At 44.3% G+C, this 104,000-nt stretch carries 86 protein-coding genes, 3 pseudogenes and 1 riboswitch (1 of these 90 cut by a window edge); of the genes and pseudogenes, 23 read left to right on the top strand and 66 right to left on the bottom strand.

Translation table 11 applies throughout. The annotated features are described in order from the left end of the window. From P364_RS0110525 to P364_RS37535, 8 genes are all read right to left on the bottom strand, one after another. Positions 1-326: MarR family winged helix-turn-helix transcriptional regulator (locus tag P364_RS0110525; RefSeq protein WP_029880908.1), on the bottom strand; the 326-nt coding region annotated here is incomplete at its 3' end. Positions 327-832: 506 nt separating this feature from the next. Then, on the bottom strand, positions 833-1,276 hold the full coding sequence (locus P364_RS0110520; protein ID WP_024630087.1) for an ASCH domain-containing protein: 444 nt from the start codon (positions 1,274-1,276) through the stop codon (positions 833-835). A gap of 631 nt (positions 1,277-1,907) precedes the next feature. Continuing rightward, positions 1,908-3,599: a dihydroxy-acid dehydratase gene (gene ilvD / locus P364_RS0110510; protein ID WP_024630086.1), complete on the bottom strand. Its 1,692-nt coding sequence runs from the start codon at positions 3,597-3,599 to the stop codon at positions 1,908-1,910. A 20-nt stretch (positions 3,600-3,619) separates the two neighbouring features. Further along, the gene (locus tag P364_RS0110505) at positions 3,620-4,285 is read right to left on the bottom strand and encodes a GntR family transcriptional regulator (protein ID WP_024630085.1); all 666 of its coding nucleotides are present in this window, start codon (positions 4,283-4,285) and stop codon (positions 3,620-3,622) included. 622 nt (positions 4,286-4,907) lie between these two features. Next, positions 4,908-6,899 carry a sialidase family protein gene (locus P364_RS0110500; protein WP_024630084.1) on the bottom strand — a complete coding sequence of 664 codons (1,992 nt, stop codon included), beginning with the start codon at positions 6,897-6,899 and terminating at the stop codon, positions 4,908-4,910. Positions 6,900-6,968: 69 nt separating this feature from the next. Continuing rightward, the gene (locus P364_RS36130; RefSeq protein ID WP_024630083.1) at positions 6,969-8,474 is read right to left on the bottom strand and encodes an S-layer homology domain-containing protein; all 1,506 of its coding nucleotides are present in this window, start codon (positions 8,472-8,474) and stop codon (positions 6,969-6,971) included. A gap of 106 nt (positions 8,475-8,580) precedes the next feature. Next, positions 8,581-8,671, bottom strand: a riboswitch (cyclic di-GMP riboswitch). 348 nt (positions 8,672-9,019) lie between these two features. Continuing rightward, the gene (locus P364_RS35235; RefSeq protein WP_236642240.1) at positions 9,020-9,298 is read right to left on the bottom strand and encodes a PTS sugar transporter subunit IIA; all 279 of its coding nucleotides are present in this window, start codon (positions 9,296-9,298) and stop codon (positions 9,020-9,022) included. 77 nt (positions 9,299-9,375) lie between these two features. Next, positions 9,376-9,519 (bottom strand): hypothetical protein, encoded by a 144-nt coding sequence (locus tag P364_RS37535; protein ID WP_161634260.1) that lies wholly within the window; start codon positions 9,517-9,519, stop codon positions 9,376-9,378. A gap of 205 nt (positions 9,520-9,724) precedes the next feature. Between P364_RS37535 and P364_RS0110475 the strand changes: the two genes are divergently transcribed. The 3 genes from P364_RS0110475 (at position 9,725) to P364_RS0110460 (ending at position 13,857) form a co-directional block, all read left to right on the top strand. Further along, on the top strand, positions 9,725-11,311 hold the full coding sequence (locus P364_RS0110475; RefSeq protein ID WP_024630082.1) for a spore germination protein: 1,587 nt from the start codon (positions 9,725-9,727) through the stop codon (positions 11,309-11,311). After that, positions 11,308-12,513 (top strand): Ger(x)C family spore germination protein, encoded by a 1,206-nt coding sequence (locus P364_RS0110470; protein ID WP_152532693.1) that lies wholly within the window; start codon positions 11,308-11,310, stop codon positions 12,511-12,513. Before P364_RS0110475 ends, P364_RS0110470 begins: the two co-directional genes overlap by 4 nt. A 231-nt stretch (positions 12,514-12,744) precedes the next feature. Continuing rightward, positions 12,745-13,857 (top strand): GerAB/ArcD/ProY family transporter, encoded by a 1,113-nt coding sequence (locus P364_RS0110460; RefSeq protein ID WP_024630079.1) that lies wholly within the window; start codon positions 12,745-12,747, stop codon positions 13,855-13,857. Between the two features lie 715 nt (positions 13,858-14,572). Here the strand turns inward: P364_RS0110460 and P364_RS0110455 are convergent. The 5 genes from P364_RS0110455 to P364_RS0110435 form a co-directional block, all read right to left on the bottom strand. After that, the gene (locus P364_RS0110455; protein WP_024630078.1) at positions 14,573-15,892 is read right to left on the bottom strand and encodes an alpha/beta hydrolase family protein; all 1,320 of its coding nucleotides are present in this window, start codon (positions 15,890-15,892) and stop codon (positions 14,573-14,575) included. Positions 15,893-16,036: 144 nt separating this feature from the next. Further along, positions 16,037-16,684, bottom strand: a complete 648-nt coding sequence (locus P364_RS0110450; protein WP_024630077.1) for a response regulator — start codon at positions 16,682-16,684, stop codon at positions 16,037-16,039. After that, positions 16,681-17,910, bottom strand: coding sequence for a sensor histidine kinase (locus P364_RS0110445; protein ID WP_024630076.1), 1,230 nt, complete (start codon positions 17,908-17,910; stop codon positions 16,681-16,683). Before P364_RS0110445 ends, P364_RS0110450 begins: the two co-directional genes overlap by 4 nt. A 225-nt stretch (positions 17,911-18,135) precedes the next feature. Then, on the bottom strand, positions 18,136-18,408 hold the full coding sequence (locus P364_RS0110440) for a hypothetical protein (protein WP_024630075.1): 273 nt from the start codon (positions 18,406-18,408) through the stop codon (positions 18,136-18,138). 508 nt (positions 18,409-18,916) lie between these two features. Then, positions 18,917-19,774, bottom strand: a complete 858-nt coding sequence (locus tag P364_RS0110435) for a LysR family transcriptional regulator (protein ID WP_024630074.1) — start codon at positions 19,772-19,774, stop codon at positions 18,917-18,919. 634 nt (positions 19,775-20,408) lie between these two features. Here P364_RS0110435 and P364_RS0110425 point away from each other — a divergent pair. Then, positions 20,409-20,846 carry a nuclear transport factor 2 family protein gene (locus P364_RS0110425; RefSeq protein ID WP_024630072.1) on the top strand — a complete coding sequence of 146 codons (438 nt, stop codon included), beginning with the start codon at positions 20,409-20,411 and terminating at the stop codon, positions 20,844-20,846. Positions 20,847-21,233: 387 nt separating this feature from the next. Here the strand turns inward: P364_RS0110425 and P364_RS0110420 are convergent, their stop codons facing one another. The 9 genes and pseudogenes from P364_RS0110420 to P364_RS0110380 form a co-directional block, all read right to left on the bottom strand. Next, positions 21,234-21,623, bottom strand: a complete 390-nt coding sequence (locus P364_RS0110420; RefSeq protein WP_024630071.1) for a MerR family transcriptional regulator — start codon at positions 21,621-21,623, stop codon at positions 21,234-21,236. A 34-nt stretch (positions 21,624-21,657) separates the two neighbouring features. After that, entirely contained in the window at positions 21,658-22,506 is an 849-nt protein-coding gene (locus tag P364_RS0110415; protein WP_024630070.1) for an SDR family NAD(P)-dependent oxidoreductase, read from the bottom strand. Between the two features lie 261 nt (positions 22,507-22,767). After that, positions 22,768-23,129: pseudogene (locus tag P364_RS36825) on the bottom strand (helix-turn-helix domain-containing protein); the annotation flags it as partial. Positions 23,130-23,294: 165 nt separating this feature from the next. Then, a pseudogene (gene tnpA, locus P364_RS35230) lies at positions 23,295-23,758 on the bottom strand (IS200/IS605 family transposase). 204 nt (positions 23,759-23,962) lie between these two features. Beyond that, positions 23,963-24,346 (bottom strand): hypothetical protein, encoded by a 384-nt coding sequence (locus tag P364_RS0110405; RefSeq protein WP_024630069.1) that lies wholly within the window; start codon positions 24,344-24,346, stop codon positions 23,963-23,965. 745 nt (positions 24,347-25,091) lie between these two features. After that, entirely contained in the window at positions 25,092-25,808 is a 717-nt protein-coding gene (locus tag P364_RS0110395; RefSeq protein ID WP_024630067.1) for a class I SAM-dependent methyltransferase, read from the bottom strand. Between the two features lie 544 nt (positions 25,809-26,352). After that, positions 26,353-27,057 (bottom strand): hypothetical protein, encoded by a 705-nt coding sequence (locus P364_RS0110390; RefSeq protein WP_236642237.1) that lies wholly within the window; start codon positions 27,055-27,057, stop codon positions 26,353-26,355. 125 nt (positions 27,058-27,182) lie between these two features. Next, positions 27,183-28,481, bottom strand: coding sequence for a sensor histidine kinase (locus tag P364_RS0110385; RefSeq protein ID WP_236642238.1), 1,299 nt, complete (start codon positions 28,479-28,481; stop codon positions 27,183-27,185). A 119-nt stretch (positions 28,482-28,600) separates the two neighbouring features. Next, complete coding sequence (locus P364_RS0110380) at positions 28,601-29,308, bottom strand: response regulator transcription factor (protein WP_024630064.1); 708 nt, start codon at positions 29,306-29,308, stop codon at positions 28,601-28,603. A gap of 155 nt (positions 29,309-29,463) precedes the next feature. Between P364_RS0110380 and P364_RS0110375 the strand changes: the two genes are divergently transcribed. The 3 genes from P364_RS0110375 (at position 29,464) to P364_RS0110365 (ending at position 31,376) form a co-directional block, all read left to right on the top strand. Further along, positions 29,464-29,721 carry a GlsB/YeaQ/YmgE family stress response membrane protein gene (locus P364_RS0110375; protein WP_024630063.1) on the top strand — a complete coding sequence of 86 codons (258 nt, stop codon included), beginning with the start codon at positions 29,464-29,466 and terminating at the stop codon, positions 29,719-29,721. A 740-nt stretch (positions 29,722-30,461) separates the two neighbouring features. After that, the gene (locus P364_RS37960) at positions 30,462-31,166 is read left to right on the top strand and encodes a hypothetical protein (protein WP_052016580.1); all 705 of its coding nucleotides are present in this window, start codon (positions 30,462-30,464) and stop codon (positions 31,164-31,166) included. Between the two features lie 9 nt (positions 31,167-31,175). Then, complete coding sequence (locus P364_RS0110365; protein WP_024630061.1) at positions 31,176-31,376, top strand: hypothetical protein; 201 nt, start codon at positions 31,176-31,178, stop codon at positions 31,374-31,376. Positions 31,377-32,252: 876 nt separating this feature from the next. On the opposite strand, the gene P364_RS0110355 is transcribed toward P364_RS0110365, so the two are convergent. The 3 genes from P364_RS0110355 to P364_RS0110345 form a co-directional block, all read right to left on the bottom strand. Beyond that, positions 32,253-32,747: a GNAT family N-acetyltransferase gene (locus tag P364_RS0110355; RefSeq protein ID WP_024630059.1), complete on the bottom strand. Its 495-nt coding sequence runs from the start codon at positions 32,745-32,747 to the stop codon at positions 32,253-32,255. Positions 32,748-32,841: 94 nt separating this feature from the next. Then, positions 32,842-33,354 (bottom strand): hypothetical protein, encoded by a 513-nt coding sequence (locus tag P364_RS36115; RefSeq protein WP_024630058.1) that lies wholly within the window; start codon positions 33,352-33,354, stop codon positions 32,842-32,844. A gap of 527 nt (positions 33,355-33,881) precedes the next feature. Continuing rightward, complete coding sequence (locus P364_RS0110345; protein WP_024630057.1) at positions 33,882-34,310, bottom strand: SRPBCC family protein; 429 nt, start codon at positions 34,308-34,310, stop codon at positions 33,882-33,884. Positions 34,311-35,172: 862 nt separating this feature from the next. Here P364_RS0110345 and P364_RS38190 point away from each other — a divergent pair. Then, positions 35,173-35,342, top strand: a pseudogene (locus P364_RS38190) (transposase); the annotation flags it as partial. A gap of 88 nt (positions 35,343-35,430) precedes the next feature. Here the strand turns inward: P364_RS38190 and P364_RS0110335 are convergent. From P364_RS0110335 to P364_RS0110285, 10 genes are all read right to left on the bottom strand, one after another. After that, the gene (locus tag P364_RS0110335) at positions 35,431-36,390 is read right to left on the bottom strand and encodes an L-threonine 3-dehydrogenase (protein ID WP_024630055.1); all 960 of its coding nucleotides are present in this window, start codon (positions 36,388-36,390) and stop codon (positions 35,431-35,433) included. Between the two features lie 37 nt (positions 36,391-36,427). After that, positions 36,428-37,618 carry a glycine C-acetyltransferase gene (locus P364_RS0110330; RefSeq protein ID WP_024630054.1) on the bottom strand — a complete coding sequence of 397 codons (1,191 nt, stop codon included), beginning with the start codon at positions 37,616-37,618 and terminating at the stop codon, positions 36,428-36,430. Positions 37,619-38,488: 870 nt separating this feature from the next. Further along, positions 38,489-40,117: an ABC transporter substrate-binding protein gene (locus P364_RS0110320; protein ID WP_024630052.1), complete on the bottom strand. Its 1,629-nt coding sequence runs from the start codon at positions 40,115-40,117 to the stop codon at positions 38,489-38,491. Further along, positions 40,117-40,989, bottom strand: coding sequence for a carbohydrate ABC transporter permease (locus tag P364_RS0110315; protein WP_024630051.1), 873 nt, complete (start codon positions 40,987-40,989; stop codon positions 40,117-40,119). The genes P364_RS0110320 and P364_RS0110315 overlap by 1 nt, the downstream gene beginning before the upstream one ends. A 15-nt stretch (positions 40,990-41,004) precedes the next feature. After that, a complete protein-coding gene (locus P364_RS0110310; RefSeq protein ID WP_024630050.1) occupies positions 41,005-41,916 on the bottom strand; it encodes an ABC transporter permease in 912 nt (303 codons plus the stop codon). Positions 41,917-42,108: 192 nt separating this feature from the next. Next, a complete protein-coding gene (locus P364_RS0110305; protein WP_024630049.1) occupies positions 42,109-44,232 on the bottom strand; it encodes a glycoside hydrolase family 3 N-terminal domain-containing protein in 2,124 nt (707 codons plus the stop codon). Positions 44,233-44,242: 10 nt separating this feature from the next. Beyond that, a complete protein-coding gene (locus tag P364_RS0110300; protein WP_024630048.1) occupies positions 44,243-45,628 on the bottom strand; it encodes a family 4 glycosyl hydrolase in 1,386 nt (461 codons plus the stop codon). 5 nt (positions 45,629-45,633) lie between these two features. After that, entirely contained in the window at positions 45,634-46,545 is a 912-nt protein-coding gene (locus P364_RS0110295; protein ID WP_024630047.1) for an ROK family protein, read from the bottom strand. Positions 46,546-46,564: 19 nt separating this feature from the next. Further along, positions 46,565-47,281 (bottom strand): 6-phosphogluconolactonase, encoded by a 717-nt coding sequence (locus tag P364_RS0110290; RefSeq protein ID WP_024630046.1) that lies wholly within the window; start codon positions 47,279-47,281, stop codon positions 46,565-46,567. 12 nt (positions 47,282-47,293) lie between these two features. Further along, positions 47,294-48,424, bottom strand: coding sequence for an ROK family transcriptional regulator (locus P364_RS0110285; RefSeq protein WP_024630045.1), 1,131 nt, complete (start codon positions 48,422-48,424; stop codon positions 47,294-47,296). Positions 48,425-49,335: 911 nt separating this feature from the next. Here P364_RS0110285 and P364_RS0110275 point away from each other — a divergent pair. From P364_RS0110275 to P364_RS0110250, 5 genes are all read left to right on the top strand, one after another. Continuing rightward, complete coding sequence (locus P364_RS0110275) at positions 49,336-50,088, top strand: YheC/YheD family protein (protein WP_024630044.1); 753 nt, start codon at positions 49,336-49,338, stop codon at positions 50,086-50,088. Between the two features lie 134 nt (positions 50,089-50,222). Next, positions 50,223-51,017: a DUF6492 family protein gene (locus P364_RS0110270; RefSeq protein WP_024630043.1), complete on the top strand. Its 795-nt coding sequence runs from the start codon at positions 50,223-50,225 to the stop codon at positions 51,015-51,017. Beyond that, complete coding sequence (locus P364_RS0110265) at positions 51,014-52,123, top strand: glycosyltransferase family 4 protein (protein WP_024630042.1); 1,110 nt, start codon at positions 51,014-51,016, stop codon at positions 52,121-52,123. Before P364_RS0110270 ends, P364_RS0110265 begins: the two co-directional genes overlap by 4 nt. A 38-nt stretch (positions 52,124-52,161) precedes the next feature. Further along, positions 52,162-53,502 (top strand): sugar phosphate nucleotidyltransferase, encoded by a 1,341-nt coding sequence (locus P364_RS0110260; RefSeq protein ID WP_029880901.1) that lies wholly within the window; start codon positions 52,162-52,164, stop codon positions 53,500-53,502. An 841-nt stretch (positions 53,503-54,343) separates the two neighbouring features. Next, a complete protein-coding gene (locus P364_RS0110250; RefSeq protein ID WP_024630040.1) occupies positions 54,344-54,814 on the top strand; it encodes a ferritin-like domain-containing protein in 471 nt (156 codons plus the stop codon). Positions 54,815-54,940: 126 nt separating this feature from the next. Here P364_RS0110250 and P364_RS0110245 read toward each other — a convergent pair whose 3' ends face one another. Then, on the bottom strand, positions 54,941-55,573 hold the full coding sequence (locus tag P364_RS0110245) for a histidine phosphatase family protein (protein ID WP_024630039.1): 633 nt from the start codon (positions 55,571-55,573) through the stop codon (positions 54,941-54,943). 348 nt (positions 55,574-55,921) lie between these two features. Here P364_RS0110245 and tnpA (P364_RS0110235) point away from each other — a divergent pair, with 348 nt between their 5' ends. The 3 genes from tnpA (P364_RS0110235) to tnpC all read left to right on the top strand — a co-directional run bounded on the left by tnpA (P364_RS0110235) (position 55,922) and on the right by tnpC (position 58,223). Then, positions 55,922-56,245, top strand: a complete 324-nt coding sequence (gene tnpA / locus P364_RS0110235; protein ID WP_024630038.1) for an IS66 family insertion sequence element accessory protein TnpA — start codon at positions 55,922-55,924, stop codon at positions 56,243-56,245. Beyond that, the gene (gene tnpB, locus P364_RS38700) at positions 56,239-56,592 is read left to right on the top strand and encodes an IS66 family insertion sequence element accessory protein TnpB (protein WP_081717956.1); all 354 of its coding nucleotides are present in this window, start codon (positions 56,239-56,241) and stop codon (positions 56,590-56,592) included. The genes tnpA (P364_RS0110235) and tnpB overlap by 7 nt, the downstream gene beginning before the upstream one ends. A gap of 80 nt (positions 56,593-56,672) precedes the next feature. Then, positions 56,673-58,223, top strand: coding sequence for an IS66 family transposase (gene tnpC, locus P364_RS0110225; protein ID WP_029880899.1), 1,551 nt, complete (start codon positions 56,673-56,675; stop codon positions 58,221-58,223). Between the two features lie 321 nt (positions 58,224-58,544). Here the strand turns inward: tnpC and P364_RS0110220 are convergent, their stop codons facing one another. The 4 genes from P364_RS0110220 to P364_RS0110205 all read right to left on the bottom strand — a co-directional run bounded on the left by P364_RS0110220 (position 58,545) and on the right by P364_RS0110205 (position 61,746). After that, positions 58,545-59,369: an NAD(P)-dependent oxidoreductase gene (locus tag P364_RS0110220; protein WP_024630035.1), complete on the bottom strand. Its 825-nt coding sequence runs from the start codon at positions 59,367-59,369 to the stop codon at positions 58,545-58,547. 61 nt (positions 59,370-59,430) lie between these two features. Then, positions 59,431-59,817, bottom strand: coding sequence for a MerR family transcriptional regulator (locus P364_RS0110215; protein WP_024630034.1), 387 nt, complete (start codon positions 59,815-59,817; stop codon positions 59,431-59,433). 486 nt (positions 59,818-60,303) lie between these two features. Beyond that, a complete protein-coding gene (locus P364_RS37780; protein ID WP_173405220.1) occupies positions 60,304-60,450 on the bottom strand; it encodes a hypothetical protein in 147 nt (48 codons plus the stop codon). Positions 60,451-61,023: 573 nt separating this feature from the next. After that, on the bottom strand, positions 61,024-61,746 hold the full coding sequence (locus tag P364_RS0110205; RefSeq protein ID WP_236642242.1) for a class I SAM-dependent methyltransferase: 723 nt from the start codon (positions 61,744-61,746) through the stop codon (positions 61,024-61,026). Between the two features lie 1,118 nt (positions 61,747-62,864). Between P364_RS0110205 and P364_RS0110195 the strand changes: the two genes are divergently transcribed. Beyond that, positions 62,865-63,524 (top strand): TetR/AcrR family transcriptional regulator, encoded by a 660-nt coding sequence (locus P364_RS0110195; RefSeq protein WP_024630032.1) that lies wholly within the window; start codon positions 62,865-62,867, stop codon positions 63,522-63,524. Between the two features lie 111 nt (positions 63,525-63,635). After that, positions 63,636-64,778 carry an alpha/beta hydrolase gene (locus tag P364_RS0110190; RefSeq protein WP_024630031.1) on the top strand — a complete coding sequence of 381 codons (1,143 nt, stop codon included), beginning with the start codon at positions 63,636-63,638 and terminating at the stop codon, positions 64,776-64,778. A 123-nt stretch (positions 64,779-64,901) separates the two neighbouring features. Here P364_RS0110190 and P364_RS0110185 read toward each other — a convergent pair whose 3' ends face one another. The 5 genes from P364_RS0110185 to P364_RS0110160 form a co-directional block, all read right to left on the bottom strand. Further along, positions 64,902-65,465, bottom strand: coding sequence for a GNAT family N-acetyltransferase (locus P364_RS0110185; protein ID WP_029880898.1), 564 nt, complete (start codon positions 65,463-65,465; stop codon positions 64,902-64,904). Positions 65,466-65,535: 70 nt separating this feature from the next. Then, on the bottom strand, positions 65,536-66,510 hold the full coding sequence (locus tag P364_RS0110180; RefSeq protein WP_024630029.1) for a phosphotransferase enzyme family protein: 975 nt from the start codon (positions 66,508-66,510) through the stop codon (positions 65,536-65,538). 698 nt (positions 66,511-67,208) lie between these two features. Then, positions 67,209-68,249, bottom strand: a complete 1,041-nt coding sequence (locus P364_RS0110170) for an NADH:flavin oxidoreductase (protein WP_024630028.1) — start codon at positions 68,247-68,249, stop codon at positions 67,209-67,211. A gap of 203 nt (positions 68,250-68,452) precedes the next feature. Further along, complete coding sequence (locus tag P364_RS0110165; RefSeq protein ID WP_024630027.1) at positions 68,453-69,028, bottom strand: TetR/AcrR family transcriptional regulator; 576 nt, start codon at positions 69,026-69,028, stop codon at positions 68,453-68,455. Positions 69,029-69,835: 807 nt separating this feature from the next. Further along, entirely contained in the window at positions 69,836-70,435 is a 600-nt protein-coding gene (locus P364_RS0110160) for a TetR/AcrR family transcriptional regulator (RefSeq protein ID WP_024630026.1), read from the bottom strand. 221 nt (positions 70,436-70,656) lie between these two features. Between P364_RS0110160 and gap the strand changes: the two genes are divergently transcribed. From gap to P364_RS0110145, 3 genes are all read left to right on the top strand, one after another. Next, positions 70,657-71,667, top strand: coding sequence for a type I glyceraldehyde-3-phosphate dehydrogenase (gap, locus tag P364_RS0110155; RefSeq protein WP_024630025.1), 1,011 nt, complete (start codon positions 70,657-70,659; stop codon positions 71,665-71,667). Positions 71,668-71,768: 101 nt separating this feature from the next. Further along, entirely contained in the window at positions 71,769-72,089 is a 321-nt protein-coding gene (locus tag P364_RS35215) for a hypothetical protein (protein ID WP_201770153.1), read from the top strand. A gap of 140 nt (positions 72,090-72,229) precedes the next feature. Further along, positions 72,230-73,210, top strand: a complete 981-nt coding sequence (locus P364_RS0110145) for an NAD-dependent epimerase/dehydratase family protein (RefSeq protein WP_024630024.1) — start codon at positions 72,230-72,232, stop codon at positions 73,208-73,210. A 503-nt stretch (positions 73,211-73,713) separates the two neighbouring features. Here P364_RS0110145 and P364_RS0110140 read toward each other — a convergent pair. The 8 genes from P364_RS0110140 to P364_RS0110105 all read right to left on the bottom strand — a co-directional run bounded on the left by P364_RS0110140 (position 73,714) and on the right by P364_RS0110105 (position 83,444). Continuing rightward, positions 73,714-75,216: an IMP dehydrogenase gene (locus P364_RS0110140; RefSeq protein WP_024630023.1), complete on the bottom strand. Its 1,503-nt coding sequence runs from the start codon at positions 75,214-75,216 to the stop codon at positions 73,714-73,716. A 1-nt stretch (position 75,217) separates the two neighbouring features. Continuing rightward, the gene (locus P364_RS0110135) at positions 75,218-75,679 is read right to left on the bottom strand and encodes a MarR family winged helix-turn-helix transcriptional regulator (RefSeq protein WP_024630022.1); all 462 of its coding nucleotides are present in this window, start codon (positions 75,677-75,679) and stop codon (positions 75,218-75,220) included. A gap of 443 nt (positions 75,680-76,122) precedes the next feature. Then, entirely contained in the window at positions 76,123-77,409 is a 1,287-nt protein-coding gene (locus tag P364_RS0110130) for a VTT domain-containing protein (protein WP_024630021.1), read from the bottom strand. 580 nt (positions 77,410-77,989) lie between these two features. After that, positions 77,990-79,930 carry a fructose-1,6-bisphosphatase gene (locus P364_RS0110125; RefSeq protein ID WP_442952310.1) on the bottom strand — a complete coding sequence of 647 codons (1,941 nt, stop codon included), beginning with the start codon at positions 79,928-79,930 and terminating at the stop codon, positions 77,990-77,992. A gap of 624 nt (positions 79,931-80,554) precedes the next feature. Further along, positions 80,555-80,986 (bottom strand): universal stress protein, encoded by a 432-nt coding sequence (locus P364_RS0110120; RefSeq protein ID WP_024630019.1) that lies wholly within the window; start codon positions 80,984-80,986, stop codon positions 80,555-80,557. Beyond that, positions 80,979-82,220 (bottom strand): CynX/NimT family MFS transporter, encoded by a 1,242-nt coding sequence (locus tag P364_RS0110115; RefSeq protein WP_024630018.1) that lies wholly within the window; start codon positions 82,218-82,220, stop codon positions 80,979-80,981. The genes P364_RS0110120 and P364_RS0110115 overlap by 8 nt, the downstream gene beginning before the upstream one ends. 219 nt (positions 82,221-82,439) lie before the next feature. Continuing rightward, positions 82,440-83,000, bottom strand: coding sequence for a helix-turn-helix domain-containing protein (locus tag P364_RS0110110; protein ID WP_024630017.1), 561 nt, complete (start codon positions 82,998-83,000; stop codon positions 82,440-82,442). Positions 83,001-83,105: 105 nt separating this feature from the next. After that, on the bottom strand, positions 83,106-83,444 hold the full coding sequence (locus P364_RS0110105) for a VOC family protein (RefSeq protein WP_024630016.1): 339 nt from the start codon (positions 83,442-83,444) through the stop codon (positions 83,106-83,108). Positions 83,445-83,928: 484 nt separating this feature from the next. On the opposite strand from P364_RS0110105, the gene P364_RS0110100 reads away from it, so the two are divergent. Both P364_RS0110100 and P364_RS0110095 read left to right on the top strand, forming a co-directional pair. Continuing rightward, entirely contained in the window at positions 83,929-84,504 is a 576-nt protein-coding gene (locus P364_RS0110100) for a sigma-70 family RNA polymerase sigma factor (RefSeq protein ID WP_024630015.1), read from the top strand. Beyond that, positions 84,494-85,546 carry a hypothetical protein gene (locus tag P364_RS0110095; protein ID WP_024630014.1) on the top strand — a complete coding sequence of 351 codons (1,053 nt, stop codon included), beginning with the start codon at positions 84,494-84,496 and terminating at the stop codon, positions 85,544-85,546. The genes P364_RS0110100 and P364_RS0110095 overlap by 11 nt, the downstream gene beginning before the upstream one ends. 317 nt (positions 85,547-85,863) lie before the next feature. On the opposite strand, the gene P364_RS38180 is transcribed toward P364_RS0110095, so the two are convergent. From P364_RS38180 to P364_RS0110020, 13 genes are all read right to left on the bottom strand, one after another. Next, on the bottom strand, positions 85,864-86,490 hold the full coding sequence (locus P364_RS38180; RefSeq protein WP_236642098.1) for a glycoside hydrolase family protein: 627 nt from the start codon (positions 86,488-86,490) through the stop codon (positions 85,864-85,866). A gap of 550 nt (positions 86,491-87,040) precedes the next feature. Next, complete coding sequence (locus P364_RS0110080; protein WP_024630012.1) at positions 87,041-89,335, bottom strand: chondroitinase-B domain-containing protein; 2,295 nt, start codon at positions 89,333-89,335, stop codon at positions 87,041-87,043. Positions 89,336-89,477: 142 nt separating this feature from the next. Next, complete coding sequence (locus tag P364_RS0110075; RefSeq protein WP_024630011.1) at positions 89,478-90,608, bottom strand: glycoside hydrolase family 88 protein; 1,131 nt, start codon at positions 90,606-90,608, stop codon at positions 89,478-89,480. Positions 90,609-90,629: 21 nt separating this feature from the next. Next, positions 90,630-91,505 carry a carbohydrate ABC transporter permease gene (locus P364_RS0110070; RefSeq protein ID WP_024630010.1) on the bottom strand — a complete coding sequence of 292 codons (876 nt, stop codon included), beginning with the start codon at positions 91,503-91,505 and terminating at the stop codon, positions 90,630-90,632. A 12-nt stretch (positions 91,506-91,517) separates the two neighbouring features. After that, the gene (locus tag P364_RS0110065; RefSeq protein WP_029880893.1) at positions 91,518-92,399 is read right to left on the bottom strand and encodes an ABC transporter permease; all 882 of its coding nucleotides are present in this window, start codon (positions 92,397-92,399) and stop codon (positions 91,518-91,520) included. Positions 92,400-92,575: 176 nt separating this feature from the next. Next, complete coding sequence (locus P364_RS0110060; protein WP_024630008.1) at positions 92,576-94,222, bottom strand: extracellular solute-binding protein; 1,647 nt, start codon at positions 94,220-94,222, stop codon at positions 92,576-92,578. 175 nt (positions 94,223-94,397) lie between these two features. After that, positions 94,398-96,752: an AraC family transcriptional regulator gene (locus P364_RS0110055; protein WP_024630007.1), complete on the bottom strand. Its 2,355-nt coding sequence runs from the start codon at positions 96,750-96,752 to the stop codon at positions 94,398-94,400. Positions 96,753-96,773: 21 nt separating this feature from the next. Then, positions 96,774-97,955, bottom strand: coding sequence for a polysaccharide lyase 6 family protein (locus P364_RS0110050; protein WP_024630006.1), 1,182 nt, complete (start codon positions 97,953-97,955; stop codon positions 96,774-96,776). A 259-nt stretch (positions 97,956-98,214) separates the two neighbouring features. Continuing rightward, positions 98,215-98,925, bottom strand: coding sequence for a metallophosphoesterase family protein (locus tag P364_RS0110045; protein ID WP_024630005.1), 711 nt, complete (start codon positions 98,923-98,925; stop codon positions 98,215-98,217). 1,148 nt (positions 98,926-100,073) lie between these two features. Then, on the bottom strand, positions 100,074-101,303 hold the full coding sequence (locus P364_RS0110035) for an MFS transporter (protein ID WP_029880889.1): 1,230 nt from the start codon (positions 101,301-101,303) through the stop codon (positions 100,074-100,076). A 616-nt stretch (positions 101,304-101,919) separates the two neighbouring features. Next, positions 101,920-103,095 (bottom strand): MFS transporter, encoded by a 1,176-nt coding sequence (locus tag P364_RS0110030; protein ID WP_024630002.1) that lies wholly within the window; start codon positions 103,093-103,095, stop codon positions 101,920-101,922. Between the two features lie 49 nt (positions 103,096-103,144). Next, entirely contained in the window at positions 103,145-103,942 is a 798-nt protein-coding gene (locus P364_RS0110025) for a dienelactone hydrolase family protein (RefSeq protein ID WP_024630001.1), read from the bottom strand. Continuing rightward, a protein-coding gene (locus P364_RS0110020; RefSeq protein WP_024630000.1) for an aldo/keto reductase crosses the window boundary here: on the bottom strand, positions 103,921-104,000 show its final stretch. Its footprint extends 604 nt past the window's final position; 80 of the gene's 684 nt are visible here — the last part of the coding sequence; its start codon lies beyond the right edge, outside the window; the stop codon is at positions 103,921-103,923. Before P364_RS0110020 ends, P364_RS0110025 begins: the two co-directional genes overlap by 22 nt.

Raw genomic sequence — 104,000 nt, 5'->3', positions numbered from 1 at the left:
GTCATGAAAGAAAAAACCTCTTCCAGATGTGTATTCATCCGATGATCTATAGCTGTCGCTACAAACTTCCCCTCTACCGTCAATCTCAGAATGTATACTCTCCGATCTTCAGGATGAGGTGTTTTTAAGACCAGGTTTTTCTTAATCAACGTCTGTATTTGACGACTAAAGGTTGTAATATCCATGGCTAGCGTTTCGGCAATTTGTTGCATGGATGGCTCATGTTGATGGTCAATTTCATATAGGATATGACTTTGGATTAAAGATATTTCCTGCTCTCCAACCGTGCAACAATTTTTATCCAGCAAGCCGAAGCGACGTACCATGATCTGTAATAACTCTCTTGGGTTTTCGTTATCCGGCAAGATGATCACCTCTTGCTACCTAATATAATCATAATATTTGTATATTGCAACTATTTTAAATTATTCTGCTTTTCTAAATTGTTTTGGATATGCTTAACGACATACTCAGCATCAGGCCCCACACCCCGAAGAGTTGCTGATGCAAAGGAGAAGCTGTCCAGATAAACCTACTCTTTTCAAATGGGATTAAAGTCCAGTGGAAGTACTTCCGAGCGTTGATCTGTTCTCTTGCTCATAATCCAGACTTTAGCCTGTTGGTCGCTCAAAAAAGACCCACTATCCACACTTAGATATTTTTCTAATCGGAAATGGGTACAAGTTCTTGTCCTTGGCTAGGGACAAAAACTTGTACCGATTAAATAAAAAAGCCGCTAAATAGCGACTTCAATGGGACCATGTTCTTGTCCCTCGACATTTTTTTCATGTTAATAATGTCAGAACCCCCATTAATTAAATGTTTACATAGATCATATCATCAACTCTTCGTCTATCGGATATTCCCATAGTCCCAGTTTTCCCTTCACTGGAATATAGGGCTTCAGCAGACGGAAACCCGCTATTTCCCACGCAAAATAACCTGGACTGTAATCGCCTAACAGGAAGTCCTCACCCGACACAACCTTCCCGCAATCCAGAATGGCTGACGTATGATTAGCGTCGATGACTTGATAACAATTTGAAAGCTCGCAAGTTGCAAGGATAACCCCCGTAGGGAGGTTTTGTTCCGTATAGCCATTCTTGGTGAGTAAAGAACGTATGGGTTCATATTTGCAGGCCTGCTTATCGACTTTCTGGCTTGCATGAATGGCCAACGGACCGCGATACCGGGTCTTCCAGGATCTTGTTTCATAGAGAGTCTCGCCTTGGACAAGCAGAGTCGCCCATGGTTGAATCATAGATAATACTTTCATTCCTCTAAGCTCCATTTCTGTTCATAATGAATTACTATTCCCCAAACATTCTCGAGACTTTCCATACCCGCATGATGCGACTCTAGTGTAATTCTTGCTTTGACCACCGAATTCCATCCTCACAGGCCACCCTGTTCTTCAGAGCACAACGGATCAACCAAGGGTTGTTAACCAGTTGCTCAATCAGCAGATAATAGTCAGATGCCATGAGTTGGATCGCCTCGTACCATCTCCTTGTCTCTACCGCCTTAGACCCATGTGTAATACTGCCATCCTGAAGCTTATTACCGTACTTACCAAGGTTTTAATTTTATAATTTAGATATACATCTATTCGGTAATAGGAACATGTTCTTGTCAATTCCGGCAATCGGTACAAGTTCTTGTCCTTGGCTCGGGACACGAACTTGTACCGATAAAATAAAAAAAGCCGCTTAAATAGCGACTTCAATGGGAATATGTTCTTGTCCCTCGACATCCGGCATCCCCGTCGAGGAATAAAATTAGCGAGGGACGCTATTCTGCCCGTTAGTTAAACAAAGGCAGCCGATCGCGTTGGTCGGCTGCTCCTTGGTTTATAAAGCTATCGTTTCCCGTTAGCTTAACCATAATTCTGACAAACGGTTTATATTTTATTCAAAAATATCTGTTACTGCACCCCTCGATGCAGAGGAAACTAGTCTTGCATATTTGGCTAATACGCCCGAACTTACTTTGAGAGGAGGTTGTACCCATGCTTGCGCCCGACCAGCCAACTCCTCTTCTGTCACTTGAAACATTATCTCCTGTTTTTCGCTGTCAATGGTGATTATATCCCCATTCCTCAGCAGTGAGATCGGTCCACCTACCTGTGCTTCGGGTGACACATGGCCGACTACGAATCCATGCGAGCCACCCGAGAACCTACCATCCGTTATAAGGGCAACTTCCCCGCCAAGACCCTTACCTACAATTAATGCGGTAACGGATAGCATCTCCGGCATACCCGGTCCGCCCTTTGGGCCGCAATAGCGTATGACCAATACATCTCCTTGTTGAATTTCATTTTTCATAATAGCTTTTGTCGCGTCCTCTTCGCTGTCATACACCTTTGCCGGACCGGAAAACTGCTGCTTCTTCATACCTGACATTTTGGCAACGGCGCCTTCAGGAGCGAGGTTACCTCTAAGCACAACCAATGGTCCATTCGGCTTTAGTGGCTTATCCAATGGGCGAATAATCTCTTGGCCATTTTGAAGCGGAGTTGCTTTGGCTAGGTTCTCTGCCAAGGTTTTTCCGGTGACTGTAAGACAATCACCATGAAGAAGTCCCTCAGCGAGCAATAACTTCATAACCCCCGGAATGCCGCCAATTTCATTCAAATCCTGCATGACATATTGGCCGCTTGGCTTAAGATCTGCCAAATGAGGAACACGCAAGCGGATTCGCTCAAAATCGTCTAATGTTAAATCAACTTCTACCGAATGGGCAATGGCCAGCAAATGAAGAAACGCGTTTGTTGAACCACCCAAAGCCATTACAACCGTAATCGCATTCTCAAAAGCCTTCTTCGTCATAATGTCTCTTGGGTAGATTTCCTGTTCAAGTAGTGAAATGACCTGTTTACCTGCTGCTGCACATTCAGCTGCTTTATCAGTTGAAATGGCTGGCGTAGAAGAGGAACCGGGTAAGCACATGCCCATTGCTTCTGCCGCTGCGGCCATAGTATTGGCGGTATACATACCACCACAAGACCCCGGACCCGGGCAGACGCTGCATTCTACTTTATGAAGTTGTTCATCCGTCATTTTTCCATCATGATATTGGCCGACTGCTTCGAAAGCCGAAACGATATCAACATTTTTGCCGTCGAGATTGCCAGGTTGAATCGTTCCGCCATATACGTAAACGGAAGGAATATTCAACCGTCCGATAGCCATCAAACATGCAGGGGTATTCTTATCACACCCACCTATCGCTACAATACCATCAAAACGCTCGGCCCCAGCTACAATTTCAATAGAATCAGCAATGGCTTCCCTGCTTGGCAGCGAGAACAACATGCCTCCATGACCCATCGAAATGCCGTCTGAAACTGTAATCGTATTAAAAATTAGTGGAGCGCCGCCATGGTTACGTACCCCTTGCTTGGCTTGAATAGCTAGTTCATTTATGTGCATATTGCACGGGGTTACCTCACTCCAAGTACTTGCTACGCCAATCATTGGCTTTTTGAAATCATCATCAGTAAAACCAACTGCACGCAGCATCGCCCTGTTCGGTACCCGGTTTGCGCCTTCACTGATTACCTTGCTTCGAATACGGAGATCTTTTCCATTCGCCATTTTCCCTTGCCCCTCTCAGTTTAAAGTATTCCTTGCAGCTCCTGCATCGGACGGATGAAATTTTGTTTCATCAATGCCTGAGCACAATCACTATCCTTCCTCTCGAAAGCTTTAATAATCGAAGCATGCTCATCGACAGAAGCTTGTGTAGCAGTAATAGGCTGCTTTAAGAACACGTATTTAAATCGCCGAATGTGAATCTGAAGCGATGCGCTGAATGAAGTCACATAAGGATTATCTGAATACTCCACGATAAGGTTATGAAATTGTTCATCCGTCTCCATTGCCTGGTAAGCTTGACCACTCTTAATGGCACTTGCAAATTCTAGATTAATTAATCTCAGTTGCTCAATCTGCTCTGGAACAATAATCTTTGCGGTAACCTCAGCTGCTAATGCTTGAAGAGCAGCCATAGTTGAATACATTTTAAAAATATCGTCTTTCTCGATTTCCGTTACTTTTGTTTCTTTTCCAGGATGCGTGGAAACGAGACCTTGTACTTCGAGTAACTGAAATGCTTCCCGAATAGGTGTCCGGCTAACTCCCAGCGAATCCGCCAATTCAGCGTCGATAAGCTTTTCACCTGGCTGCAGCGTACCATCGATAATCCATCTTTGAATCTGGGAGAAGGTTCTTTCTTTTGCGGACATTCGCGCAGGCGAGGCAAAATTTTTAGGTATTGGCATTGTTATCATCCTTACTTTTTTCGTTTTCCTATATGCAATATATCGCATACATATATTGAATGCAACGGATTATATCAAAATTAAATTTTTTCTCAAAAAATATATCTCTTCTGCCCGTTAGCTTAATGAATTAACGGGTAAGATCAATTAGATACATGTATAACCGGTATTATCTTGCTCAATAAGGTAATCGGTACAAGTTCTTGTCCCTCGGCAATTTCCCCTTTTCATTCTCAATTTATCCTGCTTGCCTTTATACAACAAAAAAACCGTTGATCTTTTCAGATTAACGGATTCAAGAATTAAATTTTTTACATATGTCTCGACTGTTTTTTTGGAGCATCTTATGCTTATTACATGGGATTGTTCATGATAAGCATCGCAACTTTTTGTGGTGTGTAAGATAATCGGTAATCGGACTATGTTTTTGTCCATCGGCAATCGGTACAAGTTCTTGTCCTTGGCTCGGGACAAGAACTTGTACCGATAAAACAAAAAAGCCGTTAATCATCATATCACAGATTAACGGCTCTATTGCTCCTTATTCGCCAGCACATCCACAAGTTTAACCGCATGAGTATGACCATTCTCTTTCGGTGAGAAAGGTTCCTACAGCTTAAGCTTATCGGTACATGATTTCCCCATAGGTTCCAACAAAGATAAATTTCCCGTACATCTTAATACCGTCCTTCATCATCTCGGTACCGAATACCTGCACCCCAGGATGTTTTTCCGGCATTGCGACCTTCTTCCACTGGATGCCATCCTTAGATACAAAATACTGATCAGAAGAAACATATTCCCCGCCGGTTTCGCTATAGGTGTGATTCATGGCGAAGAAGGATCCGTCGAATGAGGTCAGAAAATTAAAACCAGAAGTATGATCTATTAAGTTTGTAGTTTTCTTCATCCAATTCAGGCCATCTTTCGATACCCACACCTTTCCAGCTACATAAGGGTCAATTGCCACATAAGCGGTACCTGACCAAGCCAGATAAGACTCATTCAAATCCAGGATCTTCACCAGGTTCCAATGAACGCCATCCGTTGTCTGCATAAGCTTCGTCGTACCAATTCCGGTATTAAAGTTATGAACACGGAAGGACGCTAGCAGTTTTTTTCCATCCCATACCATTGAAGTCAGCCAATCTTTGCTTACACTGGCGATACGCGTCCAATTCACTCCATCTTTGGATGTATACGTTCCGTAGACCTGATCAGAAGCTACAAAGAACGACCCAGCCCAAATAATGTTCGTTAAATCCCCAAGCTGATCTTTGAAAGATACTTTGGCCTGTTTCCAGCTTGAACCATCCGTGGAATAATAGACCCCGCCGTTGCCGACGGCTACGAATTTATTTGCACCCCAAGCTACATCAAACAGGCTGGCTCTACCAAACTTCTCTCTATAAGAAAAAGGATTGCTGGTTCTCCAGGTTTTCCCGTCATCCGTATAAACGACACTTCCGTACTTGCCTACAGCTACTGTTCTCTTTCCATTTGTGGCAAGGGCATTAAAATCACCGCTTGTCGCCGTTCCGATCAATCGGTAACTCCAGGTTGAACCGTCTTTTGTATATATCGAGTAAGTTCCATCCGGGGAATTCTGCTTATCATTAGAACCGATACCGGCAAATCCGTCCTTAACCGGATACATGGTATAAATATTCGTTTGAAGATAAGACAGGTTTATCTTCTTCCAAGTAACCCCGTCTTTCGATGAATAGGCGATATTGGAGTTCGCCCCCCCATCCAAGTTCGATGAACCGGTCACAATGTAAGTGTTATTGCCGTATAGGACCGTCTTGAGTTGAACGCCGTTGGGCGATTTACTCTGCTTCTTCCAGTTTACTCCGTCTGTAGAGGTGTATATCCCGTTGCCAACTCCGATATACTGCTTGCCGGACCAGATAAAATCTCGAATCGCCGCGGAAGCATTATAGGTTTTGGCGGACCATGTAACACCATCCTTGGAAACAAGCACATATTTGTTATCATAGCTGCTTACAAAGAAAGTATTATTGACCGCGTGCAGCCCGTTCGATCCCCTTTGACTTTTTAAGGTGTACGAAGTGGCCCAGTTGGTGCCATCTTTAGAAGTAAAGACATGCTTGGTGCCTAAAGCAACAAAACCGTTCCCCCCCCACTTCAATTGTTCTATTGTTTCACCCGGGGCAAAGTCAACCTTAGTCCAAGAAAGACCGTCCTGAGAGATAAATGCTTCGGATGGCTGTTTGTAAATGTCCATATCATACGTTGTATTTGTACCAAACATGACATACCTTTTTCCATCCCATGCGATTGCGGTCAGATGGTAATTACCGAACTTGGATAATGCTCTCCAGCTTACTCCGTCTTTAGACTTTATTACGGTTCCGTAAGGGCCTACTGCTAAGTACTCATTATTTTTGCCCTGGGTTAATGCATAAGGGGCATTGGAGCTGAAAGTAAAGTCTTCTGTCCATCCGTCGCCGATTGAATGTGGGGATTCTTGAAGTGTGATGGAGTCAATCTCCTTGTATTCCTCAAGCGCCATAGCCTTAGTATTAAACCCCAGCACCGACAACACCAATGTCAGACAAAGAATCCCTGCAATTAATCTACTTCTTCTCATATTACCCTCCTGATGTTAGATTCCTGCTGTTTCAAGCTAATTACTTCAACCTTTTCTTAAAGCTCTATATTAAGGAAGAGTAATTTTATGTTTTGAAAATATCCCCACGGCTTCTTTCCAGGTCATTTGAATGTTGCCATTACTGAACGGCAGCTTAACGTCGTAAATAGTCTTATTACCGAGTTGCTCTTCCCGGTCGTTTTCTTGGAAATAGGTCATATCACCTTTAAAGCTTAAAGTTCCTGTTGCCACACCGTTAAGGATTTTACCGTTAAACTGGAATTCTTTTGACTTATAAACAAGGCTATCTTTATAACTCCATCTCAAGGTAGCGTACACGGTTGTGTCGATGCTTGGAAGCTTATATTCCCTAACCCAAACTCTTCTGTAGACTCTGCCGTTCCCCTCAAATTCCCCTTCACCACCCGGCGACTTGTTTCCTCCATCCATATCTTCGCTGTCTGACAACACATACTGTTTATAGCTGTAAAAAATGAGTTCTCTGTTGTCCTCTTGTCCATTCGTTACAACCAGCACGTTTGCAAACTTTTTAGACGCTTGGTTTACTGCAAACCAAAGTTCATCTATAGATTCTGAGGGCATCATAAAAACCCCGTTGATTTTCTCCATCGGCTTTAGTCCATCGAAGGGGATTTCTTCTTCGGCAAAACTCGAGCTAGCCGGATTATAATGCGTAAAGCCCTCTTGATCTCCAGCTCTAAATGTGTTCGTTTCCTCCATATTTATTGTAGTTACGGTGCCATCACTATTTTCCTTGTAGATGATTCCAAATGCTGAGCAGATCTCCTGAATCGGATAATAGTAAATGTTGTTCATCTTAACTGGTTGTGTTTCGAAATGAATGGGCTTGTTATCAAGCTTAATAACCGGTGCATCATTAGATGCGTTATGACTAACCTTATAAGTAAGGTTAGATAAAGGGATGTCTGGCAGCTCACTGGCATTGGAACTCAGTGTTGGCCTTGGAAGCAACGATTCCTCTGCCCCGAAATCAGACAGGTTCTTGATAAATTGCACGGCCTCAGCCCGTGAAAGTGTTTTCGAACCGTTAAATCCGGCAATTGTCGGATGGTCGTCCGTCCCTTTAGCGAGGCCCTTACTGTACATATAACGAATGGAATCGTCCCCATCATAGTGCACACCTTGCGTCGAAGCGATCAGCTCCGCAACGCGAAGACGGCTGATCGGGCTGTTATGCTCTTCCGTGTCCGACAGATCGACAGGATAATTCAAGGACAAAGCGAGCTCATAGTAGGGTTCTGACCAACTTATAATACCTTTCCGGACATCCGGCCTAAAGTTACGAATGAGCATGGAAAGTAACTCAGCCTCTGTCACCGCGTTATTAGGTTTAAATGTGCCGTCGTCATAACCGCTGACGATATTTTTGCTAACCGCCCAGGCAACACTGTCAGCTGACCAGTGGGACTTCAAGTCCTTAAATGGGGCTTGCTGCTGCTGCTGATTGTCTGCAAGGGCGCCCTGTACGGGGAAACTGACCATTGCCAAAGTTACAGCCGTTTGAAGCAATAGATGCTTAATCGATCTCCTCATGTGTTCTTTCCTCTCTTCGTCCCTCTTAATGCGATAGACAAAAAAACTTCCTTAAAGTAAGGAAGTTTGGGGTTGAATGCACTAAAAATAAGCATTTAGTCTGAATGAATGCAGACTGGCAATCGTTATTTCCCGGTTGAAATCGACGACCCATGCCTTTGCGTCCCGGCTTTTCAACCGGTTTGCCCCAAAATCTCTCGTATATATGTAAGTTTTGTGAACAGTATAGCACGAAAGGTGAATATAAAAAAACCTAATCAGAAAAATTACAGTAGATGATTGATTATATCAATTCCTTTACTAAGAAAAATATAGCTCTCTGGAGCTTATACTACAACAGATTAAGTAAGAGGCATCATAATGATCCACTGAAGTTATCAGGATATTCAAAGAAAGCAATCAAATGCTGATAATCATGTTCCAAATCGGGCTTCCTCTGCTGCAGTCGTAAGAATTGATTTTAATTGAATTATCAATTTGATCATATCTTCAATAATAAACACTGTTATCATCTTCATTAAGTTAAGGAACATAAGGAGTTGCCTCTACACTTTTATTGTAATTACTGGACTACCCGCAGAAATATTTTGTGCCGCGACCCCACTTACTGATACATAATTGTCAGAGTTCGTGATGATCAACGGAGTAATCAATTCAAAACCTCTTTCTTTGATTTTGGCCAAGTCCACTTCCATCAGGATATCACCAACCTTCACCGAATCGCCTTCCTGTACTTTGAGAGAGAACCCCTCTCCTTTCATCTTGACCATATCCAGACCAACATGAATCAGTATCTCCACTGGAGAACGCTTCATCTGCAACACATGCAAGATCAAGGACCTCTCCGGATACAGGGCTATACACAGTCATCCCTGCTTTCGAAACGGATGGATTTGAGTTTTTACCAAAGTTCTTCAATACCGGAAAGAGCTGCGGAATCCTTTGTACCTTGTGTTGTTAACTCCTCGGATTTCATACGGGTTTGGTATCCCCACATATAGGTCAGGACAAAACCGACCACGAGACCCGCGACCATTCGCAACACATAACCGTAAAACCCCGAATCCATGTTGATGAGACTGAAGTTAATCCTGAGCAGAATTTATTTGAACAGGCGCTCTCGCTTATCCCCAATGTGATGTTCTTTGCTTGGGTCCTAAATATTATCAGAGATTCTTCCCCCAGTAAGGTGTATAAAAAAAATGGTATCGAGGGAAAATAAGTGAAAATTGATTACCGAGGTTACTATAATGCAATTTAAATGGCTTAAGAAGAAATTGAAAAACTGGGAGATCATCCTTCCAAACTCCGACACACCTGTAACAACTCAGCAGAGAACGGAGCCGCGTACAGTCGATCTTGATCTAAGATTAGACTGGCTCAGCGAGCATCTCTCGAATTCTTCAGATCTTGCCATTCATACCTTTGTCGCCGGAGCGGGGTTGAAATGTGCCCTACTATATATCAAAGGAATGATCGATCTAAAAGCCATCGAACAGCACGTACTGAATACGGTGGGAGAGTTCGACCCATCCTGGACAGCTGAGGATATCAGCATGCATATCTTTGTGTACAAGCGGCTCCCAATCGCTCATCAAAGTGTTCACTTCAGTATGCAGGAAGCCTACCTAAGCTTGTTGGAGGGAGGAGCATTACTGCTTATGGACGGAGAGTCCCGCATGCTTGCGCTCTCCGTGACTGCCTTTGAAAAGAGATCTATTCAGGAAGCTCCTAACGAAGCAGTAATTCGAGGGCCACGTGAAGCTTTTATAGAAAGTATGGATACCAATCTAACCATGATCCGCCGAAGGCTCAAAACCCCATCGTTCAAGATGGATCTGATGCATATTGGCACGGAGACTCAGACCTCCGTAGCCATCGTGTATCTACAGGGGAAGTGCAAGCAGGATTTAGTTGACGAAGTGAAAAAGAGGCTATCTGCAATCGAGATTGACTCCGTTCTCGGCTCCAGCTACCTGGAGGAATTTATAGAAGATTATCCTTTCTCCCCCTTTCCCCAATTGCAGTCTACTGAGCGGCCGGATGTGGTCAGTGCCGCGCTGTTGGAAGGAAGAGTAGCAATCATTGTGGACGGTACGCCTATTGCTCTTATTGCACCAGTCACTATCTTCATGATGCTGCAGTCAGCAGAAGATTATTACCAGCGGTTTGTTGCAGCGAACTGGATTAGGGCTATTCGACTGCTCTTTCTGTTCATTTCGCTGTTAATGCCATCTGTATACGTAGCTATAACGACATTTCACCCGGTTATAATACCAGAAAGGCTGTTAATTACGGTAGCTTCTTCAAGGGAAATTGTACCCTTTCCCGCACTGATCGAAGCCTTTCTAATGGAGCTGTCTTTCGAAGCTCTGCGAGAAGCAACGGTACGAATTCCTAAATCAATCGGTCAGTCCGTGTCCATTATTGGAGCCTTGATCATCGGCAATGCTGCTGTTGAAGCGGGTATTGTTTCAGCTGCAATGGTGATTATTGTGGCATTAACCGGTATCGCTTCTTTTATCATTCCCCATTTTGACTTGGGGCTTGCCTTCCGACTCCTCCGGTTTCCGATCATGATTCTGGCTGGCACATTTGGATTGATTGGCATCGCCTGCGGAATGATTCTAATCTATATTCATTTGCTCGAACTTCGCTCTTTTGACCTGCCCTATTTATCCCCAATAGCACCACTTCATACGAATGATCTTAAGGATACAATTGTAAGAGCCCCATGGTGGGGGATGAAGAATAGACCTTCTTTCTTCGACGGGAAAGGTCGAAGTAAGCGTTTGAAGACCCGAAATTGGGGGCATGCAAGAGAAGAGGAGGAGTGAAAATAGATATGTATATGTTAAAGCTCCTGAAACTTTTTTTGGCATGTATCCCTGTATTTATTTTATGCGGTTGTTGGTCCAAGATTGAAATAAATGACAGAGCATTCGCCAGGGTTATGTTGCTTGATAGAACCAACGAGGGTATAGAAATGACATTGGGATTTCCGTTGCCGAACAGACTGTCAAGCACTTCTAAAGCCGGGGGCGGAGGGTCTTCGTCTAAACCGTTTACTTTTGTAACAAAAACAGGGAGAGATGTTGGAGAAGCTTTTCAGAAAATACAAGCCGATTTGTCCCGCAGAGTTACCTTCGGTCAACTGAGACATATTGTAATGGGCAAGGAATTTGCCCAGTCGGGGATAAAGCCTGTAGTCGATTTCGCTGCACGTGAATTCGCGATCCATATTAATGCTTACCTGTTCATTAGCGAGGATAAAGCGAAAAGTATAACCTCCATTCCTGTTACGTTCGAAGAATTCCCGACAGACATTCTCACGCAATTTGCCAAGGAGCGTCAGACAATAATGGTCACAGTGAAGGATATGCTGATGTCTGCCTTTAATCGCGGTGATCTTGTTATTCCCATGCTTGTTTTTGGTAGAAAAGGCGTTGAATCTGAAGAAAATAAAGAGAACTGGATGGGTACGGATGGGGCGGGAGTTATCAGGAACGGTAAAATGATAGGCAAATTAACTGACGAGGAAACTCAAGGCGCTCTATGGGTTCTCAAGCAGTTAAACTATTCTTTGTATGATGTTAATTCTCCTACGGATAACAAGCCGGTCAACTTTTTAATCCGGAATGCTAGGACTCACTTAAAGGCACAAGTTCATGGTGACGACATTTCAATTCAAATTGAATGTAAAGCAATGGCGGGCATTCTGGGAACAGAATCAGCTATAGATGTCACTGAACCGACTGAGCTTCGAAAGCTTGAACTGCTGCTAAATGAGAAAATCAAAGACCGCATCCGCCGAGCTGTGGCCGTATCTAAGAAATTGAAATCAGATGTGTTTCAGTTCGCAGATTATATTAAATGGAGATATCCGGGAAGGTGGAAGGACCTTAGGCCCGAGTGGGGAGAGCGTTACGCTGACCAGGTGAGAGTAGATCCTAAGGTTAATATTTCTGTTAAATGGTTCGGTACGTCACAGAGACCTCAGTGGAACAGAATCCTGCCGGATGCGGAGGAAGACAAATGATTCTGATAGCCATTATTTATGGTGCAGTAGGTATTTTAGAATGGAGATATCTAAGGAAAAATAAACGTTCTATGCGCGGTGTCATAATTCTGTCGTGTTTATGGCTAGTCATGTTCATCGGGATGGAAGTTACTTATGCCTTAAAGGATCGGTGGTCCCTTGGGCTGATTATCTCGTTTATTTTTGAGCCCCTACAGAGGTTCTTATTCATCGGAGATTGAAGGAGGCCCCATGGGAAAAATAACATCGCTTCAGGTGTACATGTTCTTTACTCAATTCCTTTTCTCAAGTACGATCGGGTTCTTTATCGGTCCCTTGGTTAAAAATGCCGGATATTTGTCTTGGGTGTCGGTATTACTCGGAAGTCTAATCGGGCTTCTCATAGCTTATCTAACTTATAGGTTATGTCTTCGCAGACCTACACATTTTCTAGGACAGTATGGTAAGGACATCTTGGGCAGATGGATCCATTATCCGCTGTTTCTGATCGTCATCTTTGTCAATCTGTTCTCAGCTGCATTTATCATGCGCCAGTTTATTGATTTTGTCGTACAAATATACTTACCTGGGACACCTGACTGGCCTGTAGCAATTTTATTCGGTTTTTGTGTAGCCCGAGGGGTTCGTTCAGGCCCAGTTACGTTATTTCAAAGCGCTCAAGGCGTGTTCTTCTTAAGCATAATCTCAGTCCTGGCATTCCCCCTATTCGCCTCGAAAGAGATAAATATAGACATGGCCGTTGCATTGGTTACAGCTGGGCAGCCAGCTGGAATATGGAATGGTACAATGATCGTCGTGGCCCTATTCAGCGAAATGGCTTTTATCGTGTATCTATTTCCGTATTTTGTTGGTACTGACAAGTTAATGAAATCACTAATAGGTGCTATGGCTACAGCTGTTGTGGTTATACTTGCTGTCCTTCTAGTATGCTTATTGTTATTTGGTTCAGAACTAACAGCAAATCTAACCTATCCGACATTAGAATTGATTCGTTATATTCATGCGGGGGTTTTCCTGGAAAATTTGGATCCGCTGCTGATTGTCTTTTGGCTGTTTAGTATATTTCTGAAGATATCTCTCTTCCTGCTTATATCCGTAAAGGGATTTGCTCACTTAGTTGGAATGAATGATCATAAACCGTTTTCTTACATTATGTCTGTTGCCATGGTGGTCATGTCGATTAATATGTTCAAATCTACAGCCCACTTGGAGGATATCACCAATCGGAGTGAGACGGCATTTCTTCTTTTTACAGGAGTGACCCCAGTCTTATATTATCTGGTGGACCGGATTCGTTTTGGTAAGCTGAAGAAGAACACTAATCAGCCAGAGACCGACAGTTAAAGAATACCTGTTTAGAAGTACTTCGAAATTGTAATTACAAAAAGCCTGAAAATTGGTCATACCCCTGCCAAGAAGATAGGACTAAAAGATGTTTAAGCAGACCGCTTCTCGGTATTCAGCCGGGGAACGGTTGTTTATTTTTTCTAAAATATACTTTGGTTTGTTAATACGAAAAGCCGCTAAAATAGCAACTTTGAATGGAACAATGTTCTTGTCCCGCGACACTTCTGAATTTACGTTGTAGAAATTAATTAGAAAATTAGTTAAGAATGTTCCTTCTTTTCAGGATTGAGTGCAGCAAAAAGAAGCTTAGTATCCAGTTTGGTATTGCTAATGTTATTGAGACCATTGCGAAGTAGTTCATATAGACCTTTTTTGATGAAGCATTTTCGCATTTAATATATTTTATTGCTATGTTTGGGTAACTGTTATCTCTCATTTGTTCAATTTCGTTCCATTGAGGTACACTTGCTTCTACGACAGCTTCATTACCCGATTTTCGTAATTCGGGATCTGTTGCATGATAAATTCTAACGTTAACTTAAGACCCTAAGGCAGTTTACTCGTAGAACTTCTAGGAGTGACAAAAAAACCGAGAAACCTTATTAATCAAGGACTCTCGGCTTTTCTGATAACAATAGGACTGCAGCGAGTTAGTGAATGACTCTGTACATCATCACCGCTGCTTCCGCCCGGGACGATGATGCTAAAAGCTTCAATTTGTCTCTATAGCCTCCCGCGCCCAACCATAATTTTGGATGTCCACAAATGTTTGAGACTTCTTAATCATTTCTACGCCGTCAAAGGTCAGGTTTTCAATTTCCGCTTCCTTTTTTAACAAATATCTATCAAAAAACGCCTTTGTATAAGAGGAAATAATGGTGCGTTGTTCCATAGCGTCCCGGGTTCCTCTGGGAGCCTCTCCCCCAGTATACAACGAGTCGGAGAAGTCACTATGAACCACATTATCAATAATGGCAAAGTACGTTTCCTTACTGTTCGATTCAAGAAGGAAAGCATTCGTATTATAGGCAAGTACGGTACCTAGCTGCATGAAAGGTTTCTTAAAGTCGCTATCCAGCGCGCCTAACATATTGCCGTCAAGATTTACAGCTCCGACAAATCGGTCATCGTCACGGCTAACGAGTGCCGCTGTCGTTCCTCCGAAAGAATGCCCAAACACACCCATACCGATTTCAAGCTGCAATCTACCTTTAAATATGGAATCAATGTCACCTGAATTCATTTCGTATAAACGATCTGCGACATAGCTAATATCCTCGCTCTGTAAAACGGCATATTTCGCAAAATTGACGGCTTCAGGCGCGGAAGTCAACTGCCGAGAAACCTCGATTGCTTGTTCTTCCCCAAGCTTCTCTGTCAGGATCGATATTTGGGGCGTGATTAAGCCGGCAAATTCCATGGTATACTTTACGATGTCGTCCAAAAATTCAGTTGTCATACCCTTTATTCGTCCATCCTTCAGTTTGGACACACCGCTCCCCGGATGCCCGATTGATACCACAATATAGCCGGCGCTTGCCAGGTCTTGAGAGAACAAGGTGCCTTGCTGCGGGTAAGCGCCTGCTCCATGAGAAAAGAATAAAACCGGATATTGTTTTTCCTTTTTAGACAAGGCCAGATCGTCGTAGGACCATGTTTTAAAATTAGGGGCAAAAAGTTGTTCTCCACCCGCTGTCCCCCCCAATTTGACCACAAGCTCATCCCTTAGCGACTGAAACTCCGAAAATGCATATTCTGCCGTTGGCTTGCCTTTACTGCTGTCGGACGGATAGAAAATTATTGCGGTCAGATCCCTTGCTAAATTGTCTGATGCTCTGTACGTAAAGTCCATCTGTGTCCGCCCGACCGTGTAATTTCCGACCGGTTTCGGAAATTGATCATTTGCAGTAATGACGTTATTCCCCTGTTCCGAAAATTGCCCTTGTGCGGAAATGAAGATTTTGGAGCCGTTGGCGGAGAGCATGGTCAGTGTGAGAACAGTTGCCAAAATCGCTGTCAGTAGTTTCCTCATAATTATTCCTCCAATATAGGTTATGGAATAGTGTTAACACTCCTCTTTTATTCCTACACTCATCATAAATGGAAGAGAAAAATAAAAAAATCGTACAAAAGGGCAGTTCCCTATTGTACGATCGGGCAATCTATGAATTTTTAGTTATAAATCTAAAATGCCAAGCTCCATCGCTACTGCGACCGCTTGCGCTCTCGACTCAACTCCTAATTTAATATATATATTAGTTAAATGTGCCTTAACTGTCCGTTCGGATATTCGCATATCGAAGCCGATCTCTTTACTTCGAGAGCCACGGGCAATCGCTTGAAGCACGGTCATTTCTTTGCCTGTAAGAGATGTCTTCCCCGAGAATGACTTCTTTGACTTTACTGGCGTATTGTTACCGAAAACTTTCTCGGTGATTTCAGGAAGAAGCAACGTCTCCCTCCTTATCGCTGCATCAATGGAGCGAAAAATCATCTCCCTTCCCGTATCCTTGAGCAAATATCCTTTGGCACCTAACGTCAGTCCTCGTATCATCATTTCATCCTCGTTATAGGTAGTCAAAATAATGACTGGTATTTCAAGTCCTTTAGCTTTGAGCACTGTCATGGTATCTAATCCGCCCATCTCTGGCATATTCAAATCCAATAAGATAATATCGGGCTTGTGAGTCTCTACCAGTCGAACCGCTTCCACACCGTCGGAAGCTTCTGCGATTACCTCGTACTTTTGATTGGTTTCAATGATCAGCTTAAGTCCCTCACGTACGACTAGGTGGTCATCCACTATTAGAATCTTAATTTTCATAAGTTGGCGTCCTCCTGTTGTAATGGAATGCGGACAAAAACGTTGGTTCCTTTTTTTCCGCTATCAATTTTTATCTTCCCGCCAATAATTCTAGCTCGTTCATATAAACCAATCAATCCATAGCCACCGGATTGTTTCTCGATCAGCTTGGTTTCGAACCCTATTCCATCATCCGTAATTCTTAGCTCGATTACGTTTTCATTTGATGCAACCACGACTTCTACATTTGTAGAATTAGCATGTTTAGCTATATTTGCCAAGCATTCTCGAATGATATGCAAGCTATGTTCTAAGATCAACTTAGGTACCACAGGATGGTGTAACGATAAACTTGTGGAAATTCGAATGCCTGTCCTATGTGAAAAATGTTCAGCCTCATCCTGCACCGCTTTAGAGATATCTATGGTTTCTACCGAATACAATCGCAAGTCGTCAATTGCGCTTCTCGCCTCCGAAAGGGTGCGTTTTGCTTGGGCTTTCGACAGCTGAACAATCTCGTGGGCACGTTGGTTATTATCGTTCTCTAAATGGGCATCCACGGCGTCAAGCTGCATGATGAGACCTGCCAACCCTTGTGCCAAGGTATCATGTAAATCACGGGCCATCCTTTGTCGTTCGTTGGCGATTGTCAGATCCTCCACTTTTCTGTGCGCTCGTTCCAATTCACGTAAAAATGACTGTGTCCGCAATTTAATATGAACTTGTTTATAGAACAAAGTAGCATAGCTGATTACAAAAAACATCATGAAGAAGAGCGATGTTAATGTTGATGACAAATCCTCAGTTGTCTCCAACCAAACCAATGAAAAAGCAAAAATAGCACTATAAAGCGTACAGACCCAGAGTACCTTGAGTCTCCGGGAATATACCCCAATACTCTGCCCAATCACGACCGTCAATAAACTGACAAAGATAACAGAATAAACCTCAGGCATGAGTAATGCACAACCCCAAACAACAAGACCTTGTACTACAAAATATATCCAGTGACTTCTATAAACGATAGATCCGGCATACCAATGCAGCAAGATGTGGATAAACATGAGAACTGTAAAAAAAATATAATCTAACAATCTAGGAATCACAGGGATCTGGGTGAACAATACAGTTAAATAAATAAAAATAACCCATATAAAAACGGGTAGACGAGATGCTCGCAGAACATTTCGGGTATCAGATCGGAGTCCTTGATACGGTTTGATTTTCGAATATTTCAAATCACTCATGCAAAAATTACCTCTTTCATTTACCTACTTAATAAAGTTCAAAGAAAGGGAGACCATCCCAGCATCCTGCATGTAACGGAACATATCGTCCTGTAGATAAACAACATTTTCCGGATTCCTGTCACTACAATCATAGACTCCAATTAAGGTAGTTTACCATGAATTGTAACAATCCTGCCCGTTAGTTTAATGAATTAACGGGCAAAAATAACGATTGATATACCCCTAATCGGCAATAGGAACATTTCTTGTCCAATACGGTAATCGGTACAAGTTCTTGTCTCGAACCAAGGACAAGAACTTGTACCGATAAAATAAAGAAGCCGCTAAAATGGCGACTTCAATGGGAATATGTTCTTGTCCCTCGACATTTTTTATAAGTAAGTTCCCCTTTCTTGCAGTAAAAAAGCAATTCGGATTAAATCCGAATTGCTTTTTCTTTGAATACTGTGCTCCGGTACCGCCTACCGGTAAACCAAACTTTTTGGCTTCGTCCATGACCGCCAGAAATAGAGAATGCGGCGACCAGGAGTATACCTTGATATGACTTACGCCTTTCTCCGGATTAAGACGTACGGCTTCGCGCGCTTCTCCCTTTGTTTTTAAGTAAAGATGATACGGTTCACTGAAAATGATCTCGAACTATCCTGCCCTTCACTTAATGAAAAATGGATCAACCGCGGGTGACAAGCTTCTCCCTAGTACGTTTGAGCTATCGTTAGGGCACGTTGGAGAATACGTGCAATATATGGAATTCATTATGTGATGCCACCTCCACCTCTATTCCCGCACGACTTTTAACGGGTCAACATAACACCTGAATGCAAGGAATCCCTCCAATGAGATAATTCCAACGTATCTTAAATACCTCGATCTCATTAAGCTTTCCGCAGAATAGCTAATTCCTTTAATCATTAAGGCATTAACCCTATCCATTACATACAGAGAAATGGTCTCCAGCACGATGCCCATAAATCGCGATTGCGGTATACCCTCGATGGACCATTCACATCCACTTCTTAGCATGTTTTTTAATTAATGAAATCATGCTTTTCATTGATGGTGAAAGCCATTTATCTTTATGGTACGCCAGGTACGTAGAAACTGCAGTAAGATCATATTCGACCTCTTCCCCGATTAATTTATGGCTCTTCAATTCCTCTTGTACCGAAAAATAAGGGACCATAGAAATTCCTAAACCACTCCTGACACATTGTTTAATCGCTTCGATGCTCTGAAACTCCAGACTTTCTTTAACTTTCATCTTCTTGTAATGGAGATAATCATTAAAAACAGCCTTATAACTGCAACTACGTTCGGTATAAAGTACAGCCCCCAGTTCCAGATTCTTTTCAAGAGGCGGGCTGATGATCACCATTTTTTCTCTCACCAGCTGTTCACAGTGGAGTTCAGGCATTTTCCATCCATCACTTTCTAATACCAATGCAATATCGATTTCTCCTGTTTGAAGATTGGCCATAATGTCGTGGAAATCAATTGACTTGAGGGATAAATTCACATTCCTATATTCTTTTTTATACTCGACAAGAAGAGATGGGACGCGATGAATCATAAGTGATTCCGATACACCTAGCGTAAGGTCACCAGCAGGTTCGTTGTCTGTCGTTAAAGCTTGATCATATAATTCAATGATTTTTAAAGCGTAAGGAAGAAACTGCTCTCCGTAGTGGGTTAGCACGACTTTTTTACCCAAACGATCAAAAATAGGTTTTCCGACCTCAGCTTCCAACTCCTTGATATGTGCAGTGACGGAGGACTGAGCGTAACCTAGATGCTCAGCAGCTTTTTTAAATCCACCTTTTTCAACAATAGTCTTCAGGGTTATGAGATGACGAAGCTCCACGGTTTCACACCTTTGTGTTTAAATTTATTACATGTACAACACTACAGTTCATTATTAATGAACGTTTAATTCTAATATATCAATTTTACTGCACATAAACTCTAATTTATAATATAACTATCTGCAGATAATATTCAACCTAAGTTCATCGGAGGATGTGATCATGATTAACACAAATATTATAGGGGTGTAAACATTAGACTCGAGTAGGAGTTGCACCAATGACACGCACGGGCGCAACTTCTGAAGGTCTTGCGACTGAACAAATGATTTCATATTATTCTTCACATTCACTCGTCACTAATGCGTTATATACCCAATGCTATTTTAACCAACCAGGAATAGTTAACTACAAGCACATTCATGGAAAAAGGATGTGGAAACTGTCCATCTGGAAGGTGCGAAAAATATTTGACCATACAGGAGCCCTTTCTCATAGGATGCGTTTTGTACAAGGAACTATAGCTCCATCTGCTCTACAATCAATTTCACTAGATTAGTTCCTTACTGCAACAATGAGCGTACTGATGAATATGGAAACAGAGTACGTCTGTTGGTTTGTTCGACCCTTATCTATCAAGGTGTCATAGGATGGAAATCTACGAACCCGAACTCTACAAAGGAGATTAAAAAAATGAACGACACAGCCAAGAAGAAGATAATTGAACACTTCCTTAGCCTTTATGGGCAAGGTCGATGGGGTGACCCTCAGAATACGGAGCCGTTGAACGCACTTCTCGACATGCTCACTGATGATGTCGAGTGGTGGATGAGCGGACTTCCACACCCCGGTTTCGTCTCTAAGGATGAATTCCGATTGATGCTGGCCCCGCTGGACAACATTACTGACGGGCCACTTCAGATCGTCCCTACCGGTTGGACCATCCAAGGGGACCGTGTCACAGTGGAAGCCTACTCAACAATGAAGTTGAAGAGTGGACGTCGCTATCAGAACCATTATCATTTTCTCTTTGAGATCCGGGGCGATAAAATCGCCGTCTACCACGAGCATCACGACACGGCTCACGTAAACGACGTATTAGTCAATCTCACGGATGACGCCGAGAAATAAAGCAGCTTTTATTGTGATTGGGATTGATTCAGGGCTCTTTATATGGAAATATTAAACAAATATGGAGCGATAGCGTAGTGCGAAATAACCGATCGTCACCTGCGCTATTAATTTAATCAAATCATGACCACCCGTCCAACGGGTGGTTTGCTCTTGGGGTATAACCCCCTGTTGCCAAACTGTGCCTCTGAACGTCTCCACTGCCCGCACAGGCAAGGCAGTTTCCTTAGACACCAGCGCTAATGTTATAAAAAACCGTCTATCGACGTACATTTGAACTTGAAACGGGCTCTTACCAGCGTTAAATAAAACAATCGCCCTACCCTTTACAGGGGTAAGGCGATTGTTTTTGTAGCGGGAATCGTTTATGAATTGGTGGTCAAGCGCCTATGCTTCATCACCGCTTTTATCCCGCAGCAAGGATTGATTATGAACCACCTTATGGTCGATAAAGTTCAAAATGCGTTCCAAATCGGCTATCTGATCGGTGATTTTCTTCCGGTATTCCTGAAGCTCGGCATTCAATTCCGGAACGGATTTAATCGCTTCCTTGAAGGGAAAAGAAAGATAGACCTTCATCTCCTCCAACGACATATTCGTTTGCTTCAGGCACTGGATTAATTCTATCCTCTCCATATCCTCCGAATAATACACCCGGTGCCCGTTTGGTTTTCTGGATGGAGGGGAGATCAGTCCAATTTTTTCATAATGTCGAATGGCATCCTCCGTTAATCCAGTTCGTTCAGCGGCCTGTTTGATCGAGAGACCTTGGTCCATGTTATATCACCAGCCTTGGCGGTTAAATTAACACTCATTGCATATTTGCACATGCAAATTCCTGCTTATAGATTCTGTCTACTTTATCCAGAACATTCGCGCTCTGGTCATTGAACTTGAAGGGTGTCGCTTTGCCTTTATTAAGAAAAATGCCCGTAGCGTCCTTATGGTGACCCAATGCAGCGTCATATAAACGGGCCGCTCCTGCACTCGGATGGGAGAAGAACAGGTTGGCAATCGGAATCATGAAGCCTGGCATCCCTGCGCCCTTGGACATCTTTGTCTTGCTAGGGCCGGGACAAACGCTGCGAATCCGGATTTCCTCCGTCAATTGTGCAGGGGCAATTTGCTGGGTCCATAGCGAAAGGGCCAATTTGGTAGCGGCGTAAGGACCCAGAAGTTTTTTGAATCCGACAGGCTTGTCTAATGTATTGTAATCGAACTGTTTGACCATCAGCAAGGCGTTGGATGAAGTGTTGATAACGGTTTTCAGTTCCCCCTTTAACAAAAGCTCTCTGAGCTCCATGAAAATAATGTAGGGTACCACTGTATTGACCTCAAAATGCGTCTCGCGCCCTTGTATCGAGTACTGGAATTCTCCGAATGACACGCCGGCATTATTGAAGAGCAGATCAATATGGTCCTCGCTCTGCTTAATCTGATCCAAAGCTCTCCTGAGACTTGAAAAATCAGCTAGATCCCCTTTATAAATTCTCAGTTGCTTCGACTTTTGAGCCGTTTGAATCACTTCGTCAGTTGGAAAATTGGAACGGTTCAGTGCGATGACCTGCCAGCCTTCGGACAACATTTTCTTGGCCAGCTCGAATCCTACGCCAGAATTGGAACCCGTTATAAGAGCAACTTTATTATGATGATGTTTCATTATCTAATCTCTCCTGTCTGTCAGTTTGATCTGAGCATCTTCATGCTACAACCTGGTGTTTACACCAAGTCAAGCGATAAAAATGCAAAAAGCTCTTATGCTCCTGGTTTTATCACCGTAAGCCTCATCGTCGCAGCAGCGCTCACTCTGATTATCGTCATGCACATGAAATAGAAAAATACCTGGCTGCGTGTCTCTACTGCCAATACAGGTAAGCAAAAATAAACGAGGCCCGTTTCACTTCCTTAGAATGGAACAGGGCTATTCTAACTGCCAAGTTCTTTCGTTCAACTTATATAGTAGGCAAATTAGTTGTGGATTGTATTCGAAAAAATCGGTAGTCGGAGGACACCCAAATAATCGGGCATATTCGCGACTGAATTGCGAAGGACTTTCGTAGCCGACATGAAATGCAACATCTGCGATGTTGTATTTTTTCAGTCATTAAAAGTCGTCGCCCTTCTTGTAATCGAAGCTGTTTCTGATATTGAACGGGGGGGCATCGCAGTGACTTGTTTGAGCCGATAAAGCGAAGAAGAACTCATATTGGCGATCTGCGCTAATTCATTAATGCGCAGAGGTTTGTCAAAGTTTGTTTTAATCCGTTCTACTACCTCTGCAATCGTTGCAAAACTTGTAACGATAAAATCATGACCACCAGTCCAACGGGGGTTTGCTCTTGGGGTATAACCCCCTGTTGCCAAACTGCGCCTAAAGACGCTAGCCTGACAGCAAATCTGTTCAGGCTCAGTGTTATTTGTCACTTTCATTTACCAGTTAAACTGGTTTTACTTCTTTTTGCTCCTATTACTACTGAATGGATCTTCGTATTCTTTTACACTCAGCTTATCTACCGCCTGATCATGTGCTTCTTGCTCACTTTCTTACTGTTGCTTCGTTTAGACCCACGGTGCTCACATAGTACTTCTGCCCAAAACTTTCGATTTCCGTATTTATACTTCAACTGGGCATGTTTTTCGAATATCATTAGCGAACTTTTTCCCTTTAGATATCCCATGAACGTTGAGACTGCAATTTTCGGTGGAATCGTTACCAACATGTGGACATGATCGGGCATCATGTGACCTTCTATAATCTCTACTCCTTTGTACTTACACAAACGTTTGAAGATTTCAATTAAATCTTTTCTCACTGGATTATAGATTTCTTTCCGTCTATACTTCGGGGTAAACACCATGTGGTATTTACACATCCACTTTGTGTGGGCTAGGCTGTAGCTCTTGTTTGCCATCGATGACCATTCCTTTCTTTTAGCCTGAACATCTCAATTTTATTGGAATGGTCTTGGTGGTCAAACCCTCGATCCCTCCACCCGCATAGCGGGTGGTTTTTTGTTTCGGACGTTTCACGCACTCAACTGGCTAAAGCCATAACAAAAAGCAAGTGATCACATTGATTAGCTGCTTTCTTGGTATTATTGTGTTATCGTTTTCCGTTAGCTCAACGATTCTTTGGTTATAAAAAATCCTGCAGGATAGTTCTCGTCTTCTTCTGCAGCTACATCAGGGCATTGATTAAAGACTGCGTGGAAATTATCGTGTTTAATCAAATAGTCGATTAGTTGCTCAATTCTTTCTCTGCTTATAATATCAATCAATACCAAGTCGCTGGACCAAAAATATGCGCCGTTCATGCATTCACCGGTTTCTATATTCTTTTGCCTCATCGTCTCGATATTCTGGTAAGTAAAGAAGCTAGCAATCCATTTGGAGCGATCCGGAAAGACAACAATAACATCGCTATTATCATCCTTACAATCCCATGAGCCTACGGGCCATATTTCAGCTTCGATCCATACATAACGCTTCGAAAAGTTCATGCCAGTCTCCTCTACAGGTTGTATTTGAGCTCTCGTTTCCCGTTAGTTGAATGATCAAACTTCATGCGTTTTATATTTTCATTACCTTTAGAAAAACGAAAGACTATACCCTTAGATTTTTCTCGGCATAATACATCCATAGTGCCAAAAATACGATTAAAACAAATAAAAAGCAAGTTAATGAGGTGTAGAATATCAAGGGATTAAAGAAACCGGCGATCATGGAGGCAATGCTTAGACTAATGAGAATGATTGCTACGCTGAGTGTGCCGGCACTCTGGAGTATTGTAACACTCCGCTCGTCATTCTCCTCAATAAACTGCTTCTTCAACTCGGCTTCATTATTGCTGGCTTTTATATACCTGACGAGAAAATTTCATAGGTTAAACCTGGATTTTCCAATGTCCACCCTAAATGGTGGACTTCTCCCCAAAATATTGTTACTTACCTCTAAATGATAACAAGCCAAGCCCCTCTTAGTAAAAGAAGTGCTTGGCTCTGTTGATTTTGTTTATATAAGATAGTTACATCAAATTTGCTACCCTAAGTTTCGCACTATTATGTTGGATTAACCTGCCCTTTATTTGAACAAAAGCAGCCGATCACATGAATCAGCTGCTTTCTGACATTTAATGAGCTATCGTTACTCCTTAGTTTAATCACTAGATAGAATTAAATTAAAGGTCAGGCTGCTTTTCTCCTTATCATTATTTAAGGAGCACTATTATATTGCATTTCAATGACTCTATTTTACACAATGAAAAATAAAGGATCGATTTTTAGAATTTGCGTGTTTAAAATCCCAATCGCCATATGTTTCAATTTCCGAAAACCCTGTTTGTTTCAGCGACTCATCCAATTCTCCTTGATTTCGAAATCTGATCTGCATTTTTTCATGAACTAGGACTTCGTCTGTTTTTGTATTTTTCACAGTTTCATAAAAAGTATAGATATCTCCCTCAAACCCTTCATATTCTGTATAGATTTCAAGAGGATCTCCACTTAGCATATCTTTAGCTAAGTCAGGAGTCCTGTCCTTCTCCCACTCTTCCCACACTTTTACCAAAGGGTTTCTAATATCGAAAATAAAGTGACCGCCAACTTTTAGGGATAGGAATACGTCTGAGATTACTTTCTTCCAACTATCATCTGTAAGAAATACCTGTGCAACATTGGCAGTCATAATAACCGCGTCATAGGTATTGGTTTGTAAATTTGAGCTATCTCCTACAATCCAATTCACATTGCCTGAATTATCTTTAATTCTCGCAACTTCAATCGCTTCTTCATGGGGATCAATAGCTGTAATTTTATAACCGTACTGAACAAGATGAGTAGTCCATCTTCCTGTTCCGCAGCCTAAGTCAACGATAGACTCTACTTTTAATTTTTTTAGCAATGCGAGGAAAAATTCGTCGTCTTTTCCCCAATGGTTAATTTGGTCATATACTAATGGAATCATAAATTTTGTTCCCACTTTCTATAGCATTTTTACTAGTTCAACATATAAGGAATGGTTTAGTCAACTAGACTCAAAGCAATTGATAATTGATTTATGAATTACCTCTCACTTCGTTCGGATGATCCCGGACAAGTTCAACGATGAACCTGAATAATACATAAAGTATAAACTGATATTCTTGAGATAGTTCAACTAACCTGCCCGTTAGCTTAATGTAATAGATATAATTTTTAAATCGACATTGATACCATGCTCCCAATCTTTTCAGCAATGGAACTGAGTTCTTGCCTTCAGAAAGCGAATTGTGCTTTTATCTCGCCACATAATTTCTGTCATAATATAATTAGATAACACTCTAATCCGAAATGACACATTGTTCTTGTCCATTTCGGCAATGGTACATTGTTCTTGTCCTCAGCTAAGACAAGAACTTGGTTCCTTAAAACAAAAAAAGCCGCTTAATAGCGACTTGGAATGGAACAATGTTCTTGTCCCGCGACACCTTATGTTCATCACTTGGAAAAAAGTTGTGTATGGCAAAATATTAGTCCAGAAGACTGTAGATCTGAATGCTCTCCACCTTGGCATCCTTGATATGAAACGACATCACATCCACATAATTGGATGGCTCGTAACGGAAGTCATCCTCCTCATCAGGGGCTCCATCACCAAGCAGTTTCCCCTCAGGGTAGGCGTTTTTGAGTGTATCCAGGCTATCTCCTGCTTTAATGTTTCGCACTGTCGCGTACTTAGGATCTGTCATTTCAATATGAAAGATGGAGTCTTGTTTGCCCTCCGGTATACTGATTGTTTTAATTTCAAGACCAGGATACGTGTACACTTTTTCTGTAAAACCGATTAAAGTATCCATGTTTGTTCCATCGTCGGCACTGTACGTATGCGATTTCAGGTTATCCGGTTTGCCCAGCATCTGTTCCATCTGATCTTCATTCGCTGTATCCGAAATCGCAATGGTATGCTCATTATAGACAAAAGCAAGCTCCTTCAGCACCACATTGCCTTCCTTCTCCATCGAACCTTCTTTAATAGCTTCAGCACCCTTTTCTTCAGAACTTTCGGAAGCAGGCGCATTAGCATTTGTTGCACCTTCTCCTTTGTTCTGTTCATTTGCTGTGTTCTGTCCGGTTGCTGGGGACGTGGCATCACTGGACTGACAGCCCGTTAATGCCACCGTTAGTAAAGCAATTAGTACGATAAAACCTGCAGCTTTCTTTGTCAACTTCATCATGATCCCTCCATAAATGTGTGATTTGTTCTTATGAAGTGATTATAAAAAAAACATTTGTTAGTCTCATAACAGAAATGTACCAATCTTGTAACGTTACCTATTTAGGCCTGGGTTTAGTTGCAGGGCTACGCACGAGGTAAAACAATTGTAAAGGTCGTCCCTTTTCCCAGTTGACTTTCGATGTCGATATATCCATTAAATCGCTCTACAATCTCTTTGCAAATGGAAAGTCCAAGACCTGAACCATTTGCTGTACTTGCATTTTTCGCCCGGTAAAAGCGTTCCTGCACTCGCTCCAGCTCATCGCCCGCGATGCCAATGCCTTGATCACGTATCCGTATAACTACCTCGCTTGGCGTATGTTCCAACTTCAATTCGATCAGCGATGGACTGCCTGAATATTTGATGGCATTGTCCACAAGATTGGCGATCGCATGGGACATCAGCATTGGATTCACGTTGGCGTGGACTCTCGTCAAAAGCTTATCCTCCGGTTCCGCCTCCCTGAACATAATCTCTATCCCTTTATCCTTAGCCTTGGCTCCCATATTCATTGCGACTTGCTGAATCAGTTCGTTCATTTCCGTCTTCTCGACTTCCAAATCGTTAGAACCAGCCTTATCGAATCGAGATAGTAATAACAGTTCATTAATCAAGCGGGTGAGCCGATCCGATTCGTGCAGCAGATGAGCATAGATTTTTTGCAGCTCCTTGTTCTCAGTCTCCCCTTCAACCAAGTATTGAGAGAAACCACGAATAGCTGCCAAGGGTGTTTTTAACTCGTGAGATACGTTGGAGACAAATTGTTTCTGGTATTGAATGTAATCATGAAGCTGCCGTCCCATGGAGTCCAGCCCATCCGCCAGCATGCCCAGCTCATCCTTCCGTTTAAGATGAACTCTCCGAAACTCCTGTCTAGAGAAACTTTGCGCTGCGTCAAGCAACAGCTTAATCGGCTTGGTTGTGTTGCGAGCAATCCACAGGCTGGATAACGTAATCAGCACAATAAATCCGCCTGCACCCGCAAACAGGATATAACGGATTTGATCCATGATCGCATAAAAGTAGGAAATGTCCTCCACGAATTCATACACATAAGCGTTTTCGTAGAATTGATCCTGAATGGGCGTCGCAAAATAAAGCAGATGATCCTCCGTGACGGTGTAGGCATAGCTGCCGCTCAGTGCTTTCTCAATATTTTTGTCAAAAATAAGCGGTTTGCCATCATTAATGATGATGCCATCCACAGCCAGGCCCAGCAACTGCTTGGAGCTGTCATAGATACGTACTTCCTTGCCTGAAGCTTTCAGCTTCTCCAGAGCAAGTCTGACAATTTCCTTCGTCTGGGGCTCTCCTGACGATGACCTATGCTGTGATAACACCTCACGGAAGGACAACTCCGACAGATCTGCCTTCTCCATCATCTGTTTCTCAATGGTAACGAAGCTGTAGTAATCGATAGCTTTATTTACCGCAAAAATGATGATACCAAAAGACAGCACGGAGAAAAATAAATAATTCAGCAGTAACCGGGTTGCATACTTCAGGCCTCGCCACCTCCAAGTTGATAGCCAAATCCATAGATCGTCCTGACATACTTCGGTTCGTCCGCGTTATCCTCCAACTTCTTCCGTAATCGCATGATGGTCATATCCACACTGCGACTGTCTCCCATAAAGTCATATCCCCATCCGATCTGCAGCAGCTCATCCCGGGTAAAGATTTTTTCTGGCCTTTTGAGTAACGTTTCCAAAATTTTAAACTCTTTGGCCGTTAAAGACACGGGTACACCATTTTTCAGCACCCTTCGGCTTTCCAGATCAAATGTCAGCTCTTCATGAATGATGCGTGTAGATGTCACGTCTGTTCCTTCACTTGATTCCTCCTTGCTCTCGTTTCTTCTCAGAATCACCTTGATCCGAGCGAGCAATTCACGATTGTCAAAGGGTTTGGTCATATAATCTTCCGCGCCTAGTTCTAGTCCAAGCACCTTGTCGATTACCTCATTTTTGGCAGAGAGCATGATCACAGGAATGGCACGCTTTCCGGTAATTTCCTTACACAAGTCATATCCGGAGCAGTCTGGCAGCATCAGATCAAGTACCACCAGATCCGGTTGAAAAGCATCCATGAGCTGCAGGGCTATTTTACCGTTTTCAGCCGTTTGAACGACGTAGTTTTCTCTTCTGAGTACGAGCTCAATTAAATCCCTGATTGCGACTTCATCATCAATGACAAGTATTTTCTTCAATGTGCACCCCTTCTAGCCTTGTTCCCCAGCTTGAATCATAAGTTACCCCCATCTTAGCATAGACACTTTAGATTGCTCCACCAACTGGAAGATGAGGTATATTCCACTGAGCCCAACATAACTTTTAATAACCCCGAAGAAAGGAGAACTTATCCATGGATCTGCTCTGGGTACTCATTGTTGGTGGACTTATTGGCTGGTTAAGCGGAAACTTGATTGGGCGGGACGTACCGGGCGGTGTACTTGGGAACATTATTGCGGGTTTTATCGGTTCCTGGTTAGGAACGGAATTGCTGGGACCAAGGGGGCCGGTGATTGGCGGATTTCATATTATCCCAGCCATCGTTGGCTCGATTATTGCCCTGCTTATCTTCTTCGCTCTGGCACGCGGCGGAGCCTTCCGAAGACGTTAACAAAGAGAGGCGGAGACCGATACCGTCGTTCATTAGATATTTTTATAAAGATGCTGCCAGGGAATAAAGGTACAGGATAAACATAAAAGGACCGAAAGCATTCATCGATGGAAGATGAACACTTACGGTCCTTTTTTTGTACTGACTTTATCCATTCTTTCAAGCCTGAAAAGGCATGGAAGATCAAACACTCAGCTGCTCCAAAAATATTGCATCCTTTTATAACCTCCATCACCCACTTCTTCGGGAAGACAATAATTCCATTTAGTGCTTGAACAGCGATAAAATCGTCATGATCCAGCAGTTATGCGGACTTCTGGATATTGATCCTTATAAGCCTGGAAGTAATCATATACCTTTAGAGACGGGTTTTCGTACTTATATGTGGAATTTGTTCCTAAGGTGTGTCGTCCATATAGGGGGTTATTATAACTTTTTTTGGATTCTGTGACAAAATAATCAATAAAAAAGTAACTATTTTCCTTTTTGGGTGTCTATATATGTGAGGGAAATCCTCAAAACTTGTTATAAGGAGCGTGGCAGGAAAAGAAATCCAAATTCAGGCCTAGCAGCTTTCAGTTCTATAATACACTCCCAGGTACGCCGGACAACGAGAGAGAAAAAGCCCTCATTGAACATGCAGATGCTATCGAACTGGTATCTAAGCAATTGCGTACAGACGTTATCATTATTAAAGAGGAAATGTTATGACGAAATATTAAAAAATAGGAGGTTTTAAAATGTTAAAGGCGAAAAAGATCTTTTTGCCAGTATTAATGATTTTGTCTATTTTCTGTTTAAGTTTATCTCCAAATTTGAGTGTTAGAGCACAAGCGGATAACAGCCAAGATATTGTTGTAGTTATAGGTAATGAAGCCAAGGAATTGATCGATGCAACGCTACATGGAGTAGAAGAAGGTGAAATTCAGAATATCGCCCCTGTGTCTACTTTTGATTTGGAAAAATCGAGTGTGTACACGGTTGGCGGTGGAGTTACGGTTGTTACAGTTCCTTTGCATGGGGATTATAGCCTTCCTAGTAACGTAACAGTATTCTTCGATGAGGATAATACCGTATTGCAGACAAATGAAATGTTGGTGACCAAGAATGAGGCAGGAAACTTCCGAGTTGAGACGTATTTGAATGGATCAGTTGTTAAATCCGTGGACACTGACAGACCTTATATCACAGATGAAGAAATGCTTGCAGAAGAGCCAGTTAACTCTGGAATTCAACCGCAGAGTGTAGGCGCAGTGGCAGGTTGCCTTGGAGCAGTGCTTGGCATTGGTGGTACTGCGGCTTATATTATTGCGGTTGCGTGCGGTGGTTCGTGTGCAGTACCGACACCAGTGACTGCTCCGATATGTGCTGCATGTATTGGTGCATATGCAGTTCTTGGTGCTGGTGGTATCGCTGGAGCAGTAGCTTGTTTCAATTACCTGTGAGGTGATTTGATGAACAAGATTTTAGCGATCTCGATTTTGGGAATGGGTTTAACAGGTGCCGTTTTAATCATCTCAATTGCTCTGTTGTTTAACCCCCCAATAGGAAATGTGTTGAAGATGGTTACTGCTGCTTCAACATTATCTTTTATTATATTTGCTGTTTCGGCTTTGGTATTTCGTCGGCGATTAGATAATGAAAAAAGAGAGTAATATATTTATACTTCCTCGATTTAGGACGAATGATACCGAGTAGCAATCCTAACAATGTTTCTACTCAAGAAAAAAGGCATCTCCTTCAGGAAATGCCTTTTTTCTGCTTATCTTCAGAAAATAAAGAAATATATCTCCTCCAACATGCATTCTCTCCTACAAGCACCCATGCCAGAAAACAGAATCTTCTGTTTTAAAATATATAGAGTTTGTTCTGTGTCCGGCTCTAATCTCAAATATCTTACTAATGTCCTTGATCATCTCATAAATCTGATCGATTCGCCTAACATTCTCCGGTTCATTTTCTTCAAGCTCCCTGGCTTTACGCCATAAATACTGATTAAAGAGCATCAGATCCGCTCAGTGGCTTTCTATACCTTGTTTTTCCATAACAGTCCAATATAGTTATACATCCCCCCCATCCTTTTGCCAATAGGCTTATATAATGGGCATAAACCGTTCTGCAAGTAAGTTGAAGTATAATCGTTCGCTCCATTGTCGCTCGGTGTAGAGCGTTTGAATGGTTCTACAAAGTCACTTCTACAAAGCTTACAGCATGTAAGATACTCAGCATCACCTAAATTACCGATCGGACTGCGAAAAATAAAAACGTCACCTTGCCGGGCAACACCCACTGTTTTCCCTTTATATCCAGGTACGTGATCGCTGACCCGTACTTGGGGCGTCCTGGTCCACGGAGGAGCCCTTTTTCGTGATTTAAATACTCATACGTAAACATATACAAAAAAGGATCGTCAGCATTTCTGCAACGATCCCTGTTGTCAGCCCGCTAGTTGAAATCAGCAGCTGATCAATTTGATGCCTTCTTAAGTTTTATTAAGCTAATGTTTCCCGTTAGTTCAATAAGGATGTGCTTTAAAAGTAATCGGGGATATCAAGTGATATGGAGTCGATATCATTTTCTTTTGAGTAATACATACAAACACTGTCTTTATATTTTTGACTATTGTTAGGTAGTACAATAAAACCTAATCCTTTGTAAAATACTACCTCAATATCACTATAAAGGAAAAAGTTGTTACACTTTTCTTCCTGTTCAAGTTTATTTATCGTTTCTTTGACCAATAAAGAAGCATATCCTTTTTTTCTTAAATATAAAGGGGTAGCGATTGAACCAATTCCTTTTACAATTTGGTCTTCAGAATGATTTAGTTCATATACGATGAGCGAGCTTAATATTTGCTTTGTATCTGTTGCTTCAAGAACGTACCACTTACCCTTTTTATACTTATTGGAAGCCTGGCACATAGTTATATATTCTTCATATGGCAGATTATCTCCCCAAACATCATAGCCCATCTTATAAATTTCTATCATTTCCTCTTTTGTTGCTCCCCTAATTTTTTTCAAAGTACCTCTCCTTCTGTTTTATGCGGTTATACATTCTTTTCGACATTAAGCTTATCAAGACCTCTATTCTTCTGAAGCTAAACTGCCCGTTAGTTCAATAAGATAGTTGAGAAGTATCGTCTGGTTCAGAACCAGCTGATCCCCATACTTCCCCATTAACGCTATAACTGCCACCACTCCATTGGAGCAAGTAACCTCCAGTATTCATACCTTGGGTGAAACCTTCTTTAATATTTATCCAATCAAATGATTCCCCGGCAGCAATCGTTCTAGCGAAATACACTTTACTAGTATCTAAGTGCGTTAAACTAACATTGACTTCATGGCTACTATTGTTCTTCATTAGAAGTTTTATATGTACAAATTCCGGATTTACGGAAAAGGGTTGCTGTACCGTTGCGCCTCCAAAAGCAATATAGTGCGAGGGTTTGTTCTCTTGTTCGCTTAAAGAATTAGTAAAGGTTGTACTTTCGGACTCGCTTGATAATACACCAGACTTTGAAGTGGACAAATTCTCTTGAGTTGGACTTGTTGAATCACAGGCAGTTACGGTCGCTGTTGTTAAAGCTAACGATAAAACAGTAAATAAAAGTCCCTTTTTCTTCAATACTTTATCCCTCGTATTCTTTTATTAGTTAATTCTAAAACCTATAAGAAGTTACTCGTTATTAATAACGCTATATGTCAATAAAAGTTACATCTCTAATTCGTTAGATGGCATTGAACTAACCTGCTCGTTAGCTAAAAAAAAGGATATTACGTTACAATAGTTTTTTTGGGGGGATCTGTTCTTAGCTCACACGACCCCTATTTCAGGGACTTTTCATGGTAATATGCTCTTTTCAAGCGACATGATTCCTATCATGCAACTATTTAGATAACATCCTAATCGGGAATGACACATTGTTCTTGTCCTTTTCAGCAATGGAACAATGTTCTTGTCCCTTGACACCATTAGCTTAACACCCCTATCCTGCCCGTCTGCCCGTTTGTTGAACAAAAAGCAGCTGATCACATTGGTCAGCTGCTTTCTTAGTTTTATTTGGCTGACCTAGATGGTCGTACTTACCCAATACCTCCGAACCAGTTTTCGGGATCATGTCTTTAGTCGACCCATCCGTTTTTTCAAGGGTTCTAAAACTTTCGTTTATGATATGGAAGACCCTCACCTTCTTCGCAATACTGTTTAAGACTGTACAAAAAAATAGCCCAGTTATAATTACATAAACGATAAAATGCGGTCAATTCCCTCCAATTCATCTGACGAAATATGATTGAAGTTTTCCCGTTTTTTTCCTCAATATCAAAAGAAATAGTCGTACCTATCCATTCTGGATCTGAATCAACACACTGCCACAAAATCTTTTTATCCATAACAAGCTCATCAACGCGCATCTTTGTTAAGCCTTTGCCGCCGAATCGGAACTCATTTATACAACCGATCTGATCACTGACTATTAGTTCATTTGTCCATATTTCTGAAAGTCCTTTTTCAGTGGTTAAAGCTTCATATACGGTTGAAGCTGGAACATTCACAGTCTGTAAGTGCTCGATATTTGGCATAGTGCTCATTCCCTTTCTTTTTAAGGATTTATTTATGAAAATATTAGTCTACGACTATTGAGAATTTTCAAATCTTCTTTGCCGTAGTATAGTTGATGTGATTTCTTCTCGATTGCTATCCTGTCCGAGTTGAGAAAACGGCAGCGGTGGGAAGTATCCATCAACCACCGCAATAGCGATATTTTTCCTGTGAGATGTGATGGAATACCTAGAAAATCTCTAATTGACGGCCATTCCATGATTTCAGCTCCTAACAATGAGATATATTAACTTATTCAATTAGCGCACATATTTTCCTTTTTTATTGTCGTACAAATTGAAACTATCCTGCCGTTAGCTTGATGAAGCAGAAATCAAGTTACCGTTAGTTATTTGTATGATCGATGGTACAATGTTCTTCTCCTCAGCTCAGGAAAAGGACTTTGTTCACTAAACACAAAACCCCCTATTTTAGCAACTATTTTTGGTAATGTGCTCTTTTAACGCGACATGATTCCCATTATGCAACTATTTAGATAACTATCTAATCTGAAAAGGTACAATGTTCTTGTCCTCACCTTGGGACAAGAACTTGGTTCCTTAAAACAAAAAAGTCGCTATATTAGCGAATTTGATGAAACATTTTTCTTGTCCCGCGACAAATTATTGGGAATGCGGGTCACATCTGACACTTGTAAGGTCTTAGCCTGTTCTACCACTACCGATTCGGTATCAAGTGGCCGGATGAAAGGATCCATGCTCTGGTAACGTAGTCCCAAGTAATCCAGAATATCAAAAAAAATGCTGAATATAGTTGCTCTGATTTTTTCCCGCTTTATAAGCTCTCTCATTCGTCACATTTCCATTCGACCGTGGGAACCACTATTCCTCCTGGCAACAGGCTCAAATGAGAGTGCAAATGGTCTTTTGCGAGAATTCTTTCCTAAAGGTACGGATTTCGCTCAAATGACAGACGAAGCTTTATGCCGTGTTCTTGATCTGATAAGCCACAGACCACGGAAATGTCTGGGCTGGAGGATGAAAAAAGAAGCTGCAACAAAAGGTCCGGGCAACGCCAAACCTCTTGATGCAGCTTTCTTTTGTATTTCTACTTGCTTTGCACAGCGAATTCATAATAACTTTAAGCCTTGCGAAGCATTTGTCTCTCGCTTAGCTGTGAAAGCATATCCTTCGTCATAGCCTTCAGGTCGTAGCGGGCATGAAATCCCCATTCTGTCTTCGCTGCCGTCGCATCAATGGAATGCGGCCAGCTATCGGCAATCGCCTGTCTCTTCGGATCAACGTCATAATCGAGGATAAAGCCGGGAAACTCATCCCGAATCGCTGCAGCGATCGCCTCCGGATCCACGCTCATTGCGGTGACATTAAATGAATTTCGGTGCATCAACCGGGAAGAATCCGCTTCCATCAATTCGATGATAGCGTTCAGGGCATCCGGCATATACATCATGTCCATGTTTGAGTCCTTGGCGATATAAGATGTATACCGGCCAGCCGTCACGGCTGCATAATAAATTTCCACCGCGTAATCCGTCGTTCCTCCGCCGGGAGGCGTCATATAAGATATCAAACCCGGGAATCGCAGCCCCCTGGTATCCAGGCCGTATTTATGAAAATAATAATCACAAAGCAGTTCGCCGGACACTTTGTTCACGCCGTACATCGTATTGGGCCTCTGGATCGTATCCTGCGGGGTATTGTCTTTCGGAGTCGAAGGACCAAAAGATCCAATGGAGCTTGGAGTGAAAAATTGGCAGCCGAGCTCCCTGGATACTTCAAGTGCATTCATCAATCCGCCCATATTCAAATTCCAGGCAAGCAGCGGTTTCTCCTCTGCGGTAGCCGACAGCAGCGCAGCCAAATGGATGACGGTATCCACTTCGTACCGCTTGGCGATTTCGAACATCGCCTTATCATTCGTCACGTCCAGCAGCTCGAATGGCCCGGATCGGGTAATTTCGTGGGCTGATGACCTGAGATCCGTAGCAACGACGTGATCCGCACCATAAATTTCACGTAATTTAACAACTAACTCAGAACCGATTTGGCCCAGTGCTCCGGTCACCAAAATCTTGTTCATAAGACATTCCTCCCGAAATATACTCCCGCGAATGCAGCTAAATCAGCTTCATTTCCTTGCCAACTTTCTCATAAACGGAGATCACCTGGTCGAGCATCTCCTTGGTATGGGCAGCTGTCGGCATGTTGCGTATTCTTCCAGTTCCTTTGGGAACCGTCGGAAACACGATTGCCTTGGCGTAAACACCTTCTTCATAGAGCCGTTTGCTGAACTGTTGGGTGGTTACTTCATCGCCAATGATACAAGGTGTGATCGGCGTTTCGCTTTGGCCTACATCATATCCAAGCCGGCTCAAGCCATTTTTTAAATCATTACCGTTCTCCCAAAGTTTCTCGATCAGCTCTTTGTCATTCATCAAAATGTCGACAGAAGCGATGCAAGAAGCGATTGCAGCCGGAGGTAGCGATGTCGAGAACAGAAACGGACGGCTTCTCAGCTTCAACCATTCGATCAGTTGTTTTTTACCCGCCACATAACCGCCGACAACGCCGATCGCCTTGGAAAGAGTACCAATTTGAAAGTCAATGCGGTCGGACAATCCAAAATGCTTCACGGTTCCCGCACCTGCTCCGAGAACGCCCGAACCGTGGGCATCATCCACATAAGTAATCAGATCGAATTCTTCTGCTATTTTCACGATTTCGGGCAGCTTTGCTATATCACCATCCATGGAGAAAACCCCGTCGGTGATGACCATAATTTTATGGTACTGACCGGATTCCTTGGCATCTTTCGCCTGCTGTCTTAAATCATTCATATCCGAATGCTTAAAGCGAATCACCTTAGCTCTCGACAGGCGGCAGCCATCAATAATCGAAGCGTGGTTCAGCTCATCTGATAAAATCGCATCATGCTGGTCCATTACCGCGGATATAGCAGCCATATTGCAGTTAAATCCCGATTGATACACGATAACGGCTTCCGTTTTTTTGAAACGGGCCAGTTTTTCTTCAAGCTCAATATGAAGATCCATCGTACCATTGATTGTTCTCACAGCCCCTGCGCCTGCCCCGTATGTCTGCGACGCCTTAACTGAAGCATCAATCAGGCGGTAATCTGTTGCCAGTCCCAAATAGTTATTGGAAGACAAATTGATTAGGGACTTTCCGTCGATACGAATAACAGGACCATTTGCACCCTGCAGCGTATCGATGACGTTATATAGACCTTTAGTCTTTAGATCTTCGATGTTCGAACTTAAAAATTGGTCCAATGCTTGACTTGACATTCCATTCCCTCCTCGATATACGTATGTCCTCGTACAGGAGACATAGTATTTCTCCAAAAAAGCCTGTTAAATAAAGGAATTAAACTAATTTCAATGTATCATCTTTTTTATTTTTTGTACACATGTGGCGGACAAAAAATAAAAATATCCGCAAAAAAACATAGCGATTCCTTCCCCCATTCCCGGAAGCAATCGCTACTAAATCTTTGCTTATATCTTTTGCTGCTCGGTAACTTCTTGTGCAGCCATTATTTCTTTTGCTTATTCCTTTAAATCAATCGATTTACCCCGGTTCAAACGGGATTCTTCCGCGGCAAACGCAATGAGATGACTTAGTACGGAAGCGCTTGCCGAGGTTAGGCTCTCCTGACCACTATTGTTCCATAGCTACAAACCCCTTAAGGTGCTAGCGCATTACTTAGGGCGAACTATTATGTCCGTGTTATGCGACAATCCGCAGAGAATCGAAGCCTTTTTAAAGCTTGTACATACGAAACAATTTCGGCGTTCGTTGCATACCAAATACTCTGCTTTACCGCAATGGTTTCTCCCAGCCGGTCTAGCAGATCCAAGTTTCCCTCATCTTCAAATTCATAGCTATGGCCCCAGACATAAAGCAATGCCATGTGGCTGGGCCTTTCCTCTAACGCAACAAATTGAGAAGCGTACTCCATCACCTTATTATGATGGCAAGTTGGATGCCACCTGAACAGATCCTTCGACATTTCACCGCGTATGGATGTGCATTTATCTGTCGCCTTGTTGATTGCTTTTAATTTGGCCGAAGAGCTCAGCATGGACGAAACCAATGCCGGAAAATAGTTAATAGGGCCCCTTCTATCCGAGAGCCCTTTTAACTATATCCTACACTTACTTTAGTTTTTTTACATTCGCTTCAATTTGGCTATTTCGCTCCTTTACCAGCTCATCGAACCCATTATCCATTCGATATTGGATGAACTCGGCCATCGCCTGATCGACTTCGCTCTCCGATTTGGCATCCAAGATCTTGGCGATCGTCTGCGACCAGTTCTGATCAATCTTCTCTTTATTTCTGGAAGATTCTTTAGATAAATATACATCCAGACTCGCTAATTCGAATTGCGGCACCACGAAATCCTGAGTCCATTGCTTAGCCTGCTGCAAAGCCTTCGGGAACTGAGAAATTCCCATTTGCCGGGAGAGAAGAGCACTATCCTGCAGCCACAAATGAGTGGTCAAGCCGACCTTCTTCTCGAAGCCGGCAGGATCGGTCTGCTTGAACTCCAGCAGATCTGCATTCAAGACAGGACTTCCGTCCTTGATGGTGTAGGTTTCGCCCTCGCGGCCAAAGTTCATGACATTGTTGCCTTCCTCACTAACCAGATAAGTCAGGAGCTCCATCGCCTTTTGCGGATCCTTGGCATCCTTGGTAATAAAGGTCTGTGTCCAGCCTTCAATGGAAGTGCCCGGCAATGCGGTTTTCTTGCCTATCGTAGAAGTTGGCCCGTTAACAGCAATGTACTCCTTGCCCGGGTGCTCATTCGCCCACACGGTCATCGTATCCGTCTCACTGTTCAGGTCCGCAGCGAAATAGGCGAAGTAGCTGCCATTCGTTAGTCGTGCATCCTTGTCATCTTTGGTCATCGTAGTCATGTCCCGGTCTGCCAGCCCCTTCTGCCGGGCATCGACGAACACTTTAAGCCATTTCTGAAAATCAGCATCTGTATAACGGTCATAATATTTGCTGTCTTCCGTCAAATCGGCCATCGTTCTATTGAATACCCCGTTCTTCTCAGAGCTATCTCCCGTAAAAGGAGTCACCCCGATCGGAATGATCGTTTTTCCAAGTTCATCTTTCATTGCCAGCTTCTGCGCGGCTTCCAATGCCGAAGTAAATCCTTCCGGCGTGGTCATATCTGGCTTGCCGAGCTGTTCATACATATCCTTCCGCACCAGAAATGCCTGGTTGCCATAAACTCCGCCTTTCTCATAATCCGAACTCGTGTTTGAGAAGTTAGGATATCCATAAATATGGCCGTCATCCCGTGTGAAGTACTTGAGCGTTTCCGGCTTGGCCGCTTTTTCCATAAAATAGGGGTCATACTTCTCGGCTAAAACATCCAATGGAATCGCAAATTTATCGGCTTCCTTAACAAACGGGTTGCTTCCATCCATAGTAATAATGTCCGGCAGATCTCCAGAGGCCATCATCGTGTTTAGCTTGTCGTCGCTGCCGCCCAAGTAAGTGATGTTTACTCCGGTATCCTCCGTAATATATTTGGAAGACACATCATTGCCCCAGACTTGAGCGAACCAATCGAAATTAATGTACCAGTCAAGGTCAGCCTTTGCCTTGTCGTTCTTCCAGCTCGGCGTATCTTTGGCCACTTCAATCTTCGAGTCCGGCAAATTTTCACTTGTCTTCTTACCGCCGCAGGCAGTCAACGACACTGCTAATGCAACCAAAGTCAGAAGGATGATCGATTTCTTCATAACATTCTCCCTCGCTTTTATCATTATTCTTTAACTCCTCCGACCAGCATGCCGCTAATAAAGTATTTCTGAAGGAAAGGGTAAATTAGCATAATAGGTAGGGTCGTAACGATCATCGTAGCCTGCTGTAAAGATTGAGTCGTAAAAGCCTTGGAAATATACACTCCTGCTTTGGCAGAGTTCGCAGCGCCTGCGCTCGTTAACAGCTGATACAAATAATATTGAATCGGATACAGTGACTTATCCGTTACATACAGCTTAGCCACGAAGAAATCATTCCACTGGTATACCCCGTGAAACAAGGCGATCGTCGCCAGCACCGGGAAAGAAAGCGGGACAATAATTTTGAAGAACACCTGTAATACACTGGCCCCGTCAATCTTGGCTGATTCTTCAATCGAGTCCGGCAAGCTTCGGAAGAAGTTCATTAATATGATCATGTCGTAAAAGCTGAATAGCACGGGGATAATGTACACCCAGAAGCTGTTCGTCAGACCGAGCGACTTGGCCACCAGAAATGACGGAATCATTCCGCCGTTGAAGAACATCGTGATGACGCCCATACGGATGAATATCTTTCTTCCCAGTAAATAAGACTTGCTCAGAGCATAGGCTGCCGCCCCTGTAATGACCAAGTGCCCGATGACACCGATTACAGTTTTGGCTATCGTAACTCCAAACGCTCTGTAAATGGTCGTATCCTTCAATATGGTCTCATAGTTTACCAGCGTAAATTCTCTCGGGAATAGATAAATGCCCCCTTTCATCGCGTCATACCCGTCATTGAACGAGAGGGCGATGATATTGATCAAGGGTAATACGATGATGGCAATAAAAAACAGCATGAATAACACGTTAAAAACGTTAAATATTTTCTCGCCTCTATCCAGCCCCATATAGCTCCCTCCCTTCTAAAAAATTGAACTATCGCTAAGCTTCTTGGTTAAGAAATTGGCTACCAGCAACAGTGTGACCGATACGACGGACGAGAATATTCCGACCGCAGTCGCGAATGAGAAGTCCCCTTGCGCCAGACCCAAATGATAAACATAAGAATCGATGACTTCACTGCGTAGCATGTTCGAAGAATTTTGCAGGACGAGAGTCTGGTCCAGATTCGCTCCCAGAATAGAGCCTACACGCAGCAAAAACATCAGCACGATAATATTTTTGATGCTGGGAATCGTGATATACCAAATTCTTTTCAAGATTTTCGCCCCGTCGACCTTCGCCGCCTCATACAACGATGGATCAATTCCTGTTATGGCAGCGAGATAGAGAATCGTTCCCCAGCCAACCTCTTTCCAAATATCCGACAACGTCGCGATCCACCAATAAGCATTCGAATTTGACAGGAAGGAGATCGGTTCAGATATGAGATGTATCGACAGCAGGAAGCTGTTCACCAGTCCCGACGAGCCAAGCCAGGATGTAATCATGCCGCCAAGAATAACCCACGACAGGAAGTGCGGTAAATAAGATATGGTCTGCGTAAACTTCTTGAAGAATACTAATCGGAGTTCATTGATCAATATAGCCAGGACGATCTCCAGCGGAAAACCGATCAACAACTTCATCAGGCTGATGCCTAGCGTGTTCGTCAGCACATTGTAGAAATCTTTGTCCCCCAAAAAGGCTTTGAAATTATCCAATCCTACAAATTCCGAGCCCGTAAAACCGGATAACGGAGAATAATCCTGAAAGGCGATGATCAATCCGAGCATCGGGACAAAAGAGAAAACAATCATCAATATAATGCTCGGCCAGACCATCACTTGAAGCTCCCACTGGGATAGAAATTGTTGTTTAAATTTGGATTTCATCCGTATACCTCCTTACTCTTCAGGTACAGCATTGTCAGTTCTTTCTGAATCATGTAAGCGTATTCCAAAATCTGCTAGGCCCACTCAAAAATTCTGAACTTGTGGGTGGATAAATTTTACACAATTAATTAATTTAATTAAATAATTGAGCGGGCCTAGTGATCATTTCGGATAAATGGGATTCACGAGATTTTATCGATATTCTATCGTAAACACGGGAGAGTCAAGATCATTGATATAAATATTGAATTTTCCCGGTTCAATCGTTTGCTGCAGGCGGGTATCCAAGTATAGAAGATCATCCAAGGCCAGCGTCATCTGTACGGTAACGGTCTGATGCTCTGGCAGGTCCACGACTTGATACTTCTTCATCTCGCGCACAGGACGTACCGCCTTGGAGACAAGATCCTCAATGTACAGGATAGCGATTTCAGAATAGTTATACCCGCTTGGATTGCTCACCTGGAAAGAGATCGTCAATTCCTGATCGGCTGTCACATGATCACGCGAAATTGTAAAGTCAGAATACTGCGCACCGCTATAGGTCAGCCCGTGCCCGAACGGGAACAGAGGCCCGATCTCACAGTCCTGATATCTGCTGCTGTAGCTTGATTCATTTGCCGGACGACCCGTGCTGTATTCATTGTAATAGATCGGCGCTTGCGCCGAATGGCGCAGGAACGACATCGTCAGTTTGCCCGACGGAGTAGCTTGGCCTGTAATCAGCTCAGCAATCGCACTGCCGGCCTGTGTACCCGGATACCAGCACCATAAGAGCGCAGGGATATCATCAATAATGTTCTGAAGCGCGAGTGGCCGGCCCGAGAAAAAGACGCATGCATACGGTTTGTTCGTCTTCTTGACTTCACGGATAAGCTGCTGCTGGCTGGCCTCCAGTTCGATATTCACACTGCTATGCCCTTCACCGCTTAATTTCCAGTCCTCCCCAACCGCTACAACAATATAATCGCATTGCTCCAACTCAGCTTGAGGGCAGTCCTTCAGGGATTCATAGACTTGCAGATCGAATGAATCATCCATCTGCTTCAGCCCTTCCGCCAAGGTAACTACGTCATCAAAGCTTCCTTTGCACGGCCAATTGCCCAGCAATTGATTGCTGCCGGCAAAAGGGCCGACGATGATGATCTTTTTGTATTCTTTGCGTATAGGCAGCATTTGTTCATTTTTCAGCAGTACACAGCTACGCTTGGCAGCGTCCTTAGTATGCTCCAGAAAGCAAGGATTCAGAATGACTTCATCCTCACGAGCTTCGTCCACATAAGGATTTTCAAATAAGCCCATTTCATTTTTAAGCTGCAAAATTTTCAGAACGGCCGTATCTATATCCTGGAGCAGCCCCGGATTTTCTTCTAGAATCTGTTCAAAATGCTCTAGATACAAAGTCGAGACCATTTCAATTTCAATGCCCGCTTTTAAAGCCAATTCGGCAGCTTCCTTGCCATTGCCGGCAACGCGGTGATTCTGCAGTTCGGCGACTGCCCCCCAATCTGAGATTACAATATCGTCAAATTGATAGGCCCCTCTTAAGATTTCCTTCATCATCTGCTCACTCGCGCTTACAGGAACCCCGTTGAAGGTGTTGAATGAGCTCATCACAAATTTTGGCTTCTCTTGAAGCGCTATTTCATAAGGCTTGCCATAATAGGCGTAGAATTCTCTCCAGGACATATCGACAGCGTTGTAGTCTTTGCCTCCAATGCCAGCTCCATAAGCGGCAAAATGCTTTAGACAGGCCGCTACTCCCGATTCGGCAATCTCTCCGTTCTCGCCTTTCTGATAACCTCTGATCATCGCCCGGCCAAGATTGCCGGACAGCAGAGGGTCCTCGCCGAAGGATTCCATTACTCTTCCCCATCTGGAGTCGCGCACAAGGTCGACCATCGGCGAGAAATTCACATGTATACCCGCAGCGCGCAATTCCGAAGCGGTATCCGCCGCTGCCTGCTGCACGATGCCCTCATCCCAGGTACAGGAAAGCCCTAGTGGTATCGGAAAAATCGTTCTGTATCCATGTATCGCATCGTGCATGAACAGCAACGGGATCTTTAGCCTTGATTTCTGCAAATATTCACTTTGAATCAGGTTCGTGATCTTGGCGCTCGACACGCCGATAATACTTCCCATCGTATACAGCGTATCTCCCTCAAGCATATGATCCGGGAAGTCTGGACCGGTCTCAACCATTTCGCTATCGATTATGCCGACGTAGTGTTCCCCGGTCGTCTGAGAGAGCTGTCCGATCTTCTCGACGAGCGTCATCTCCTGAAGCAGTTCGATCATTTTTTTATTGTCCATATAGACCCCTTTATTTCCATTCCAGCTTAGGTAAAATATCTTGCTGCAATTCGCACATTTCGTCGATCATTGCACAGGCCTGGTAATAAGTCGGAGCCTGAGGATCCAATAGGATCGCCTGCAGCAGCTTCGTCTTGGATTGCTCCACAAAAGCCTCGAGCAACAATTTATGGATCGATCCCTGGATATGAATCGTTCCGATAATCGCCGTCGGCAGTTCTACCGTCATCGGCTTAAGCGTAATTCCTCTGCCGTTAACGATCGCCTGGGTCTCAACAACCATATCGTCAGGAAGTCCCTTGATTGCACCGTGGTTCGGTAAATTGACCGCGTTCAATTCAATCTCATCATCGAAGAAAATAGACTCAATGATCGGAATCGCATATTCATTGCTGCGGCTTACCTTCTCCTTATCAAAAATATAGGCCTCTTCCACCCAAAGCTCCTGCGTCTGAATCTTCGAGAACAAGCCTTGATCCAGATTGTTGCCGCTTGCACTGTATACGAATTCAGGGGTTCTGGAATCCTTCTCCCACAGCTTCTCGCGAATTGGATCGTAGCGGTATTGCAAGGACAAACCCGCATAGAAATCGTCTGCATAAGAGATATATTCACCCACATGGTTGGTGCCTGGATAAGGATAATATCCATAAGTGCGGTACATCGTTCTGGATAGCGCGACATGTTCGAATTGCGCCAGACGGTTGGCCTTCCGCTCCTTCTCATCAAATAACGGATACAGATCCTCATCCGTCTTCTTGTTCCAGATCTTGGTGAAGAAACCGAAATGGTTCAAGCCACCGCCTTCCATTCCGATATCTGCGATATCCATCTCCAGGAATTGGGACAGCTGCTCGATCCCCATATCCAGTCCATGGCATAGACCGACGACTTTGATCGAGGTAAGTTTCGAGATAGCCTCAACCAATTTCGCTTCAGGATTCGTATAATTAATGAACCAGGCGTCTGGGCAGACGCGTTCCATCGTCCGAGCGATTTCCAGCATCGGACCCAGGTTTCGCAGTGTATGGAACATCGAGCCAGGACCGCCGTTCTCACCGTAAATTTGCTTGCTGCCGAAGCGGCGAGGAATATGGAAATCCTGCGACCAATAAAAGTACCGATTTACCTCAATTGCCACGATGACGAAATCAGCCTCCTGTAGAGCTGCTTCCAGGTTGGTCGTCTGCCAAATGTTCGCCGGATGCGAGAAGGCGGTAAACATATCTGTCGCATATTTATAGGTTCTTGCCACATTCTCTTCTTCAATGTCCATCAGTGCGATCTCCAGCTGTGCTTGAGTTTTCAAGCGCTCGGACAGCACCATATCCTGAAGTGCCCCCAAAGCAAAGGACACACTGCCGGCTCCAATTAACGCAACTTTCATTTTCTTCATATTGTTCATGCTCCTTTATTGTTTTTTAACGCCATATACCCTGCCCCAATCACTCCTGCATCCGGGCCGAATTTAGGCAAAACTACCTTGACTTTGTCGCTTAAATGTTCAAACACTTTGGTTTTAGCGCTTTCAATAATTTTATCGATCAACCATTGGTTGTTATGAATGACCGCTCCTCCAATGACAAATATATCCGGATCGATCGTCTGCATTAATGAAGCAACCGCATTAGAGAAGTACTCGACCCAGGTATTCACGACACCTGCCGCCTTCTCGTCATGTTGCCTGTATTTCTCGAATAATAAATTCACCGTAGCCTTGCTACCGTAGAGATGTTGGCTCTCTTTCTCCAGGGCTCTGCCGCTGCACAGAGCTTCGAGCGTGCCGGGATGTAATGGCGAATGGCTCTTGCCGTTATCTGATATAACCATGCTGCCAATCTCTCCGGCATAACCATGCGCTCCGTGGAGCAACTCGTTGTTCAGAACGATTCCGCTGCCGATCCCCGTACTGACCGTAATATAGATCGATTGATCATACGCCCGGGACGCGCCATGCTTTGATTCCAGCAGGGTCACGACATTCACATCATTCTCGAAATGAACTTCATAACCGGGAAAAAAGCGCTTTATAAAATCGGTATGAACCCCTTCCAGGCAGGGAATGTTGGTTGCATCATATATAATCTCGGTCCGCTCTTTCCAAGGAACAGGCATGGCAATCCCTATCTTGTCAGCTGTCTTGTGATGATCCACTTTCTCGATCACTTGCTTGATATAGTTAAAAACTTCATCAGCACTTAGGAACTCGCTAGTTAATGCCGTCTCTTTTCGAACCAATTCCAACTGCTCATTCACTAATCCGACTCGTATATTCGTTCCTCCAATATCCACTCCAATGACGCTGTTACTCATAATTTGTACTCCTCAGTTTTTATCGCTGCTTAATATATTTCGCTGCCTCCGAATCCAGGAAGAAATCAATATGTTCATAACCGAGCAGCTCCTGAGCAGGCAGCTTCGCTTCTGGATTTGTAAATATTTCTTTGACGATCCCAGCTTTGCGTTCACCGGTCACCGCTACAATCACCCTCTTGCTGCCCGCCACCTGACTTAGACCCAAGGTTATTCCTCTGTCCAATGCTGTAGGCTGATGGAAATACTTCTGGGCCACGGACCTGGTCGTCTCCGACAAATCTACGACACTGCTGTGATCCAGCAACGGACAGCCTGGCTCATTCAAGCCAATATGTCCATTCATTCCAACCCCCATCAAACTGAACGTTATGGGATGCTGATTAATAAAGTGGTCGATTCTCTGACATTCCTGCTCCAAATCCGGCGCAGTGCCATCAAAGAATTCGATCTGTCCGGCGTCCAAATGGACAAGCGAGAATAAATCCTGATTCAGCATTTGATAGCAGCTTCCCTCAGACTCTCTGCTTATTCCGACCCACTCGTCCAGGCTGACAATTTTAAGCTGCTGAATCCTTTCATGAATCTCGGCGTTCCCAGCAAATTTCATGTAGCTCTTCTGTGGTGTGCTGCCTGATGCCAAGCAGAACACTGGATGCTCATGCGACAGATGCTCTTTCATCTCTCTGGCAATGGCATCTGCAACTTCCTCTTCAGTCTCAAAAATTTTAATCACTACGTTCACTTCCTATCCGGAAATTACTTTTATCATCTCATGCTGAAGCGAAAGTACGGCAGCTCCGACAGCCGTCGAATGATGCGAATCACTGTAGGTTATTGTTGGAGTCCATTCCACATACTGCCCGACATAATATCTTGTTCTCTCAAGAATCCGTTCAGGGAACAGTGCTACCGTCTTGCCACTAATAATAATCTGCTCGATGTCAAGCACGCTGATGATATTAACCATCGCCAGGGCCAGATGCTTGCCTACATAATCTGCGCACGCTTCAATGTCTGATTCAGAGCTAAGATCATAGTTGCTCAACAAATGCTGAATCCCCAGCTTGCTCTCCAGCCAACCGACGGAGGACGGTGATCTTCTGTACTCCGGGTCAAAGCACATATACTCCAGCTCACCCGCGCTTGCATTAAATCCTCGATGCAGCTCTTTATTGATAATCAGACCGCCGCCGATCCCGTCCCCTACTGCGATATGGACCAGATCAGACAGCATTTCCCCGGAGTGCTCCAGATTTCGGAATTCAGCTACTGTAGAAGCGTTTACATCGTTTTCAAGGAAAATAGGCAATTCAACCCGGTTAATCAGATTCTCGATGATCAGCTCATAATTGTAATCCTGCTCCTTGTTGTCCTGAACCCGCATTCTGATCGTTTTCTTCCTGGTGTTTATCGCCCCATCGACCCCGATCCCGATGCCTAGGACGACGCTATTCGTTTTCTTTGCTACATTCTTCATCCCCGAAATCATGTCTTCAAAAATCGAGATAAACTGTTCGCTATAAAACGGAATATCCGTCTCGATGGAGTATGAATCGATAATTTTACTGTATAGATTGATCAGCAGAGCAGTGATTCTGTTCCCTATGATTTGAATGCCGACGGTTACATAGCTGTTCTCATTAAATCGGTATACCGTTCTTTTTCTTCCCAAGCCACCAGAGCCTTCCCGGCTTTCTCCAGTAGCGTTCAACAATCCGATCTCTTCAAAAAAATTGATGATCTTACTTACGGTTACAAAGCTCATCGCCGTCTTCTCAGCGATTTCGACCTTCGCCAATTCGGGATTCTGCATCACAATATCAAAGATGATTTTTCTATTCTCATCCTTAATGTCATTGGGCAAAAACGACTTCATCCTGTCACTCCTTTCGTTTTATTCAAGATAATTAATTAATGTTATTTAATAATTAAATAAAAATATAAAGGCCGTATCTGACCCTTACGATTGATTATATACATATTGGGCTCTGTGTCAATAACTTTTGCAGAAGATCAAGTTACATGGGGCGTTGTATATAACCGACAATTTGTCCCATTTTTTCTTCGATACTCATACGCTGCTTTCCCGTGGTATTTGGTAAACGATGAAATCGGTTTCCTCCAGTGTTTTGAAAAATCGCTCAAGCAACCAATTAAGGTGTCCAGTCGATCTTTTACCATGTTGGCATCCTCGGATTAAACATTATATAAGCAGATCACATCCCAAACTGCCCAGGTTAATTCGGGGAATTTTTCTGATGGGAAACCACTCCACAATGGAACGCGACTATTTTGCCTTTTTATATGCCTTTGTAATCGCTGTAATTGCATCCTTGAGCAAGTCAACTTGTTGCGTGCTTGCTGCATCGCTAAGAGTTACCTTCACCCATTCCACATTTGTTCCTTCAGCTGCGCACTGTATCGCTTCTTCACGCAAATCTACGATTACTTGAAACCGTGGAAAACATGGTATTGAATCTCAATAATGAAGTTATGAAATTCAACCCGTTAATGAGGTTTCAGTTTCCTAAAATCATCTGGCTAGTAAGGCGGGCATCTCCGCCGTATGAAGCAAACCAGCTACGTGCCGCAATGATTGAGCTGAAAAGGGACAGCCCCTCAGAAGCCCGGCTGCTCCTATATACCCATTGTGGGGGTAGATAGAGATCTACAGTCTAATTGATGGTAACTACGTACTAATACCCCAATCGTGAACAATAATTGATGCATAGAATACAAAAGGTAAACGGCACGGTTTATCAATTTTGATTAGGAGGGATCGCTAGGATGAGCGATAAACCCCGAAGAGTGTTAATGAGTAAATGGACAAAAACAAAGGTGCTTCTGGGGAGCAATAAAGTCCGACCGCTTATTCCAGATACCCGTAAATTCAGCAAATCTACCCTGAAGGAAATGCTGAAGAAATACACCATGGTCTATGTTAAGCCTGAGATTGGAACCTTTGGTAACGGAGTTATTCGCGCGAAAAAACTAGGACCTGAAGAGTACATGTATCAAACTGGAACAACCGTGCATTCCTTTTGGGATTATGAATCATTTCATGAATCTTTAAGAGCTATTATCAGTAAGAAAAGGTATCTCATTCAAAAGGGCATTCATCTGGTGAAGTATAATAAGCGGCGGTTTGATATACGGGTGATGGTACAATTAAGTCCAACAGGAAAATGGGAAACTACCGGCCTCATTGGAAGAGTGGCACACCCGAAAAAAATCGTGACGAATTACCACAGCGGTGGCAAACCGATGGATGTTAATCGTCTCCTTGCTGCTCACCTCTCAAATAGCGAAATCAAAAAAATTATTCACTCCCTGAACGAACTGGGTGTGACCACGGCAAAATATCTGCACAAGAGTTATCCAGGATTTCGTCAAATTGGTCTAGATATTGGATTCGACAAAACTTGGACACCGTGGATTATTGAAGTCAACACAAACCCAGATCCATATATATTTAACAAGTTAACAGATAAGTCGATGTACCGAAAGGTAATGAGGTATAAAAAGGCGGCTGCGAAGTAATTTATGATGTGATGTTTTCTTAGTTTTAGGCCGAATCCTTAATTTTGTGTGTTTTGCAACCTCCATACACCCATCCCCTTTCATTCTTCGGGGCATAGGATAATCCCATATATTTGATATATGGAGATGAGCAAATGACAACACCAATTGATGTGTTAATCCCAGCGATTGAGAAGGATCTGGCGACACTCCCCCATGTTATTGATGCCGTAAGAAAATATGTGAAGCACCCTATTCATGAAATCATCATCGTAGCTCCGCGGAAGCAAAGAATTCTGGATCTGTGTACGAAAATGGGGTGTCGATTCGTTCATGAAGATACGGTTCTGCCCATAACGAAGAAAAACATTCACTATCAATCCAAATCGTGGGATCGATCAGGCTGGCTTTATCAGCAGCTGCTTAAGCTGGGCGGCGATAAGTTGTGCTCATCCAAATACTATTTGGTGATGGATGCCGACACCGTACTTATTCGTCCCCATGTCTTTAAGGTCGGCAACAAGACGGTATTTTACTGTCGAAACTGGAGTCAGCCTGAATACTTCCGTACGTATAAGAAACTGATGGGTAGAAGCCATTCTTCCAAACGATCCTTCGTTACCCATTACATGCTGTTCGAGAAAGCAAAAGTGAAGCAGTTAAAACAAGCGATTGAGTCCAGACATAACACGAGCTGGAACTCGGCCATTATGAGAAGTATGAATAAATCTAAGCAATTTGCTTTCTCCGAATTTGAAACATATGGCAATTTCCTTTACTCGTCTGAGCCCGGGAATATGATTTTGAAGCAGGCAAAAAATAAGAGCTTACATTTGAGTTTCCCTCAAATCTCTCCTTCCAAGATGTCTTCCCTGACCCAAACATACCGGTCCATTTCTTTTCACAAACGTAAAGGGTATCTTAAATCTTCCAAGGCTGTTGCTAAATGAAGCCCTATGAGGTGGTTTGGAAAGGACCGATACACAAAACAAGCGGTCTTGGCCGTGCCAGCAGAGCCTATGCAAGATCACTGAAGCGGCAGGGTGTAACCGTTAGATTAGGTGCGCCAAGCCATCGTAATAACGGAATCCAGGGCAAAAAGGTTCTCATTTATCACCATATTCCCAGTCACATGCAATGGAAAAAAGAGCATAGCGTGTATGATTCGATGATTTTGAATACCGTGTGGGAAACAAGCAAGACCCCCAAAGGCTGGCTTTCGCATATGAACAAATTCGATGCGGTGTGTGTTCCCTCCCTGCATAACAAGAGTGCTCTAACGCACAGCGGGGTGAAAGTCCCGATTTTTGTAGTTCCTCATGGGGTAGACACTAAGGAGTTTCATCCGAACAATAAGAAGATGTATTTGCCAGCTGCGGCAGGGAAGTTTACGTTCGTGTCTGTCTTCGGCTTCCAGCATCGCAAAAATCCGGAGGGCCTGCTAAGGGCATACTGGGAGGAATTTTCCTCAAAAGATAACGTGATTCTGGTGATCAAAACGAACGGATATACGGCGAATGAGAACGAGAAATGGATTCAGCAGAAAGTCATGCAATACAAAATGAGATTGGGGATTCAAAAAGATACAGCCCCTGTTGTCATTATCGGACGTCAGCTCAGTGAAAGCAGTCTCAAAGGCTTGTATACGCTCGGAAATGCATTCGTCCTCCCCACCCGTGGCGAGGGCGTCGGACTGCCTTTTTTAGAATCGCTGGCGAGCGGCGTACCGGTCATTGCTACAGGCTGGGGTGGGCAAATGGATTTCCTTACGTACAGCAACTCATTCCTGGTTCCGTATAAGCTGAGGAGCCCTTCAAGCAGCATGAACAGAGCCATATCCAGAAAATTCAGCAGCTTGTTTGCACAAAAGGGACAACGCTGGGCCGAACCAGATCTGAACAGCCTCAAAAAGCTCATGCGGAAAGCGTACGAGAATCCCGATCTTTGTAAACGGAAAGGACGCCTAGGGCGAAGGGATATGCTTCAGCTATCCTGGGATCGGGCGGGGAAGTTAATGAAAAATGCAATTGAAGAGGTCATTCAATCCAAGCCATAAGGATCTAGGTGATGTTCCCTCAGGAAGGAGGAATGAGCTTGCGTATTGTACTATTGTGCGGGGGATCGGGAAAAAGGCTATGGCCTTTATCCAACGAGATTCGCTCCAAGTTATTTCTTAAGCTTTTGACATCCGAAGACGGGATCAAGGAATCGATGATTGAACGGATATGTAGACAACTGGATGAGGTGGGGCTGCTTCATTCCACGTGTATCGTCACGCATCAGAGTCAAGTGGAAATTACGCGCAGCTATGTTGGTGAGCACATCCCTATCCTAGGGGAACCCTATAAAAGAGGGACTTTCACAGCCATCGCTTATGCTGTAAGTTACCTTCATGAGAAGCTGCAAGTCGATTCGGATGAAACGATTTGTGTTCTTCCCGCGGACACTTACGTCGATACCGCATTTTTTCGGCTGCTCCATCGTTTTCCCGATATCCTGTTGCATTCTAAGGCAAATCTCGCTCTCCTCGGAACAAAGCCTACTCATTCTTCCGATCAGTTCGGTTATATCGTTCCCGTCCTGACCAAGGAGAATAGCGAATATTCTTTCATCCATCAGTTCATAGAAAAGCCTAATGAGCAGACGGCCAGTCGCTTAATCAAGCGTCACGCGATGTGGAACTGCGGTGTATTTGCATTCCCCTTAAGATTCATGCTCAAGTATATGCAGGACATGGGGCATCCTGTTCAAGTTGAGCATTGGCTGGCTCACTACGAACAACTTGCCAATGCCAGTTTCGACCGGGAAGTCGTTGAGCGTACCATGCCTGCTGTTGTCATGGGTTATGATGGATATTGGAATGATTTGGGGAGTTGGATGGCGCTAAGCGGTTATTTGGAGGATCAAGTGATCGGACCTGGGCGAATATCGGACGATTCCCCGAATACCCATCTCATTAACGAACTGCCCTACCCCATTGAAATCATTGGCGTCCCGGATATCATCGCTGCGGCAAGTTCCGATGGCATTCTGATCGCGAATAAGGATAAAGCCAATCAAATCAAGGAAATACTCGCTCAAGTGCCGCAGATTCCAATGTATGAAGAGAAAAGATGGGGCTCCTATCAAGTCCTGAATTATTGGAAAGATGAATCGGGAATGGAAGCCATGATCAAGAAAGTGCAGCTCACCCAAGGAAAATATACGAGTTATCACCGGCATCTCGAAAGGCAAGAAATCGTGACAATTGTGACCGGCAACGCGGAGATTCTAATGGAAGATAGACTATATAAGCTGCGGGCGGGTGATGTTTTACAATTTCCGGCTGGCATTAAGCACGGAATAAAGGCTGTTACTCATCTTGAGCTGATGGAGGTTCAACTTGGTAAGGATCTCGCTCAAGAAGATAACACTCGATTTGAAATAGATTGGTAGAGTGTTTCTTGACATGGGAGCATTACATTTAAGCATATATGAATGCAGCACGTGAAAAAATGAAGTTTAATGGAAAGCCTGTACCGGTCTGCCATTCCGCCTGATTTTGCAGCTTGTTTTTATTGCGCCATCCTGCTTGCTTCCCATGCCTTCGGGTGAAATTTGAACAACCGCTCCCGCTATTTCAGCAGGAACGGTGGTAGTTTGGTATTTTTTGAATTGAGAATTCATAAGGTAAGTGATCATTTCAAAAACGCTTATTTTGCAGTCTATGAATATATGCTCTTGTCTTCCAGCCCGGATGTGTGGGGGATGACAGAACATCTGACAGTCGAGGGATTGATAATTCGGTAATTTCATTCTTACGCAGAATATCTCTTCAATAAAGCTTGTTATGAAATAAAACTAAAAGTCAAAAGAATGGCCCTCTATGTCATGCCTTCCAATGTAATCATTTTTGCGGCAGTAACATATTTTTTACTTTCATGACTGTTCTCTAATTTGGTATTATGACAATCACTCTATATTTGATTAGAGCCTTAGAATATTCTAAGGCTCTTTTTAAACCCAAATTATGCTCACAAACATTATTGAAGTAGAGAGATTCAACCTACCGTTGTCGCTGGATTCCTTTGTTAAGGCATACTACCACCAAAACATAACTATGGATCGCTATATGACGACAAGTCTTATACTGATCACTAAAGATAAAATAAATTCAACTTTACCCGTTGTGTTTCTTGTTCTTCTATTGCAGCTTAATTTATGAATCACATTAAACCATGAACCTATATAGGCTTTTGAGCATATAGTGAACATTATGAATCACGGAGGGATTTACATGTATAACACACATCCTTTTTACTTTAGATCCACATTTGCACCTATATGGTCAACCTCATCGGTTGAGGCCATTCACTTAATCAAGGAAGCAGTTCAAGGTGAAAGAAATGATGAGTTATTTTACGATGCTCTAATCAAACTTGCTCCAAATTCCACTCAAGCTGCAATTATTACAGGAATTAGAGATGATGAACGAGGACACAATATGATGTTTAGACAAATGTATAAAGATCTCACGGGCCAAGATATCTCAGGTGAGAGTGACGAACAATATAGTCCAATTAACTCTTATATAAGTGGACTACAAAGGGCTTTCGAGGGTGAATTAGCAGCTATTGAAAAGTACAGAAGGATTTGGTTTGGACTTCCTTATGGAATCTACAAGGATACCCTTTGGGGAATCATTCTTGACGAACAAAAACATGCTGATAAATACAACAATTTGATAACTTATAACTTATCCAGATAAATTTCATCAACAAATCATAAAGATGAAGAAATAAGATAAATCCAAGAGGAAATAAAAGAGGAGCAGCTTTTGTCACCAAGAGCTGCCCATTTTTTTACCTTTTCCTCTTAAAATACAATCTTCAATTTAATTTGACATTCCGGCTAGCTGTAAAATATCTTCTAATGTCAATTTCCCAATAATCTTATACCCTTGTTGATCTCCCAGCGGTTTTAGAATAACTGTCTCCATACTCGCGAGTTCTCCTAGGCCCACCCCGGGAGGAAAGGAGTGAGCTACAATTACTCTGTTAAAGTGAGTTGGAGGTGTTTGTTCAATTTCGTTTGTAAATGCTTGCAATGTACTATTTATTTTTTCAGTGCTCGGGTTTTGACTGAGATTATATATGTTTAACCAGAATTCATTTACTTTTACATGTTGTGTACCAAAAGCAGTTTGAGCCGTTTGGAGGGTTCTACATAAAGGGCTTGCTTCTATAGGTATATGGACGGGAATGTTTAGTTTACGGATAGCATCGCCATACTTTTCAGCCTGTTCCTTTCCCATAACACTTAAATTCCTCTGCGTAGTGCAATCTGTTAGACTAAAATTTTGTTGATCTTCCCCTACAGTTGCGTCTCCATGTCGGATATAAAGGATGTATCCGCCTTTTTGAAGATCTTTTATGAGAGAAGATCCGGTAATCTCTGCTCCCCAGGCACTATAAGTTGTTCCAAGCAACAGAAAAAAACAGGGTACGAAAATGAATAATCGGTACATCTCTCTTCCACCTTTTTTTTCTTATACAATCCCCCTTATTACAAAAATTTATACAACGTTTCATCATTTTGAGGTAACAATGGAAAAGGAACAATAGTTTCATCTATTCTATGTCAACACCTCCTGCCACGATACCAGCTCGGAAGAAAGCACGATCGAGACGGGAATCCGCGTCACCTGCGGGTTCTCCTGATCATCTATATCCTGAAAACAGCAGCTGATCACTTTGATGCCTTCTTAGTTTTATTGAGCTAACGTTCCCCGTTAGTAAACGTAAAATACTCCCCACCTTTCAAGAGCCTCAAGCTCATGAGAAAATGAAGGCATCCTAAATGAGGAGGTTGCCTCATGACAAAAAGAGATCAACGTCAAAATGAGTGGGCGAAACTTGAAGCTTATAAGGCCAGCGGACTAACGATGGTGGCATGGTGCAGTGCCAATCAAGTCAATGTGGAACAATTGAAATATTGGACACGGAAGCTCAAAAAAATCGCCTCGTCAGACATCGTTTCTTCGGCACGCTTTATTCCGGTTACCGTCACGGAGCTCAACGCTCCTCTTGCCACTTCTTCGCTTGTTATTCATGTCGGGCCTGCCTGCATCACCCTTCAAAAAGGATTTGACCGGCAGTTGCTTCGTGAAGCGGTAGAAACCTTAACGTCATCATGCTGACGTTTTCAAACGCACACCCTGTCTATCTGGCTGTCGGGTCCACGGACATGCGTAAATCAATCGATGGACTCGCTGCTCTCGTCCAAGAAGGTTATGGCCTGAATCCATTCTCTCCGAGCTTGTTCGTGTTTTGCAATCGCGAGCGTAACAAGCTCAAGCTCCTCTTTTGGGAGGTCAACGGCTTCTGGCTTTTTTACCGTCGTCTGGAACATGGCACGTTTCAGTGGCCGACCGGCAATGAACAAGTTGTGACGGTCACCTCTCGCGAGCTTCGCTGGCTGCTTGACGGGCTTCCCCTTAGCCAGCGGCAAGCCCATGCAAGAGTCATGGTGGAAACCGTGATTTAGATTCGCCATTTCGTCATATAAGCATGCAGGAATCAAGCCAAGAACAAACGAAATGAAACGGTAAGGAAAAAAGTGCGGAAATCTCACCTACAATCGAAGAACTGAAACAAAAGACGGCAAGGCAGGAACAGCAAATTGCGGAATTGTCGGCTAAGCTGAAGTGGTACGAGGAGCAGTTCCGTCTGGCGCAGCATCGGCGTTTCGGCGCGTCAAGTGAACAAACCCATCCCGATCAACTCACACTTTTCAATGAAGAGGAGGCCGAAGCGAATCCAGCGGCCCCGGAGCCGACGATGGAAACGATCACTTACAAGCGTAAGAAAACGGTCGGCGGTCGAGAAGCGAAACTCGCATCGCTGCCAGTCGAGACGATTGAATACCGGCTGAGCGAAGATGAGCAGGTTTGTTCGTGTTGCGCGGGAAAGCTGCACGAAATGAGTACGGAAGTATGGCGGGAGTTAAAGCTCATCCCTCCTCAAGTGAACGTAGTGGAGCATATACGCTATGTGTACGGTTGCCGTCGTTGCGAACAAGAAGCGATTTCCACGCCAATCGTGACCTCACCGATGCCCACACCGGTGGTACCGGGCAGTCTAGTATCGCCATCGATGATGGCGTATGTTATGAGCCAGAAGTACGTGGACAGCCTGCCGCTGTACCGGCAGGAGCAGCAGTTCCTGCGTTTGGGCGTTGAACTGTCACGCCAAACGCTAGCGAACTGGATGATCGCGGGCCCAGAACGCTGGCTGACGCCGCTGTATGACTACATGCATAAGGAACTGTTGAGACGAGACATTGCGCATGCGGATGAAACAACCCTTCAAGTGCTCAAGGAGCCGGGGCGTGCAGCGCAAACGAAGTCGTACCTGTGGTTGTATCACACCGGCCGGGTTGTTCCGGACATCATTCTGTACGACTACCAGACGGGACGAGGCGGCGAATATCCGGGCAAATTCCTCAAGGGATTTACCGGTTATCTGCAGACGGATGGATACAGCGGCTACAATCAAGTGGAAGGTGTCACGCAGTTGGGTTGTTGGGCTCATGCAAGGCGGAAATATCACGAGGCCCTTCAAGCGTTACCTGCAGGTCAGCGTTCCAACACAGTGGCTGCGGAAGGACTGGCCCTGTGTAACGCTCTCTTTGAGGTGGAACGTAAGTGGAAAGATGCGACGCCCGAGCAGCGTTATGAAGCCCGACTTGCGGAGAGTCGACCGATCTTGGACGCATTCTCTGCTTGGTTAGAAGCTCAGCGGTCGCGTGTACTGCCCAAAAGTTTGTTAGGTACGGCGATCACTTACTGTACGAACCAGTGGGAGAAGCTGAACGTATTCTTGCAGGACGGACGGCTGGAAATCGATAATAACCGCAGCGAACGCTCGATTAAGCCCGTGGTTATCGGTCGAAAAAATTTCCTGTTCAGCAATACGCCGCGCGGAGCCAAGGCCAGCGCGATCATTTACAGCATCGTGGAGACGGCTAAAGCTAACGGTCTCAAGCCACATCTGTACTTGCAGCATCTGTTTGAGCGGCTGCCACAGCTTCCCAATCCAGCAGATCCTGAAGCACTGAGCAAGCTTGTTCCCTGGTCAGCTTCATTGCCGCTTGTATGCCGCGTCTATTCCAAATAAGCATCGTTCAGCTCCGTTCCATCCAATACGGGGTTATTCGGTGTTCCTTCAATACTCGTGTTTCTTGATAATAAAATCGTTTAAATGGAACTCTTTTTGGGGATTGCCCTCGGCGGACATTGAACTATCGTATCCGTTGCGTAATGTTTTACTGCGATACAATTCACCGCGCTGTCTCTAACAGCAAGTTTAAGGAGCATCCCTCTACGGTGATATGCTCCCCATACGGTAGAAAGATGAAAGATAAAAACGGGGCTGTCCCTGTGATCACTTTCGTTCAACCTTGGGACAGCCCCTTCTAATTTTGCTAATCTGCTTTGTCTATTGTCTGCTCCGATCCCCGTCCTCCAGCATATCGAGCAGCAAACCGGCGAGCGGAGCAGGGAATTGCACGTTTTGCGCCGCCGACAGGAAGAGGCCGACATCCTTCTGCGGAATTTTGCTTTGGGAGATGGTTGTTGACTTCTCTGCAATCATTTTGCCATAGCTTTGATAGATTGGGGCGGTAAACAGAGTGCTCGTAAGCATGTTGACCGCCGCTTTGGGATCGACCCCACCGCGCTCGGCCATTCCTAGTGCTTCCTCCAGCGAGCGTGCGGCAGAGACGATAAGGAAGTTACCGATCAGCTTGACTAGCACGGCGGTACCGGCTCCTTCGCCGAAGTCAAAGATCCCTTTGGCTCCCATAGCCTCCAGCACCGGCCACACCCGCTCTTTCGCTTCCTGCGGACCCGCAACGGGAATCCACAACTGCCTGGCAGTTGCTGCCTCAGGCCGCCCAAAGATGGGCGCCTCAACATATACGGAGCCGTGCCGCGCGTGCAAGTCCGCCAGCTTCCTGCCCTTATCCGGCGACACCGTACTCATCGACACATGAATACCGCCCGGCCCCAGTCTCTCCAGGAAACCCTCGCTCCTGACGACGTCTTCCAATGCTTCATCGTCCCACACCAAGGTGACGACAATGCCCCCGGCCGTCACGGCGTCAGCGGGACTTCCCGCCTGCAACGCGCCTTGAGCAACGACCGGCTCCGCTTTGTCCGCGGTGCGGTTGTATACGGTCAGCGCATAACCGGCTTGGAGCAGATTGGCAGCGATGGGTAGCCCGAGCTGGCCGAGTCCGATAAAACCAATGTTTTCTCTCATGAATATAACCTCCTTCGAATTTTTAAACATGACGTTTACGTTATGTTTTTAGCAAAAAAAATTAGTCACGATCATTGGCCTCGAGCCACCGCTCGAAGCGTTCGATATGAGACTGTAGTTCGGCGTGGAACTGCCCAAGCGCTTCGAGCTTCTCGTCTGTGTCGGACATATGCCGGCGCAGCAGGCCGAGAACCTTCCGCTTCGGCTGCACTCCGCTTGGGTCCGTGAAGTAGAGCTCGATAACGTCCCGAATCTCTTCGAGGCTTAAGCCCAGCTTTTTCAACTGATCGATCTTCCGCAGACGGGCGATCGTTTCTTCCGTGTAGTAGTTATGACCGTTGCCCTCGCGCTCGCCTGAAGGAAGCAGTCCGATGCTCTCGTAGTAGCGCACCGTGCGTTGGGTAACCCCGGCCCGTTCTGTCAACACGCCGATACGCATGCGGTCCATGATCAATCACTCCTTCCAAGATAGAATATAACGTTAACGTCATGTTTGCATCATAGCACTTTGATTGGGCTATGTAAAGGCACCTGAAATTCTGCCCGTTAGTTTAGTGGCCGCGGTCGAAAAATAACTCGCATCAACTTACGTGCGCGCGTAACTTTCAGCTACGCAAATGATCGCATGAATCCCGTCGCTTTACTAGGTGTGCGGGATTTGACGCTTACCCCCGTTAGCTTTATGAATTAGTGAGCAAAACATGACTAATGGATAATTGGAACATGTTCTTGTCCTTCCCTTCGTACTCTGTTCCACTCCACAATGATAAAAACCTCAGCTGGGTTAACCGAGCTGAGGTTAATAAATTTACTATTTTTGTTCACTTTCTATCTTTAGCTGCTACCACTGTGGTGTCTTTTGATTCCGCTGACTTTCGCATCAGGTGCTTCGAATACCCCCTAATTGAGACTACTAGAGTCGCACCTAGCTTCTTCATTTAATAACTTCAACCTTTTTATCCCCTGCTGACTTCGCTACCTCTAACGTTGTTTTACCTTGGATAGCGACTATCACGCCAGTAGCCAGCATAGAAACGATTAAAGCGGCGCTGAGGGCTGTGGAAATTTTCTTCTTGACCATAACCATACCTCCGATATCTATTATGTAATAGGCAACTCAAGACTATGACGAACCGAGGGTGACTACATGACTGTGAAAAGGTAATTACAATATTTCACTTTTATTGTTAGGTAATCCACCTGGTGATTGTATTATAATGTACTGACAATGATTGTAAAAGGATTTTTTCATTGTGTTCAAATAAAACAAAGTATTAGGCGCGAAAATAAAGTTGTAGACTAAGCCACCGTCATATGGCCTCTTCCAGCACATTACAGTGCTCACACTCTACTCCTGTATGATTTAACATCTATCAAATCGGCAATATGACTATGTTCTTGTCCTTCGACATTTGTACATTGAATTGACATAAAAATAAAGTTCCCTACCCAAATGACACAAAGTACAAAATTAAATTGTTCTGTTCACAGCACTTATTATTGACATAAAAGTTCGCTACTTTAAAGAAAACATCGTTCCTCCCCCCCTAAAAAAGCTGACGATTCTTTTAATTCAAAAACCGCGTTAAATCAACGACTCCAGTCTAATTCTTTATTTTCACCGAACATTTAGTGTTATCTATATTGTGCTGCTTTAGACAGTTTTGGACCCTATCCCATACAGAAAGTACTTAGGGGTGCAATGGACATGCAATTCAATTCCCACACTAGCAGCAATTTGCTCAATCTCTTTATCGCCAAAGAAATTCTTCACTATAGTAGCATGATCACCATTATTAAGCTTCCGAACCATCGTTTGCCCAGATGTCCCCACAACATGAGACTCACGGGTTCCTGCTACTTCTCGATCATCGATAAAGAACATTTTCCCTCCGGGCTTCAAACAGCGTGATACCATGGTGAAAAAGCTCACCAGTCTCTCTCTGGGTAAATGAGATATCCAAAAAGTAAAAGCAACTGAATCGTATAACTGATCCGGAGACCAACTGAAAAGATCTGCAATGATCGTTCTTACATTGGGTTCAGATACTACCGGATTATGCGAAAGCATTTCTTCGGAACCGTCTACAATGGTCAATATAAGGGCTTCTTTTAAGAACAGACTACTCCAAGTGCCAGTCCCCGCCGCAAGTTCAAGAAAGTGACCATGAAAATGTTCAGCTTTAAAAGCATCCTTAATCGTACTGATCTCATCGAACCAGATTTGGTTGGCTTCGTCTCCTTGATTAAATGTGCCTCGACGGTACCACCAGTCATCATACTCTGGAGCTCGTTCTTTATAATATTTCAACTGATCCTGAAGCTGCTGATCTGTCACACTTTCGTACGAAGCACCGTTGGTTTCCTTGCTGTTCACCAAACATCTTTCCCTTCTCCCATCAGGGCTTAAGTCAATGATTTTTCCATTAACAAAAGTCCTAATAAAATTAAATTTTCACATACTTTTGTTGAATATCTCCTCGCCAGAATTCAGCTTCCTACATAGTAAAACCGTTCAATTGGAAACAAGCACTTCTGGTTCGCGTTTAGCCGTTCTCAAGGTAACGAAAACGAATTGTGTAGTATTGTTAATATTATAATCCTAGATACATCATTTATATGATTCATCAACTTTAAAACTTGAAATGATTTATTCTAAAATCATTATGTAATTCGCATTCAATTTAGATGTTCTAACGTTGTTTCTTTAGGTAAAGTTTTGATTCTTGCTATATAAGTTGAACTAAAGATTAGAAAACTATGGTAAGGATTTCATGGCTACTTGTCGAAGTAATATAGACAATGATTTCAGACAGCCAGAGGAATTTAATGCACTATAAAGCATCCTTTCAAGAGATCGAAACCGCGATGAAGCAAGCCAAAAAACGTCGGAAGTACGAACGATACCAGACACTGTATTTGTATCTACAAGGAACCGAAATCGAACAATTTGCTCATATGGCGTATCAAACCGTAGGGCTTTCTGGTCTCCAAATGAATCATTCACCCGGTGCGCCTGTTCGATTAACTTCAGAACAACAAGAACAGTTGAAACAAACGATTCGTGAGCTCCGTTCCGCACTATGTAGGCTTTACGGCACGGCACAATTGGATACAAAAAAATCGTTATTCAATCGAAGTCCTATACTCCTGTGCTTTTATCATCGACTTCAAGTTTTCAGTATGACGAATCTCTTCTATTATTTATGTATTTCGTCTTCCAATCCCCCTTGCACCGTTAATAAGAATCTTCTTGTGGCTGAATCAATTCAATGATCTAAAACACTTAAAACCTCATTTTCTCTCATGTTATTTACTTCTGCAGGGTTCTTTTAACTCTCCTCACTAACTCTATTTAACTTATTTCTTAGGAAGGATAATGTTCTTTGCGATGGTTTTAATTTTTTATAATGATATATTTCTATACTACTTGACATGTGAATAAATTATCGATATAGTGTGAATCAGTTCACACTATATATTAAGGAGTATTCTATGCCAAAAAATTCTTTCATTCGTTTAGATGAAGCAAGGCGCGAGGAAATATCTAATAACGCTATGCATCTTTTTGTTGATCATCTTTACGAGGATATAACGATGAAGATGGTTTTGGATCGTTTGTCCATGCACCCCGGAACATTTTATCGGTATTTTGAAGACAAAGATGACCTTTATTGTCTCTTAGTACGTAATGTGACCCAGAAAAGAGCTGCGTATTTTAATAACAATAATGAAGATTCCCTTTACCGGTTTTTCCTTACTGGCTTATTTGGTAACGTTAATGGCACTGTGACTGAGCCATTGAATGAGCTGGAAATCAAACTCATTGAAACATTTTTATACATTCCTGAGAACGTTTTACTTAAAGTATATCTGAATGTGCTAAAGGGCGAGTCTTTCCCCTTGATCAAGGACATTTTGCGCCGAATGAGAGTGGATGGATATCTCCGACCTGATATTGACGACGACCTGATTTCTTTTATGTTTGAGTCAATGCAGTTTAATTTAGTCATGTTTTTTAGGGAGTTCAATATTAAGGACTCTACGCTGCAAAATAAGATTAGCAAGTACTTTACTGACTTTATGAGCCATGGGCTGCTTGAAGATCATAAATATTCTGAAATTGTTAGAGATTTCAAGAAAGCCAATGAGTAGATATGATTCACTGAAGATAGAATGTAATGGTTTTACTGTTTTGAAAAGGCTTATAGCGCAATGTATGTATTTCACATTCACCACTTTTATTAATGAAGGGGGAACAAGAATATGGAAACTTATGATGCATTTCCAGAACCAATTGGCGGGTATACAGTCGGTCGAACCCAGATGGATTTGGAGTACACCGCATCAGATCACTCCAAAAGAGAACTGACGGCGTTTGTGTACTATCCTTCCGATAGTAATGAAGGCAAGACGACATCAACGTACATGTTTCCTGAAGTCTACGAGATGTTGAATGAGCAGCCACTTATCACTGCGTTGAAGGATGTTTTCACTATAGATATCACGACCCAGTGTTACGACGACCTTGCTCTCTCCGGGAAGGAAAAGCACTATCCGGTGTTATTCTATGTTTGCGGCGGGGGCAGTTCTCCGGAATGGGGTACAGTGATCTGTACAGACTTGGCAAGCATGGGATATGTTGTGGTAAGCATCGGCCATCCGAATAGCACGATGTATAAGCGTAAAGATGGGCGCCTGTTTAATGTATCAAAGGGTTTTTCGGATGCCATTACAGCGTTTTCTGAAGATCCGGAGATGCTGGCGTTGGCTGGTAAGATGGAGATGCGGCCTGACGATGAAACTGCCATTGAGATGTGCCATAACGTACTTACACTGCCGATACTTTCCCAGTTAACAAAGTATAGCGAATTACAGGCAGAAGATGTAAGTTATGTAGCCGATTATCTTTACAAACTGGACTCTGGAGAGCTGAACTCCATCTTTAAGGGCAGATTGCTCTTTGACATCGGCATGGGCATCGTCGGACATTCTTATGGAGGGCTTACAACGGCGATGGTTTGCCGGGACGACGATCGGTTCGCCTGCGGGATTGGCTTGGATAGCGGTGCGTTCGGCCTTCTCGATAGCGACCTTAAGAAACCCTTTTTGCTACTGTTTTGTGAACCCAACTATAACATGAATGCGATAATTGGCGCTAACAATAGCATGGAAACCTATTATTTCTCTGTTAATCGTGTTGGGCATTTGGATTACTGCGACATCGTGTTTACCAGTGTTAATGAGGAACTCAGAGGCGAACGGGATGCTATGGAGATGCGAAATCTTGTTACAGACTATACGAAGAACTTTTTTGATCATTACATCCTGCAGAAGGCGGCAAGTGTGGAAAGTCTGGCATACGATGGCGTGGACTTGATCAAGAAGTACCAGCAACAAGTGACATAAATGAGAAATTTGCTGATAAACGCATATTAAAGAGCTAGCCGTACAGACCACAAAGCCGCTAACCCTATTACACGGTTAGTGCTCTCTCATATTTCAGGCATCGTTGACAGAATAAATGTCGGTCTAGCTCTTCCGGTAAGCAACCTTATGAAAAGCATTGATATAACGAAACAGTGCTTCACCATCATCAGGCACATGTGTGCTTCCATCCAGTGGCAGCATCATGGCCTGATACGGCTCTGGCACCATTCTATACTGATGAACATAGGAGGTTAGAATGAACCCGTTGCGCTGCCAGAACTGAATGCGTTCCTGATGAGCCTCCGTTTTCCCGGACTCCGCCTCGATAATCATACCTTTGATGGCGTGTTCCCTTAACCCCCAGGCTCTGAGTTGCTCCAGCATCCAAGTCCCGATGCCTGACCCGCGCAGCTTCTGTTCAACCGCGAGGTAATCGATGATCAGGATGCGGTTCGCTGCCCTCCCCTCCAGTCCAGTAACAGCCATCGCAACCACTTCTCCTTGATGCATGCCGGTGTGTAAGTAACCAATCCCTCGGTTCAGCATATTGCGCAAAATCGCTTTTGTCTTTGCGCCGCTTGGAAAAGCCTCATGATAAATCCGCTCCATCCGCGCCCACAATGCTTCATCCCACTCCTCTATAGTAGCAAACTCTAATTCCAGCATCTCATTCGCCTCCAGATTTTTATCATAACAAATCCCTTCCTTTTCTGGCTTTGTTATAGTATCGTACCCGTTAACACAAAAAGTCCATATCAATATAGGGAGTGTTATTTAACAAATTTTCATAATAAAATCGTCGGGCTTGCTCATCCCATTCGCTCCAATCAGGAGCGTTAAAATCTCTGCTTCTATAGAGCGCGGCTAAAACTCTAGCTTGCCTTAAATTAATAAATAATGGGATTTTGTTTAACCAACCTTGACTCACAGTATTTTCCTTACAATAGCCGTTTAAGAAGTTGCAATAGTAACGCTTTGTAATCTCCTTCCTTACATCTCCAGATACAACCCACGGAATAGGGATTTCATAAAATAATGGTGTAGCAATATCAGAAACAAACCAGCTATATTCAGCATCATCATAGTCAATAATAAAGGCTTTGTCCCCATCATTAAGATAATTGCCAGGGCTGATATCCCCATGAATAAGACCGTACGTATCTATTTCCTTGGGTAAAGCGCTAACTTCAGTAATTAAACGATCAAAATTATCGTGTAATTCTAACGGACAATACATCTTAAATGAGGCTAATAGGGTATTATCATTCCATTCATAGCGTGAATGTTGGGACGAATAATTAAGTGAAAACTTATGTATTTTCCCGACCATTTGACCGATATTCTCATAAAACGTATTGCTCTCCTCGGCTATTACTGCATTTCTGCCGGGCGCTTTCTCAAAAGCTGTCACAACAAAGGACTCGTCAATGATATGAATAAGATCCCCTGATAAAGACTGAATGGGCATCGCTACTTTCATTCTGCGATCAGCCAGGAACATGATAAAATCTAGTTCCGCTCTTGTTAATAATTCATCCCGAAGTGTGACATGGGTAATTCTTAAAATAACTTCTCGATCTCCAACTACCCCGGAATAAACAAAATTTTGAAACCCATTTAATTCGAAAATTGAGTCTTCACATATTCCAAAACATTGCGCGGACTGTCTCAATATATCTTGTGTGTATAGTAGTTTAATCTTTTTATCCATATAACCTCACCCCCTTTACTTTTATGGTAACAATAGGTGCACCGCACAAATACCCGATAGCTCAAAACCGGTTCAGGGGAACTTTGGGACATATATTATATTCGTGACCTAGAACTACGACCCCTTTTTCGAGGGATTATTTTCTTTTTCAGGAGGTAGGTAGATTGAGAATCATCAAAACGAAGCAGGACATTGTCATTTTGCATCATGCGGGAACGATCCATTCGGCAACTATAACAAAATACCAACTTCGAGGTTGGAACTGAGTCTCTTTCCAATTGTATAAGGATTAGCTCAGTTAAGGTTGCCCAGTCAGGATTCTCTTCTCGTGTCCCCTCATTGATTAATAAAAGCCGGTTTATACCTGGATGGGTACAAAACCAACCTGCCGTTAGCTTAACAAATTTGCGGCGGACTAAAATCAATTAGTGATATGCCTAATCGGTAATCGGACTATGTTCTTGTCCCCCGACATTACAATCTCATTTCTATGGCTTTCATCTTTAATTCCACGGTATAACTCACTCTGGTTGCCATTACAAAAACACCTCCAAGATGAACTCCCTATCTTACAACAAGGTTTCATTCTCTTGAAGGTGTTTTATTTGTCTCACGTTATGGGGTCAGTCCAACCGCTCCGTTGGTCTGTCACTGCTTTTCTTTATAAGATACATATTTCCTAATGAGTATAACTGCAATTAAGTAAGTACGGTCATCGCCTCTCTTGTAAATGGAACCAGATCATCGGTACGTCCTTCTTGAATTTTCTTAGCCCATTCAGGGTCGACCAGAAGAGCACGTCCTACAGCAACCATATCAAACTCATCATTCTGAAGTCGTTGTACCAATCCATCGATACCGACGTTACTTGCGCCTTTACCTTCTGTGAACAGACTTGTAAAGTCACCATCAAGACCAATCGATCCAACGGTGATTGTTGGTTTGCCAGTCAGTTTTTTGGTCCATCCAGCAAAATTCAGATCAGACCCTTCGAATTCCGGCTCCCAGAAACGGCGTGTGGAACAGTGGAAGATATCGACTCCAGCTTGAACCAACGGTGCGAGAAGCTGCTCCAGTAATTCCGGTGTTTTAGCCAATTTAGCCTGATAATCATCTGACTTCCACTGAGATAAACGCAGTACAATCGGGAATTCCGGTCCAACTACTTCACGGCAAGCTTCAATCACTTCAACTGCAAAACGTGTACGAGCCATCATATCTCCACCGTAACGATCCGTACGAGAGTTGGTTTTCTCATACAGGAATTGGTCGATCAGATAGCCGTGTGCTCCATGGATTTCAACACCATCGAACCCAACACGTTTCGCTTCTGAGGCTGCTTGTGCGAATTCCTGAACGATTGTAGCAATCTCAGCTTCCGAATAATCATTAACATGACCTTTGGCTCCCATATGCCAGATCTGTGGAATAATTCGTCCGCCAGCTTCATGTACTTCAGATACAACATGTGCCCAACCATTCATTGCAGCTTCCCCATAAAAGTGCGGCACATTGTCTTGATTGGATGCATCCGGGTGATTAATTATCGTCCCTTCCGTCACAATAAGCCCCACTGCGTTCTCTGCTCTGCGGCGGTAATAGCCAGCAACATTCGAACCCGGGATACCGTCCGGAGAAAATTGACGCGTCATCGGCGCCATCACGATCCGATTGGATAACTTCAAGTGACCTAACTCTATAGGTTGGAACAATGCTTCTACGGATTGAGAGTAATTCATAATAACCTCCACATATTTTGTTTTATATAAGTTGACCTAAGATGTTAAACAGCAACTAGCCTGGTTAACAGCTAGACGTTACTTCCAAATGAATCAATACACGATTTTTATCGAAAAGCCCCACCTCCTTCAAGGTTTCGTGGTGTATTAATCAACCTTCAATTGTTTTTGACTTCGTAGTCAAGAATTTCACAAAAAAAAGATCAAGACATGATCATGCCAAATGAAGTACGCAGAACCGTCTCGATCTGTTCACGGGATGAACCTGATTTCTCCATAACTCTCACACCAAGAATGGTGTTATTTAGATAAGATGCAAGCTCTATACTCGTATATCGGTTGGAAATTAACTGTTGTTTCTGGCCACTACTTATAATCTGCTCTAATACCAGTTGAACCTCTTCTACCATGAGCTCAGCTTCGCGTGTGACCTGCTCGTCATCTGTTCCGAATTCGAGTGATGCATTCACAATTAGACACCCTTGGCAGCCAGTTTCATCGTCTAAAAGGGAATATCGTAAGGCATCCAGTTTATCACCGGGAGACGAATCCAGGGCTTCAATCTCCTTCAGTTTTGCTATAACCTGTTCACGGTAAAGTGCCAGTGCCTTCAGGAACAACGATCTCTTGTCTTTAAAAACACAGTACAAACTTTGCTTTTTGACTCCTGTAGTACGCGTAAGGTCCTCATAAGAAGTTGCTTTGAAGCCTTGATTCCAGAACACTTCCATAGACTGGTATAATACACGATCGACATCAAATTCTCTTGGTCTACTCATGGGAGTAATATATCAGTTATTGACCATGCAGTCAATAACTGATATTACATCCTATTTGAAAGAGGATGGTTACAAAGGATAAACATAAATTTTTATATAAATGAACAAAAGCACCGACCCTCCCCAAAGTGTGAAGACGGGTGCTTCATATGTCCGTTTTTAAAAGGTCCTTCCATTAAACTAAACAAGAAAGAGATTTGAATCATTTGATTTAAATTATCCTCATTCATCTCCACAACCCCATTGAAATATTGTTTCACAAAATTCCTCAAGGGATCAAACGTAAAAATAAGTAACAGATTATTATCAACTTGTTTGAAAATAGGCTGTAACTTACCCCTGTCCAATATATGAACATTATGGATCGAATCCCCCGATGGACCATCAGTTGTTCTCTGCTCTCAACGTAACGGTTCAGGGTTGCAATGGTGATTAATGTCAATAGTAGGCATTTTTTCAGACAGCATTTCGGAATTGGTATAAGGCGGTTTTCGAATTATTAAATCGTCAGATATCGTGACATGTATTAGACTAGCCACATCTATAAAAACAGCGGTAACCGTGGACGATAAATAAAGTCCTAGACTGCCGCTGTTTTATTGAGCTAACGTTTCCCGTGAGCTCAATTTTTTTTCTCTCCCTTAGGATTTGTTAGAAGCTCAAGTTCTCTTTTTGTTTCCGGATGCACAACTATGCTATCTGTACTGCCCTTCCTTCCAACATTCAATCAGCTCATTCAATTTATGATTAAGGATGTAGTTGTCATTGATGATGCACAGCTCCATTCCGATGCGCCAGTACACCAGATTAACTGGTCTTTAAGCAGCATTGCTGCAAATAGGACGAGAAGATTTTTATATTCATTAGCATGTGCTTGTTATCCCCATCCAACTTGCTGAGTAAAATCCCTCCCTCCAACAAGGAAAATGCAAATGATGCTAGCGCATCTACATCCAGATCCTCCCTAAACTCCTCCGCTTGAATGCCGTCACGAATAATACTTTTCATCATATCCAAGAAGGTATGCATCCCTTGCCTTGCTTGACCACAAAGCTCTAGATGAGTATCGTCACTTTCTACAGCTGTATTCTGCATGGGACACCCTCCAATAAATGGTGGATCGTTGACGACATTCTCATAGACACGAAAAAAAGCAACCAACTTTCCTGACGCAGACTGCTCTTGATCGACCGCTTCAGAAAATTTTCTGGCGACCATACTGGCAGCATAATTGTAGGCTTCAAGCGCTATCTCGTCTTTACTGGCAAAATGTCGATAGATGCCCCCCTTCTTAATTCCTGTGTCGGCAATAATATCGTTTAGCGATGTACCGGCATATCCTCTCTGGTTAAAAATTTCAGCCGATTTCATAATGATATGTTCCCGTGTTCTGTCCCCTTTTTTCATGAGCTCCTCCGTATGAACCTTTTTTTATTTCATTTGTTTTAAATGAATTATTCAATTCGGCCTTGCAATTCATTAATATCATGCTAATATAAAGATACCGATCGGTATCTTTTAACATTATACAACAGGCCATTCTAGAATGAAATAGACGCTGACCCATTTTTATTTCATCACTGGCATTCGCTTATTGGAATAAATAAAACTTATAGGGGGATTTTTCAATGACTATAAAAGTAGGTATAAACGGTTTTGGACGGATCGGACGATTAGCTTTTCGCCGAATTCAAGATGTGGAAGGTGTTGAGGTTGTAGCGATTAACGACCTTACAAACGCTAAAATGTTAGCTCATCTGCTCAAATATGATACGACTCAAGGCACTTTTCACGGTGACATTGAAGTCCATGACGGAACCTTCAAAGTAGACGGCAAAGAGGTTAAGGTTTTGGCAAAGCGGAATCCTGAAGAGCTTCCTTGGGGAGAGCTTGGCGTTGATATTGTTCTCGAATGTACAGGCTTCTTCACCACAAAAGAACAGGCCGAGCTTCACCTGAAAGGCGGAGCGAGGAAAGTTGTCATTTCCGCCCCTGCTACAGGCGACATGAAAACGATCGTATACAACGTGAACCATGACACACTGGACGGAACGGAAACTGTCATTTCCGGCGCTTCCTGCACTACCAACTGCCTGGCCCCTATGGCTAAAGCTCTGCACGACAAGTTTGGTATCCAATCCGGGCTGATGACGACCGTTCACGCTTACACGGGTAACCAAAACACACTTGACGCTCCGGATCCAAAAGGCAATTTCCGAGCTGCGCGCGCCTCAGCGGAGAACATCGTTCCCTACTCCACCGGTGCCGCAAAAGCCATTGGCCTAGTTCTTCCGGAACTGAAGGGCAAACTGGATGGGGCATCTCAACGTGTACCTGTGCCAACAGGTTCCGTGACAGAACTCGTTGCCGTTTTGAATACCATGGTAACGGTTGAGCAAGTTAACGCTGCTATGAAAGAAGCTTCCGATCCAGAAACTTTCGGCTACACGGAAGACGAAATTGTATCTTCCGATATCAAAGGCATCACATTCGGTTCGCTCTTCGACGCCACGCAGACGAAAGTTCTGACAGTCGGTAACCAGCAATTGGTGAAAACCGCAGCTTGGTACGATAACGAAATGTCTTATACAGCCCAATTGGTTCGTACGCTGGAGCACTTCGCTAAGATTGCTAGATAAACAATAAATGATGGATAGAAGGAAAATTCTATGAAGGATGCACTCCACAATACAATGATCGATTGTTCGGCATTAGTCTGGTTTTGACGGGAGCGCGTCGGTTGAAGCTGTACCATCACTTCGGAAGGGCCAACGGGCTTCTGCGCGCCGCCATTGCGGAAGCCTTCGCGCTGTTGCTCGAAAGCAAAAGGACTGCGGCCCAATGCGTCGATCCGGTGATGGCGCTGTGCGAAGGCTGGGACGATTACGTGCGCTTCGCGGCAGCTCGTCCACGGCCCTACGTAGCGATGATGAGCCGCATTCTCGACGGTGCTGGAATTCCCGCCGCCGAGCAGGCCTTTGCGCTCCTAATACAACGCTTCGCAGCTATCGACGCCGAGGGACGGCTCGCGCCGACGATCGAGTGGCTGCCGCTCATGTAGGCATCTGCGAAAGCTGCATCCCTGCTTCACGTCACAGCTCGGCTACGCAAGGTGGAGCCACCCACTTCTGCGGTTCTTGAGCAAATCCGCGGTTGCGCCATGCGGTCTATCCTGAATTCCGAACCGAAAGGATGATCACAATGAAAATTCTCGTCACGGGAGGCACCGGCCTGCTCGGCGGCCGCCTGATCCCGAAGCTCGTGGAGGATGGTCACCAGATTTTCGCCCTCACACGCTCTGTATCATCTCACGCCAAACTCAAGGCCATGGGTGCCACGCCGGTCGATGCCGATCTCGAAAGCAGCACGCCATTCGTATTACCGGTGATCGATGCGGTTGTGCATGCGGCCGCCCTTTTCCGCTTTTCAGGGCCTCGCGGACCCTTTTTCCGTACCAACGTCGATGGCACCGCAGCCTTGTTGAAGGCAGCGGAGTCCGCCTGTGCGAAGACATTCGTCTACATCAGCGCGGCGGGGATCCACATGGATAACCGCGGAACGCTCATCCGCGATGCTGATGAAAGCGCGCCGATTTTCCTGAACCACTTCTCCTCCTACCTGGCGAGCAAGGCACAGGCCGATTCATTGGTTCTGGCAGCCAACAAACCCGGCTTTCGCACGATCGCGCTTCGCCCACCCGCTATCTGGGGGCCTGGTGATCCGTTTAGCCGAGCGCTTCCCGAAGCAGTCAGATCTGGACAGTTCGCGTTCATCGACCGCGGTGATTACGCTTTTTCAACTTGCCATGTGGACAATGTGGTTGAAGCCATACAATGCGCTCTTGAACGCGGAGAAGGCGGCCATGCCTTCTTCATCAAAGACCAGGAAGGACAGACTTTCCGTGAGTTCGTCGTCTCGCTTGCGAACTTGCAGGGCCTGTCCATCGATAAGCTGCGTTCGATGCCCTACTGGCTCGCCTCTGTTATTGGCCGTCTGTTCGACACTACCTGGGCCGTTACGCGGAAAGACGGCGATCCGCCGATCTCACGTTCGATGATACGTATGATTGGGCGAGAGTTCACTGTCAACGATGCCGCTGCACGTCGAGAGTTGGGCTATGTCGGAAGAACTTTGCGCGACGCAGGCTTGCAAAGCTACGAGGAACCATCTGCTCAACGATAGGGCCTTGGAGGGCAAACCACGGCAAACGGTGGTAAGTTGTTCTCTGGAATGGCTCTTTAGGCCAATGTGGTAGGCAGCGTTCGACGAAGAAGAGCACTACAGATCAGCAAAAGCTTATTAGCGTAATAAAAAACGGAGCAGTCGCCGCCGGCGAGACTGCTCCTTCCTTTATTTGTTGAACTAAATTGTTCCGTAAGTTTAATCTTTATGCTTCCATACATCAAATAAGTTTCCATCTATGTCCTCAAAAACAAAAAACTTGTCGTAAATCCTTCATTGCTAATTGTCCTAGTTGTAACTCCCTCAGATGTTAGTCTCATGTATATCATCTATGAAAAATGTTGCAACCCACCTTGATCGTCCGTTTATTTCACAAACAGCTCTTGTGTCATTATCAGATTCAATTAAATAAATCAAAAAAAGCCGCTAAAATAGCGACTTAAAAAGTACCACAAGGGGGCCTGTAACTATGATGAGCGCTGCAATTCACTAATCATGATTTGTTACAATATCTGACGACTATCTTTAAGTATAACATCGTGCGCACTACCCTCAACAATACTTGTGGAAGAAACTAAGGTTATCTTAGCATTTTTTTGTAGTTCAGAAATTGTCAGGTAACCACAATTACACATTGTTGAACGTACTATGCTTAAAGAAAGTCCAACATTATCTTCTAAACTTCCTGCATAGGGTACAAACGAATCAACTCCTTCTTCAAAAGAAAGTTTTTCGTCACCGCCTAAGTCATATCTTTGCCAATTTTTTGCCCTCGTACTTCCCTCTCCCCAATACTCCTTCATATAATTACCGTTTATATTCACTTTTTTAGTGGGGCTTTCGTCAAATCGGGCAAAATATCTTCCTAACATTAGAAAATCTGCTCCCATAGCTAGTGCCAATGTAATGTGATAATCGTGTACAGTACCTCCATCAGAACAAATTGGTACATAGATTCCTGTCTCATTAAAATATTCATCACGAGCCTTCGCTACCTCAATTAATGCGGTAGCTTGACCTCTCCCTATGCCTTTTTGTTCTCGTGTAATACAAATTGCACCGCCACCAATTCCTACTTTTACAAAATCGGCACCAGCATCGGCAAGGAAACGGAAACCTTCTTTATCAACTATATTTCCCGCCCCAATTTTTACAGTATCACCATAATTCTTTCGGACGTATTCAAGAACAATCTTTTGCCATTCTGTAAATCCTTCGGAACTGTCAATACAAAGAATATCTACACCAGCTTGAAGTAATGCTGGAATTCGTTCAGCATAATCTCTAGTATTAATACCTGCGCCAACCATATATCTTTTTGATTCATCAATCAACTCATACTCATTTTTCTTATTCGTATTGTAATCTTTTCGAAACACCATAGAAATCAATCTTTGTTCATCATCAATGATTGGAAGACAATTTAATTTGTGCTCCCATATAATATTATTCGCTTCTTTTAATGTGGTATCTTTATTACCACAGATTAATTCTTCGAATGGTGTCATAAAATCTTTAACTTTAGTACCTAAAGTCATCCGACTTACTCGATAATCTCTGCTAGTTACAATGCCTACTAATTTACCTCTAGAACTTCCATCAATCGTTACGGCTACAGTCGAATGATTTGTCTTCTTCTTTAACATTAACAGTTCGTCTAAAGTACCTTCTGGAGATATATTTGAATCACTAACAACAAATCCAGCTCTATAACTTTTAACACGAGCAACCATTTGTGCCTGACTTTCAATAGATTGTGATCCGTAAATAAAAGAAAGTCCACCTTCTTTTGCTAAAGATATTGCCATTGTATCATCAGAAACAGACTGCATAATTGCTGATGTCATAGGAATTCTCAAAGACATAGGAGGTTGATTTCCTTTTTTAAATTTTACTAAGGGTGTTTGTAAACTTACATTTGCCGGTATACACTCTACAGACGAGTAACCTGGTATTAGTAAATACTCACCAAAGGTGCGCGATACTTCATTCAGATAAACTGCCATATTATTTCCCCCCATGTTCTTGAGCTGTTTTTTCCATAAGTTTATATAGACCTTGATACAATCCCATAAGCGTCTCATCATCGAAGTCAGTAAATAACTCCTCTATATACTGTTCTTCCTCCTTACCTCTTTCCAAGTAATACTCTTTACCCTTAGATGTTAAAGCAACACGTAAACTCCTTCTGTCAGTTTCATCTTTTCCTACTTTTGCAAAACCTTTTTTCTCAAGAATATTTATGATTTTTTTCACATTCTGACTCGAGGTGCCGACAATTTGAGCAATATCTTTTAGGTTAAGAAAGTAATCATCATAAAGAGAAATATTCCACAACACAAAAGCTTGCTTTAGTGAAAGATCCTTATACCTTCTATCGCCTAAAAGTTGCAAACGGTTAGACAATGTGAAAATTGATCCATAAACATATGCTTTAGGTGTGATTTTTTTTTCGATTGGAAATTCCATTTTTTCACCTCCACAAAAGGTAACTGGTTATGTATTAAAATATCTAACCAGTTACCTTTTGTCAAGTAACTAAGAGGATACAAACGAAAGATTTAATCAGGAGAGTGAATTTTTGTGGGGGCCTACGTCACTACATTAACTAGTAATGATAAAGAATGAAGATGTAATTCCATTACTTTATAGTGTTAAATCAATTTGTAAAACTGTTCATTATAAAAATAGTCTGTTTGGTCATTGAACTAACCTTCCCGTTAGTTCAATGACCAAACAGACTATGAGATATCTTTCAGTTTTATCACTCTTCCGATGGGTATTACCACCGCTCTATATGTAATGATGGAAACTCCAACTCCTATGACAATGGATAACAGAACGATGCGGTTGCTGATGAAGTCACCGCTGAAGAATGTGATCTCGGTATGTATCTCCTTTACATGATGTATTCATCCCCTAACGGTTCGCAATTTTCGGAGAATCTCTAAAAGCATTACATTAAGACTGACCCATACTCCGCCGAATACATATCCTGCAAAGACATCGCTTGGATATTGCACTTTGAAATAAATTTGGCTGATACCTACTCCAAGGCAAATCAGGATTACGCACATAATGATGGGCATACGGATATAATGAAAGCTATAATATCTCAGCAATAGAAAAGCCGAAAAGCTGCATACCGTCAGTGAAACTAACGTTTCCTCGCTTGGGAAGGTATTAATAAACTGGACGCCGTCCGTAATGGGCCCTCCACGATGGAAAACCATGCGCAAAATTTCGTCAATTAACTCCCCTGCAGCAACTACCCATACAAGAAAGACTAAGTCTAACCTACGCTCTTTGCTGCGCAATGCGATCCAAAGCGCTGTTAATCCAAGCAAGGGACCATAGAAATAAAGGGTACCGAACTTCGCAAAGGCATTCATCCATTCACTCCATTCGGTTCCAAATGTGGCTGCAACCAGATAGGAGACGATCTCATCGAACTGGCCAAATTCCTGAGCCAGAAAGTCCTGGATTATACCGAGCATCAGCGAGAAGAACAAAACGAAAAAGGCAAATGAAGCGAGCAAAAGAAACCGAACTCTACCGAACGAGTTAAAGCGGCGCCCAGCATGTATGAGTAGTTGCATCAGTGCTTCCACCACCGGACGTTTATACTTGCGATACACATAGATTACGCCGGTCAGAAGTGCCGATGCGATACCGAAGATAATCATGTACCGGTTGGCCGTTGAATGATACTGCTCCCATTTGGGACCAAGCACTTTACCCAAGGAGATGAACAAGCTCACCCAAAAAATCGCGCCGGTATAGACATAGAGTGCGTAACGCTTGAACGGCATGCGTGTAACGCCGCAAAAATACCCCGTAATATGTCGAACTCCAGGGATGAAATAAGCTACGAAAAGAAGCTTATCTCCATATTTCTCAAACCAGAGAGTCATCTTATCAACGCGTTCTTCTGTAAGATGGACGCGTTTTCCATATCGCACGACGTACGGCCTTCCCAAACGATAACCGATCCAGTAAGAAAGCGTTACTCCGGTCAAGACACCTGAACTGGCTGACACGATACTGATGAGCCAGCTCAGCTTTTGTTCATATACAGAGAGGCCGATGTAGCTCATCAGCATCTCCCCCGGAAGCGGCAATGCCAGCATTTCGAGGCACAGAAACAAAGTAATAAGACCATACCCGTAATGTTCCAGCAAATTCGTCAAAATGTCCAAGGTTGATCACCTTCCGAAATACAGTCGGATTGCAGAACGACCAATCCGCCTTATCTATTGGATTATAATGTGGCACCTTTATCGGTGACTTCGATTAGTCTATTCGATCCAGATCATGATTACACTGCTCGAAACATTTTCACCATGCATGATAACGGAGTCGGTATGAATGAGACAAAGCTGTCTGCTCGGTACGGTCGCCGGTTTTTTCTCCATCGTGCCTTATCTGATGAGAGTCCGACAGGCTTCATCGTAAACGCATTCTGTTCCCGGGCACATTGAGCGTAATCTTGTTCGGAATGCTCGACGGGATGCTGGCTGACTGCCGGGGCCATATCACCGCGATGTTGTTCGGGCTATGCATGATGGATCGTCGGTTTTCTAATCGTACTCTTCTATACGGATCGAGCGCCTTGGCTTATTACAGGTTCGATGATCCTGACGTTTGGCGGCCTCCTATTCGCCCTGTCGTACAAGCGCAACTGATATCCAGAACAATAATCGTATTTGCAGACATTATTTTAAGTAGAACTTAAAAGCCTCCCTCGGGTGGGGGGCTTTTTGTACTTTCAGTATTTTTTTATTTCATGTAGCGATATTCCAGGAGGTCCTTCAAATTTGAAATTTTCTGCAGCAGCTTCTCCCCTACATTGGTTTCCCTTACCAGCTTCCGTTCCAGTTCTTTATCCACCAGTCTTTTTACAGACATTACGTCCGTTCCGTTGCATAACACATCTTCTTTTGAATTAAATTTCTGATGGGCGACGAGCTGCATGCCAAAGGAATTAAACAACAAAGTATATCCGGCGATGCCCGTTGTGGATTGATAGGCCTTGGAAAAACCGCCGTCAATGACAACCATTTTCCCGTTGGCTTTAATGGGGTTCTCTCCACGAGTTTCTTTAACTGGCGTGTGACCGTTAATGACATGTCCATGATCCGGATTCAAATCAAACTCTTGCAGGATTTTCCGGCAGATCTCCTCATTTTCACGTAAATAGTAGTAAGGGTTCTTTCTCTCCTTATGGGATTCTTTATCCTGGATAAAGTACCGTTCAAAAGTGGTCATTTCTCTCTTTCCAAAGAGCGAGGAACATTCCCCTGTCCAGATGTACCACACCATATCCGTCGCTAGATCATCTGTCTCTTCCAGATGCGCAAAGGAGTAACGTAAGTAATATTCAAAAACATCGAGCAGCTGACGCCCCGAATACGTCTTGTCTTCAATCTGCATTTCTTCCATGTTTCCTTCTTCATCCAAAGGAATACAGCCGTGGATTAACAAATTCCCGTTGTATTTTAAATAAAGACTGCCCTTTTTCATAAGAAAATTCATATGTTTGGCCAGCTTTTCGGAATGCTGCACGGAAAACAGCAGCTTTTCCATCACATCCTGTTCTTCCTCCAGCAATTGTTCAGGCTGCTGCGGATTTACGGCTCTGAAACAGGTGTTTTCCAGCGGGTACGTTTTTCCGCCGATTTTGATTTCATTTTTGTCGTAATCAATCTGCTCAAGCAGAAGTCTTTCAGACATATTAAAGTATGGGCGTCTCTTGATAATCGGGATTTCAAGCTTAAACTGGATCATGGCAATAGCTTGATGAATTTTGGTAATCTGCAGAATTTCCTGCTCCGAACCGTTATGGTCGGACTGCAGCTTGGGTCTGAAGGCCGGATTGTCATCATAGTATTTCTCCGCCAAGTTTAGCAGTGGGCGAAGATTGATTCCGTATACGTCTTCGATGATGTCCAGATTGTCGTATCTGGCGCCGATCCGGATAATATTCGCAAGGCAGACCAGGGAACCCGCATAGGCGCCGATCCACAGGACATCATGGTTCCCCCACTGAATGTCTACAGAATGATAGTTGATTAGCGTGTCCATAATTTTATCGGGGTCCGGCCCCCGGTCATAGATATCTCCAACCACATGAAGATGGTCAACCACTAGGCGCTGGGTTGTATAAGCTAGACCGATAATGAGCTTGTCCGCCTGGCCCAAGGAGATAATTTGCCGGTATATTTCCTCATAATAAGGATCCTTGTTGTTGGTCGAATCTGTTTTGTAGAGAAGCTCTTCTACAACATAGATAAACTGCTCCGGCAGAGCTTTGCGCAATTTCGAGCGCGTATATTTGGAAGAGGCATAAGAAACGAGCTTAAGCATTTGTTCAATCGTTTGTCTATGCCACCGGTTCAAGGCTTGTTTATTGCATAGGTCTGCTTTAACCAGCTGTATTTTTTCTTCCGGATAATAAACTAAAGCTGCAAAATCATTGATTTCATCATCTGTCCAAACCTCACGGAATAAATCCTTGATTTTCTCCTTTACATTACCCGAACCGTTTCTTAGTACATGCTGAAAAGCATGAAACTCCCCATGCAAATCACTGACATAATGCTCAGTTCCCTTGGGAAGATTGGAGATCGCTTCAAGGTTGATGATCTCTGTTATGACTTTTTCTTCCGTATCATATTTCTCGGCCAATAAATCTAGAAACTGCTCATCCAAAACAGACATCCCCCTTCAAGAAAGTATGGAAAATTGGTCTTTCGGAATGCGATCCTCTTCACCTGTATGGTTAACAAAACAAGTAAAATTATTTATGTGGTGATATCAGCATCACCTTCCCCCATCATGGTATAACCCCCTGTTGCCAAACTCCGCCTAAAGACGCTAGCCTGACCACAATCTGTTCAGGCTTACAGACGCATCACTTGGTGAGAAATTATTTTCGGGGTAATAGGGTTCTTCCAACCTCTTATCACGTAAAGCTGCACCTAATTCTACAATATTTTTGGCAAATGTAACATCATAGATCCAGTACTCAACCTTGTTCTTGATCAAAATTTGTCCATCCGCCGAGCCCTGCCAATCTAGTTTAGAATAATAATATCAAGATTTATCAGACTTTTTCTCCAGTGTCATTAAACTAGCCGCCGTTCGCTTGATGCATTATGGGTGGAAACGAATTAGATATATGTCTAATTCGTGATCGGACCATGTTCTTGTCCTTCGACATAATAAAACCCCCTACTTGAGCATAATTATACTTTTGCTTTAGGTAGGAGGTTTTAAACTATTGATTCAACTAGTGTTCCCCGTTAGTGTAATCATCCATCATCTATGCAGTTCCCGAAAGATTTAATGCACGATGAGGACTGGGCAGTTTGATAGCTGTGAAACCTTGTGGCTGACACTTCCAAGCATCATTTCTTTTATGCCACTTAGTCCACGACTTCCAATAATAATGAGTTGCTGGTCAGTATCCCTTGCATATTTTAATATTTCATGTGCAGGGTTTCCCTTAAGATGAACTGTTTTCGGGTTAATCCCCGCAGATTTTAATTTGGATTTGGCTTGTTGTAATTGCTTCAAACTCGCTTTCTCTATTTCGTTCAATATTTCTTCCAAGAAATTCTCTGGTACATATATCATGCCATTCGATACATATTCCTGGCTGACATTAATCAAGGTAACTTGAGTTTGTTTGTTTCGGGCTATTTCAACGGTTGCATCGAGGATTTTGTTCGTTATTTCCGCTTGATCAATGGCTACAATAATGTTTTCAAACATATTTATCGTCCTTTCCGTGCAGCTCGTATCTATCTCGGCTACCTACAAAACGGTTTTTTGCTGCTCCTATACCGACTAAAAAGAGTAAGACGGAAGCGCCAAGCAGAATGAAAAGTGGCAGTTTCCAACTATTTGTCGCATCATGCAGATATCCTATAAGGGCAGGACCGACTGCGGCAAGAAGATATCCGATCGATTGCGCCATGCCAGAAAGTTCGGCTGCTTGATGCGCATTTTCAGTACGTAATCCAAAAAACATCATGGACAAACTAAAGGCGAAGCCTCCGCCAATTCCGAGTATGATGATCCACAACAATATGATATTGGAACTTCCGTAAAGAAGTCCGAGCGTTCCCGTCAAAAGCAAAGTGGTTGTGATGACCACTAACAAACGTTGGCTAGACATACGCCCAGCAATAACGGGGACAAGGAAGGTAAATGGAAGCATGGCTAACTGCATGAGCGAGAGGTACCATCCTGATTGGTTGGAGTCAATTCCTTGCTGCTTTAAAATTTCGGGCAACCATGCGATCAACACATAGAAAACCATGGATTGTATACCCATAAACAAGGTTACTTGCCAAGCAAGAGGGGATCGCCAAACATTTACATCGTTGCTGGCATTCTGTTGACTCGTCGTGGCTGTTTGCTTCGTTTGATTTCTTAATTGGGGTAACCAACAGAGGATCGATACGAAGCTTAGAATCCCCCATATTCCCAATGCTCCCTCCCATTTTAGACCTGCGTTCACGGCTAGCGGTATACTGATTCCTGATGCGATTGCTCCACATAAACTCATTGAAATGGAGTAAAGACCTGTCATGGAACCAATTTTATTTGGGAAATCTCTTTTGATTATACTTGGCAATAATACATTACATACGGCAATTGCGAATCCAAGAATTGCAGTCCCTATATACAGATTAGCTGCGCCAGATAAAGAACGTATTACAATACCAACAGTCAGAAATATTAGTGCAATCAAAATGATGCGTTCAACCCCATACTTTCGTCCTAATGTTGGTACTAGAGGCGATAATAAAGCAAAGGCTAGCAAGGGTAGCGTTGTTATGAGGCCTGCTAATGTATTTGAAATTTGAACGTCATCCCTTATGAGACTCACTAAAGGCCCGACCGAGGTTAAGGGAGTACGTAAATTAGCTGCAATAACAATAATGCCGAGAATGATAAACCCTATAGATGGTACGGTTTTTTTATTTTGTTTGTTCGGCATTCTTCAATGCTCCTTTCTGAATTTATACGTATTGTTTGTTTCCTGCTGATTGAAAAAAAGATGCAATAACATCCGCGCGGACAACAAAAGTATATTATAGTATATTATTATTTACAATAAGTATTTTATAATATAATTAAAATCGTCTAAAAGCAAAAATACAACTCTGAATTCCTGTCATGGAATTCGGAGTTGTATCATAAGTAGAATTTTCGATTTTTAGAAACCATACTTTAAGGAGATATGGAGCACTGTTTCGCTATTCGTATGATTGGTATAAGAGTGAGGAGAATCTGCACGAAAACTGATCGTATCATATTGATTCAATGTGTAAATCTCTTCATTGACTTGAATTTCAATGGAACCAGTCATTACTGTCGCAATTTCAGTTGTATTCACATGATGACCTTCAGGGTAATACGAGCTATTTGGCTGTAAGTAAGCCCGGCACATTTCAATATCGTTGCTTTTAAAGACAGGTTCAATGGTCCAATTTTTTTGATCATTAGAAAATCGCAGTCCTTCGCCTGCTCGATACAAACTAACAGGTTCTTCTGATTTGAACAAAGCCAGTAGCGGTAAAGATATACCTTTTGAAATTTTCCATATAATCGCCAAAGTTGGATTGGTCTCGCCACGTTCGATATTCCCAAGAGTAAGTTTGCTTACGCCCGTTAATTCGGCTAAGTCATCTAAGCTCATATTTTTTTCTTTTCTGTACCTTTTCAAGGCACCGCCGATTTGTAATACAAATTGTTTTGATTCATTGACTTCATCCATTTGAAATTCACCTCAACAAAAAACAGTTATAGCTAGTATATCGTCAATCTAGATTCTTTTCCATACGATTAGTATTTGATGGTGAAAGTCACTCAAACTTAGAGATTAACATAAGACTTCAACAGTAAATCCACCAGGGGCTTCAACATAAAAAGTATAGCCGTGTGCATGCTTAGGTGCGTCTACTTCGAAGCCATTGTCTTTCAATAGACAATATATCCTGTCAACCTCTTGTTCGGTCGGTTGGGGAAATCCGATATGAAAAGTCACTGGATAGAGTACATTTTTACCCTTCATTAGAGTCAGAATAAAGCCTTCATCATCAAACATAACTGCAAATGCGTTTCCTCTCGTACCTTCACATCTCATACCAAAATAAGTCTCTAAAAACTCGCGAGCAGCTGGAACATCAGTAACTGTTAGGTTCAGATGATTTAATTTCATAATTACACCCTTTCCTACATATTTTGTACGTCCTCCGTAGAGCTTTAACTTCAATCCAAATAATACCACATAATGGAACTATTCTGTCCGTCACTTCAATGAAAAGTCGTTTCATTTTTTTCTATACCGACGATAATCTAAATCAACAAAAAAAGAGACTGAATTAATTAGTCCCCTGCGCCTACATATCGATTTATGACGTGTCTTGTTGGGTATCCTTGTTAAGCGAGGAAGCAGTCCAAAGTATATAAGAGTACGCATATTGCATCTGGGATTCCGGCCCGTTCTCCGGGAAGTTCGCCCTTTGGTAAATACATCTTCCCCTTCACTCTTTACATCATGATTACCCAATGTTAGAGAAGATGGAATGGTCGTTGCATAGACCGACGAAGCTTGCATGCAAAAAATAAAAAGAACACCGAACCTTTTTCCGATTAGAGAGACAATATAGTGTGTAAGCTGCTTACTCTGGAGGGCCCTCTGAATGGAAAGTGAATATATGTACCAATTACTCACAAAAATGAAGGATGGTGATCAACAGGCGTTTCATACGATGTATGATGCCACTTATCAGGACGTCTATCGGACCGTCACCTTTCTGGTGGATCATCAGCAGGATCGGGAAGATGTCATGAATGAGATTTATATGCAAATGTGGACCTCACTGGCCAACTACGATACGAGTAGACCTTTCCACTTCTGGTTGCACGGCTTGGTGATCCGTCAAGTGCAGAGATTTCGGGTCAAGAGCTGGCGGAGATTCCGAATTTTTGAACGCATCCGTTCCTTCTCTCGGGAAGAACCTCATTGGGATCAACCAGCGGTGTTGATGGATGGGACCAACGACATGATATCGCAGGCCATTAAGAAACTGACCGACAAACAGCGAACGGTGATTATCCTCCGCTTTTTTCATGACTATACGCTTGAGGAAATCGCGACAGTGCTCGATATTCCATTGGGTACAGTCAAGTCGAGATATCATGCTGGCCTGCAGGCGCTTCGAAAAAACATATGGAGTCTCCCCTCAGAAAGGATGGAAAAGATCAATGACTATTGAACGCAAAATCCGTGAACATCTGCACAAAGAAGCCGAAACGGTGGAGTGCCCACCGGCCATTTCCAATCGAATAGAACAATCCTATTCTCAATATTTGCAACGAAAAAGGAGCGGAAGACCCATGAAAAAACGATTGATTGGTGGAATTGTTGCTGTTGCGATTTTGATTCCAAGCGCAGCATTTGCGGCACCTACCTTGATTGATATACTTACCAGAACACCAATGACTGCTGATCAAGTCAAGACGGATGAGGTTGCCAAAGCAGCACTTGAGAAGCTGTATAACGCATTTCCCGAAACAAAAGCGTTTGAGATCATCGATGCAAGCAACGTTCAAGGTGTTCAAACAAGCATCATCCTACAGGAAAAGGGAGGAACCGGCAAAAAGATTACACTTCATACAAACGGTATTACCGGTGCGATTGAACACGTGATTCAAGAGAATTGGGAGCCTAAGGAGAAGCCGCTCACTGCATTAACCGATCAGGAAATCATGTCGAAGGTAGATATTCTCATTGATAAATTGTATGGTAACATCGAAAAGTACGAGTTTACTATGGAGCAAATGGAGAACCCGAATCAAAAAACGTTTGTATTGAATTACAGCACAAAAGGATCAACAACACCGTTCTACCAGGTATTTGTTCAGGGCAATTCAATCAGTGTTTCTCTGATCGGAGGTGAGACTACACCTTCAAACATGAAGGTAGAAGGTTTCTTCTCTACAAACGGTAAACCAGATTATTTTGCCGATGCCTATCTAAACGATGAAAAACTGTTTGCTTTACTTAAAATCAGCCCGACAGAATTAAAACAAGAATTAGCAAAGGGTAAATCCGTTGTGGAGATTGCAGCATCTAGAAATGTCTCAAAACAACAAGTGATTGACGTCATTGCAAAAGCGCAGGCTGACGGACAGATTCAAGGTGAAAAAAATGGCGTTGTTCCAAAAAGCAATCGTTCAAATGAAGAAATGTTAAAAGCTGTTGAACCAAAAGTATTACAAATTATTGAGCACAAAACTGAAACACCATCGAAGTAATAATCCATTCAACAAGCGAGAATGTACGCGTATATATCGAGATTGGTAAAAAGTAATAAGAGGCCGGTATCCTTAGCATCCAGGAAACCGGCCATTTTTAGATCAAAAGAGGCTTGGCGTCTTGGATAAAATCTAAAGGTGCTCCATTATCAGGCAACTGATAGGCATAGAAAGAATGTTTCACTTAAATGAATTGTATAGGTTTCGCCTCAAATATAATTTGGCCACCCCTGCTGCCGCCATGAGGCCGGTTCATAATTTGCCACAGCCCCAGTGAAATCTCTGGCAGCTTCATCATCGTAAAGTCCCCCCGTAAATCATTGCTTTAATGGTATAACCATGTTCCACGTATCGGAAGCGTCCTTAAAACCATCACTGCCGTCCGAGACGGCCGCGAACAAATGAGTCGGCTTGCCGTTCTGGAACAACAGGAACGGCCGCTCCAGATTGCCCAGCGTCTGCACCGTGCCGTCATCCCAACGCACCGTTCGGGAATAGCCTTGCGGCTGCCCATGCAAGCTCCATTTCAGCCCGTCCGGCGACTCGGCATAAATGCCGCCGTATTTTTCTCCGCATAGATGCCCTTCCATATCTTTGGCGATCATATTGTATCCTTCGTTTGTTTGCCAGATGAAAGGGTCTTCGATATGGAACGACTCTGGAGGAAACACCGGCTCGTCACTCAGCACCCGGTACAGCCCCTCGTAGTGATCCGCATACGCAACGCCAATCGTCATGCCGCCATGCAGGTTGCCTTCGTAGTGACGTGCTTTATAGATCAGCAGCACGGAACCGTCCTCCCGGACACACGGAGCCGGATTGGATGTCAGAAAGCTATCGAATCGGCCGGGACGTGTTGGCAATATCGGTTCGTCCGCTCTGCGCCACGGGCCCAAAACGCTATCCGCTATAGCCAGACCTACCCGTTTGTTCGCCCGCGCCACGATGCATTGAGGATCAGTTAACCCGAAATTCCCCGGCGGCTCTGGATCGCTTAGCGGATGGGTCGAACCCGTATAATAAAGCAAATATTTGTTGTTATGCTTGACGATATGGGGGTTGTGCGTGCAGCGACCGTCCCAATATTCCGCTCCCCTCGCCGGAAGCACCACCTCGCAGAATCGGTACGGTCCCTCCGGGGTATCCGAGTCTGCCCTGACAATCTCTGAAGCCGTCATCCAGCCGGGATGCATCGGCAGTGTCTTCGGCCAGCGCGAGGCAAACATGTGGAATTTACCGTCCTCGCCCTGCACGACGGAACCGCACCATACCCAATAACCTTCCATACGGAAGCCGCCGCCACGCGGAGCCGGCAACATTGTGCTAGTATGCATGTCCATTCACCTCGTTTTTCCCCGCTGCTCCATAGTTGCTGTGAGACATGGTCTCCCATCCTTCCAAATGAAGTGAATAACAGGACTGCTCCATACATCAATAGATCGACATAGTCATGCCGGCGAACCAACCGCCGGCATGCTTGCACAAATATCGATCCTAAGGCGTATTCAGCCCCACATCGTCGGCCCCGAGCGGGCGATTCAGTAGAGGCGCGCCGGAATATTCGTCCGCCCCCACATCTGCTGTCACCCGCATTTGACTGTCCATATCCGCCGTTACGAACACGTATGTCCCCACAGTTGCATCAATTGCCGGGCTGTTCGCGGACAGTTTCTGAATGCCGCTCACCGCAGTCAGCAGCGGATTGATATTTCGGATCTGCTCCGAGCTGCGCGATCTGTTGTTAACCGTGCTGCCAAACCCGATGTTGCCTTGGAACAGCGTATTCGTTGTCGCCGCCTCGTAATAAAGCGTGCCGGTGCTGTTGTATACGATATTGTTTGCCACGACGGAATCCTGCGGAGCATACGCTTTGCCGGAGCCGATGACGATACCCGTTTTGCTGTTTACAATCGTATTGTTAACGATAAGCGCCCGGTAAACTTTCCATTGTTTGCGCAATTCTTCGACCGTCGGACTTGGAGGGGAGCCTCCAGTACCGCCGTCGAAGTCGCCGTTAGGCAAGTAGATTGCTTCGCCAGTCAAATTCTCAAAGTAGTTGTTATAAATCTTATGGTCATTGCCGAACATCCGGATGCCTTCCTGATCCGACTCCACGCCGTCCCCGAGGAAGAAATTGCCATATACGCTGTTGTTATGGCCATGCCGCAGCGTCAGGCTGCCCTTGGACGTGCGGAATGTATTGAAGCGCACCGAATTGCTGCTGCTCTTGACCGATATGATTTCGGGCTCTCCATCGCAATTCTGAAATACATTGTATTGGATCGTATTATAGCCGTTGGAGAGCGTAAGACCCGACAAGCCGAGACGAATTGTCTCTTTGCCGTTAGCTACCCATGGGCCTACATCATGGAAATAGTTGTATTCGATAATATCGTATTGCGAAATTTGCCCTGAGCCGTCCTGTCCTTCGTAAGCGATTAGCGGTTCGGTGTCGCTCTTCAATCCGAAGTCGTTCCGGTCGATGCGGTTATGATGGCTGTTCGTGCCCCGCACTTGCAGCCACATCAGGCCGCTCCCCGAGCTTGGAAGCGCAAACGTATTACGGGTCAGTCGCGCATGGTGCGATCCTTCCAACACCACTGCGCCATTGCTTGTGTTCGTAAATTTTAATCCGTCCAGCACCACATGCGAGGAGTTCTCGACCCGGAAGCCTGACGCTCCCGAGATGATAGCCAAACCGCGGTTTTTTGCTTTAATGACGATTGGCGAGTTGGCAGTGCCGTTTTTGTTCTGAACAGCAAACGGGCTTGTACGTGAATACGTGCCGTTTGCCAACACAATCGTTTTCCCTGCCGTAGCGGTTGCAAGCTCGGCAGCCAATTGCGTGGAAGTGCTAACTTCGACGACCGTCCCTTCGCTACCGATGCCGCTTGAATCGCTACCGTAAATTTCGACCTCGGCAAAGCTGTTCCAGGCGTTCACCGAGTTGCCGTGGCCAACAATACGAACGTAGCGGACGGGAGCAGCATCGGCAAAATCAAACGTCTGCAAGCTGTTGCTCAGACTGCTGACTGCTCCCGAAAGCACTGTACTGAAGTTGTAGCCATCATATGAAGTCTGGATATCAAAAGCGAAAGTTCGCTCCGCCCCGTTGGTGAAGGCGATCTTCACGTATTCCACGCGCTTGCTCGATCCAAGGTCGTATTGGACCCACTCCCCCTCGCCACTCGCTGACCAGCGCGTGTTAAGATCGCCGTCGATTGTATACGCGACGATATTGCCGTCATCTCCGCTGGCCATAAGTTGTGGCACGGTAATCGCCAACTTGCTTGCTCCTGGCGGATTTCCGCTCGCGGTGCCGTAGAGTTCAACTTCAGAATAGCTGTTCCACAGGTTGGAGGAATTGCCGTGCCCAACGATCCTCACATAGCGGGTAGAATCGACATCCGGGAAATCGAACGTTTGGAGACCTTCCACAAGGCTGCTCACCACTCCGCTGCTGACGGTCGTAAAGGTGGAACCGTCCGTAGACGTCAAAATATCAAAAGTAGAAGTACGGCTTGACCCATTCAGAAATGCAATTTTGATGTAAGACACTTTGCGATTTACGCCCAAATCGTACTGGATCCATTGCACGTCGCCATTCGCCGACCAACGTGTTAAGAAATCGCCATCTACCGTGTTGGCTGGAACGTTGCCGTCATCTCCGCTCGCCGTCACGTCGGAGCTGCCAATTGTGAACTTCGTATCAGCCGCCCTCGCCGTACCTGGCATTAACGCAACCAGCATACAGATCAAAATAATGAACGTCATACTTTTGGTTCCCATAATTCTTTTTCATCCTTTCCATTATGAAATGATGGTTATTGAATCATTCCCTTCGTTCCGTCCGGCACCTCCTCTCAAGAACACAGAAGCCGGGAGGAGCTTCCTGTCCTCCCGGCTTCGTGATTACGGCCTTTGATCCCGCTTAAAAAACATGCTGGCTCCAGCCTTTGCTCTTCGCCAAAGCTTCAATATAATAGTAATCGCCGTAAATCAGCGATACGTTGATGTTGGTATTGACTGGCTTATGACCGGTTGCGCCGAGCAGGATGCCTTCATACTCCGGCTTGTCGAGCGCACTGTAGTTGTTCGACAGCGAGCGAAGAATGCGCGTGGCCGCGCGCTGATATAATGCAGCTTCCTCAGGAGCCACCTGCGACGCGATATCGATCAAGCCAGATGCTGCGCAGCTCGCCGCCGAGGTGTCGCGCGGCTCGTCCGTCAAGTCGGTCGCCGCACGGAAATCCCAATGAGGCACATTGTCTTCCGCCAACGCACTGATGAAATAATGCGCCACCCCCTTCGCCGCATTCATGTAACGCACTTCTCCCGTATAGCGGTAAGCGCAGCTCATCCCGTAGAGAGCCCAAGCTTGACCCCGCGACCAGGACGATTGCGGCGCGAAGCCCTGTCCGCCGTCATAACGCTCCACTTCGCCCGTCTCGGGATCGAAGATAACGATATGATGCACCGAGCCGTCGTCTCGGATGAATGAGCGAAGCACCATATCTGCATGGGCAACCGCAATATGCTTGAAGCGCGGATCATCGCTTTCTTCACTCGCCCAGAACAGAAGCGGTAAATTCATCATCGAATCGATGATGGACCAACCCGTCTGGTTGCGGGGCCAGGCTCGAATGAACTGTCCTGCCGGGTTGTACCTGCCCGCCAGATAGTTGGCGGCGAACAGCCCGCGCCGCCGAGCGTCCGGGTCGCCGGTCAGTTTGTAGCGGATAACCGATGTCGGCAGGAACTGAAAGCCGACATCGTGGTGGAAATGGTTGTCCCGCAAGTAACATTGCTCCATGCGTTCGTCCCAAGGCTCCGCCTCCTCCCTATAACGTTGCTCGCCGGTCATATCGTACAGAATCCATAGAATGCCCGGCCAGAAGCCCGAAATCCACTGATCCACCTTGATCTGATCATATTTGCCCGCCGCCGAAACATGCGGCGCTTCTGTCCAGCCCGCTTCGATCATATGATCAACTTTAATCTTCACTTTATCCCACCAAGCCGTCAGCTCGGATGGTTTCAGTTTCATATTTTCATTGCTCATCTCTGAATTCCACCCCTTTTCCTAACCTTTAATGGCACCGATCAAGGCGCCTTTCACGAAATATTTTTGCAAAAACGGATAGACCAGAAAAATCGGAAGGGTCGCTACCATAATCGTGGCGTATTTCAATGTCTCGCCCAATATGATGATCTCATCTTGGGAGGCTCCTTCCGCCATGGAGTTTGCCTCTCCAATAATCAAAATTTCTCGCAGGATCAACTGCAATGGATACAGCGACCGATCCTGAAGGAAGATCATGGCATTAAACCAGGAGTTCCAGTGGCTTACTCCGTAATACAGGCCTACCACTGCAAGCACGGGCTTGCATAGCGGCAGGAAGATGCGGAACAGAATGCTAAAGTCGTTGGCGCCGTCGATCTTGGCCGACTCTTCCAGCGCATCCGGCACTGCCTCGAACGATGTTCGCATGATAATGAGGTTAAATGCGCTTATTGCGGTAGGTAGGATCAGCGCCCACAGTGTGTCTGTAATGCCCAGCCCTCTGACCAGCAAGTAGAACGGAATTAATCCACCGCTGAAAAACATGGTAAACACGATAAACAACGTAAGCTGCTTGCGATATTGCAGCGTTTTTCTGGACAAGGCGTATGCGGCAAAGGAAGTAAGCAGCAAATTGAGAGCCACGCCTACAATGACAATAAATAACGTGTTGCGGTAGCCGAGCAGGATCATCGGATTGCTGAATACCGCCCCATATGTTTCAAGCGAGAAGCCCAGCGGCTTCCAAAGAATACCCTTATGTCCCATCATCAGCGCTGGTTCGCTGAATGAAGCAAATGCCACGTATAGAATTGGGTACATTGTTACAATCATGAGCGCGGATAAAAACAGCGTATTGCAAACCCGGAATAAACGTTCACCCAAGCTTACTCGCATGCGAACCCTCCTCTACCACAAACCCGTATTGTTCAACTTCCGACTTATCCAGTTGGAGCCGATAACAAGCCCGAAGTTAATCACGGAGTTGAACAATCCGACAGCGGAACTGAAACTGAATTGAAAATCTTGAAGCCCGATCCGGTACACATACGAGGAAATGACATCCGCTGTAATATAAGTGGTCGGGTTGTACAACAGAATAACTTTCTCGAAGCCAACGCTCATAATTCGGCCAATGTCCAGGATGAGCAATATAAAGAAAACGGGGAGCAGACCGGGTAGAGTAACATGAAGCATCTGCTTCCAGCGTCCACCCCCGTCGATCTTGCAAGCTTCATATTGCTCAAGATCGATCGCAGACAGAGCGGCCAAATAAATAATTGTACCCCAGCCTATATGCTGCCATATATTCGACGAAACGAAGATTGTCCTGAAAAAAGAAGGCTCCAGCAGCATCGTAACCCGCTCACCGCCGAAAAATGCGATAATATCGTTGATGACGCCGTCACTGCTCGTAAAATCCTTGATCATACCGCAAATAATGACAAGCGAAATAAAATGCGGCAAATAAGTAATCGTCTGAACCGAACGCTTGAACAGTGCATTTTTCACCTCATTTAGCAACAAGGCGAGAATAAGCGGAGCGGGAAAACCGAAAATGAGATCGTACAAGCTAATCATCAGAGTGTTTTTAAACACCCGCCAAAAATACATCCCGCCAAAAAAGTCTTTGAAATGCTCCAGACCTACCCACGCGCTGCCCCCAATTCCAAGCCGGGGGTTAAAATCCTTGAACGCAATAATTGAACCGTACATCGGGATATAATGAAAAATAATGAAATATAACAAAACAGGAGTAAGCATCATGTACAAATATTTGTTCTTAACCATGTCTTTCGCGATATTAAGCGGCAGACGACCGACATGCGTGACTTTGCTGCGTCCCAGCTTCAACTGAGCCATCTCCTACTCCTCCTATCCACATCCAGCATCATCGGAAGGGGATGGCTGCACCATTCCCTTCCCCCCACGGCAGCCTGCAGCCAACCGTGGGACGATACATGGAGTTATCTGTTGTTGTAGCGGTCCAAGGCGCCTTGATAGATGTCGATTACATCGCGAATCCCCATATCTTCCAGCTGCTTCACAAAGCTGTCGAACTTGTCGAGCGGTTCGTTGCCCATTACAAATTTGATGAACATTTCTTCCAGATACGTGTTGATTGCCGTCATCGTCTGCGCTACCTTCTTGCTCTCATCTACAGTAGGCGTAATGAACGCGGGCAAAATATGTTTCGCCGCATCGGTCTCCGACCAAATCTGGACCGCCTCGTCCTGTTGTGGGAACGTGTTGGTCGTTTTTTGCTCATGCATAGGAAATGGACCGTTCGGAACCGTATATTGCGCCAACATCTGCTGTGAAGTGTACTTATCGTTTTTTACGATCATATCGGTAAATTTCGGAACGCCGTTGTCCATCGTGTAACTTTCGCCTTCAACGCCGAAGTTGTACACCATGGTCCCTTGCTTGCTAAATGCGAAGTCCAGCCATTTTACGATCGTTTCCAGGTCTTTCGCCGATGTCGTCACAGCCGCGCTTGCTTTCGGGTTATATTTGAAATCGAGCTGTCCGGTGAACGGTTTTTCGCCTGCTTTCAATACCGGATAAGGAGCCGCTACGAGATCAAAAGCCGGATTTTGGGCTTTGCCGGACTCCAGCCATTTGCCCATGCCGCCGCCCAGCAGGAAAACGGTCGCACCAGACTCGCCGTTCAGAATCCGCTTATCCAGCGTGTTTCGCTCGACGATCGGGAAGTCTTTATCAATCAGCCCTTCGGAATACCACTGGCGGAACAACGTCATAACATCCTTGTATTGCGGATCTAACGGGCCGTATTTCACCTTGCCTTGGTCGTCAATATAGAAGCCATGCGACGTTTTATATGCCCCGAAGAACGCGTCCTGCAAATTCATTTTGTTCGCGTATAGCGCCGTCAGCGGTGCTACAGCGCCTTTTTTCTCTTTGAATGCTGTCAGAACCTTATGCCAATCGTCTATCGTTACAGGCAATTGCAGCCCCAGCTCATCCAACCAATCTTTGCGCAGCATGGGTCCGCGGAAGACTAATCCTTCCGCGTTGCGCACCATCGGGAAGACGTAATATTGTCCACTATCGGTTTTCACCATTTTATCCAGCTCGGGATTAGCATTCAGCATCTTCTTCAGATTAGGCGCATATTGGTCGATCAAATCGTTTAGCGGTACGATAACCCCGTCTGAAATCGCCTTTTCCGGTCCACCCGGATAAATACTCCAGTCGTACTCCAGCACATCCGGCAGCTTGCTGGAAGCCAGCAACAAATTAAACTGCTCTTCAGCTTGACCGTCGGTCGGGTGGATGTAGTTCACTTTCACGCCGGTAGCTTCTGCAATCGCCTTCCCGATCGGCGCTTCCGCCAAATTCGTTGTAAATGTAATCAGATTGCCGTTGATTGGAGCCCAGTACGAGAAAGTATCTTTCGTATCCAGCGGATACACCGGCTTATCCGATCCCTCGTTGCCTTTGCTGACGGCGCTTTGAGTCGGCGCTGTCTTATCCTTGTTTCCGGAGTCCCCATTACTGGAGCATGCATTTAACAACAATGAAAGTACCATTACGATCCCCAGTGTGAGCTGCAGCCTTTTACGAGTTTTGCCGTTGCGATTTTTCGCCACTTGAGCCCCTCCGTTCTTTTCGTCTCGAATAAGTTGGTTTGAATACGCTTTCAACATAACGTTAATCCGGTGCCTCAAGCCATCGTTAAAACCTAAAATATACTTCATTTCCTCAAAAATGAGGGTAACAAAACCGCATGTTTGCCACTTTTTCTTGAAAAGAAAAGCCCGAAAGCTACTTGACTTCCCTGTAGCGCCCGGGCGTTATCCCTTCAAACTTTTTGAAGATGCGGTGGAAGGTATTCACATCGTTGTAACCAACCTTCAGCGATATTTCGCTGACCGTATATTCCCCGTCGGTAAGCAGCAATTTGGCCTGCACCAGCCGCGTCTTGTTTATATAATCGAGTAGAGACTCGCCGGCAATATCCTTGAACAGTTTGGAAACATACGACGGCGTCATGGAGAAGGCTTCCCCGATCATCGATATGTTCAGGTTCTCGTCCTGGTAATACTCGTTGACATATTTCATGACCTTATCAATTAGCGGATTGCTGCAGTATTCACGGTTATTATTAACGTAGTCGCACAGAAGCTCTAGCATATCGTAAAGCTGGCTGCGCATCTCCCCTACCGTCTGGCATTGCATCAGGCGTTCGATGGCGCGCACTCCGTCAGGCATATCCGGCTTGCCCGCGATGCGGATTTCGCCGATTACTTTTTGCAGCGTAGCCATTAGATCGAACATGAGACATTTGGTTGTATGAAAAGGAAACGGCTCCGTCGTCACATTTTTCTGAATGATCTCCCCGACGAACACTTTTGCCTTATCGAGCTGCCCCTCGCGAACCATAACGATCAATTGCTGCTCGGCCTTGAGCGGATAAAAATAACCACCTAGAGCAGCCCCCGGATTGTCGTTGCCGCTCAGGTCCCCATAATGAATAATGCCCCCGCTGCCTGCAATGATACGATATTCCATCGCCTCGATCGCTTCCTGGAACGCCTGGAAGATGCCATATTCGCCCTCCTGTTGTGCGCTGATAGCGGCGGTCAACTGGACATGGGCATGATTGGAAATGAACGACATCGTTTCTTCCGCGATGTGCCTCAGCTCCCCACGCTGCTCCGCCGGCGATGCAAGCTGATGGTTGACGATGCAGGCGAGCAACTCTTGGTCCAGCTCTACCGCATAGGCGTTCACTGACTTTCGCGCGACCTCCTCGACCACGTTGGCGATCAGAAAGTGCAGCAACCGCTTGTTATGGACCTGATCCTCATTCTTCCGATGGAACTTGCCGAAATGCTCGATGCGCAGCAAAATAACAGAAAATCCGCCCAGCGGGAAACGCAGATCATAAGCTGAGAATGATTCGTACAACGGGATATGGCTGTCGAGTTGCCCCTTGAGCAGCCGCTGCAAAAAGTGCGATCTAAGTGTATTGTTATGCTGATTCAGCTTGTAATGAAGCTCCTCCTTCTCGTGAAAGGTACTGCTCAGCGCCTGCTCCAGAAACGAGTATTCATTGGAGCCGCGATCAAAGGTAAAACCCGCCTTGAACGACAAGCTCTGGATCAGCGCATGGATCGGCAGGTAGTTCCGCTTGAGGAGCCAATACGTCACACCACCGCCAACAATAAGACAAAGCAAGATGCTAGCGATCGTCAATTGCTCTACCACGTTCATCTTCTGGTGATATACGTTCGTCGGCAGCGTCATCACATATTTCCATCCCGTAATGGAAGAGGTTGTGTAGGATGCAACAAGCCGGCGACCGGCAGTCTTCATCTCAAGTTGTCCCGATTCTTCCGGCATATCGCCGTATAGTAGAGCAGGTTCCGACAGCGACTCGCCCGTAGACGCAATGATCCGGTTGTCTTCATCCAGAATAAAGATCGTACCTTTCTCAGGCGCCGAAGCTTGCTCCAACAGCTTGCTGCGGTCAATCATGAACAGTAAGACAGTTCCAGGTTGATTCATGATTGTTGAGTTTACATTTTGGGCATACATGACCGTGGGCCGCCACTCATTCTCTTCAGACACAACAACGGAATGATAGCCTTTAATGTACCATTGGTCAAAATATTCTCGAAACGACTGGAACGGCATATGCTCTTCAAGACGAATATGGTCGTATAACGCTTCGATGTTCATACGGTTGTTGCGGGCGATGACCGTATCGCTATTTTTGTAGTAAATATAAATGCCTTCAAGAAAATCGTTAGCGATTTCGTATACGCGCAAATCATTAGCGATTTGGTATATATCGTAGTGGTCTGAATCAGACAAATTGGTATCGGCCGAAATAAATGCTCCGATTCGCCTGTTGAGGCTCACCTCGAGGCTTAGATTCTCGATTCCTTTGAACTGGCCATCTATGGCTTGCTCCATCTGAAGAAGAATAGATTGGTTGGCACGGTTAATTTCAGCCTTTACAACGTTCAGCGTCGCGCCGTATATAACGCCGCTGATCAGAATGGGCACGAGCAGCACCGAGACGTAGGAAAGCATCCAGGTCAGGAATACGCTGCGATTTTTATGCCGGAGCTGCTTAAGATAGATTGTCCACCGGTTTCGAGTTTGGGCCATAGGTTCTCCTCCATGTTAGCTTTAGTCGGAGTCGGGACCGACATCAATTCTTGTCAGAATAGCCGGACAACGAATATTCGCGACATCCGCTTTATGATTGTTAATACAAATCGCCGGAGACGGCCGGTATTCATAGATGGCCGGCTGCTCCTTGCCGCATATTTTATTGTAAGCGATTACACATTGTTCCGGCGCATAAGGAATCCGCTTGCCGAGCGTAATGCCGTGTCGACAATTGACAATCGTATTATTCACTACATTGGCGCGATAGACGCGCCAATGTTTCCTCAGTTGCTCCTGCGTCGGCGCCTCGGGATAGCCGTCCGGTCCACCATCGTAGTTGCCGCCGTCAATGAGCAGCGCATCCAACGTCAAATTTTCCATATAATTATCAAAAATGTGATGGTCGTTGCCGTAAATGCGAAATCCGCCCATTTCTTTCTTCACGCCATCGCCGATAAACACATTATTATGAAAGCGATTACCATGTCCGTGACGCGCTGTCACTTGGCCGGCGGAGTTAAGGAATGTGTTGTACCGAACTGTATTATAGCAGCTTTTTACCGATATAATCTCGGGCTCTCCGTCGCAATTTTCAAATAGGTTGTGTTGAATTGTAATATAGCCGTTCGAGAGAGAGATGCCGGACAGGCCGAGCCGAATCGCTTCAAGCCCATTCACGACACGCGGGCCAATATGATGAAAATAATTATATTCAATGACATCATGCTGTGAGATTTGTTCACCGTCGCCATCAAAAATAACGAGCGGTCCGAGGTCTGCTTTTGGCCCGAACTCGTTGCGTTCGATCCGGTTCCAGCCGCTGTCGCTTCCCATCACAGACAGCAGGCTATACTCCGCCCCAACCTGTCTCGGCTCAAATCTATTCCGCGCAATCCTCACATGCCGCGAACCATCCAGAATGATAGATTCGCGCTGCTTGACCTGGAAATGTAGCCCCCATACCTCTACATAAGCAGAGTTCAAGATGCGTATACTTGATTCTCCAGCTATCGTCGCTTTTCCTTTATTTATAGCGCGAATGCTTAATATTGCGGTGTCCGATCCCACTTTACCTTCAATAATATAATCTTCATTCCGGTCGTAAACGCCGTCTGCCAACAAGATCGAAGAACCAGGTTCTGCCCGGCCAATGGCTGCCGCCAACTCGTCGCTACTCGCTACCCAATAAATAGTAGTCATTTTCTCACCTGCTTCCTATAGAATAGGCGGATATGATCCGCAACTTCGCAACCTCTATTATGAAAGATACGTTTCCCATGCCATAGTGTAAAAAAATGAAGCAATCATTAAAATGTAAACTGAGTCGAAAATGAGCGGGGAATATCGCCTTGCAAGCTGTAAATCGCAACCTGCCGGTGTACAATAAATGAGAAAGGACGTATCCCGACATCAAAATCGTGGATACGTCCCCATTGTTGTTGCCCGCTCTCCCACCCGCTTACCCGAAAAAGAAGTACGCAACCTTCATCTCTTCTTCTTTCAAAAGCAACTTTTGTGCCGCTTCGAGCAAAGGCGTACGGTCATAGACAAGACTTTTCATCGCTATTTTGCCATCGGTAATCGTGAAATAGTGCGCTTCTTTCGACGGATCGTCGCGACGGCGGTAGGACACGCTTCCCGGATTCAGCCACAAACTGTTGTCACTCAAATAATGAATGCATCTGCGATGTGTATGTCCGAAAATAATACGGCGACCTTCTTCGGCCCCAATTGTACTGCCGTTGCGTTCCGCCCAGAAAGCATCGTACTTGGGCAAACTATCAATCGTCAAATAGTTTTCGTACAGATGCTGCATTGTATAGCTATAGCCGTCCATCTCAAATGTGCGGTAGACAGGTATGCTTTCGAGGAAGGATATTTCCGCTTCGCCGAGCAGCCTTGTGTTGTAATGTGCCCACTTGATCTCATCCTCCGCCACATCATGGCCGCTATTTCCGTTTCGGTACAGGTCGATAATAATGTCGTCATGGTTGCCGCGAACGCAAATTGCATCATTCTTATGCACCCATTCGATAACTTCCCGCGGGAAAGGCCCGTAGTCTACAAGATCTCCCGCGCAATAAATTACGTCACAATCGGGTTCTGCCTTACGGATCGATTCCAGCGCTTTGACGTTGCTGTGAATATCCGAAATAATTAAAGCTTTCATACGATTCAACTCCCTAAGATTCAATATTCTCAGCAGTACCGTCAACACATCCGCCCACGTAGCTGTATCACCTGGCATGAAATGTCCCGCACCCGCACCTCAATGATTCTCGCGGCAGACACCAAGGAGGCAGCCTGTCTTTCCCAGTCGGGGGTGTCTCCGCTGTCCGCAAACCACTGCGGCGCAGCGACGCCGTCCACAACATTGGCCGGGACGTAATTGGTGGCTGGTCGCGACGAAATGGCCGTAACAGAACCTGCATGTAACCCTATCTGACCATTCCCGTCAATCGGTAGCCTTCGGACAATATTCAGGACTCTCCCTCCTTTATATAAAAAGATGGAACCTTGATAAATCCCCAAAAGCTAAAATTGCCCTCAAATATTCCAACTTCTTATCTACAATTTCTGGAATGGACATCAAATCTTAAAAAAAGTCACTCTTATGATCGGTATGTTTGGATGAACAGCCGCTACCACAACTAAATAATCTGGCCTAGGAGGTTCTATTCTTACTTTCAAGTAGAGCTTCCTTTCGTTTGAATTGAAGCAATATGGTAAACCACGCTGTTTTACTTAAATTTGCTAATTTATTCTTCTTAGATGCTACGTTATTTATGTTACTCCTGCCTTTAAACAAAGCGCCCAGCACTGTGATAAGAATCAATCATATTTTTTTAAGTGAGTGTTATTGGCGGCGCAATGTTAATGTATTCTCTCATTCATCTCCCTTTTCATTTTTAGAATTGTTCAGCTAAAGCTCGGCAAAACAGTAATGTATGTTCATTTTGGTTGTCTCGCCGTCGACTCATCCGAAATGAGCATAACTATAAACGCGGATCAAATTCTCCCTCACCTTGCTTGCAAGAAAGATATTGATAATAATCGGTTAAGTCGATAAAATGCGTCCCGGTTGGTATGCTCGTATAGTCTTATCGAAGTAAACCCAAGTCTAAAACGAATGTCGTTGAACAACAGTACCCGATTACACCTAAGAGCCTCTCTTTTATCGTCTCCAAGGCCATTTCAAGAAAAACAAACCACTTTACCGCTATGACCATGGAGGGTTAACCACCAGGAAATGAAGAAAAACCGACCACTTTTTCATGGCCGGCTCTTCTTCATTAAAACCTTATAGATATCGCCAACTTATGTCTCTTGTGCAATAGGTGCGTTATTCGGCGCTTTTTGGTTCATGATCGGAATCATGACCAGTGCGCCAAGAAGAAATAATAATCCTGCACCACCATAGATCGTACTCAGCGAAAAGGCACCCTTTAACGCGCCAGCGAAAGACATGGAAACGACCATCATGCCAACGAACATCGGATTCAGAACCCCATTCACCCGGCCGACAATCGAAGCCTCTGACCATTTCAGAATCATTGTGCTGATCCCAATATGAATACAAGGGAAAACAAGTCCATTCAGAAATTGAACGGTCAGGGTCAGCGGAACGCTTGTCGAATACCCTACAATAGCTGTGCAGACTCCGCCTGCGATCATACCTATCGCAAGAAGAACCTGCGGTGGAACCCGCTTGGCGAAGACGGCTACGATTCCGCCACCAATCAGCATAGCTGCACCATTCACCATTAGCAGATATTGCAAGAACTCCTCGCTTCTGCCCAGCCGTTCCGTTACGATAAACAGGTTGAGCGCTTGGGCTACGCCAACAGCCAGTCCCGCGAGAATAAACGCAAGTCCGAGCATCCGCAGTACTAGGCTTTGCCAAACATAGCGGAAGCCTTCAATGAATTCTTTACGGAACTGCCCTTTTACAGCGACGGTTTGAGCCTGCATACGATCTTCTGGCAGACGAATAAGAACGAGTGCAGAGAGCAGAAAAACCAAGCCCATGACAGCGATCGATATTTCAAGCCCAAACGTGCTGTAAACGAAGGTTCCGAGCATAGGACCAAGCACCATGAAGATGGCCATCAGCGATTGGAATAGAGCCATCCCTTGCTGAAGCTGTTCTTCGGGCACATGATATTTAAACAAACGCATACTTGAAGGTTGAGAGAACTGCGAAAGAATAGCCGAGATGAATGCGACAAGGTAAACGGAGTGCCAAGAACCGTAATGTATGGTCAGAAGTACTACAAATACCGATACTGCGGATAATAAATCGCACCAGATCATCGTTCGCTTCGGCCGCCAGCGGTCGGCAAATGTACCTCCGATGAACGAAAAAACAAAAATTGGTGCGAATTCGGCTACGCTGATTAGCGAAATGGCGTATGGATCATTGTTTGTTCTATCCGCAACGTACAGGAGAATCGCGAAATTACGTACCCAAATGCCAACCTGCAGGAGCACGCTTGATAATAAAATCGTCTGCAGGAACCGATTGCGAAACATGCTTGGTACATTCATGTTTTTTTCGTGCCTATCCAATCTTTTCAACCTCCAATTTGTCCAAAAATATTCCCATTTCGAGTAAGATATGACTCTCCTTTCAATTCCTAATTATACGGACTTCCTCATTGTTGACCTCATACTAAAGACTGAATTTTCAGAGTGCATGTCCATTGTTCTTGTTTTAATTTCTATAGGAACGCGCTAAACTGCCCGGTAGTTGAATAAAAGCAGCCGATTACGACCCTCAGCTCCTTCTTGATTTTATTTATCTATCTGTCTATCTATCTCTTATCCCGTTAGCATTATCTAAACTGCTAAGTTAACAGAAAACTGATGTAAAGCACCGGTATCCCTCTAAACATTAGAATTCCTTGGTTAACTAAGTCGGCAATCGGACTATGTTCTTGTCCATTCCGGGAATCGGTACAAGTTCTTGTCCTTGACTTGTATGGTATTTCAACAGATGAAAAAGACACCTGGCTATTAATCACCAGGTGTTATTTCACTTCTCAATCACGATTCTCGTACCTTGCAACATGTTGTATGGTTTGTTAGTACTCTTGTTTATCTTCAGCAATAGCCCAAGAATTAAGTTAGAGTACAGAATATCTGGAGTCGACGGTATGCTCCTTCATACTTTTGATTTAAATCCATATTGATTCGCTTTCCATGCGACGAACAGAGCAAAAATCAACAAAACAAACCCTACCCATGGAAATGAAACCACTCCTGCCGAATTTAACAATATTCCACCTACGGCCCCACCGCAAGCAATAGCAAAATTCCATGTCGTTGAGCTTAACGACAATGCGATATCTACGGCCTGATCATCCACTGCTTCAGCAATTGCAGTCTGTAACAGGGATGCTGCACCACCGAATACAAATCCCCACAGAATGATAGCAACATAGATAACAACTGGTAAGTTACTGTTAAATCCAAATAAAAGAGTAACTAGAATAAATGCTACTAAACTCCCAAGTACCAAGGGTCGTAAGTAGCGATCGATTAACCTACCTATTAAAAAGGTACTCACGATCGAAGCAATACCATATATGAGCAATATGAATTCGATTTGGTTGAAGCCAACAGAAGCGAGCAATGGAGAAATATAAGTATAGAGTATATTGTGAGCCGTCATCCAAGCCAAAACGACAAATAATACGGAACGTACTCCAGGTGTTTTGAAAACACTCCACACCGAAACTGAACTTTTATCTGACTGCCCTGGAAAATCAGGCAATTTCCATAAAATCCACCCTATTAGAACAGCAGCGACCAAGGACACCACTCCAAACAAACTGCGCCAACCAATATAAGAACTAAGAAATGTTCCAAGAGGCAAACCAAAGGTCAATGCAATGGGGATACCCATCATTGCGATAGACACGGCACGGCCTTTCAGTTTCTCTGGTACCATACGTCTGGCATATCCCGTAAGCATTCCCCATACTACACCTGCAGCTACGCCTGCAAAAAAGCGGGCAACCATAGTTAATATGAAAATAGATGATATGGCCGTGATCGTGTTAAAAATCAAGAACGTGCTAACGGTCAGTAATAGTAGTGACCGACGCCCCCAATTTCGAGTTGCTGTGATGATAGGAACGGCCCCCACGACCGAACCGATTGCATAAAAAGTGGTCAGTTGACCAGCCATACTTTGTGAAACACCGAGCCCTTGGCTTAGTTGAGGCAGCAAACCGGCTGGCAGTATTTCTGATAGCAACGCGAGAAAACCTGTCATTGCCAAAGCGAGTAGTCCCGCTAATGGAAGACGATTGGCGGCATTTGCATTTGTGTTCATTTTTTTCCTCCTTAGTACTGTTTTTTAAACGAAAGGCCGCTCAAACTGCTTATTGCTTCTCTAAAAGAATCGAATCGGATGCATCCAGCTTTTCGGCAAACCAGGTTAATGTGCGATGCCACGCGTCCTGGGCTGCTATGGGATGATAGCTTTGCCGTTCATTGCAGAAGAAACCGTGATCGGCCTCCGGATAATAGTAAATGGCGTGCTCGATGTCAGCTGCTTCCAACGCTTGATCCATTTGATCGACGACTTCCTTGGGAATCCCACGATCCATTCCTCCAAAAAAGCCGAGGACAGGCACCTTGATTCGGTTCGTTCTGTTCACGGGCGCAACCGGAAAAGAAGGAGTTTGGGCCGTCATTCCACCGCCGTAGTATACGACCGACGTTTTGATTCTGTCGGAGAAATGACTGGCCGTAAGATAGGACAGCATGCCTCCCATACAGTAACCTATGACACCGACTCTCGATTCGTCTGCACCTTCCATATCGAGGATATAGTTGAGGACAGCCTGAATATCCCCCATCGTTCTATCCTCTGTCAAAGGCACTCGGGACTTGGCGGTTGCCGGATATTCCGTATAGCCGAAACTTTGCCACACCCCTGTACGATAGTATAAATCGGGTGACACGACGACATAGCCTTGTGCGGCCAAACGACGGCAAACATCCTGAATGTGGCTGTTCACGCCAAAGGCCTCTTGAATTAACAGAATGACCGGGAGTTTTGATGTGGAAATTGCTACAGGTCTGACGATGAACAAAGGAAGCTCTGCAGGAGAGCCGTCAGCGATATCTCGCTTGGCGAAGACCTTTTCGGTTTCTACTTCAATAGGTAATAGCATGAAAATCTCACTCCTCTATTTTGTAAATCCTTCACTTTATTTGTGAAAGAATATTGAA

It is taken from the genome of Paenibacillus sp. MAEPY2, assembly GCF_000499205.1.
Lineage (GTDB): Bacteria > Bacillota > Bacilli > Paenibacillales > Paenibacillaceae > Paenibacillus > Paenibacillus vandeheii.
The sequence above is the reverse complement of the archived record's forward strand: the minus strand, read 5'-3'. Positions and strand labels throughout refer to the sequence as shown.

Bases quoted from the DNA above. Each gene is read 5' to 3' on its own strand.
- P364_RS0110445 (WP_024630076.1), bottom strand. From the start codon at position 17,910: ATGAGTGATTTGAAATATTCGAAAATCAAACCGTATCAAGGACTCCGA.
- P364_RS0110500 (WP_024630084.1), bottom strand. From the start codon at position 6,899: ATGAGAAGAAGTAGATTAATTGCAGGGATTCTTTGTCTGACATTGGTG.
- P364_RS0110110 (WP_024630017.1), bottom strand. From the start codon at position 83,000: ATGGATGAAGTCAATGAATCAAAACAATTTGTATTACAAATCGGCGGT.
- P364_RS0110035 (WP_029880889.1), bottom strand. From the start codon at position 101,303: ATGAATGTACCAAGCATGTTTCGCAATCGGTTCCTGCAGACGATTTTA.
- P364_RS0110475 (WP_024630082.1), top strand. From the start codon at position 9,725: ATGCAATTTAAATGGCTTAAGAAGAAATTGAAAAACTGGGAGATCATC.
- P364_RS0110045 (WP_024630005.1), bottom strand. From the start codon at position 98,925: ATGAAAGCTTTAATTATTTCGGATATTCACAGCAACGTCAAAGCGCTG.
- P364_RS0110295 (WP_024630047.1), bottom strand. From the start codon at position 46,545: ATGAGTAACAGCGTCATTGGAGTGGATATTGGAGGAACGAATATACGA.
- P364_RS0110420 (WP_024630071.1), bottom strand. From the start codon at position 21,623: ATGGACCAAGGTCTCTCGATCAAACAGGCCGCTGAACGAACTGGATTA.
- P364_RS0110140 (WP_024630023.1), bottom strand. From the start codon at position 75,216: ATGGCAGTTTATCTGAATGAAGTATCGCGCACCTTTGGTGAGTATTTA.
- P364_RS0110080 (WP_024630012.1), bottom strand. From the start codon at position 89,335: ATGGGAACCAAAAGTATGACGTTCATTATTTTGATCTGTATGCTGGTT.
- P364_RS0110195 (WP_024630032.1), top strand. From the start codon at position 62,865: ATGCCAAAAAATTCTTTCATTCGTTTAGATGAAGCAAGGCGCGAGGAA.
- P364_RS37960 (WP_052016580.1), top strand. From the start codon at position 30,462: ATGTTAAAGGCGAAAAAGATCTTTTTGCCAGTATTAATGATTTTGTCT.
- P364_RS0110320 (WP_024630052.1), bottom strand. From the start codon at position 40,117: ATGATAAAAGCGAGGGAGAATGTTATGAAGAAATCGATCATCCTTCTG.
- P364_RS0110415 (WP_024630070.1), bottom strand. From the start codon at position 22,506: ATGAAACATCATCATAATAAAGTTGCTCTTATAACGGGTTCCAATTCT.
- P364_RS36130 (WP_024630083.1), bottom strand. From the start codon at position 8,474: ATGAGGAGATCGATTAAGCATCTATTGCTTCAAACGGCTGTAACTTTG.
- P364_RS0110030 (WP_024630002.1), bottom strand. From the start codon at position 103,095: ATGAACACAAATGCAAATGCCGCCAATCGTCTTCCATTAGCGGGACTA.
- P364_RS0110065 (WP_029880893.1), bottom strand. From the start codon at position 92,399: ATGGTTAAGAACAAATATTTGTACATGATGCTTACTCCTGTTTTGTTA.
- P364_RS0110170 (WP_024630028.1), bottom strand. From the start codon at position 68,249: ATGAATTACTCTCAATCCGTAGAAGCATTGTTCCAACCTATAGAGTTA.
- P364_RS0110395 (WP_024630067.1), bottom strand. From the start codon at position 25,808: ATGATTCCATTAGTATATGACCAAATTAACCATTGGGGAAAAGACGAC.
- P364_RS0110095 (WP_024630014.1), top strand. From the start codon at position 84,494: ATGACTATTGAACGCAAAATCCGTGAACATCTGCACAAAGAAGCCGAA.
- P364_RS0110055 (WP_024630007.1), bottom strand. From the start codon at position 96,752: ATGGCCCAAACTCGAAACCGGTGGACAATCTATCTTAAGCAGCTCCGG.
- P364_RS0110460 (WP_024630079.1), top strand. From the start codon at position 12,745: ATGGGAAAAATAACATCGCTTCAGGTGTACATGTTCTTTACTCAATTC.
- P364_RS0110075 (WP_024630011.1), bottom strand. From the start codon at position 90,608: ATGAGCAATGAAAATATGAAACTGAAACCATCCGAGCTGACGGCTTGG.
- P364_RS0110450 (WP_024630077.1), bottom strand. From the start codon at position 16,684: ATGAAAATTAAGATTCTAATAGTGGATGACCACCTAGTCGTACGTGAG.
- P364_RS0110440 (WP_024630075.1), bottom strand. From the start codon at position 18,408: ATGGACGAAGCCAAAAAGTTTGGTTTACCGGTAGGCGGTACCGGAGCA.
- P364_RS0110025 (WP_024630001.1), bottom strand. From the start codon at position 103,942: ATGCTATTACCTATTGAAGTAGAAACCGAAAAGGTCTTCGCCAAGCGA.
- P364_RS0110390 (WP_236642237.1), bottom strand. From the start codon at position 27,057: ATGATGAAGTTGACAAAGAAAGCTGCAGGTTTTATCGTACTAATTGCT.
- tnpB (WP_081717956.1), top strand. From the start codon at position 56,239: ATGCTGACGTTTTCAAACGCACACCCTGTCTATCTGGCTGTCGGGTCC.
- P364_RS37780 (WP_173405220.1), bottom strand. From the start codon at position 60,450: ATGGTCAAGAAGAAAATTTCCACAGCCCTCAGCGCCGCTTTAATCGTT.
- ilvD (WP_024630086.1), bottom strand. From the start codon at position 3,599: ATGGCGAATGGAAAAGATCTCCGTATTCGAAGCAAGGTAATCAGTGAA.
- P364_RS0110115 (WP_024630018.1), bottom strand. From the start codon at position 82,220: ATGCCGAACAAACAAAATAAAAAAACCGTACCATCTATAGGGTTTATC.
- P364_RS0110455 (WP_024630078.1), bottom strand. From the start codon at position 15,892: ATGAGGAAACTACTGACAGCGATTTTGGCAACTGTTCTCACACTGACC.
- P364_RS0110125 (WP_442952310.1), bottom strand. From the start codon at position 79,930: ATGTCTGTTTTGGATGAGCAGTTTCTAGATTTATTGGCCGAGAAATAT.
- P364_RS0110105 (WP_024630016.1), bottom strand. From the start codon at position 83,444: ATGAAATTAAATCATCTGAACCTAACAGTTACTGATGTTCCAGCTGCT.
- P364_RS0110300 (WP_024630048.1), bottom strand. From the start codon at position 45,628: ATGAAGAAAATGAAAGTTGCGTTAATTGGAGCCGGCAGTGTGTCCTTT.
- P364_RS0110265 (WP_024630042.1), top strand. From the start codon at position 51,014: ATGAAGCCCTATGAGGTGGTTTGGAAAGGACCGATACACAAAACAAGC.
- P364_RS0110100 (WP_024630015.1), top strand. From the start codon at position 83,929: ATGGAAAGTGAATATATGTACCAATTACTCACAAAAATGAAGGATGGT.
- P364_RS0110345 (WP_024630057.1), bottom strand. From the start codon at position 34,310: ATGCCAAATATCGAGCACTTACAGACTGTGAATGTTCCAGCTTCAACC.
- P364_RS0110385 (WP_236642238.1), bottom strand. From the start codon at position 28,481: ATGATGGAGAAGGCAGATCTGTCGGAGTTGTCCTTCCGTGAGGTGTTA.
- gap (WP_024630025.1), top strand. From the start codon at position 70,657: ATGACTATAAAAGTAGGTATAAACGGTTTTGGACGGATCGGACGATTA.
- P364_RS0110285 (WP_024630045.1), bottom strand. From the start codon at position 48,424: ATGAAGTCGTTTTTGCCCAATGACATTAAGGATGAGAATAGAAAAATC.
- P364_RS0110425 (WP_024630072.1), top strand. From the start codon at position 20,409: ATGAACGACACAGCCAAGAAGAAGATAATTGAACACTTCCTTAGCCTT.
- P364_RS0110375 (WP_024630063.1), top strand. From the start codon at position 29,464: ATGGATCTGCTCTGGGTACTCATTGTTGGTGGACTTATTGGCTGGTTA.
- P364_RS0110330 (WP_024630054.1), bottom strand. From the start codon at position 37,618: ATGTCAAGTCAAGCATTGGACCAATTTTTAAGTTCGAACATCGAAGAT.
- P364_RS0110335 (WP_024630055.1), bottom strand. From the start codon at position 36,390: ATGAACAAGATTTTGGTGACCGGAGCACTGGGCCAAATCGGTTCTGAG.
- P364_RS0110145 (WP_024630024.1), top strand. From the start codon at position 72,230: ATGAAAATTCTCGTCACGGGAGGCACCGGCCTGCTCGGCGGCCGCCTG.
- P364_RS0110050 (WP_024630006.1), bottom strand. From the start codon at position 97,955: ATGACTACTATTTATTGGGTAGCGAGTAGCGACGAGTTGGCGGCAGCC.
- P364_RS0110245 (WP_024630039.1), bottom strand. From the start codon at position 55,573: ATGTACCGATTATTCATTTTCGTACCCTGTTTTTTTCTGTTGCTTGGA.
- P364_RS0110165 (WP_024630027.1), bottom strand. From the start codon at position 69,028: ATGAGTAGACCAAGAGAATTTGATGTCGATCGTGTATTATACCAGTCT.
- P364_RS0110270 (WP_024630043.1), top strand. From the start codon at position 50,223: ATGACAACACCAATTGATGTGTTAATCCCAGCGATTGAGAAGGATCTG.
- P364_RS0110310 (WP_024630050.1), bottom strand. From the start codon at position 41,916: ATGAAATCCAAATTTAAACAACAATTTCTATCCCAGTGGGAGCTTCAA.
- P364_RS0110305 (WP_024630049.1), bottom strand. From the start codon at position 44,232: ATGGACAATAAAAAAATGATCGAACTGCTTCAGGAGATGACGCTCGTC.
- P364_RS0110185 (WP_029880898.1), bottom strand. From the start codon at position 65,465: ATGCTGGAATTAGAGTTTGCTACTATAGAGGAGTGGGATGAAGCATTG.
- P364_RS0110135 (WP_024630022.1), bottom strand. From the start codon at position 75,679: ATGGAATTTCCAATCGAAAAAAAAATCACACCTAAAGCATATGTTTAT.
- P364_RS0110365 (WP_024630061.1), top strand. From the start codon at position 31,176: ATGAACAAGATTTTAGCGATCTCGATTTTGGGAATGGGTTTAACAGGT.
- P364_RS0110520 (WP_024630087.1), bottom strand. From the start codon at position 1,276: ATGAAAGTATTATCTATGATTCAACCATGGGCGACTCTGCTTGTCCAA.
- P364_RS0110275 (WP_024630044.1), top strand. From the start codon at position 49,336: ATGAGCGATAAACCCCGAAGAGTGTTAATGAGTAAATGGACAAAAACA.
- P364_RS0110220 (WP_024630035.1), bottom strand. From the start codon at position 59,369: ATGAGAGAAAACATTGGTTTTATCGGACTCGGCCAGCTCGGGCTACCC.
- P364_RS0110180 (WP_024630029.1), bottom strand. From the start codon at position 66,510: ATGGATAAAAAGATTAAACTACTATACACACAAGATATATTGAGACAG.
- P364_RS0110505 (WP_024630085.1), bottom strand. From the start codon at position 4,285: ATGCCAATACCTAAAAATTTTGCCTCGCCTGCGCGAATGTCCGCAAAA.
- P364_RS0110250 (WP_024630040.1), top strand. From the start codon at position 54,344: ATGTATAACACACATCCTTTTTACTTTAGATCCACATTTGCACCTATA.
- P364_RS0110120 (WP_024630019.1), bottom strand. From the start codon at position 80,986: ATGTTTGAAAACATTATTGTAGCCATTGATCAAGCGGAAATAACGAAC.
- P364_RS0110405 (WP_024630069.1), bottom strand. From the start codon at position 24,346: ATGAACTTTTCGAAGCGTTATGTATGGATCGAAGCTGAAATATGGCCC.
- P364_RS0110070 (WP_024630010.1), bottom strand. From the start codon at position 91,505: ATGCGAGTAAGCTTGGGTGAACGTTTATTCCGGGTTTGCAATACGCTG.
- tnpA (WP_024630038.1), top strand. From the start codon at position 55,922: ATGACAAAAAGAGATCAACGTCAAAATGAGTGGGCGAAACTTGAAGCT.
- P364_RS0110190 (WP_024630031.1), top strand. From the start codon at position 63,636: ATGGAAACTTATGATGCATTTCCAGAACCAATTGGCGGGTATACAGTC.
- P364_RS0110315 (WP_024630051.1), bottom strand. From the start codon at position 40,989: ATGGGGCTGGATAGAGGCGAGAAAATATTTAACGTTTTTAACGTGTTA.
- P364_RS0110160 (WP_024630026.1), bottom strand. From the start codon at position 70,435: ATGAAAAAAGGGGACAGAACACGGGAACATATCATTATGAAATCGGCT.
- P364_RS0110215 (WP_024630034.1), bottom strand. From the start codon at position 59,817: ATGGACCGCATGCGTATCGGCGTGTTGACAGAACGGGCCGGGGTTACC.